This is a genomic window from Carnimonas bestiolae (assembly GCF_051251145.1).
GTDB classification, from domain to species: domain Bacteria; phylum Pseudomonadota; class Gammaproteobacteria; order Pseudomonadales; family Halomonadaceae; genus Carnimonas; species Carnimonas bestiolae.
This window is the reverse complement of the sequence record NZ_JBPCZK010000001.1, coordinates 629,773-735,276: the sequence shown is the minus strand read 5'-3', so window position 1 is coordinate 735,276 and position 105,504 is coordinate 629,773. Positions and strand designations below refer to the sequence as shown.

The 105,504-nt window shown below is 58.3% G+C and carries 95 protein-coding genes and 2 tRNA genes (1 of these 97 only partly in view); 55 read left to right on the top strand and 42 right to left on the bottom strand.

Translation table 11 applies throughout. From position 1 onward, the window contains the following. Nucleotides 1–593: 593 nt before the first annotated feature. The 6 genes from R84865_RS03410 to R84865_RS03385 form a co-directional block, all read right to left on the bottom strand. Nucleotides 594–1,376: a 2,3-dihydro-2,3-dihydroxybenzoate dehydrogenase gene (locus tag R84865_RS03410; RefSeq protein WP_435638832.1), complete on the bottom strand. Its 783-nt coding sequence runs from the start codon at nucleotides 1,374–1,376 to the stop codon at nucleotides 594–596. Then, nucleotides 1,373–2,260: an isochorismatase family protein gene (locus R84865_RS03405; RefSeq protein ID WP_435636743.1), complete on the bottom strand. Its 888-nt coding sequence runs from the start codon at nucleotides 2,258–2,260 to the stop codon at nucleotides 1,373–1,375. The genes R84865_RS03410 and R84865_RS03405 overlap by 4 nt, the downstream gene beginning before the upstream one ends. A gap of 72 nt (nucleotides 2,261–2,332) precedes the next feature. After that, nucleotides 2,333–4,006 carry a (2,3-dihydroxybenzoyl)adenylate synthase gene (locus R84865_RS03400; RefSeq protein ID WP_435638831.1) on the bottom strand — a complete coding sequence of 558 codons (1,674 nt, stop codon included), beginning with the start codon at nucleotides 4,004–4,006 and terminating at the stop codon, nucleotides 2,333–2,335. Then, a complete protein-coding gene (locus tag R84865_RS03395) occupies nucleotides 4,003–5,235 on the bottom strand; it encodes an isochorismate synthase (protein ID WP_435638830.1) in 1,233 nt (410 codons plus the stop codon). The genes R84865_RS03400 and R84865_RS03395 overlap by 4 nt, the downstream gene beginning before the upstream one ends. Before the next feature lie 163 nt (nucleotides 5,236–5,398). Next, on the bottom strand, nucleotides 5,399–6,172 hold the full coding sequence (locus R84865_RS03390) for a hypothetical protein (RefSeq protein ID WP_435638829.1): 774 nt from the start codon (nucleotides 6,170–6,172) through the stop codon (nucleotides 5,399–5,401). Continuing rightward, the gene (locus R84865_RS03385; protein WP_435638828.1) at nucleotides 6,156–10,103 is read right to left on the bottom strand and encodes a non-ribosomal peptide synthetase; all 3,948 of its coding nucleotides are present in this window, start codon (nucleotides 10,101–10,103) and stop codon (nucleotides 6,156–6,158) included. The genes R84865_RS03390 and R84865_RS03385 overlap by 17 nt, the downstream gene beginning before the upstream one ends. Before the next feature lie 359 nt (nucleotides 10,104–10,462). Here R84865_RS03385 and R84865_RS03380 point away from each other — a divergent pair, with 359 nt between their 5' ends. Continuing rightward, the gene (locus R84865_RS03380; protein WP_435638827.1) at nucleotides 10,463–12,703 is read left to right on the top strand and encodes a TonB-dependent receptor; all 2,241 of its coding nucleotides are present in this window, start codon (nucleotides 10,463–10,465) and stop codon (nucleotides 12,701–12,703) included. A 192-nt stretch (nucleotides 12,704–12,895) separates the two neighbouring features. Continuing rightward, nucleotides 12,896–13,942, top strand: coding sequence for a YncE family protein (locus tag R84865_RS03375; protein ID WP_435638826.1), 1,047 nt, complete (start codon nucleotides 12,896–12,898; stop codon nucleotides 13,940–13,942). A gap of 112 nt (nucleotides 13,943–14,054) precedes the next feature. On the opposite strand, the gene R84865_RS03370 is transcribed toward R84865_RS03375, so the two are convergent. Beyond that, on the bottom strand, nucleotides 14,055–14,627 hold the full coding sequence (locus tag R84865_RS03370; RefSeq protein ID WP_435636750.1) for a GNAT family N-acetyltransferase: 573 nt from the start codon (nucleotides 14,625–14,627) through the stop codon (nucleotides 14,055–14,057). Between the two features lie 369 nt (nucleotides 14,628–14,996). Between R84865_RS03370 and R84865_RS03365 the strand changes: the two genes are divergently transcribed. The 6 genes from R84865_RS03365 to sufT all read left to right on the top strand — a co-directional run bounded on the left by R84865_RS03365 (nucleotide 14,997) and on the right by sufT (nucleotide 21,277). Next, nucleotides 14,997–15,488: an SUF system Fe-S cluster assembly regulator gene (locus tag R84865_RS03365; protein ID WP_435633040.1), complete on the top strand. Its 492-nt coding sequence runs from the start codon at nucleotides 14,997–14,999 to the stop codon at nucleotides 15,486–15,488. A gap of 103 nt (nucleotides 15,489–15,591) precedes the next feature. Further along, complete coding sequence (gene sufB, locus R84865_RS03360; RefSeq protein WP_435633039.1) at nucleotides 15,592–17,037, top strand: Fe-S cluster assembly protein SufB; 1,446 nt, start codon at nucleotides 15,592–15,594, stop codon at nucleotides 17,035–17,037. 186 nt (nucleotides 17,038–17,223) lie between these two features. Next, nucleotides 17,224–17,982, top strand: a complete 759-nt coding sequence (gene sufC / locus R84865_RS03355) for a Fe-S cluster assembly ATPase SufC (protein ID WP_435633038.1) — start codon at nucleotides 17,224–17,226, stop codon at nucleotides 17,980–17,982. Beyond that, nucleotides 17,979–19,319, top strand: coding sequence for a Fe-S cluster assembly protein SufD (sufD, locus tag R84865_RS03350; protein WP_435638825.1), 1,341 nt, complete (start codon nucleotides 17,979–17,981; stop codon nucleotides 19,317–19,319). Before sufC ends, sufD begins: the two co-directional genes overlap by 4 nt. A 112-nt stretch (nucleotides 19,320–19,431) precedes the next feature. Continuing rightward, nucleotides 19,432–20,709, top strand: a complete 1,278-nt coding sequence (locus tag R84865_RS03345; protein WP_435638824.1) for an aminotransferase class V-fold PLP-dependent enzyme — start codon at nucleotides 19,432–19,434, stop codon at nucleotides 20,707–20,709. Nucleotide 20,710: 1 nt separating this feature from the next. Next, a complete protein-coding gene (gene sufT, locus R84865_RS03340) occupies nucleotides 20,711–21,277 on the top strand; it encodes a putative Fe-S cluster assembly protein SufT (RefSeq protein ID WP_435636754.1) in 567 nt (188 codons plus the stop codon). A gap of 19 nt (nucleotides 21,278–21,296) precedes the next feature. Here sufT and R84865_RS03335 read toward each other — a convergent pair whose 3' ends face one another. After that, nucleotides 21,297–21,425 carry a hypothetical protein gene (locus R84865_RS03335; RefSeq protein WP_435638823.1) on the bottom strand — a complete coding sequence of 43 codons (129 nt, stop codon included), beginning with the start codon at nucleotides 21,423–21,425 and terminating at the stop codon, nucleotides 21,297–21,299. A gap of 118 nt (nucleotides 21,426–21,543) precedes the next feature. Here R84865_RS03335 and R84865_RS03330 point away from each other — a divergent pair, with 118 nt between their 5' ends. Further along, on the top strand, nucleotides 21,544–22,239 hold the full coding sequence (locus R84865_RS03330; protein WP_435638822.1) for a SanA/YdcF family protein: 696 nt from the start codon (nucleotides 21,544–21,546) through the stop codon (nucleotides 22,237–22,239). A 49-nt stretch (nucleotides 22,240–22,288) separates the two neighbouring features. On the opposite strand, the gene R84865_RS03325 is transcribed toward R84865_RS03330, so the two are convergent. Beyond that, complete coding sequence (locus R84865_RS03325) at nucleotides 22,289–23,308, bottom strand: DUF3549 family protein (protein WP_435638821.1); 1,020 nt, start codon at nucleotides 23,306–23,308, stop codon at nucleotides 22,289–22,291. Between the two features lie 330 nt (nucleotides 23,309–23,638). Here R84865_RS03325 and R84865_RS03320 point away from each other — a divergent pair, with 330 nt between their 5' ends. Then, the gene (locus tag R84865_RS03320; protein WP_435632303.1) at nucleotides 23,639–23,989 is read left to right on the top strand and encodes a YqcC family protein; all 351 of its coding nucleotides are present in this window, start codon (nucleotides 23,639–23,641) and stop codon (nucleotides 23,987–23,989) included. Nucleotides 23,990–24,149: 160 nt separating this feature from the next. Here R84865_RS03320 and R84865_RS03315 read toward each other — a convergent pair whose 3' ends face one another. The 4 genes from R84865_RS03315 to R84865_RS03300 form a co-directional block, all read right to left on the bottom strand. Next, on the bottom strand, nucleotides 24,150–24,806 hold the full coding sequence (locus tag R84865_RS03315; protein ID WP_435632302.1) for an OmpW/AlkL family protein: 657 nt from the start codon (nucleotides 24,804–24,806) through the stop codon (nucleotides 24,150–24,152). A 524-nt stretch (nucleotides 24,807–25,330) separates the two neighbouring features. After that, nucleotides 25,331–25,711, bottom strand: coding sequence for a histone-like nucleoid-structuring protein, MvaT/MvaU family (locus tag R84865_RS03310; RefSeq protein ID WP_435632301.1), 381 nt, complete (start codon nucleotides 25,709–25,711; stop codon nucleotides 25,331–25,333). A gap of 486 nt (nucleotides 25,712–26,197) precedes the next feature. Further along, a complete protein-coding gene (locus tag R84865_RS03305; protein ID WP_435632300.1) occupies nucleotides 26,198–26,449 on the bottom strand; it encodes a GlsB/YeaQ/YmgE family stress response membrane protein in 252 nt (83 codons plus the stop codon). Nucleotides 26,450–26,643: 194 nt separating this feature from the next. Next, complete coding sequence (locus R84865_RS03300) at nucleotides 26,644–27,303, bottom strand: nucleoside/nucleotide kinase family protein (protein WP_435632299.1); 660 nt, start codon at nucleotides 27,301–27,303, stop codon at nucleotides 26,644–26,646. A 450-nt stretch (nucleotides 27,304–27,753) separates the two neighbouring features. Between R84865_RS03300 and R84865_RS03295 the strand changes: the two genes are divergently transcribed. Beyond that, nucleotides 27,754–27,963 (top strand): hypothetical protein, encoded by a 210-nt coding sequence (locus tag R84865_RS03295; RefSeq protein ID WP_435632298.1) that lies wholly within the window; start codon nucleotides 27,754–27,756, stop codon nucleotides 27,961–27,963. Nucleotides 27,964–28,526: 563 nt separating this feature from the next. On the opposite strand, the gene R84865_RS03290 is transcribed toward R84865_RS03295, so the two are convergent. Further along, nucleotides 28,527–30,560, bottom strand: a complete 2,034-nt coding sequence (locus tag R84865_RS03290) for a carboxy terminal-processing peptidase (protein ID WP_435638820.1) — start codon at nucleotides 30,558–30,560, stop codon at nucleotides 28,527–28,529. Between the two features lie 548 nt (nucleotides 30,561–31,108). On the opposite strand from R84865_RS03290, the gene R84865_RS03285 reads away from it, so the two are divergent. Further along, nucleotides 31,109–32,404, top strand: a complete 1,296-nt coding sequence (locus R84865_RS03285) for a M18 family aminopeptidase (protein ID WP_435632296.1) — start codon at nucleotides 31,109–31,111, stop codon at nucleotides 32,402–32,404. Nucleotides 32,405–32,705: 301 nt separating this feature from the next. Here the strand turns inward: R84865_RS03285 and R84865_RS03280 are convergent. Further along, a tRNA-Met gene (locus tag R84865_RS03280) sits at nucleotides 32,706–32,782 on the bottom strand. Nucleotides 32,783–32,919: 137 nt separating this feature from the next. Between R84865_RS03280 and R84865_RS03275 the strand changes: the two genes are divergently transcribed. Continuing rightward, nucleotides 32,920–33,495, top strand: a complete 576-nt coding sequence (locus tag R84865_RS03275; RefSeq protein WP_435638819.1) for a DedA family protein — start codon at nucleotides 32,920–32,922, stop codon at nucleotides 33,493–33,495. A 205-nt stretch (nucleotides 33,496–33,700) separates the two neighbouring features. Here the strand turns inward: R84865_RS03275 and R84865_RS03270 are convergent, their stop codons facing one another. From R84865_RS03270 to lolB, 8 genes are all read right to left on the bottom strand, one after another. Next, nucleotides 33,701–35,299, bottom strand: a complete 1,599-nt coding sequence (locus R84865_RS03270; protein WP_435638818.1) for an inorganic phosphate transporter — start codon at nucleotides 35,297–35,299, stop codon at nucleotides 33,701–33,703. A 283-nt stretch (nucleotides 35,300–35,582) separates the two neighbouring features. Further along, on the bottom strand, nucleotides 35,583–37,187 hold the full coding sequence (locus R84865_RS03265; protein WP_435638817.1) for an inorganic phosphate transporter: 1,605 nt from the start codon (nucleotides 37,185–37,187) through the stop codon (nucleotides 35,583–35,585). A 548-nt stretch (nucleotides 37,188–37,735) separates the two neighbouring features. Next, on the bottom strand, nucleotides 37,736–38,830 hold the full coding sequence (ychF, locus tag R84865_RS03260) for a redox-regulated ATPase YchF (protein WP_435636765.1): 1,095 nt from the start codon (nucleotides 38,828–38,830) through the stop codon (nucleotides 37,736–37,738). Between the two features lie 100 nt (nucleotides 38,831–38,930). Next, nucleotides 38,931–39,521, bottom strand: a complete 591-nt coding sequence (gene pth / locus R84865_RS03255) for an aminoacyl-tRNA hydrolase (protein WP_435636766.1) — start codon at nucleotides 39,519–39,521, stop codon at nucleotides 38,931–38,933. A 281-nt stretch (nucleotides 39,522–39,802) separates the two neighbouring features. Continuing rightward, complete coding sequence (locus R84865_RS03250) at nucleotides 39,803–40,480, bottom strand: 50S ribosomal protein L25/general stress protein Ctc (protein ID WP_435638816.1); 678 nt, start codon at nucleotides 40,478–40,480, stop codon at nucleotides 39,803–39,805. Between the two features lie 173 nt (nucleotides 40,481–40,653). Then, nucleotides 40,654–41,595, bottom strand: coding sequence for a ribose-phosphate pyrophosphokinase (locus R84865_RS03245; protein ID WP_435632289.1), 942 nt, complete (start codon nucleotides 41,593–41,595; stop codon nucleotides 40,654–40,656). Between the two features lie 144 nt (nucleotides 41,596–41,739). Continuing rightward, a tRNA-Gln gene (locus tag R84865_RS03240) sits at nucleotides 41,740–41,814 on the bottom strand. Nucleotides 41,815–42,017: 203 nt separating this feature from the next. Further along, complete coding sequence (gene lolB, locus R84865_RS03235; protein WP_435632288.1) at nucleotides 42,018–42,668, bottom strand: lipoprotein insertase outer membrane protein LolB; 651 nt, start codon at nucleotides 42,666–42,668, stop codon at nucleotides 42,018–42,020. A gap of 693 nt (nucleotides 42,669–43,361) precedes the next feature. Here lolB and hemA point away from each other — a divergent pair. The 18 genes from hemA to R84865_RS03145 all read left to right on the top strand — a co-directional run bounded on the left by hemA (nucleotide 43,362) and on the right by R84865_RS03145 (nucleotide 62,157). After that, nucleotides 43,362–44,711, top strand: a complete 1,350-nt coding sequence (hemA, locus tag R84865_RS03230) for a glutamyl-tRNA reductase (RefSeq protein ID WP_435638815.1) — start codon at nucleotides 43,362–43,364, stop codon at nucleotides 44,709–44,711. Between the two features lie 10 nt (nucleotides 44,712–44,721). Further along, entirely contained in the window at nucleotides 44,722–45,807 is a 1,086-nt protein-coding gene (prfA, locus tag R84865_RS03225; protein WP_435638814.1) for a peptide chain release factor 1, read from the top strand. Nucleotides 45,808–45,811: 4 nt separating this feature from the next. Beyond that, nucleotides 45,812–46,669 carry a peptide chain release factor N(5)-glutamine methyltransferase gene (gene prmC / locus R84865_RS03220; protein ID WP_435638813.1) on the top strand — a complete coding sequence of 286 codons (858 nt, stop codon included), beginning with the start codon at nucleotides 45,812–45,814 and terminating at the stop codon, nucleotides 46,667–46,669. 45 nt (nucleotides 46,670–46,714) lie between these two features. Beyond that, nucleotides 46,715–47,461, top strand: coding sequence for a HesA/MoeB/ThiF family protein (locus tag R84865_RS03215; protein WP_435638812.1), 747 nt, complete (start codon nucleotides 46,715–46,717; stop codon nucleotides 47,459–47,461). Between the two features lie 294 nt (nucleotides 47,462–47,755). Beyond that, on the top strand, nucleotides 47,756–49,069 hold the full coding sequence (locus R84865_RS03210; RefSeq protein WP_435638811.1) for an NAD(P)/FAD-dependent oxidoreductase: 1,314 nt from the start codon (nucleotides 47,756–47,758) through the stop codon (nucleotides 49,067–49,069). 150 nt (nucleotides 49,070–49,219) lie between these two features. Continuing rightward, a complete protein-coding gene (locus R84865_RS03205) occupies nucleotides 49,220–50,353 on the top strand; it encodes an ABC transporter ATP-binding protein (protein WP_435632282.1) in 1,134 nt (377 codons plus the stop codon). 14 nt (nucleotides 50,354–50,367) lie between these two features. Further along, nucleotides 50,368–51,276, top strand: a complete 909-nt coding sequence (locus tag R84865_RS03200) for an ABC transporter permease (RefSeq protein ID WP_435632281.1) — start codon at nucleotides 50,368–50,370, stop codon at nucleotides 51,274–51,276. Beyond that, nucleotides 51,273–52,088, top strand: coding sequence for an ABC transporter permease (locus tag R84865_RS03195; protein ID WP_435638810.1), 816 nt, complete (start codon nucleotides 51,273–51,275; stop codon nucleotides 52,086–52,088). The genes R84865_RS03200 and R84865_RS03195 overlap by 4 nt, the downstream gene beginning before the upstream one ends. A gap of 69 nt (nucleotides 52,089–52,157) precedes the next feature. Further along, on the top strand, nucleotides 52,158–53,231 hold the full coding sequence (locus R84865_RS03190) for an ABC transporter substrate-binding protein (protein WP_435632279.1): 1,074 nt from the start codon (nucleotides 52,158–52,160) through the stop codon (nucleotides 53,229–53,231). A 211-nt stretch (nucleotides 53,232–53,442) separates the two neighbouring features. Next, nucleotides 53,443–54,807 (top strand): glutamine synthetase family protein, encoded by a 1,365-nt coding sequence (locus tag R84865_RS03185; RefSeq protein ID WP_435636772.1) that lies wholly within the window; start codon nucleotides 53,443–53,445, stop codon nucleotides 54,805–54,807. A gap of 57 nt (nucleotides 54,808–54,864) precedes the next feature. Next, complete coding sequence (locus tag R84865_RS03180) at nucleotides 54,865–55,938, top strand: ABC transporter substrate-binding protein (RefSeq protein WP_435638809.1); 1,074 nt, start codon at nucleotides 54,865–54,867, stop codon at nucleotides 55,936–55,938. 213 nt (nucleotides 55,939–56,151) lie between these two features. Beyond that, nucleotides 56,152–57,441, top strand: a complete 1,290-nt coding sequence (locus tag R84865_RS03175) for a dicarboxylate/amino acid:cation symporter (protein WP_435638808.1) — start codon at nucleotides 56,152–56,154, stop codon at nucleotides 57,439–57,441. Nucleotides 57,442–57,697: 256 nt separating this feature from the next. Next, complete coding sequence (gene pgm / locus R84865_RS03170; RefSeq protein ID WP_435638807.1) at nucleotides 57,698–59,362, top strand: phosphoglucomutase (alpha-D-glucose-1,6-bisphosphate-dependent); 1,665 nt, start codon at nucleotides 57,698–57,700, stop codon at nucleotides 59,360–59,362. A gap of 157 nt (nucleotides 59,363–59,519) precedes the next feature. Next, complete coding sequence (locus R84865_RS03165; RefSeq protein WP_435638806.1) at nucleotides 59,520–60,113, top strand: TetR/AcrR family transcriptional regulator; 594 nt, start codon at nucleotides 59,520–59,522, stop codon at nucleotides 60,111–60,113. Next, the gene (locus R84865_RS03160) at nucleotides 60,110–61,033 is read left to right on the top strand and encodes a DMT family transporter (RefSeq protein WP_435638805.1); all 924 of its coding nucleotides are present in this window, start codon (nucleotides 60,110–60,112) and stop codon (nucleotides 61,031–61,033) included. Before R84865_RS03165 ends, R84865_RS03160 begins: the two co-directional genes overlap by 4 nt. A gap of 137 nt (nucleotides 61,034–61,170) precedes the next feature. Next, entirely contained in the window at nucleotides 61,171–61,326 is a 156-nt protein-coding gene (locus R84865_RS03155) for a hypothetical protein (RefSeq protein WP_435632274.1), read from the top strand. A 184-nt stretch (nucleotides 61,327–61,510) separates the two neighbouring features. Further along, the gene (locus R84865_RS03150; RefSeq protein WP_435638804.1) at nucleotides 61,511–61,828 is read left to right on the top strand and encodes a type II toxin-antitoxin system RelE/ParE family toxin; all 318 of its coding nucleotides are present in this window, start codon (nucleotides 61,511–61,513) and stop codon (nucleotides 61,826–61,828) included. Between the two features lie 14 nt (nucleotides 61,829–61,842). Beyond that, on the top strand, nucleotides 61,843–62,157 hold the full coding sequence (locus R84865_RS03145; RefSeq protein WP_435636778.1) for a helix-turn-helix domain-containing transcriptional regulator: 315 nt from the start codon (nucleotides 61,843–61,845) through the stop codon (nucleotides 62,155–62,157). A gap of 108 nt (nucleotides 62,158–62,265) precedes the next feature. Here the strand turns inward: R84865_RS03145 and gatB are convergent, their stop codons facing one another. From gatB to gatC, 3 genes are all read right to left on the bottom strand, one after another. Next, entirely contained in the window at nucleotides 62,266–63,720 is a 1,455-nt protein-coding gene (gene gatB / locus R84865_RS03140) for an Asp-tRNA(Asn)/Glu-tRNA(Gln) amidotransferase subunit GatB (protein WP_435632271.1), read from the bottom strand. 14 nt (nucleotides 63,721–63,734) lie between these two features. After that, nucleotides 63,735–65,189, bottom strand: coding sequence for an Asp-tRNA(Asn)/Glu-tRNA(Gln) amidotransferase subunit GatA (gene gatA, locus R84865_RS03135; protein ID WP_435638803.1), 1,455 nt, complete (start codon nucleotides 65,187–65,189; stop codon nucleotides 63,735–63,737). Nucleotides 65,190–65,346: 157 nt separating this feature from the next. After that, a complete protein-coding gene (gene gatC / locus R84865_RS03130; RefSeq protein ID WP_435638802.1) occupies nucleotides 65,347–65,634 on the bottom strand; it encodes an Asp-tRNA(Asn)/Glu-tRNA(Gln) amidotransferase subunit GatC in 288 nt (95 codons plus the stop codon). 352 nt (nucleotides 65,635–65,986) lie between these two features. On the opposite strand from gatC, the gene R84865_RS03125 reads away from it, so the two are divergent. The 7 genes from R84865_RS03125 to tldD all read left to right on the top strand — a co-directional run bounded on the left by R84865_RS03125 (nucleotide 65,987) and on the right by tldD (nucleotide 76,377). Further along, a complete protein-coding gene (locus R84865_RS03125) occupies nucleotides 65,987–67,024 on the top strand; it encodes a rod shape-determining protein (RefSeq protein ID WP_435632268.1) in 1,038 nt (345 codons plus the stop codon). A gap of 75 nt (nucleotides 67,025–67,099) precedes the next feature. Continuing rightward, complete coding sequence (mreC, locus tag R84865_RS03120; protein ID WP_435632267.1) at nucleotides 67,100–68,038, top strand: rod shape-determining protein MreC; 939 nt, start codon at nucleotides 67,100–67,102, stop codon at nucleotides 68,036–68,038. Beyond that, nucleotides 68,028–68,510 carry a rod shape-determining protein MreD gene (gene mreD, locus R84865_RS03115; RefSeq protein ID WP_435632266.1) on the top strand — a complete coding sequence of 161 codons (483 nt, stop codon included), beginning with the start codon at nucleotides 68,028–68,030 and terminating at the stop codon, nucleotides 68,508–68,510. The genes mreC and mreD overlap by 11 nt, the downstream gene beginning before the upstream one ends. A gap of 224 nt (nucleotides 68,511–68,734) precedes the next feature. Then, complete coding sequence (locus R84865_RS03110; protein ID WP_435632265.1) at nucleotides 68,735–69,322, top strand: Maf family protein; 588 nt, start codon at nucleotides 68,735–68,737, stop codon at nucleotides 69,320–69,322. 60 nt (nucleotides 69,323–69,382) lie between these two features. Beyond that, nucleotides 69,383–70,846, top strand: coding sequence for a ribonuclease G (rng, locus tag R84865_RS03105; protein ID WP_435632264.1), 1,464 nt, complete (start codon nucleotides 69,383–69,385; stop codon nucleotides 70,844–70,846). 123 nt (nucleotides 70,847–70,969) lie between these two features. Beyond that, nucleotides 70,970–74,896: a YhdP family phospholipid transporter gene (locus tag R84865_RS03100; RefSeq protein WP_435638801.1), complete on the top strand. Its 3,927-nt coding sequence runs from the start codon at nucleotides 70,970–70,972 to the stop codon at nucleotides 74,894–74,896. After that, nucleotides 74,893–76,377, top strand: a complete 1,485-nt coding sequence (tldD, locus tag R84865_RS03095; RefSeq protein WP_435638800.1) for a metalloprotease TldD — start codon at nucleotides 74,893–74,895, stop codon at nucleotides 76,375–76,377. Before R84865_RS03100 ends, tldD begins: the two co-directional genes overlap by 4 nt. 256 nt (nucleotides 76,378–76,633) lie before the next feature. On the opposite strand, the gene yjgA is transcribed toward tldD, so the two are convergent. Continuing rightward, nucleotides 76,634–77,170 (bottom strand): ribosome biogenesis factor YjgA, encoded by a 537-nt coding sequence (gene yjgA / locus R84865_RS03090; protein WP_435638799.1) that lies wholly within the window; start codon nucleotides 77,168–77,170, stop codon nucleotides 76,634–76,636. Nucleotides 77,171–77,357: 187 nt separating this feature from the next. Between yjgA and pmbA the strand changes: the two genes are divergently transcribed. Beyond that, nucleotides 77,358–78,695 (top strand): metalloprotease PmbA, encoded by a 1,338-nt coding sequence (gene pmbA, locus R84865_RS03085; protein WP_435638798.1) that lies wholly within the window; start codon nucleotides 77,358–77,360, stop codon nucleotides 78,693–78,695. An 83-nt stretch (nucleotides 78,696–78,778) separates the two neighbouring features. Here the strand turns inward: pmbA and R84865_RS03080 are convergent, their stop codons facing one another. From R84865_RS03080 to R84865_RS03040, 9 genes are all read right to left on the bottom strand, one after another. Next, the gene (locus tag R84865_RS03080) at nucleotides 78,779–80,701 is read right to left on the bottom strand and encodes a BCCT family transporter (RefSeq protein WP_435638797.1); all 1,923 of its coding nucleotides are present in this window, start codon (nucleotides 80,699–80,701) and stop codon (nucleotides 78,779–78,781) included. 160 nt (nucleotides 80,702–80,861) lie between these two features. Beyond that, entirely contained in the window at nucleotides 80,862–81,770 is a 909-nt protein-coding gene (gene rapZ / locus R84865_RS03075; RefSeq protein WP_435632312.1) for an RNase adapter RapZ, read from the bottom strand. 308 nt (nucleotides 81,771–82,078) lie between these two features. Further along, a complete protein-coding gene (hpf, locus tag R84865_RS03070) occupies nucleotides 82,079–82,393 on the bottom strand; it encodes a ribosome hibernation-promoting factor, HPF/YfiA family (protein WP_435632258.1) in 315 nt (104 codons plus the stop codon). Nucleotides 82,394–82,575: 182 nt separating this feature from the next. After that, nucleotides 82,576–83,997 (bottom strand): RNA polymerase factor sigma-54, encoded by a 1,422-nt coding sequence (locus R84865_RS03065; protein ID WP_435638796.1) that lies wholly within the window; start codon nucleotides 83,995–83,997, stop codon nucleotides 82,576–82,578. Nucleotides 83,998–84,242: 245 nt separating this feature from the next. Further along, complete coding sequence (gene lptB / locus R84865_RS03060) at nucleotides 84,243–84,968, bottom strand: LPS export ABC transporter ATP-binding protein (RefSeq protein ID WP_435632256.1); 726 nt, start codon at nucleotides 84,966–84,968, stop codon at nucleotides 84,243–84,245. 30 nt (nucleotides 84,969–84,998) lie between these two features. After that, nucleotides 84,999–85,562, bottom strand: a complete 564-nt coding sequence (gene lptA / locus R84865_RS03055; RefSeq protein WP_435638795.1) for a lipopolysaccharide transport periplasmic protein LptA — start codon at nucleotides 85,560–85,562, stop codon at nucleotides 84,999–85,001. Nucleotides 85,563–85,691: 129 nt separating this feature from the next. Further along, nucleotides 85,692–86,267: an LPS export ABC transporter periplasmic protein LptC gene (gene lptC / locus R84865_RS03050; protein WP_435632254.1), complete on the bottom strand. Its 576-nt coding sequence runs from the start codon at nucleotides 86,265–86,267 to the stop codon at nucleotides 85,692–85,694. 114 nt (nucleotides 86,268–86,381) lie between these two features. Then, nucleotides 86,382–86,936, bottom strand: a complete 555-nt coding sequence (locus R84865_RS03045) for a KdsC family phosphatase (protein ID WP_435636786.1) — start codon at nucleotides 86,934–86,936, stop codon at nucleotides 86,382–86,384. Between the two features lie 65 nt (nucleotides 86,937–87,001). Further along, nucleotides 87,002–87,982, bottom strand: a complete 981-nt coding sequence (locus R84865_RS03040; RefSeq protein WP_435638794.1) for a KpsF/GutQ family sugar-phosphate isomerase — start codon at nucleotides 87,980–87,982, stop codon at nucleotides 87,002–87,004. Between the two features lie 309 nt (nucleotides 87,983–88,291). Between R84865_RS03040 and R84865_RS03035 the strand changes: the two genes are divergently transcribed. The 10 genes from R84865_RS03035 (at nucleotide 88,292) to hisD (ending at nucleotide 95,550) form a co-directional block, all read left to right on the top strand. After that, nucleotides 88,292–89,104 (top strand): ATP-binding cassette domain-containing protein, encoded by an 813-nt coding sequence (locus R84865_RS03035; protein WP_435632251.1) that lies wholly within the window; start codon nucleotides 88,292–88,294, stop codon nucleotides 89,102–89,104. Then, complete coding sequence (mlaE, locus tag R84865_RS03030; protein WP_435632250.1) at nucleotides 89,101–89,880, top strand: lipid asymmetry maintenance ABC transporter permease subunit MlaE; 780 nt, start codon at nucleotides 89,101–89,103, stop codon at nucleotides 89,878–89,880. The genes R84865_RS03035 and mlaE overlap by 4 nt, the downstream gene beginning before the upstream one ends. Beyond that, a complete protein-coding gene (mlaD, locus tag R84865_RS03025; RefSeq protein ID WP_435638793.1) occupies nucleotides 89,880–90,368 on the top strand; it encodes an outer membrane lipid asymmetry maintenance protein MlaD in 489 nt (162 codons plus the stop codon). The genes mlaE and mlaD overlap by 1 nt, the downstream gene beginning before the upstream one ends. Before the next feature lie 90 nt (nucleotides 90,369–90,458). Continuing rightward, a complete protein-coding gene (locus R84865_RS03020; protein WP_435632248.1) occupies nucleotides 90,459–91,109 on the top strand; it encodes an MlaC/ttg2D family ABC transporter substrate-binding protein in 651 nt (216 codons plus the stop codon). Beyond that, nucleotides 91,106–91,444 carry an STAS domain-containing protein gene (locus R84865_RS03015; RefSeq protein WP_435638792.1) on the top strand — a complete coding sequence of 113 codons (339 nt, stop codon included), beginning with the start codon at nucleotides 91,106–91,108 and terminating at the stop codon, nucleotides 91,442–91,444. The genes R84865_RS03020 and R84865_RS03015 overlap by 4 nt, the downstream gene beginning before the upstream one ends. 76 nt (nucleotides 91,445–91,520) lie before the next feature. Further along, nucleotides 91,521–91,769, top strand: a complete 249-nt coding sequence (locus tag R84865_RS03010; RefSeq protein ID WP_435638791.1) for a hypothetical protein — start codon at nucleotides 91,521–91,523, stop codon at nucleotides 91,767–91,769. A gap of 200 nt (nucleotides 91,770–91,969) precedes the next feature. Next, on the top strand, nucleotides 91,970–92,221 hold the full coding sequence (locus R84865_RS03005; RefSeq protein ID WP_435632245.1) for a BolA family protein: 252 nt from the start codon (nucleotides 91,970–91,972) through the stop codon (nucleotides 92,219–92,221). A gap of 18 nt (nucleotides 92,222–92,239) precedes the next feature. Next, nucleotides 92,240–93,499 carry a UDP-N-acetylglucosamine 1-carboxyvinyltransferase gene (gene murA, locus R84865_RS03000; RefSeq protein WP_435638790.1) on the top strand — a complete coding sequence of 420 codons (1,260 nt, stop codon included), beginning with the start codon at nucleotides 92,240–92,242 and terminating at the stop codon, nucleotides 93,497–93,499. A 63-nt stretch (nucleotides 93,500–93,562) separates the two neighbouring features. Continuing rightward, nucleotides 93,563–94,222, top strand: a complete 660-nt coding sequence (gene hisG, locus R84865_RS02995) for an ATP phosphoribosyltransferase (protein ID WP_435632243.1) — start codon at nucleotides 93,563–93,565, stop codon at nucleotides 94,220–94,222. Further along, on the top strand, nucleotides 94,219–95,550 hold the full coding sequence (gene hisD / locus R84865_RS02990) for a histidinol dehydrogenase (RefSeq protein WP_435638789.1): 1,332 nt from the start codon (nucleotides 94,219–94,221) through the stop codon (nucleotides 95,548–95,550). Before hisG ends, hisD begins: the two co-directional genes overlap by 4 nt. 121 nt (nucleotides 95,551–95,671) lie before the next feature. On the opposite strand, the gene R84865_RS02985 is transcribed toward hisD, so the two are convergent. Continuing rightward, nucleotides 95,672–96,817, bottom strand: coding sequence for a S1C family serine protease (locus R84865_RS02985; protein ID WP_435636793.1), 1,146 nt, complete (start codon nucleotides 96,815–96,817; stop codon nucleotides 95,672–95,674). Between the two features lie 277 nt (nucleotides 96,818–97,094). Here R84865_RS02985 and R84865_RS02980 point away from each other — a divergent pair, with 277 nt between their 5' ends. Then, complete coding sequence (locus tag R84865_RS02980; RefSeq protein WP_435636794.1) at nucleotides 97,095–97,853, top strand: Nif3-like dinuclear metal center hexameric protein; 759 nt, start codon at nucleotides 97,095–97,097, stop codon at nucleotides 97,851–97,853. A 112-nt stretch (nucleotides 97,854–97,965) separates the two neighbouring features. On the opposite strand, the gene R84865_RS02975 is transcribed toward R84865_RS02980, so the two are convergent. Further along, entirely contained in the window at nucleotides 97,966–98,418 is a 453-nt protein-coding gene (locus tag R84865_RS02975; protein ID WP_435636795.1) for a ZapG family protein, read from the bottom strand. Nucleotides 98,419–98,647: 229 nt separating this feature from the next. On the opposite strand from R84865_RS02975, the gene zapE reads away from it, so the two are divergent. From zapE to R84865_RS02950, 5 genes are all read left to right on the top strand, one after another. After that, nucleotides 98,648–99,892, top strand: a complete 1,245-nt coding sequence (zapE, locus tag R84865_RS02970; RefSeq protein ID WP_435638788.1) for a cell division protein ZapE — start codon at nucleotides 98,648–98,650, stop codon at nucleotides 99,890–99,892. Between the two features lie 222 nt (nucleotides 99,893–100,114). Further along, nucleotides 100,115–100,543 carry a 50S ribosomal protein L13 gene (gene rplM, locus R84865_RS02965; protein ID WP_435632237.1) on the top strand — a complete coding sequence of 143 codons (429 nt, stop codon included), beginning with the start codon at nucleotides 100,115–100,117 and terminating at the stop codon, nucleotides 100,541–100,543. A 16-nt stretch (nucleotides 100,544–100,559) separates the two neighbouring features. Continuing rightward, complete coding sequence (gene rpsI, locus R84865_RS02960) at nucleotides 100,560–100,946, top strand: 30S ribosomal protein S9 (RefSeq protein ID WP_435632236.1); 387 nt, start codon at nucleotides 100,560–100,562, stop codon at nucleotides 100,944–100,946. Between the two features lie 202 nt (nucleotides 100,947–101,148). Further along, nucleotides 101,149–101,781 (top strand): glutathione S-transferase N-terminal domain-containing protein, encoded by a 633-nt coding sequence (locus R84865_RS02955; protein ID WP_435632235.1) that lies wholly within the window; start codon nucleotides 101,149–101,151, stop codon nucleotides 101,779–101,781. An 84-nt stretch (nucleotides 101,782–101,865) separates the two neighbouring features. Then, complete coding sequence (locus tag R84865_RS02950; protein WP_435632234.1) at nucleotides 101,866–102,330, top strand: ClpXP protease specificity-enhancing factor; 465 nt, start codon at nucleotides 101,866–101,868, stop codon at nucleotides 102,328–102,330. Between the two features lie 285 nt (nucleotides 102,331–102,615). Here the strand turns inward: R84865_RS02950 and R84865_RS02945 are convergent, their stop codons facing one another. The 4 genes in view from R84865_RS02945 to R84865_RS02930 are tightly spaced (at most 55 nt apart) and all read right to left on the bottom strand, a layout consistent with a single transcriptional unit that may run on beyond the window. Then, nucleotides 102,616–103,179 carry a BON domain-containing protein gene (locus R84865_RS02945; RefSeq protein ID WP_435632233.1) on the bottom strand — a complete coding sequence of 188 codons (564 nt, stop codon included), beginning with the start codon at nucleotides 103,177–103,179 and terminating at the stop codon, nucleotides 102,616–102,618. 55 nt (nucleotides 103,180–103,234) lie between these two features. After that, nucleotides 103,235–103,828: a phosphoheptose isomerase gene (locus R84865_RS02940; RefSeq protein WP_025731986.1), complete on the bottom strand. Its 594-nt coding sequence runs from the start codon at nucleotides 103,826–103,828 to the stop codon at nucleotides 103,235–103,237. Between the two features lie 40 nt (nucleotides 103,829–103,868). Then, nucleotides 103,869–104,237 (bottom strand): YraN family protein, encoded by a 369-nt coding sequence (locus tag R84865_RS02935; protein WP_435636797.1) that lies wholly within the window; start codon nucleotides 104,235–104,237, stop codon nucleotides 103,869–103,871. A 12-nt stretch (nucleotides 104,238–104,249) separates the two neighbouring features. Further along, nucleotides 104,250–105,504, bottom strand: the 3' portion of a protein-coding gene (locus R84865_RS02930; protein WP_435636798.1) for a penicillin-binding protein activator. 455 nt of this gene lie beyond the right edge of the window; only the last 1,255 of its 1,710 coding nucleotides appear in the window; its start codon lies off the right edge, out of view — the gene reads right to left on this strand; its stop codon occupies nucleotides 104,250–104,252.

Sequence of the window (105,504 nt, the reverse complement as noted above, 5' to 3'; positions counted from 1 at the left end):
CCGAATCAGCCACCGGCTAACCCACCAACACAGCAAACTTCGTATAAGGAAGGCGCGGAATCATCCGCTTGCAGCGCGGTTTTGCAAGTGGATGGTCTGACGCGCCTGACGACAGCGGGGGTGAAGGGGGCCTGCAAGGTCCCCTTCGAATATCAATAAATAACGTTTGAAAAGACGCTAACAGTGAAGAGCTGCGCAGGCTCTAGAATCAGCCTCGCGGTAAAGCCGCCAACACTGAAAACCTGCGCAGGATTACGAATAAGCCACTCGGTAATGACGCCTACGATTAAATCCCACGCAAGCTCCCGAATCAGCCACCGGCTAACCCACCAACACAGCAAACTTCGTATAAGGAAGGCGCGGAATCATCCGCTTGCAGCGCGGTTTTGCAAGTGGATGGTCTGACGCGCCTGACGCAGGCGGGGGTGAAGGGGGCCTGCAAGGTCCCCTTCGAATATCAATAAATAACGTTTGAAAAGACGCTAACAGTGAAAGGCTGCGCAGGCTCTAGAATCAGCCTCGCGGTAAAGCCGCCAACACTGAAAACCCGCACAAGCCCCAAATCACCCACCGATAACCCCCACCAAGCCTACCTACTGATCAAACGTGGCTCCGCCATCCACCCGCAAATCATGCATAGTGATATGTCCCGCGCGCTCCGACAGCAAAAACACAATCGCGTCGGCAACGTCGTCGGGGGTGGCGATCTTGCGTAACGGAATACCGGCTTTGTAGGTGTCGAGGGAGCCGCGAATTACGTTGTCGCGTCCGCTTTCATCGGCCCACATGCCGCGCTGCATATCGGTGTCGGTGGAGCCGGGGGAGACGATATTGACGCGAATGCCATATTCCGCGAGCTCAAGCCCCAGTACCTGGGTCATTTTGGTGGCGGCGGCTTTGGAGGCGGCGTACGCGCCCATTTCATAGCGGGCGGGGCCGGCGGCGTTGGAGCTAACGACCACAATGCTGCCGCTGCGCCGCTCGATCATCTGCTTGCCTACCGCGCGGGCCAGGCGGAAGGGGCCGCCGGCGTTGATGGATAGGGCGTGCTGCCACTGTTCGTCGGTAAGATCGACGACGCGTCCCATCTGCAGTACGCCAGCAACGCTGGCCAGATAATCGATGGGGCCATGGTGGGCCACCGCATCGGCGATGGCGCGATTCACTTCGGCAGTATCAGCGACATCGACGCGGTGAATGGTCAGTCGGTCACCGGCATTGAGTTCGCGTGCCAGTTGCTCAAGCTGCTCCTGCTTGACGTCGAGTGCCGCCACGCGGGCTTCAGCGGCCAGCAGACGACGTACTACAGCGGCACCGATGCCTTGTGCAGCACCGCTTACCACCGCTACCTTGCCGGCAAATTCGCGATCGCTCACTGCACACCTCCGGCACGCACCAGTGCTCGCCATTCGTCCAGCGTTGGACGCTCGGCAAGATCAGCAAAGCTCGCATTAATGCCTGCGCTGCGCAGCCGCTCCGCGAGACTCATCAGACGAATCGAATCCATCCCGAGCAGCATCACGTTTTCATCGCTGGGCAGCTCATCGATCGGTTCTTCCAGCAGGCGTTCCACCTCCTTATCGAGATCGGCCACGCTGAAGCCTGCGACATCCTGCTGCTGTTGGCCACCCAGTGCGGTAATGGCGGTAGCGGTGCTCAGGCTAACACCGCAGCGTTTGGCCACATAGCGCGACGCCATCAGATGCTCTTCGAGGGAGAAATCGGCCACCGCGTCATTAACCAAAAAGGGCTGCACGTCTTCCATAAACGCGTCCAGCGCCGTGGTCATGCAGCCAATGTGCGCGTAAACACCGGTAATCACCAACTGATCACGGCCGAGCTGACGCAGCTGCTCACGGAAGTCGGAGCGCTGGAAAGCGCTGTAGCGCCATTTGGTCAGCACGGTTTCCTGTTCCTGCGGCGCTAGCTCGGCAACAATCGGATACTGCTCGGGGTGGGCTGGAATGCCGGGCCCCCACATATCGTTAAGCAGCGCGCGATCTTCATCGGGTTGATCGGTGGGCTGTGCGGTGTAGAACACCGGAATACCCTGTGCGCGTGCTACTGAAAGCAGCTGAGCAATGTGATTTTTCAGCGCCGGAATAGGCGCCTGATCCTGAAAGTATTTATTGAGGAAGTACTCCTGCATGTCATGCACCAGCAGCACCGCGCGCTGGGGATCCAGCTGCCAATTAACGCGGTTCTCTGGCTGCTGGTCGTGACCGGGCATGGGATAGGGGGTAATAGCGGGAATACTCATGGCGTTCTCTTGATCGGAATGAAAAATCGTTGAAAAGCTGCCCGGCAGCTCACCGTGCCGGGCAGGCTAACGTCAGGCGTTATCGAGCTGGTCTTTCAAAATTTCGCGCAGCACCTTACGGCTTACCTTGCCGACGCCGCTTTGCGGGAAGGCATCGATCAGCTCGAAGCGATCAGGCACCTTATAGGCGGCGATGTGTTCACGCAGGAACTTCGATAGCTCGAACTTCTTCAGCGTCTCGCCCTGTTTAGGCACTACGAAAGCCACTGCTCGCTCGCCGAGATATTCATCGGGAATGCCCACTACCGCAGCATCGTAAATGCCGGGATGTGCCAACAGCGCATTTTCGACCTCGTCCATCGAGATCTTTTCACCGCCGCGGTTGATTTGGTCCTTCTCACGACCTTCGACCACGATGTCGCCATTTTCGGTGAGCACCGCGATGTCGCCAGTGCAGTAGAAGCCGTCTGAAGTGAAGGTGTTGGCATTTACCTCGGGCGCGTTGAAATAGCCACGAATGGTATAGGGGCCGCGAGTAATCAGCTGGCCCGGCTGGCCGGCCGGTAGCGGCTTGAAGTGTTGATCGACGATCAGCACCTCATCGGCTTCTGGGTACATCGGGCGGCCCTGGGTATGGGTAATAATCTCTTCGCTATCGTCGAGCCGCGTGTAATTGACCAAGCCTTCCGCCATACCAAATACCTGCTGCAGTTGGCAGCCCAATACCGGACGGATACGCTTGGCAGCCGAGCTGACCAGCTTGGCACCGCCCACTTGCAGCAGCGTTAGCGAGTCGAGCTGCTCGGTGCCCAAGCGCTCGGCGGCCTGTAGCCATGCCAATGCCAATGGCGGCACCGCTGAGGTCATGGTAACGCGATGGCGGGCAATCAGCTCGAAGCACACATCGGCGCTGGGCGAGGGGGCCAGCACGATACTGCCACCGGCCAGCATCACACCGAGAAAGCCGGGCGAGCTCATTGGGAAGTTGTGCGCAATCGGCAACGCAATCAGCAGGCGGGTGTGCTCGTTAATGCGGCAGACATCGTTACTGCCACGCAGGCTGCAAATGTAGCTGTCGTGACGGCGCGGAATCAGCTTCGATACCCCAGTAGTACCGCCGGAGAGCTGGAAAAATGCCATGTCGCGTGCCTTGGGCTGTGTCGGGAGTTGCTCATCGATAGGAGCTTTCTTCAGCAGCGAATCGAAGCTGACAAGGCCATCAGCGTCGCCGCAAATGACTAGGTGCTCAACGCTGGGCACCGCCTGTTGAACGCTGCGTGCCAGCTCGCGATGGCTGAAACGGTCGAATTGGTCGACGGTGATGATCGCGCGCGCGCCTGCAAACCGGCAGAAGTGTTCCAACTCCTGACGACGGTGTGCAGGCAGCGTATAGATGGGCAGCGCACCGATGCGGAACAGTCCGAAGGCCGCGATAATGAACTCGACGCGATTAGGCAGTTGTAGCACCACGCGATCACCGCGTTGGATGCCCAACTGCGTCAGGCCATACGCGGCACGCAGGGCGAGGTCGTTAAGCTCGCGATAGCTGTACTCGCGTTCGCCATCAATCACCGCAGTGCGTTCACCGATGCGCTGCGCTTGATCCGTCAACAAAGACGTAAAGGTATCGTTCGTCCACAGCCCTTGTGCCTGGTAGCGCTCAATGAAGTCACTGGGCCAGTCGGGACAAAGGGCATCCACGCTGTCATCAGGGGTAAGCGATAGCGGCTGTGAAGAAGTGCTCATGATTCTTTCTCGGAGGACAAGGAAGTGGAGTGATGAAGTTGCCCCAGTCGGTCATCGAGGCCGAAGGCCGCCAGCATGGTGCCAAGCTTGGTGCCGGTTTCAGTGAACTCAGCGTCTGGGTTAGAGCCTTCTACGGTGCCTGCTCCCGCGTACAGCACCAGTTCGTTGTCGCTGGCCAGCGCACAGCGCAGCGATAGCGCCCATTCGCCATCGCCGTTGGCATCGCACCAGCCCACCATGCCACTGAATAGCTCACGCTCGAAGCCTTCCCAGCGGCGAATCGCAGCGAAGGCATCCTGGGTGGGAACACCACACACCGCAGGGGTCGGATGCAGCGCGCGGGCTACGGCCAACGAGGTGGTCGCGGGGTCGGCGAGTTCTCCCTCAATGCGGGTAGACAAGTGCCATAGCTTGTTGGTGCTTAACAACTCAGGGCCGTCGGGCACGTTCAACTCACTGCATAAGGGCGTCAGCAAACGCACGATGTCCTTGACCACAAAGGCGTGTTCGTAGAGGTCTTTCGGTGAGCGCAACAGCGCTGCAGCGGCGGCTTGGTCGTCTTCGGCATTGGCATGTCGTGCGGTCGAGCCAGCCAGCGGATTGACGCTGATATGGCGGCCGGTACGGCGTACGATCAGCTCGGGGCTGGCACCCAAAAAGACGCTGCCGCCCTCGGGCGAGGTTGGGGTGGCAAATACATAGGCGTCGGGATTGCGCTTCATCAGGCGTCGAAGCACCGGCGTAATGGGTACACTTTCGCGTGTCGTGACCTTCAGCGTGCGCGCCAGCACCAGTTTGCTGAGACGACCTTGGCGAAATTCCTCCAGTGCGGTCGATACGTTGTTGCAGTAGCCATGGTGGTCAGGCACTGGCGTGGCCTGAATAGCCTCAAGATCAAGCGATGGTTCAGGCTGGCGTGAGGCCCACTGGCCAATTGGTGCCATGCTGTGCAGTTGTCCCGGCAGCATCAGGCAGCCGCGACGATCATCGGCAAACGGCAGCACGCCGACCACAATGGGCGCCTTCTGGCCGCTTGCGGTACCTTCTGTTAACAGCGCCTGTAACATCTGTTCGACATCGCTGCCCAGTACACTGCGGCTTGCACGCCAGTCGAATGCACGCATTGCACGCGTGGGTGAATTGAAGAAGAAGTCGCTGGGCGAATACTGCTCCAGCAGATTGTTGGCAGCGGTGCTCTCGATGGGCTGCTGTAGCGAAAGGTCAGTCATTGAAGGTATTCCTAAGGCCGTAAATCGTAAGGGCCCTAATATGTTTTGGATGAAATGGTACCGGAAAAAGCATCGTTAATCATTCTCATCTTCTAATTAGTCGCGATACTGCCACGGTGTTTTCACACATCGCAGCTTGTGGCATATCAGCCAGCGGTTGTTGTCAGGGGATTCGGTGAGGGCGGTAGGCCCCAGGAATGCGCAGCAATCCGTTACACAGCTGACTGAGTGGCTGCGCGTCGCCGCGCCATGGCGCGACCGGCGTGCGCGCCACGCCTGCATAGCGCGGCGTTTTGAAATCGATCAAACGAAGCTGGGTAGCACTGTGGCGGAACGGCGCACAGCGTGGTGGTAGCTCGGGCCACAGCGTGCGCAGGGTTGCGCCGCTCCGGCGCAGTTGCCACGCCAGCGTTGGGCGCTGATTGATGGGCGTGAGGGCCAGATGGCGCATGCCGAACAGCAGCACTGCGCGGCGGCCCTTATCGAGCAGTTGCTGCTGAATCAGCTCCGCGAAGGCGGTGCTGCGCGCTAGCGGATTTTGCGTTTCGCCAGCGCGATGATCAGGTTCGGCCAGCCACACGCGCACGCGCTGATGCGCTGGGACGGCCATATTGTAGGCGCGCAGTCTGCGCAATAGCGCGGCGTACACCGGATGCGCCCATAGGGTGCCGTAGGCCGATTGGCGCCACAGCACAGTCAATTGCGCAGCGCTCATGGAGGCACCAGCCAGATAGTCATCGACCAGCGACTGATGCCGCTGGGCGCCGAATTCCACCACTAGATCACGACACTGATCACCCAGCGCTCCCTGGGTAATCAGACTGCCCAGGGTACGCATGACTACCGGCGTATGGTGTGCCTCGCCCAGCCCAATCAGCTGGCTATCATCGAACCAGCCGCTGATGTGCTGCGCGATGGTGTCAAGCGTGATCGTCATGGGCCTGCCAGCGGCTTAGATGAGCACCGATCTGTTGCAGCATGGCCGGCGACACCATGCCGGGATGATCGGTGGCAAGATCGATGCGCTTAATGGTGCCATTCACCCACGGTTGCCAGCGTGTACTGGTGAGCCCCGGCATGTCGCGCGGCTCGGCGGCGTTGAAAAACAGCAGGTCGCCATTGAAGGTGCGGTGCTCGGCATTACGCACCAAGCGGCTTGAGTTGATCACCACGTCGACCAGTCGGTCGAGGGTTTCGGGCGGAAGCGTTGCCATGGCGTGCTGCTCCTGTTCAAGCAGCGCCACTACCGTCGCGCGATTGAGCGGTTGGTCGGCCGGCAAGTTCACCCCAGCAATGCGCAGCAGCGCAACCAGCGCTTGCTGCTCGTCGGGCGGCATCAGACCACGCCACACCTCGCTGGGGTAAGCATCCATCAGGGCGAGCAGGTCAATCTGTTCGCCTTCGTTTTGCAATATTGCCGCCACGCTATGGGCCACCATGCCGCCCAGCGACCAACCCAGCAGTCGATAGGGGCCATGCGGCTGACGTTCACGGATTGCCGCGACATAGCGCTGCGCCATCTCGTCCAGCGTGGCGGGTAACGTGCTAGCGGCGCTCAAGCCATCCGCTTGCACCCCAATGATCTCGCTGTCATCCGCCACTGATTGGGATAGCCCCGCATAGCACCAGGCAAGACCACCCGCGGGATGAAAGCAGAACAGCGGCGGAGTATTCGGATGTTGAGCCCGGCGCAGCGGCAGCAGCGTGTCCAGCGCTCCCTCGCGCTGAGTGCGCGCCAGCTCAACGGCCATGCGCGCAGGGGTAGGGGCCGCGAATACCGTGGCGATACTGGCCTCCTCTCCGGTAGTGCGGCGAATCGCCAGCGCTAGCTGAACCGCCGCCAGCGAATGACCGCCGCTGGCAAAGAAGTCGTCGTCGACGCCGTATTCATCGCGCCCCAGCGCTTCGGCAAACAGCTGGCACAGCGTGCGCTCAGCCGCATTCGACGCAGCGCGGGTAGCGCTTGATACTGCCGGTGGCGCTGGCAGGGCGCGTTTATCGAGTTTGCCATTGCTGGTAGTGGGCAGGGCATCGAGGGCGATCCATAGCTGCGGCACCATGTAATCGGGCAGCCAATGGCGCAGTTGCGCTTGCAGAGAGGTCTGCCAATCATCGTTAAGCGAGGCGCTACCCACCACGTAGGCCACCAGACGATCATCGATGACCAGCACCACCGCCTGTGCGACGTCGGCTTGCTGCTCCAGCAAGGCTTCGATTTCGCCCAGCTCGATGCGCTGACCGCGCAGCTTGACCTGATGATCAATACGACCGAGGTATTCGATCTCGCCTTGTTCGTTCCACTTCGCCAGATCACCGCTGCGATAAAGGCGCTGGCCCTCCAGTGCGGTGATAAAGCGCTCGGCGGTTAAATCGTCGCGCCCAACGTAGCCACGCGCGAGATTGCGCCCGCCAATGTAGAGCTCACCCACACAACCAATCGGCACCCGCTGCTGCTGAGCATCCAGGATTTCGATGTAGGTGTTCCAGATCGGGCGTCCGATCGGCGCGCTGGGGCGCTGATTCAGTTCGGCGCAGTGCCACGCTGTCACATCTACCGCGGCTTCGGTGGGGCCATAAAGGTTATGTAGCGCCACCTGCGGGCCTAACAGTCGCTGCGCGCGCCGAATGGTATCGACCTTGAGCGCTTCGCCGCTGGCAAACAGCTGCCGTAGCGCAGGCATTTCAAGCGGCGTTAGCGCTAGCTCATCGAGGAAGGCGTTCAGCATCGAAGGCACGAAGTGCAGTGTCGAAATGCGCTGATCGCGTATCAGGGTGGCCAGATAGTGGGGGTCGCGGTGCCCGTCTGGGCGTGCCATTACCAGCGTGGCACCGCTGATAACGGGCCAGAACAGCTCCCACACCGACACGTCGAAACCTATCGGGGTTTTTTGCAGCACGCGGTCGCCTGCGGCGATGGGATAGGCCGCCTGCATCCACTGGATGCGGTTAACGATGGCGCGATGCTCGACCAGCACGCCTTTGGGCTCACCGGTCGAACCCGAGGTAAACAGCACGTAGGCCGCGTCGTTGGGCGAACGCTCAGGAAGCAGCTGATCATCCAGTGCGCTGGGCGCAGTGATCTGGTCAGCGACAGCGTCGATATCCAGTGCGGCGAAGTCAGCGGGTAGTTGGTCGAAATGCTCGCGGTCGCTGATCAGCAGCGCGGCGTTGGCACGCTGAGCCATTTTCTGCCAGCGCCCGCTGGGTTGATCGAGCGGCAGCGGCATATAGGCGGCGCCACTTTTATGGATCGCCAGCAGCGCAATTTCGAGCTCCAATGATCGCGGCAGCGCCACCCCAACAATGCGGGGGGCGTCAGCGGTAGCGAGCCGCTGGCTGATCAAGGCCGCTAACCGCTGCGCGCGGGCATTCAAGGTGCGGTAATCGAGCTGCTGCTGTTCCGCAATCAACGCGATGGCGTTGGGGGTTGCTGCGACCTGACGCTCAAATAGCGTGGCGAGATCGGTCTCTTCGACCGGATGGTCGGTGGCGTTCCACTGCGCAATGCGCTCGAGTTCAGCGGGTAATGCCAGCGGTTGTGCGGCAATCGGAAGGTCGCCATCGCGGCTTAACTGCTCGAACCAGTGGCGTAAACGCTGCAGGTGTGCGTGGGTCTCACTGTCGCTGTACAAGCGCGGATTGCTCTCCAGCATAATTCCCAGCGTTTCGCTATCGCCCCCTAAATAGAGGCTGAGCGTCATGTCGTCCACCGGGCCGGGCGCAAGGTGGTGAGTGCTAGTGGTGCAGTTGGCAAACAGGCGGCTGTGGGCGAATGGCAAGATGTTCACTTGCATGCCAAACAGCGGATTTTCTCCCGGCATGCGGTTGAGCTCGCTGGCCAGCCATTCGTGGCGATAGCGCTGATGGCGACGCACTGCTTTCAGTTCGCGTTTTACCTGCTGTGCCCACTCACCAAGCGTTGCGTCGCTGCTCGCTGCGATGCTGAACGGCAGCATATTCACCACCGATAGCGGCGTGGTGAGCGCAGCCTTATTCAGACGCCCCATCATCGGCAGCGCCACCGTGGCAGGGGTGTCACCATTCATGCGCTGAAGATAGCTGAGCACCAACGCTAACAGCAGTTCGGGTACCGCCACCCCAAGCTGTTCCGCGCGGGTGTCTAAGGCTTGCTGTTGGGGGCTGGAAAGCATCATGAAGTGGCGCAGCGGGGCAGCGGCGGCGCGGGCGAAGCGTCCCGCCAAGGAGGTGGCGGGCGATTGTTCGGCTAGACGCTGGTGCCAGAACTCACGATCACGCTGTCGCGCACTGCTGTCAGCGTAATGCTGCTCGTCGTCGATAACCTGCTGTGGCTCACCAAACCAGCAGGGGCGGGCAGTCGTGCCTTGCTGTAATGCTTGATAGTGCTCGGCCAGGCGTTGTTGTACCAACGTGTACGCATACGCATCGAACTGTAGATGGTGCGTGCTTAGATACCACACCCAGTGCTGATCACCGAGCTGCAGCAGCGCGGTTTCAGCGAGCGGAGATGCTGCCGCTGCGACCTCTCGGGCAAGTCGTTGCTGCATCCACTGCCACGCCGCGTCACGCGGCTGAGGCTGCTGACGCACATCAAGGTGTTCAAGCGTGGGAGGCGCGAAGCTATCGAGATACTGGCGCGGTCGCTGCTGTTCATTGCTATCAAAGCGCGCGCGTAGTACCGCAACTTCAGCCAGCGTCAGGTCGATGGCACGTTGCAGCAGCGATGCATTGATAGGGCCGTTGATTTCCAGCGCTTGACCGGTGGTATAGACGCGCTGATCGCCGCTCCAAAGCGAGCCGTACCAGACACCATGTTGACTGTTGCTAAGGCTGAGCTGCCGCTGTGTCGAGCTATTCGGGGATGCGGCGTTGGAGGCTTGATGAAACACGCTAGAAAGTTCCCTGTGCGATAGACGGCGTTGGCCTAACGAAGCATCGACTCGTTACGTTTTGCCGTCCCATTGAATCACGTGGGGGCGCAGTGTACGCCCTTTTTGCGATCGATTCACATTGTCATCTGTGAGATACTGCCTTCAGTTTTGATAAAGATGATATAAATTCTCATTCACTACTAGCGGGTGCGACATTGTGTCCAAGCTACGGTCGTGGCTGGCGTCTCGCTCCCTGAGTGGTCTGATGGGGCAGCGCCCATCAGCAGTAATCGTGGTTCCTTTCGCAGCATCACGCGGTGTTCGGCAAGCGAGCCAAGATCGCGTGAGAATAAGGTTGATCTTGTTTCGGAGTCATCATGCAGGAAGATATACGGCAGCCGTCCAAGCGGGCGAGGGCTGCTTGGCGGCGCATCAGTGGTTGGTCAGCGGGCTGTGCGCTCATGGTGGGGTCGCCGCTGGCGTTAGCGCAGCAGAGCGACGCGTCCGCAAGCGCTGCCGATCAAGGCCCGGCAACGGCGATGGATACGGTGGTCGTTACCGCCAAGGGATTTGTGGCGGGCGGTGATCAGCCGGTGCCGGTACACGATGGCTCCAATGGGCAAATTGCTACCGGTGGTCGGCTGGGCGTGCTGGGGGAGCAAGATGCCTTCGACGTACCGTTTAATATTGTGTCTTACACCGCCAAACGGGTGGAAGACAAGCAGGCGCACACGCTGGGCGCCGCGTTGCGCGGTGATCCGGGGGTACAGATCGGCAGCGGGTACGGTAACAATTCGCAAACGTTCCATATTCGCGGCTTCGAACTGACCGGAGATGACGTTTCCTATGGCGGACTGTACGGCTTGCTGCCTCGCCAATTGGTCAATCCGATTGGCGCTGAGCGCGTCGAAGTGTTCAAGGGTGCCAGTGCGTTTCTTAACGGTGTGTCGCCAAGCGGCAGCGGCGTAGGCGGCTCGGTGAACATCGAGCCGAAGCGCGCGGAAGATACGCCGCTATTTAGAACGACGGTGGGCTACAACACCGACGATTATCGCTATGCAGCGATTGATGCCGGCAGACGCTTTGGCGATGACAAAGAGTGGGGCGTGCGCCTTAACGCCATGCATGGTACCGGCGACACGCCGATTAACGGCGATGATGATAATCGCAATAAAGCCTACACCCTGGGGCTTGATTACCGCGGTAGCCGCTTGCGCAGCTCCATCGATGTTGGCTACGAGCGTGACACGTTGAAAGGCAATCGCGGCGGTATTTACCTGGGGCAGGGGCTGGATGCGATGCCCACTGCGCCCTCTGCTCGCACCAACTACACGCCCGACTGGAACTATTCGCGGCTCGAATCGACCTACGGCATGTGGCGTGGCGAGTACGACTTCAGCGATAACTGGACGGGCTATGCCGGCTTCGGTTTCAGCAAAGCACACGAATTCAGTCGGGCGGGCGTGCCTTCGGTCGTTAATTCCAATGGTGATGCCACCTTCGGCATGCCGATGGACACCCATCACGATGAGAAGCACTTCACCTATCAAACCGGCGTACGCGGTCATTTCGATACCGGCGCGGTCGCTCATGCAGTGAACCTCGGCTTCTCGGGTGCCGTGTCGCGCAGCTATAACGCCTATACCTTCGGTAGCGTTGGCTCAGGCGCGAACAACAATATTCATGCGCCCTCTGATGTAGCGCTAAACCACCCTGCGCCGACCGGTGACCCCAGCCTGGCCTCGCGTACGCGTGCCAACGGCATATCGCTTTCCGACACGGCATCATTGTTCGACGATCAGCTGAAGCTAACGGCGGGCGTACGCTATCAGCAACTGACGGTGCGTAACTGGGATCTTAGTGGTACGCCCACGTCTGATTTCAACGACAACGGCTATACCCCCATGTACGGGGTGGTGTATCAGCCAACCGAACATCTATCGCTGTATGCCAACTATATTCAGTCGCTGCAGGCGGGCCCTCAAGTGCCGCTGAAAAATGGCAGCGGCGTTCCTTATCCCAATGCCGGACAAACGCTGGGCATCGTACGCTCCAAGCAGTATGAGACCGGCATCAAGCTGGATTACGAGAAGGTGGGCGGGGCGCTCAGCGCATTTCGCATCGAGCAGCCCAACGCCTCGGGAAATGGCACCAGCTACGGGTTGGATGGCAAGAAGACCGTCAAAGGGCTCGAGCTTAGCGGCTTCGGCGAGCCGGTCGATGGCTGGCATATCATGGGCGGCGTTACTTATATGAATGCTGACCTGAAAGGCACTAACGACCACGATGGCAATGATCCCATAGGGGTGCCTAAGTACTACGCCACGCTTAGCAATAGCTGGGAGGTGCCGGGCGTGAATGGTTTGGCGCTGACTAGCGATGTGATTCGTTCAGGCTCGCAGTTTGCCGATGACGGCAACCGCTATCGCCTGCGTCCTTGGACACGGCTGGATGCCGGGCTGCGCTATCAGGCGTCGCTGTCGGGCACGCCGGTGACGCTGCGCGCCAACGTCGATAACCTGACCAATAATGGTTACTGGGATGCGGCTAATCAGAGCGGCTACGTCACCATGGGCACGCCGCGCACGCTGCGGTTGTCGGCCTCGTTTGATCTTTGATGAAAGGCCTGGCGCGCTCTGCGTAGCGATATAGGCTGCCCGGCGCGCTTGGCCCACGTGAATAATGCACGACCTTCTCGACGGCTGCGAATGCTGTTGACCCTGTCACTCGATAGAGAACCACTTATGACCCGCATATTCTCGAAAGGAAGTTCACGCGCGGCAGCCCTCGGAGCAGCCCTGGTACTCGGCATGGCATCTACCTATGCAGTAGCGCAGGCGTCCAATGCCGAGCCGTCGCCCGCTCAACAGCAGGCAAGCAGTGCCAGCATCGATAAAAAGGCGCTCGCCAGAGGGCTCTACGAAACCACCTACAGCGCCAAGCGTAATACCCTTTACGTGGCAGCAGCGCAGCAATTTGGTGATGGCAAGGGTGGCGTAGTGTTCGCGCTCGATCCCGCTACGCTCGCCCAAAAAGCTGCGTATAAGGTGCCGTTCAAGGCGTTTTCGCTGGCGCTTGATGATCAACGCGGTGAGCTGTTTATCGGTAACACCATGGATGCGCGGGTCAGCAAGCTGTCGCTGGATACCGGCAAGGTTGAGGGCGTGCGTCAATTGGCGAGCAAAAAAGCGGGTGAGAAGTACTATCCCGTTCATCCGCGCACGCTGCGTTTCGACAGCACCCGCCAGCGGCTCTACGTCACTGCGGTGGCCGCGCCCGGTAAGCTCTACGTGATCGATACACGCAACATGCAACTGCTGAAAACGATCAACGACCTGGGCAAATGGACGGCAGGGCTGGCGCTGGATCCGCAACATCAGCGTGCCTATACCTCCAACTTCGATGGTCGCATCGACGTGATTGATACCAGCAGTTTCCGCAAGCTGAAGAGCTTCAGCGCTGATGCGGAAAAGCCGACCAATCTAGCGCTCGACGCCGCAGGCAACCTCTACGTGACCGATCAGCAGAGTGGTGATGTGGTGGTGCTGAATGCCAAATCAGGCGAGCAGCTCAAACGCTTGCACAGCGGCAAGGGCGCGCTGGCATTGAGCTTTGCCAAGCAGGGCAAGGTACTGCTGGTCACCAATCGCGAAGCGGGCAGCGTGACCGAACTCGACCCTGCGTCGGGCAAAGTGCTGAACACCTTTATGCTGGGCGCCAACCCCAACAGCCTGACGGTCGATGAGCAACACGGTGCGGTATTCGTGACCATCAAGCAGGAGTTGCAGAAGCCGAGCACTCCCGATGGGGAATGGACAACAGCCAAGCCCGACGAAATCGCGCGAATTGCGCTGTAACTCAAGCGCTTGAGACAAAAAATCCCGACCAACTGGTCGGGATTTTTTTGGCGGTGGCGTCGGCCGCGTCACGCTCACTGGAGGCCCATAGGCGTGCGGCCTTGGCCCTGCGCTATGGCGTAACGCTGTTGCCGCGCCACGCCTGCCACTCTTCGCAGCTGATCGCCCAAATATCGGTGGGCTGCTGAGGCCCGCTCACGTAGTCCGCCAGCGTTTGCTCGACCAAGCGCATGCCGTGGTGCTGCGAAAGCTTGCGCGACGCCAGGTTAGCACTGCATTTGCGGGTGATCAGGCGCGGTTGCTTTAGCGTCGTAAACCAGAATTCGGTAACGGCGTCGCAGGCCTCGGTTGCATACCCCTTGCCTTGCCACTGCGGCGCCACCCATAGTCCGCGATTCTCGGTCGCCGAGAGAGTGAGCGTAATCACGCCGATCAAGGTGTCAGGGGCATGCTTCTCGCGCATCGACCACGCCCACATTGAATGTGCATTCACTTCAGGCTCGATCGTCTGTTCGATAAAGTCGCGCGCACCGTTGTCAGGGTAGGGCCACGGCACCTTGTGGTTAAGATATTTCACTACTTCCCAGTGCGGGAAGCGCTGCTGGATTTGTGCTGCATCGGCGCGTTCGAGCGGACGCAGCAGCAGGCGCGCAGTGCTAAGCGAATAGGCATAGGGAAGTGTCACGTAGCGAGGCTCCTGTGCACAGAAGGCGACGTGACATTAGGTGCTGAAAATGGGCGAAGTGCAAACCTTTCAACGCAAACGGAAGCTCTGCGGAAAAGCCTCTCGCCGCTGCGAGCCGTTCGCGTGCCGAATTTATCCTGAAAATCAGCTTAATGGTGGTCTTGAAAATCGCACAGAAGCGGGCGTGTTAACCTGTTTTTTCAAATGAAAGAAAATCTCATTTGTGTTCGATTGTCGTCAAACGTGCTGCTATTTGATTATAAGCGCGATTGATGTCGCTGATAGCTTCACAGCGAGGTTAATCAGGACTAAAATAGTCCGCAATTAAAGGTCAGCCATGTTCGCCATCGGGGGCAAAAGGGAGATTCGATGCTGAAACTGTCGAAACTCAGCGATTACGCAGCAGTGGTGCTGGCGCAAATTGCGCGTCAGCCGCAACGGCCGCAGGCTGCTCCCGAGCTGGCTGAAGAGGTGGGGCTTCCGCGTCCGACCGTCAGTAAAACGCTCAAGCTGTTGCATAAGGCCGGGCTCGTCGAATCGCGGCGCGGCGTGCAGGGCGGTTATTTGCTGGCACGCAGCGCCGAGCAGATCCGCGTGAGCGATATCATCGCTGCCATTGAAGGGCCGGTAGCGATGACCGCCTGCAGTCACTCTGACCACGACTGCGAACTGGCGGCGTTGTGCGGGGTGGCCGATAACTGGCAGCGTGTGTCGCTGGCCATGAGCCAGATGCTCGACAGCATTACCTTGGCCCATTTGGCACAGCGCGAGCCGCTGCAGATCATGCCGGCCCGCGCGCTGGCACCTTCGCCAAATACATTTTCGCGGGAGTCGCTGCTGGTCAGTGATGCCGACTCCTGACCGGTACGACGCTTCGTGCGGTCAGTGGACCAACGTAAAACGACCGTGATCACCGAATTTTGCATTACCGAGCCGCAGTTAAGTGCTCGCAGGGGAGATGGAAATGGCAACTGAAGAGATGGAGAAGCTCGTTGAGCAGCGCGAGTACAAGCAGGGCTTCTTTACCGATATCGAGAGTGAGACGCTGGCACCCGGGCTGGATGAAGAGAAGATAAAATTCATCTCGCAAAAGAAGGGTGAGCCTGAGTGGATGCTCGAATGGCGCCTCGATGCCTATCATCAGTGGCTGACCATGAAAGAGCCCGAGTGGGCGCATGTTCACTACCCCAAAATCGATTATCAGGCGATCTCCTACTACAGCGCCCCAAAGAAGAAAACCGACGGTCCGCAAAGCCTCGACGAAGTCGATCCCAAGCTGCTCGAAACCTACGAAAAGCTGGGTATTCCGCTGCACGAGCGTGCCGCGCTGGCTGGGGTGGCGGTAGATGCGGTATTCGACTCGGTGTCGGTTGCTACTACTTTCAAGGAGCAACTCGCCGAAGCAGGCGTGATCTTCTGTTCCATTAGCGAAGCCATTCGCGACTATCCCGAGCTGATTCAGCGCTATTTGGGCACCGTAGTGCCCAAGGGCGACAACTATTTTGCTGCCTTGAATGCTGCGGTATTTACCGATGGCTCCTTCGTCTTCGTGCCGGAAAATGTCACCTGCCCGATGGAGCTGTCGACCTACTTCCGCATCAACGCGGCCAACACTGGTCAGTTTGAACGTACCCTGATTGTCTGTGAATCAGGCGCGACGGTCTCCTATTTGGAAGGCTGTACCGCCCCGCAGCGCGACGAGAACCAGCTTCACGCCGCAGTGGTTGAACTGGTAGCGCTGGACGACGCCTATATCAAGTACTCCACGGTACAGAACTGGTATCCCGGTGATGAAAACGGCAAGGGCGGCATCTATAACTTCGTGACCAAACGCGGTGACTGCCGTGGTGATCGCTCGCGCATCAGTTGGACGCAGGTCGAGACAGGTTCTGCGATTACCTGGAAATATCCTTCCTGCATCCTTACCGGTGACGATTCGCAGGGCGAGTTCTACTCGGTGGCCGTTACCACCGGCTACCAGCAGGCCGATACCGGCACCAAGATGCTGCATCTTGGCAAGAACACCCGTTCGACCATCATTGCCAAAACCATTTCAGCCGGTAAGTCCGATCAGTCCTATCGTGGCCTGGTCAAGATCACGCCGCGCGCGCTCGGCGCACGTAACTATACCCAGTGTGATTCGCTGCTGATCGGTGATCGCTGCGGCGCTCACACCTTCCCGTATCAGGAAATCGGTAACTCCAAAGCGACCGTCGAGCACGAAGCCACGACTTCGAAAATTGCCGACGATCAGCTGTTTTACTGCCGCTCGCGAGGTATGAGCGAGGAAGACGCGGTTAGCATGATCGTTAACGGCTTCTGTAAGGATGTCTTCCAGGAGCTGCCGATGGAATTTGCGGTCGAGGCCGAGGCGTTGCTGAACGTGACGCTGGAAGGTTCGGTCGGCTAGTAACATAGCGACAGGTGGCCGTGTCAGGCGGGGCGCCATAGCGGGGTGCCGATGCGCGATGGCGCTCTAACCGATAGCACCGCTGATAACGGCCCGATTTATGTTCACGCTCGGCAAGCGCCGGGTACTCTCACGATTCATACAGCGCCGTGAGGCGCTGAAGTTCGCAGTCAAAGGTTGCACACCATGCTCGAGATCAAGGATCTGCACGTTTCGATTGAAGATGAAGACAAGCCCATCCTTAAAGGGCTGAACCTGACCATTCCCAAAGGCGAAGTGCACGCCATCATGGGGCCCAACGGTGCGGGTAAGTCGACGCTGTCGGCGGTGATCGCAGGCAAGGATGGTTACGAAGTGACCTCCGGTTCGATCACTTACGAAGGCCAGGATCTGCTCGAGATGGAAGTCGAAGAGCGCGCTCAGGCGGGCATTCTGATGGGCTTCCAGTATCCGGTCGAAATTCCCGGTGTGAAGAATATCTATCTGCTGCGCGCAGCGCTTAACGCCAAGCGCGAAGCCGAAGGTAAAGGCGAGATTCCAGCACCTGAATTCATGAAGCTGATCAAGGAGAAGAGCGCCTTCATGAAGATGGACAGCGCCTTCTTGCAGCGCGCGGTGAACGAAGGCTTCTCTGGCGGCGAGAAAAAGCGTAACGAAATCCTGCAAATGCTGGTGCTCGAGCCGAAGCTGGCGCTGCTCGATGAAATCGACTCAGGGCTTGATATCGACGCAATGAAAATCGTCGCCAAAGGCGTTAACTCGCTGCGTAGCGAAGATCGCTCGATCATGATTGTGACGCACTACCAGCGCCTGCTCGACTACATTACTCCCGATCACGTGCACGTACTGATCGACGGTCGGATTGCCCATTCCGGCGATGCCAATCTGGCGCTCGAGCTTGAAAAACGCGGTTACGATTGGGTGACCGAGGAGGCTGAAGCATGAGTGATACCGCTATTCGTCGCGATGCCCCACAAGGCGCAGCGACCAATGCGGCGCTCGGTCACTTTGATACGGCATTCAAGGCTCAGACCAGCGCTGGATTGACTGAACTGCGCCAACACGGCTTCGACCTGTTCTCTGCTCACGGGCTTCCGAGCATCCGTGAAGAAGCGTGGAAGTACACCGATGTGCGCGCGATTGGCAAGGCAAACTTTGCGCTGGCCAGCTCGCTGCACTCAGCAAACCTCGACGACAGTCAACTGGATATCGATGCGTATCGGTTGGTGTTTGTTGACGGCGTATTCGATGCCGAGCGCTCATCGCTGGACGGTCTGCCCGAAGGCGTGACGCTGAGTCCGCTATCGCAGCGTGATGAGCTACCGCAGCAGTTTGGCAGTCAACTGGCAGCCAACGCAGGCCCGTTTACCGCGCTCAACCAAGCGTTTGCCGGTGAAGGTGTTTACCTTGATGTTGCGCGTAACGTTGAGCTTAACAAGCCGGTGTACGTACTGTTCGCGTCGACCGCTGGCGATCAGCAGTGGATGAGCCATCCACGGGTACTGGTGTCACTGGCCGATAACGCTTCCGCCACGCTGGTGGAGCACTTTGTCGGCGAAGAGGGCGCTGCCAACTTCACCAATCTGGTCACCGAAGGCACGCTGGCGCGCGGTGCTCGGTTCGATCACTACAAGCTTAATGAAGCCAGTGATCAGGATCTGCACGTAGCCAACCTGAAAGTAGAGCAGCTTGGCGACTCACTGTTCAAGCAGCACAACCTGACGCTGGGCGGTAGTCTGGTGCGCAACGATATCGACACCGAGCTGAACGGCGAAGGTGCTCAGACCGAGTATCACGGGCTGTTCTTCGTCAAAGGGCGCGGCCATGTGGATAACCATACGGTGGTCAATCACAACGTCGCGCGCACCTTCTCCAACGAGAACTACAAAGGCATTCTGAACGACCGCGGTCGTGGGGTGTTCAACGGTCGTGTCTATATCAAGCAGGATGCCCAGCAGGTGCGCGGTTATCAGAACAACGCCAACCTGTTGCTGTCGGATCGCGCTGAGGTAGACACCAAGCCGGAGCTCGAAATATACGCCGATGACGTGCTGTGTTCGCATGGTGCTTCCACGGGGCAGCTTGATGAAGACGCGGTGTTTTCGCTGCGCGCACGTGGTATTGCCGATGAGCATGCCCGTGCACTGCTGACGCTGGCCTTTGCCGGTGAGGTGCTTGAATCAACCGCGATTGCAGCGGTTGCTCAGCGGGTTGAGCGGCGCGTGGCAGGAATGCTGCCCGATCGTTTCGATCTCGAAGGACTGGTCGATATCTCCGCCTGATAGCGGGCGAGGGCGGCACCAACTGATGGTGTCGCCCTTTTTGTTTTGCGATCGCTGTGCCGCCGTCGATGTTCAAGGCGCAGCGATACGGTAATAAGTGCGGTGAGGAACCATGATGCAACCCGAAGCCACTGATCAGACACCTTCACAGGGTACTCAGGCCACGTTCGACGTCGAGGCGCTGCGTGCGCAATTTCCTATCCTGGCGCGCAAGGTTAATGACGATCGGCCGCTGATCTATTTCGACAATGCCGCGACCAGCCAAACGCCGCAGGCGGTCATCGATGCGCTCGATAACTATTATCACCGCTATAACGCCAATATTCATCGCGGCCTGCACAGCCTTGCCGATGAGGCGACCGCTGCCTTTGAGGGCGCGCGCGAGTGCGTGCAGCGCCATATTAATGCCAGCGACAAGCGCGAGATCGTGTTCACCCGTGGTACCACCGAGGCGATCAATCTGGTGGCGCAAAGCTACGGTCGGGCCTTCCTTGAGCAGGGCGATGAAGTCATCATTTCGATGATGGAGCATCACTCCAACATTGTGCCGTGGCAGTTGCTGGCGGCTGAGCGCGGCGTGGTGGTCAAGGTGATTCCGGTCACCGAATCCGGCGAGCTCGACATTGAGGCTTACCAGGCGCTGTTGAGCGAGCGTACTCGGCTGGTGTGTGTCAATCACGTCTCGAACGTGCTCGGCACTATCAATCCCATCCAGCAGATTACTGAGTTGGCGCATGCGCACGGTGCCAAGGTGCTGGTGGATGGCGCGCAGGGCTTGCCGCATGCGCAGGTCGATGTGCAGGCGCTCGACGTCGACTTCTACGCCATGTCGGCGCATAAGGTGTATGGCCCTACCGGCATCGGTGCGCTGTACGCGCGCCTAGAGCTGCTTGAGGCGATGCCGCCATGGCAAGGCGGTGGTGAAATGATTCAGTTGGTCAAACTGGACGGCACCACTACCTTTGCCGCGCCGCCGCACAAGTTTGAAGCCGGCACCCCGGCTATTGCGGAAGCGGTGGCCTTTGGCGCTGCGCTGGAATGGTTTGAGGCGTTGCCTTTTGCCGCCATGGAGGCGTGGGAGCGCCAGCTGACTGCGGCGGTAGAGGCCGAGGTTAATAGCATTGAAGGCGCACGCATCATCGGTACTGCGCCCGGCAAGACCGGCGTCGTTTCCTTCGTGATCGACGGTGTGCACTCGCAGGACATCGGCCTGCTGATCGATCAGTTTGGCGTTGCCATTCGTACCGGCCACCACTGCGCGCAGCCGCTATTGGCATCCTACGGACTCGAGGCCAGCTGCCGCGCGTCGGTGGCGCCCTACAATACCCTGGAAGAAGTGGCCACCTTCGGTGATGCGCTAAGGCGCGTTGTCGGGATGGTGAGAGATTAATATGAGTAGCGTTGAAGAACGCCTTTACAAAGGCCAGAACCTACCGCTTCAGCGCGCGGTAAACGTTATTTCGGTGCCGTTTGGCAAGGTGGTCGAGCTGCCGGAAGATGCCGAGGTGCAGGTGATGCAGGCGCGCGGTAACTCGGTGAGCGTTGGCTACGAGGGGCGGCTGTATCTGATCGAGGGTGATCAGCTCGATGCGATTGGGCTGGAGCCTGTGGCGGCGGCTACCTTACCCGAAGGAGCCAGTGACGCAGAGCTTGAGCAGTTCGCATGGGATTGCCTGCGAACCTGCTTCGATCCGGAAATTCCCGTCAATATTGTCGAGCTGGGGCTGGTGTACAGCGTGCGTGTCGAATCCCTGATCAGTGGTGAAAAGATGATCACGGTACGCATGACGCTCACCGCGCCAGGATGCGGTATGGGCGATGTGATTGCCGCCGACGCCAAGCATAAGATCATGGGCGCCTCCCAGGTATCGAAGGTGCACGTCGAGATTGTGTTCAACCCGCCGTGGTCGCGCGAGATGATGAGCGACGAAGCCAAGCTCGAACTGGGCATGTTCTAGCCGCGCCGTTGGCTAAGTTTCACTCTGCGGGTATCCAATGATGCCCGCCGCCCGCCGCCCGCCAACCGCCAACCGCCAACCGCCAACCGCCAACCGCCAACCGCCAACCGCCAACCGCGATGTTGCGGTGTTTTTTTGTCGTGTGCACGGCGCTTCCCGAATCGTTTTACTGCCTCAGCGCAGTGCGCTGCGTTGCGTGCTGCCTATCGCTTGGTGCATGCTAGCGCTCGCAATTAGCATTCCAGACATGCTCGGGTGATCTATCGATGAAATCAGCGCCGCTGCGCATGGCAGTCAAAATTGCCGGATGGACAATCGCGGCAGGGCTAGCGCTTACCCTGTTGGCGGGCGCTGGCTTTGCTGCCGCCAACTTATGGGTGTGGTACGACACGCGAGACCGTATCTACACCGATAGTGCGATGTGTCCGGTGGCCGACGTTGGGGTGGTGTTTGGTACTTCCTTCCGCATGCGTGATGGCTCGCCTAATCCGTATTACGCTGCGCGGCTCGACACCGCCGCCGAGCTGTATCGCAGCGGGCGGGTGTCGCATCTACTGCTGTCAGGTGATAACCGCTCGATTCACTATAACGAGCCGATTGCAATGTGGCGCGATCTGCAGCAGCGCCATGTGCCGCGCAGCGCATTAACGCTTGATTACGCGGGCCTGAGCACCTTCGACACCGTGGTGCGGGCGAAGAAGATTTTCGGTCTGCAGAAAGTGGTGCTGATTACCCAGGATTGGCACTTGCCGCGAGCGCTTTTTATCGCGCGTGCTAAAGGGTTGAACGCCTATGGGTGTGCTGCGTGGGGGCAACAGTCGGGTAGCGATACCTACGTTAACAACCGTGAGCTGGCGGCACGTGCGCTAACCGTGATGGATGTGCATCTGCTGGGCCGCAAGCCGCGTATTCTCGGCGAGCCCGAACCGCTCAAACTGTCAGCGGAAGAGCCGGCGGATTAATCGCTAACGCTGCCGATTGCCGGCGCTCACCGCGTTCTTTGCGACTGAATCAAGCCTTCTGCTGTTGAGCGCCCTGCATATCGGTGACCAGACGGCGCTTGATCTGCGAATCTTCCCCCGCGTTGCGCAGTGCCATTAACACCAGCAGTCGCAGGCGTGGAAGCTGAGCAATATCGCGTATGCAGGCGGCGACATCGATATCAGGCTGTTGAGCCAGAGCCGTCAGGTAGTGTTCGAGACGCTGTTCGTGTTCAAGCCAATGCCAGCCGCGCGCACTGATCATTGCCAATTGCTCGGCGGTAAGCGGCTTGCCGAGTAGCTGTTCGACCCTCTCGGCAGCCGCGGGATGATGGCTCGACACGATGGCACGCCAGCAGTCACCGGCATGCTCAGGATCATTGGCGGCACGCTGCTCAAGCGCACTCAGTAGCCCTTCATCGGTTGCCGGAAAATGCTCCAGCATGCGGCACAAAGCGATCAGCGGCGCGGCTGGCAGCGCCGATAGCTGCGCTGCCAGCGTCTTCTCAAGCTCAGCATCCTTGGTCGCGCACATATCAGCGACGCTTTGATAATCGAGCTGTTGCCAATCGTGCGCGGCGGTGGGCCGGGTAAAATAGGCGCGAGCGCTGCCTGCCTTGCCTTTTTCCTCAAGCTGCAACGCCTGTGCCGCGTAGGCATGGAGCGCTGCACGCGCGAAGTCGTCGGGCTTGAACGCGAGTGGATTGTCTTTCAGCGGGTCTTGCAACGCTTCGCCCGCGGGACGCTCACCGACCTGCTCGGCAAGGCGTCTGAGCAAACCGTCACGCGCCTGTGGATCGAGCTTGCCGAGTTCATCAAGCGGTAGCGACAAGCACCACACGGCAGCATCACGCGGTGCCTGCTGCGGCGCTTTAAGCACCACCGCGAAGCGCGCATGGCCGTTGAACGGCACTTCCCAGGCGATCTTCTCTTCTTCGAAATCGCGAAAACGCGCTGCGCTCAGCGGCGCAACGCGTCGCCCCATGGTGAAGTAATAAGCATCAAGCTGGGCCTGGTCGAAGAAGTCACTAAGTGTGTGCAAAGCTGTCATGGGATAAACGATTGGCGATGAAAGTGTGGGGCGCGCTAATGTTACAGCGTGATTAGGCGTGCAGTGTGCCGTGTGCGTAAGGGGAAGGCAATCGTGCGGGTTGATCAGTTTTTATACGCTCAGTGCGAACCCTTGCGGTGATAAGGCTGGCATGAACTATCCCAATGTTGTCCACAGCTCCATCCAGTTATTCTGTGAATGTTGTGTGACAGACCAGGCGGCCGCTGGATGGATTGAATTTAGGCTGCGGCCTCCCTATAGTGCGGCTCCCATCAGGGTGGTGGTGCCATCTGCCACCGTTATATTGAGTTTGAAGGGTGTGGATATCCAATGTCTCAACGCACAGAGTTAAGTGAAGCGCTGACACGGCTCGAAGCCGCGATGCGTGCTGCCGGCATCTGGCGGCAAGAGGTGCCAACCCCGGAAGCCTTCGCCAGCCGCGAACCGTTTTCGCTCGATACCATGTCGCTGCCCCAGTGGCTGCGCTATGTGTTTATTGCGCGCCTGCGCGTGATGCTCAGTGAAGGTCAGCCGTTGCCAGCGTCCAGCATTATTGCTCCCGCTGCACAGGTGTACCTGCCGCAGTTGAGCGAAGGCGCACGGGTACCGGTAGTGCAAACGCTGCAAGAGATAGACGCGCTGATTTCGGGTACCGACCCCAATGCACCACCGCTGCACTAAGTGGCTGCACTGCATGGCGGCAGAGCAGCGAGTGTGACGATTGATAGAGCAAGGCTTTCAGCGGCTGAAGGCGGGTAGGGAGTAGAGCAGTCATTCTTGGCGCTGTGGATAAAAAAATGCCTCGCTCTATAAGCGAGGCACATTATCCGGCGACAGCGTGTTAGAAGCGCCAGGTGAGGCCGGTCATGACCACCACCGGATTGACGTCGAGGCGCTTGCTCGACAGCGTTTGGCCATTTTGGGAGACGCGCGTATTGGGATCGGACTCGATGTACCATACCGCCGCGTTAACGCCGAGGTTATCGGTCAGCATGTAGTCAACGCCTGCCTGAGCCGCCCAGCCCCATGCATTGCCCATGTGGATATCAAGACCGTTGTTGATATGTTCGCTGGAGTAGCGTGCATAGGCGAGACCCGCACCCACATAAGGCTGTACCTGTGATGAAGTGCCGCCGAGCGGATAATATTGGGCAGTAAGGGTAGGCGGCAGAACGTGTACGCTACCTGAGGCAGCTTTGGTGCTGCCTGATTTGACGTTGAAGTCGTGCTTGAAGCTTTCTGGCGCGGCCAGCAACTCCATACCGAACTGGTCGGTGAAGCGATAGCCCAGTGTGAAGGCAAAACCGTGATCGTTTTGTACTTTTTCGACACGCGCACCGCTCAGATCACCATTAAGGTTGGTGTGGCCACCGGTGGGGCGTACAAAGGCAAGTCCGCCGCGCACCCAGAAATCGCCGCCGCCGTAAGCCATGGCGCTGGTCGATGTGAACGCAGTAGCGGCTGCCGCTACCGCCAGCCCGATAAGTTTCAGTTTCATCGTTTGGTTCCCGTTATTGTTACCCTTGACCCATAGCAGCGAGCATCTGTTCGGAATACTCGGCAGGCTTTCCCTTTATCAGGAGGGCAGTACGTTCATGCCCTGATGGCGACATAACCATACTAAATACAGGGTTTTTATTCTATGCGGCAGTGTGACGCACTAGACTAAAGACGTAGGGCAGCATCGTTCGGTAGCAGGGGCGGTAGCTGTTTGGAATGGAAGGGTGGGCATTTGGTTGGGGGGCAGGGCCGATCGTCGTTCACGAGGAATCGTTCAGAAGGGCAGGGTTGGCAGCCGTTCGGGACGCCAAGGTTGGTAACCGTTTGGGATATAGGATGCGCAACCGATAGGAATGCAGGGTGGGTTGTCGTCTGGGGGAGCTTTCAGCGTGTCCAATACCTGTTTAGGCCGGTACGCTAAACAACTCGATAATGCTTGTTCGGCAAACTAGGCATGCGATAGGAAGGCATAAAAAACGCCAACCGTTAAGGTTGGCGTTCTGTTATAGCGATCGAAAACAATTACTGATTGTCGACCAGCCAGCCTTCGACGGTATCGGAACCGTGCTGCTCTTTCCAGGCTTTCAATTCTTTGTGATTGCCGCCGCGTGTCTCGATGACATCGCCAGTATGCGGGTTCTTGTATACCTTCAGCTTGCGCTTGCGACGCGTGCCCTGACCGCTGTTGCCGGTGGCCTTGGTGGCGCGGTTCAGGCTGCCCTGCGGATCGAGAATGTCGATAACGTCAGACGGTTTTTTACCATACTGTTCGAGCAGCGCTTCCAACTTGCTTTTGAATTCGAGTTCATTCTTGAAACTCTCATTCGATTCCATTGCCTTAAGACGAGCCTGGAGTTCTTCCAGCTCTTTTTCCATCTTCAAATAGTCGCTAAGAACGGCCATTGGCTTCACCCTTTGAAAAGTCGGTTAATTTCGTACTTTATGTCTGGGCAATGCTAGCAGAAGTTAATATTGGAAGGAAATAATATTTGATGGAAACGTCGATATTAGCGAGTACTTCAAGGCAAGCTGCTGTTGTCACATATACAATATCATACGATTATGGCGGCGAGCGCACTGAAAAACGACATGCACACTCATTTGCCAAAGCAGGATGCGACGCAATAATACATCAGTATTTCTTAATAGTAAGCATAACCAAGTATGAAGGTTAACAACAAAGCGCGTAACCTTGCGTTGTTTTTAAAGGCGCTTCGAACTTCTTGGCATCAGTGCTGTCATGTCAGCTCAATAGTTATGCTAACGCCATGTCAAGCGGTGTGAAAGGGCATGGAGAATAGCTATTAATTAATAAAGACAGCGTATATGAGCAGAAAACAAAGGCCCCGCCGTGGCGGGGCCTTTGTAGGGAACGGTGCTGACGAACCGTTATTTGGCTACCTTGCGGTAAATCCAAAGCACGATGATGGCGCCAACGATAGCGACGACGAAGCTTGAGAAGTTGAAGCCGTCGACGTGTCCGCCAAGGCCGATCAAGTCAGCTATCCAGCCGCCGACTACAGCACCCACGATACCGAGAATGACGGTTAGGATGAAACCACCGCCATCTTTGCCGGGCATGATCCATTTAGCAATAATGCCGGCGATAAGACCGAAGATAATCCAGGAAATAATGTTCATAGCTGCTGTCCTTGCATAGTGATCTTGGATGATGGTGAAGGCTGGACCGCCACCTCAGGGCTTATACTAGTACATTTTTCGTGTCACTACCGTGAAGATATCTCATCTAGCCTCTATAAGGCGAGTAATGCATTGTACTAAGGTTAGCATTATCACTCTGAGGGGGCAGACGCTTGATAAGCAGGTCGTGTTAATTACTCTCGCGTCAGCTGTACTATATGGTCGGCGCGCGCCTTGCATGCAGCGATCAAGCGCGCATTAGGCTCATCGGTATGTTCAGCCCAAGCGATGGCTGCCTCACGTGAACGGCCGAAATGTTGGTGACGCGCAATAAGTTGCTCGCGGCGCTGGGTGTCATCTATTTCCAGGTACCAGCACTCGTTAAGCTGCGCGCTGGCATTCTCCCAGCCATGGCTATCTAACAGCAGGTAGTTGCCTTCGGTAATTACCAGTTCAACGTCTGCTTCAATCGCAATAGCCCCGGCGATGGGCTCCTCAATGCGTCGCTCGAAGGAGGGCGCGTAGATGCAGTGGTGCTGATAAGCCGGACGCAGGCGCTCGAGCAATGCGACATAACCGTATGCATCGAAGGTGTCGGGAGCCCCTTTACGGTCGGCGCGGGATAACCTTTCCAATTGGCAGTTGGCCAGATGAAAGCCATCCATCGGCAGTACCGCGGCCTTGTGCGGAAGGCGCGCCAACAGCGCTTCAACCAAGGTGGATTTTCCCGCCCCGGGAGCACCAACCAACCCGATGATGCTTCGTGTGCCTGGCGTATGGCGCTGTTCAATGCGACGTATCAGTGACGTCAGAAGATTAGCGTGAAATTGAGCGGAAGGCGTTTCAATTGACATGGGTTACTCGTGCTGAATCGGCGATGCGGGCACTGTAACACTGCGCTGGAAAGTGGGTTAGTTCGCCTTTGGTGATCTATACGTCTTCGATACGCGTATGTTAGTATTGCGGTTACCGCCGTCGCAGATATTGAAATATCTCTCCTTTCATGGGCAGCATAGTTGGCAGTACAACGTCTTTATGTGAGGTTCATGGGCTGCGTCGGAGCTTTCCTGCTCTAATTAGCCGTATATCGCTTCTCACCGGAGCGGTGCAAGGTGCGCGTTGAATAACGTTTGAAGATAACAATCAGGCGCATTGCCATATCAGAAAGCGGAAAAGCAGGAAAGGCTTAAAAGCGGTTATGTCACGTTATTAATGTTCAATCCAGTATAATGTGAAAATAATGTTAATAAAGGCATGTTCCCGTGTCTTATGTCGGTAAGTGTTATTTCTCTGGAAGGAATGTCATGGCTCGCGATAGTAGCTTGTCAATTAAGGAAAAGTGGGCGCTAGAGGCTCAATTGGGGGAGATGTTGCGTGGTATCGACTCTTCCTCGCGCGACCAGAAGTTTGTGTCGCGGTTAAATGATTTAGTGGAAGAATTTAGTATTTCCGCATTGGATGTAGTAGAAATTGCACTATCCATGCAAGAACGCCAGACCGCTGAAATAGCCTGATAGTTTTAATAATAGTACCGTCAACGCAGTAATATAACGTTGGCGGTGTTTCAGCACGCGTTCAAAACGCTCCCCAGGCTTTTCGTCTTGGGTAGGGCTCCATCAGCGGACGACATTGATTCGCGGTGCGTCCGCACGCTGGTGCAATAATGCTGCGCAAGGTGTCGCTATCAGTCTGCTGCCTCCTGCGGTGCAGCAGACTGCCGCGTCATACCCTCGCGGTGCCCCCGCTGGTTTGTGCCTTCTATCCTTATCGCGTGCGACTTAGCAGGCGGCCGCGCCATTCCTCATGGTGCAGCCAGCGGTGGCCGCGTCATATCCTTACGGTACAACAGCCAGCAGGCTGCTACCCCTACCTCGCGGCGTGGCAGCCGATAGAATTCACTCTCTACTCTCGCGCTGAATCGCAAGTGTGCGTCCTAGTGCGTTGGGAAGGGGAGCGCGCGCTGTTTGACGGGATGAACGAGTGGCGTAGGTGCCACAAAAAAGAGAAGCCGTTGATCGGCTTCTCTTTTTCTTTTTGCGTCCAGTGTTGCGTCGCTAATTCACCATGCGCATTCAGGTTACTGGCTGTCGCCGGCTCCGCGGGCGCTGTCTGCTTCCTTGTTAAGCAGATTTGCATAGTCGGCCAGTATCTCTGCGCTTTCCTGAGTTTCAGCCTGCGACAACGGTGAATCCTTCTCACTGGACAGTGAGCTATCCTCGTCGTCTTCGCTATCTGCCCAACTTTTCAGCGGCTCCATATCGAGTGCCTTGCGCCGCTCATTCTCGAGCTTGAGCTGCTCTTCGTCCTGCACTTTGCGCTCGGCACGACGCTTGTCGAGATTCAGGCTAACGGTGGTGTTTTCTTCGCGCAGCTTGGCAAGCAGCTTGGCTTCCTGAGTCAGGAAGCGGAAGTTGGGCTCCTCCTTGATGCGCTTCTTATGCTGTTCCAGCAGCGCCGGCACGCTCTTGGCCGGATCTCCGTAGCTGAAGTACTCAACCGGTCGTACCGTGTCCCAGGGCAGAGCATTGGGCAGGGCGCTTTCACCGATATCCTTCTCGTCGTAAACGCTCGGATAGCCGATGTCGGGTGCAACGCCGCGCTCCTGGGTGCTTTCCCCCGAAATTCGGTAGAACTTGGCACGCGTCATGCGCATTTCGCCATGGCTAAGATCTGTGAGCGTTTGTACCGTGCCTTTGCCGAAGGTACGCGTTCCCAGTACCAGGCCACGGCCGTAGTCCTGGATGGCGCCAGCAAAAATTTCCGATGCAGAGGCCGAGAGGCGATTCACCATCACCGCCATTGGCCCATACCATGCCTGACCGGGCGAGGTATCGCCGAATAGGTTAATGCGGCCTTCGGCGTCACGTACTTGCACCGTCGGGCCGCGATCAACAAACAGGCCGACCATCGCGTTGGCTTCCTGCAGCGCGCCGCCGCCATTGCCACGTAGGTCAAGAATCAGGCCGTCGATATGCTGTTTTTTCAGCTTATCGATCAAGTCAGCCACGTCGCGGGTAGAGCTGCGGTAATTCTTCTCGCCCGACTGGTAGGCGGCGAAATCCAGATAGAACGCTGGCACGGTAATAACACCGATACGCTGCGTATGACCGTCGCGTTTTACTTCGACAACCTTGCTTTTAGCGGCCTGATCCTCAAGCTTGACCTTGTCGCGGGTGATGGTCACGGTGCGCGTTTGGGTGGCATCAACGGCGCGGGCAGGAATGTACTGCAAGCGCACTACCGATCCTTTCTTGCCGCGAATCATCTTGACCACGTCATCAAGGCGCATGCCCACCACGCTCTTCATCTCGCCGTTTTCACCCTGACCCACGGCAATAATCTTGTCGGCGGTGTGCAGCTTGCCGCTGCGATCGGCCGGGCCGCCTGGTACCAGCTGCGCGACCTTAACGTATTCGTCCTGGGCCTGAAGCGTTGCGCCAATGCCTTCCAGCGATAGACGCATCATGATATCGAACGACTCGCTTTCGTCGGGCGACATGTATTCGGTGTGCGGATCGATAGAGCTGGTTTCTGCGCCCATAATCAGGCTGAGCACGTCTTCAGACTTGGTTTGGCGAATACGCTTGAGCTGCTCTTCATAGCGCTTCACTAACCGATCGCGAATCTTCTGCTCGCTCGTTTTAGGCTCGGTAATCTGCTGGACCAGCGCGGCGTTGGTGAGGCGTTTCTGCCACACCGCATCGAGCGCTTTATTATCCTGCTGCCAGTCGGCTACTTCCTTGTCGAGTGACAGCGTTTGATCGCTTGAAAAGTCGAAATGCTCGGTCTTTTTCAGCGTGTCGATCAACCACTCAAGGCGATGCTCCAAACGCTCTTGGAAACGGTTATAAAACGCGTAAGAGCGGGTCAGGTTGCCCTTGGTAACATCGTCGCCGAAGGAAGTGCGCAGGCCGCTGAATTCATCAATGTCCGACTGCAAAAGATAAAGATGCTGCGGATCGAGCATATCGAGCAGGCGATCATAGGCCTTCTTTGACCATGCTTGATCGAAATTCACGGTCTCGTAATGACCTATGCGAATCGATTGGGTGACTTCTCGGGACGCTTGAGCGTCGTCGCCGGTGGGTGTAATGGCTGCCAGAGAGGGCATTGCAATGGTTGCACAAACAGTGAGGGCCAGTGTGCGAGTGGTAACAATTAATGGCCTCATCAAAGACAGACTCCCGGTTTCGAGTACACACGCTAGAGCGAGATTCAGCGTAGTGAAGAATTGACGTTGATCAAATGACGCCGTATCTGCTCATCAGCAACGCTTGGCGTTGGAACGGCACTATCAGGTTGTTGGATGTAACAGCACTGCCGTTACAACGATGGTTGAGGCGCGCATTCATCCGGCGGGCCTATAGGGCGTGAGCATTGGCACCGTGATCAGGGCGTGCGTGTGGCGATATAAGGTATTCCGCGTTGATGGTGACCTGCAATCCCGCACTATTGCGCTGATCAATTAGAATCCCAGTGTAGCAGTAGTATGGCAAAAGCGGGTAATGCCCGATCAGGTTAGTTGGTTGTTGCCGTGGATAAATGACTGTTGCCTAATGATTATACAAAGGCGCGTTATCCTAGAGAGCAGCGTGCTGCTGTTAGTGTCTTTTTATCATCGTGCCTTGATGTTTTCTACCATATTCAGAAGGATGTGTTATGCCTGAGTCAGCCCTTTTACAGCGCTTGTTCGCCTTTTTAAAAGCGTCGCCGACGCCGTGGCACGCGGTGGAAAACATGGCTAAGCGATTGGAGGAAAACGGCTTTCAGGCGCTCGAAGAAACCGAGCAATGGTCGTTGGCAGCGGGCGGAAGCTATTATGCCATCCGTGGCGACGGTGCGCTGATTGCCTTCAGGCTGCCGCAACAGCCGCTTACTTCGCTGCGTTTGATCGGCGCCCATACCGACTCTCCTCAGTTACGCCTTAAGCCCCAGCCGCTGATTTCTTCACGCGATTGGCGTCAGTTAAGCGTCGAAGTATACGGCGGCGCCTTGCTGTCGCCCTGGTTCGACCGTGATTTGGGCCTGGCCGGTCGCGTACAGCTTCGCCACAACGGCAAGATCAGCTCGCTGTTGATCGATTCAGCGCGCCCAGTGGCGGTTATTCCTAATCTGGCCATTCATATGGACCGCGAGGCTAACCGCGGGCGAGCGCTGAATGCGCAAACCGAAATGTCGGCGGTGCTGGCCTCGATCGAGTCGGGGGCAGGAGAAAGCAGCGAGGCATTGATCAAGCGGCTGATCGAATCACAGCATGGCGCAGTCGATGGCGAGGTGCTCGACTTCGAGCTTGGGCTTTATGACTGCCAGCCGCCCGCGCTGATCGGCCTTGAGGGCGAGCTGTACGCCAGTGCACGGCTGGATAATCTGCTGTCGTGCTTCTGCGGTCTTGAGGCGTTGCTCGCGGCCGATGGTTCCGAAGGGGCGATGCTGGTAGCCAACGACCATGAGGAAGTGGGCAGCGCTAGTATTAGCGGGGCGCAGGGGACCTTTTTGGCCGACGTGTTGGCGCGTTTGAATGAAACCGTGGGGGAAGGCGGAGAGCAGGGACGTATCCGTTTGATTCAACGCTCCAGCCTGATTTCTTGCGACAATGCGCACGCTCTGCATCCCAACTTCGCCGATAAACACGACGCTGGGCACGGCCCCAAGCTCAACGGTGGTCCGGTTATCAAGGTCAATGCCAACCAGCGCTACGCCACCAGCAGCGCCACGGCGGCGTTGTTTCGTGCATTATGCGCCGAGCATGAGGTGCCGGTGCAAACCTTTGTGACGCGTGCCGACATGGGCTGCGGTAGCACCATTGGCCCGATTACCGCCACCCAGTTGGGGATTCCGACCCTGGATATCGGACTGCCTCAGTGGGCGATGCATTCGATTCGCGAAACCGCCGGCAGTGCCGATCCTGCTTATCTGATCAAAGCACTGACGGCATTCTGCAATAGCCATTTCTAACGTCTAAACCGCGGAAGCACCCGATCAGAAGGTTAGGTGCGCCTCTCGCGTCAGAGCGATGGGGTGGTTCGACGCTAGAGGATGCGTTGCTAGCGGTAAGGGCTTTTAGAGCGCGTGGGGCGGGCGTGGCTTTGCTCCTCGTGTGCTGATGGCAAGGCCCGGATCACATGGCGCTTTCGATCGGGCGGCGTGGGTGTCGCCATCCAGACGTTCAGGAAATGCCTGAGGGGTGACGTTGCGTCGTGGTTGATAGAACAAAAAACGCCCCGCGTATTGGATAATACGCGGGGCGTTTGGAATTTGGTGGCTACGCCCTGATTTGAACAGGGGACCCCATCATTATGAGTGATGTGCTCTAACCAGCTGAGCTACGTAGCCTTTTCATTGGGAGCGCATCTTACTGATGTGGCTGGAAAAGGTCAACAGATGCAGCCAAAAAATCCATGTGTCCGCCGCTATCTTGCTCTATGCTCTGCCTTTCTTAATTTCATCGTGCTCTCTAATGTGACGCAATCATGCCCAATATCGCGGACCTCATTCACCATTACGGTTATCTTGCGCTGTTTCTTGGCAGCATGCTGGAAGGCGAAACCGTCACTATTCTTGGTGGCATTGCCGCCCACCGGCAGTGGCTGGATCTTGTCTGGGCCATTGTGGCTGCGGCGGCCGGGGGCGCGCTCGGCGATATCCTGCTGTTTCTGGTGGGACATCGCTACGGAGTGCGTGCAATCCAGCGTTTTGGCGGTAACAAAACCGCGCATATTGAACGGATGCAGGCGTCCATTCATCGTCATCAATACCTGGCTATCTTTGGCGTTCGGTTTCTCTACGGACTGCGCCTTATCGGGCCGGTAGTGATTGGTGCTAGCCATGTAACAATTGCCACCTTTGTGCTGTTCAACCTGCTAGGCGCTATCGTATGGGCCACTCTGCTGGTAGGCGGCGGCTACCTATTCGGTTCTGTATTTACGCACTACCTGGGGAGTATCGAAGGACATCTGCTATGGCTGATTCCACTGCTGATCGTGGTAGCGCTACTGGTCAGATGGTGGCTGAAGCGTCGGCACGATCAGCAACACTCGGGGGATTAGCAACGGAGAGCGCAGAGAGGCAGCATGCAGTGAATTTGCAGGCTGTGCCGGAATGCCCCTTCCGTGCGCAAACCTGGCGCAGCCGCTACAGCGACTGGGGTAGGCTTGCGCAAGGTTGGCAGCGACAAAAACAATAAGCCCACCGTGGAAGGTGGGCTTATCAGGGGGCGATACCATGGGTATCGCCCTTTGTCGTTGCGGGGCATTAGAACAGTTTTTCCAGCCCAATAAACAGCACGAACGCTAGAATCATGGTCGCCGGCAGGGTGAGTACCCATGCCAGAATCATGTTGCGAATGGTGCTCCACTGCAGCCCAGAGCCTTCGGCGGCCATGGTGCCCGCGATCCCTGAAGAGAGCACGTGCGTGGTCGAGGCGGGCATACCCAGCTTGTCGGCGAACAGGATCGTGCCCATTGTCACCGCCTGGGCAGCCACCCCTTGACCATAATCGAGACCGCTCCGGCCAATTTTTTCACCGACGGTCACCACTACGCGTTTCCAGCCGATCATGGTGCCTAGTCCCAGCGCCAGTGCCACGGCGACCTTCACCCACAGCGGAATGTATTCAGTGGCTGCCTTGACCGCTCGATGATAGTGAGCCGCGACCTGCTGATCACTCTTGCTGAGCTGGACCTGCGGGCTATCTTCGATCAGCTTGAGCGCCTGACCGGTGATGTAAATATTGTTGCGTAGCTGGCTGACTTCATTGCTCGGCACATCAGCGAAGGTGCGATAGCCCGCCGTATCTGCGCTAATGGTGCTCAGGTAGTCTGCCAAAGCAGCAGTGGTGAGTGGTCGCAACTGATGCTGCTTGACCGCCTCCGTTACCTCAGCGGTGTGATCGACGCCTTCAGGCAAGCGCTGCGCGTGCTGTTCAAGCATGTGCTCGAGCTGGGTGGAGGCGGTGCGGAAGCTGGTCATCTGACTGGTATTGCCGCTTTGATTCAAGGCAAACGCGGTAGGCACCAGCCCAACCAAAATCAGCATGATTAGCCCCATGCCTTTCTGACCATCGTTGGAGCCGTGAGCAAAGCTGACGCCGGTACAGGTAAGAATCAGCAGCGAGCGAATCCACAGCGGCGGTTTGGAGCCTTCGGAGGCGCGCTCACTCAGGGTCTTGCTGCGGATCAGCTTCTTCATGACTAACAGCAGCACCGCTGCGCCAATAAAGCCGATCAGCGGCGACACCAGCAGCGTAAGGCCGATCTTCTCTGCCTGCCCCCAATCGATGCCGCTGGCAATCGAAGCACTGGGTTCGAGGAAGCGATTGGCTAACCCCACTCCCAGAATGGAACCAATCAGGGTGTGCGAGCTGGAATTGGGAATGCCCAGCGACCAGGTGCCGAGGTTCCAGCCGATGGCGGCCAGTAGCAGCGCGAAGACCATCGCCAGACCGGTAGAAGAGCCTGCCTGGGTGATGAGCTCTACCGGCAGCAGCGCAATGATGCCGTAAGCGACGGCCCCCGATGCCATCAATGCGCCAGCGAAATTGAAAAGCCCTGACCATAACACCGCCAACTGAGGCGACATCGAGCGCGTATAAATGACTGTGGCGACGGCATTGGCGGTATCGTGAAAGCCGTTGGCAAATTCGAACACAAAGGCCAATAGCAGCGCCGCCGTCAGCAATACCCATGGCACCGCAGGAACGCCTTCCAAGCGACCGCCCAACGCGTAGAAGACATAGCCAAATCCGACCAGCAGCACCAATAGGAATACCGGCATGGCCCATCGATTGGAACGGCTGGAAAGTGGCCCTGATGCGGAGGGGGTGTCGTGTTTGCCAGGTTCAGGCATGGACATAAAATTTCTCGTTCACGCTTAGGAAGGGGGAGTGCCGGGGCAAGATTATTACCTTCACATGACAACATTGTGACAGCGAGATGACGCCGTGGAAATAGCGCGCCAACGGCCGCAGGAGAATATCCGGCGAATCCGGCGGCGTTATTATGCGGCGAGTGTGGTGAGGAGGCAAAGGGATTGCACATTTTGGTGCAGTGCGAAACGCATTGGATGCTTCTTTGGCTGGTACAAATACGCAAAAACCCGCGAACAGGTCGCGGGTTAGGGGCTTGCCGTAGTGTGCTTAGAGTACGGCGCGCATGGCGACATACAGCACGAAGGCAATCGCAATGGAGGCGGGCAGGGTGAGCACCCAGGCCATGATCATGTTGCGAATGGTTGACCACTGTAGGCCCGAGCCATTAGCGGTCATCGATCCCGCTACGCCAGAAGAGAGCACGTGGGTGGTAGAGGCCGGTAAGCCAAGGTGATCGGCAGCACCAATGGTGGCCATGGTAATCAGTTCAGCGGAAGCGCCTTGACCGTAAGTCATGTGGGTTTTTCCGATGCGCTCGCCTACTGTGCGGACGATGCGTTTCCAGCCCACCATGGTGCCAAGCCCTAGCGCCAGAGCAACCGCTACCTTCACCCAGTCAGGGATAAACTGAGTAGCGGTGTTGACCTGACCTTCAAAATTTTTGAGCACCTGACGATCGCTATCATTGATGGAAAGACCAGACTGTTCCGGCATCAGTGCTGCCGCTTGGCCCGACAGATAGATATCGTTGCGCAGGTTGGTCACCAGTCCGTTAGGGACCTGTGACAGCGAGTCGAAATGTTCGATTTCGCTGCGAGTGTTGCCAACAAACTGCGCCAGTGAAGCGGTAGTGGCAGGTGTCCATTGGTGAGTTTCAATGGCATGTACCACTTCTTCGCGGACGTCATCAGCCGGCGCGGCGCTGCCTGCATAGCGGTTGAGGGTTTGTTCGAACTGGCTGGAGGCGCTTTGGAAGGCTTCCATATAATCAGGGCCAGGGGTACGGTTGAGCGCGAAGGCGGTAGGTACCAATCCGATCAGGATCAGCATGATCAGGCCCATGCCCTTCTGACCGTCGTTGGAGCCGTGAGCAAAGCTAACGCCGGTGCAGGTCAGAATTAGCAGCCCGCGAATCATGGTGGGCGGCGGTTTGTTGCCCTCTGGCGACTTCATCAGGTCTTTGCTGCGGATCACGGTTTTCATCAGCACCAGCAGTACTGCTGCACCGATGAAGCCGATTAGCGGCGACACCAGCAGTGCCAAACCAATCTTGTAGGCCTGACTCCAATCGACGCCGCTGGCTGCTGCGCCCGCTGGTGCCAGAAACTGATTGGCAAGCCCCACGCCCATGATCGAACCGATCAGGGTATGCGAGCTGGAGTTCGGGAGACCGAAGTACCAGGTGCCAATGTTCCAGATAATCGCGGCAAGCAGCAGCGAGAAGACCATTGCCAGTCCCGCCGACGAACCTACTTCCATAATCAGCTCGACCGGCAGCAGCGCCACAATGCCGTAGGCGACCGCGCCAGACGATGCCAGTACGCCAAGGAAGTTGAACACGCCCGACCACAGCACTGCCGCCTGAGCGGGTAGCGAGCGGGTATAGATGACAGTGGCAACCGCATTGGCGGTATCGTGGAAGCCGTTGACGAACTCAAATCCCAGCGCAATCAACAGCGCTAATCCAAGCATTAGCCATGGCACTGCTCTCGCGCTTTCAAGATCGAGAGCCAGTGAATGGAACACATAGAAAAGACCACCGATTACCACCAGCGCAAACAGCGGAATAAACCAGCGGTTTGCCGATGCGGGTACGTTAAGTGGACTGGTAGTGGTGGGCAAGCTGTATTCGTTGCTTGTCGATGAGCTCATCGGAAGAGCGACCTCTATTACAAGTGGACACGGTTAGGCGACACGCAGAGGGTAGGAAGTTCGTGTGACCCTTTCGTGACATTTGCAAAGAAAGTGGGTGATGCTTTTCATACTGTCGAAGTGGCGGCGTTTAAACGCGCTAAGAAAGATTGCCGCGAGCGATGGCGGGGGCCGTGGAGGATGGTGACAGCCTTGGCATACGCTGGTTATAGAGGAGATAGCAGGTTAGCAGACGTGATGGGCAGCCCGAGTTCGGTGTGGGCCAGGAGCAACGATAGTCGCGTGCGGTCATGGCAAGCAGCGGTAAGCGCTGGCTGCTAAGGGTGATGGCGGGCTGCGAGGGCAATGACAGATCGAGCGGAGCGAAAGTAGGCAGAAGTGGCGAGCCGATGACTCGGTCGCCTGTAGCGGTCTTGGCAGCGCTAGCGATCCAAAAAAGGATGGGAAAACACAGTACGGCTATTCGCGTGATCAGGCCCCCTAAAAAGCACGCCCCCGCTAAAGTGCGGGGGCGGTAGAGCGGCTAGAGCGCGGAAAAGCTGCTGAAGTTACACATTAAACCTGAAGTGCACGACATCGCCGTCCTGAACGATGTAGCTTTTACCTTCGAGGCGCCACTTGCCAGCATCCTTGGCACCTTGCTCACCGTTGTGCGCAATGAAGTCGTCATAGCCGATCACTTCGGCGCGAATGAAGCCTTTTTCGAAATCGGTGTGGATAACACCAGCGGCCTGCGGAGCGGTAGAGCCGACGCGCACGGTCCAGGCGCGTACTTCCTGAACGCCAGCGGTAAAGTAGGTTTCCAGCCCTAGTAGCTGGTAACCGGCGCGAATGACGCGATCAAGGCCGGGTTCGCTCATGCCCATCTCTTCGAGGAACATGTCCTTCTCTTCGCCGTCGTCGAGCTCAGCGATTTCGGCTTCGAGCTTATTGCACACCGCTACCACGCCTGCACCTTCTTCGGCGGCAATCGCATTGACGATATCGAGATAAGGGTTGTTCTCGAAGCCGGTTTCATCAACGTTGGCGATGTACATGGTCGGCTTCAGGGTCAGGAAGTTGTAGCCCTTGAGCAGTGCGCGATCGTCGTCGCTGAGCGGGAATGAGCGCAGCGGCTGACCTTCAGCGAGGTGCGGCTGAATCTTCTCAAGAATGGCCTTGATCGCAATCGCTTCCTTGTCGCCGCTTTTGACGACACGTGCCAGGCGCTGGATACCGCGCTCAACGCTGTCGAGATCGGCCAGCGCCAGCTCGATATTAATGGTTTCGATATCGCCGCGCGGATCGACCTTGTTCGCCACGTGAATCACGTTGTCGTCGTCGAAGCAGCGCACCACATGCGCAATTGCGTCGGTTTCGCGAATATTGGCGAGAAACTGGTTGCCGAGGCCTTCGCCTTTCGACGCGCCCGCGACTAGCCCGGCAATATCGACAAACTCCATGGTGGTCGGCACGGTGCGCTGCGGTGACACGATTTTCGCCAGCGCATCGAGGCGTGGGTCGGGCATCGGCACAACGCCGGTGTTCGGCTCAATGGTGCAAAACGGGAAGTTTTCAGCATCAATGCCGGATTTGGTCAGCGCGTTGAAAAGCGTGGACTTGCCGACGTTGGGCAGTCCGACAATGCCGCAGTTAAAGCCCATGGATCATCCTGGAATATAAGGGTTAGCAAAAAGGTCACGAGTATATCGCGTGCATTCTACACGAGGTTGGGGGAGGGGAGGAAACGCGCACCCCCATTGGCTAGAACGTTTGCGAATGAAGGCGCTGCATGGCGCGCTCCCAGTCGCCCTCAAGGGTGAGCGGGAGTTCATCAGCGGCCGCATCGATGGCGTGATCGATGGCAGTGCGCTCACCTTTGCCGGGACGTCCCAATACGTAGTTCACCACTTTCGACGCTTCGCCGGGGTGCCCGATACCGACGCGCAGGCGGTGGAAATCACGACTGTTGCCCAGCGCCGCGATGATATCGCGCAAGCCATTGTGCCCTCCGTGACCGCCGCTGAATTTGAAGCGAGCGGTGCCGGGCGCGATATCCAGCTCATCGTGAGCGACCAGCAGCGCCTCAGGCGGCAGTTTGAAAAACTGCGCCAGCGGTGCCACCGCCTTGCCGCTGTGGTTCATGTAGGTGGCAGGAATCAGCAGATGGACATCGTGCCCGCCTACATTGATTTTGGCGTAATCGCCATTGAATTTCCGTTCCGGGCGTAGGGTAGTGCCCGCACGCCGTGCCAGCAGCTCGACGAACCAGGCGCCGGCATTATGACGGGTCTCGGCATATTCGTTACCAGGATTAGCGAGACCGATCACGGCCTTGGCGGGAGTTAAGGGCATGGCGATTACCTGTTGGCGGATTGAGCGTGCGCGCGGAAAAAAGCGGCGCTACCGGTAGAGAAACCTGACGGTGGTTGCCGACCGTGTTCAATGGCAGTGCGCAGTTTACAGTGAGTAGCCGACTATTTTAAGGCGATTCTCGCCACTCGGGGTGGGCAGGCGGATGCTCGTTGCGCGGCGGTGGGCTGTATAGCGGCGGGCAGCGCATATCCTTTTGCCCAAAAAACAACACCCCCAAGCGCCAGAGGCACTTGGGGGTGTCGATGCAAGAAAGCGCCGAATTATTCTTCGGGTTTTTCTTCGCCTTCAGAAGGAGCTTCGTCGCCGCCTTCTTCAGCTTCGTCTTCTTCCGGCTCTTCAGCGGCCGGCTGAGAAATGGTCACCACTGCCAGATCAGCGTCTTCGTCGCCTTCTTCGGCATTGGCCAGCGCGGTAAGGGTAACGCCTTCAGGTGTCGCGATGTTGGACAGGTGAAGTGTTTCGCCCAGACCCAGCTCAGCCACGTCGAGTTCGAGATACTCAGGCAGGTTTTTCGGCAGCGCGCTGATTTCAACTTCGTTGTACAGCACGTTGAGAATACCGCCGTCTTCTTTAACGCCTTTAGCTTCTTCAGCGTTGTTGAAGTGTAGCTGGACGTTCAGCGTGATCTCTTCATTAGCGTTGATACGCTGGAAGTCAGCGTGGTTAACCAACGGCTTGTAGGGGTGACGCTGCAGATCGCGAACGATAACCTGCTCGGTTTTGCCACCTTCTACCTTGATGTTGATAACCGAAGAGTAAAAGCCATCTTCTTCGATAGCCTTGTACAGTGCTGTCTTGTCGATAGCGATCGGCAGCGGCTCAGCGGTACCGCCATAAACGATGGCAGCAACACGCTCGTTCGCACGGCGCAGGCGGCGGCTCGCACCTTTCCCCAGGTCCGTGCGCACAACAGCAGTAAGAGTATAGTCGTGCTTCATGATGTATCCTTTATGCGCATCTTCACGATGCTCAAGTAAGTAATGCGAAGTAGTTCGGGGCAATCCGCGACCAGAACGCACCCGTTTCGCAGAAAACGGTAAGCGCTCGCCCGAAGGCAGCGCTTACCGTGCTAGCCGTAGCACAATGGCCAAAGCGAGGCGCGAAGGCCCGCTTAGTGGAACATGGCGCTGACGGATTCCTCGTTGCTGACGCGGCGAATAGCTTCCGCAATCAGCCCTGCAACGGTCAACTGGCGAATCTTGCCAGAGCGTTGCGCGTGTTCGGCGAGCGGTATGGTATCAGTTATTACCAATTCGTCGAGCACTGATTCATTAATATTGTCGACTGCCGGGCCTGACAGGATCGGGTGAGTGGCGTAGGCCAGTACCCGTCGCGCGCCCTGCTTCTTGAGTGCTTCCGCGGCCTTGCACAGCGTGCCGGCGGTATCGACCATGTCGTCGACCAGAATACAGGTGCGATCTTTTACTTCACCGATAATGTGCATTACCTGCGCGAAGTTGGCGCGCGGGCGACGTTTATCGATGATGGCCAGTTCGACATCAAGCTGCTTGGCTACCGCGCGAGCGCGCACCACACCACCGATATCGGGAGAGACGACAATCACGTCGTCGTAGTTTTGACGCTCGATATCGTCGAGCAGAATCGGCGAGCCGTAAACGTTGTCGACCGGCACGTCGAAGAAGCCTTGAATCTGATCAGCGTGCAGGTCCATGGTCATTACGCGGTCAACGCCGGTCTTGACCATCATGTCGGCTACTACCTTGGCCGAAATGGGTACGCGCGCCGAGCGCACTCGACGATCCTGACGAGCGTAGCCGAAGTAGGGAACCACGGCGGTAATACGAGTTGCCGATGCGCGACGCAGGGCGTCGACCATCAGGATCAGCTCCATCAGGTTATCGTTGGTCGGCTCACAGGTGGATTGCAGGATGAAAACGTCCTTGCCTCGCACGTTCTCATTGATCTCGACATTAATTTCGCCATCGCTGAATTGGCCGACAGTAGCGTGACCGAGGCGATTATCGAGCGCCTCAGCGACTTTATGGGCCAGTTCGGGATGAGCGTTCCCGGCGAAGACCATCAATTTGGACACGGCGCAGCCACCTTTGGATGCTGGGTATAATGGGTAAATGTAGCGATGCCACAGTTACGTAGACTAACGGGCATTCGATGGCCGAGGGAATCAGCGTAAAGCCGTACATGCGATACTGATCAGGCTTTGAACACTATAAGGAAATGGCTGGGGTAACAGGATTCGAACCTGTGAATGCCGGTACCAGAAACCGGTGCCTTACCACTTGGCGATACCCCAGCAACACTGTCTCACTTTGTTTCAGCTCGACCGAAACGAGCAGCAGCGAGAGCGGCGGGTGTGTCAGACGACTGCCTGAGCACGGCGCGCATCTTACGGATTGGAGGTCGGCAGGTCAAGCAATCAATTCATTGCCGTTAGTGCCTGCTACCCGAAAACCCCGACTGCAGCGCGCGCCATGGTAGTCAACGCGGGCCTCTCTGTCAATTTGCGGCAGCGGGCTGAGCGCCCTCGTTGTCGCCGTTTTGCTGCTGTAGCTGCGGCTGCCAGCGGGTAATCACGAAGGTGACCTGAATGTCGCCATAGGCAAGACGCAAGCGCCCAGGGAGCCAATAACCGTCGGCGTAGCTCCACTGCAGATAGTTGATGGTCCAGCCGTCCTGCTTAAGCGTAGCGGGGAAGCCTTCGTCGTCATGGCTGAAGGTGCCTTCCGAGCCGTTAGCGGCCAGACCGCGTACCCAACGATCCAGCGACGATACCGGCAGCGACCAGCCCAACTGCTGCTCCATCAACTGTTCAGGCGTTGCTGCACTAAAGGTACCATCGCCATTTTTAAGCGTGACGTCGCCCGGATGGCCCTGCAGGGTGTTTCGCCCTACGCCGAATGGGCCAGACACCATAATGGTGTAGTCGGCATCGTGCTGGGTCCAATCGAGGTTGGCGCTGCGATTCTGCTGGGGCGAGCGCAGCCCAATCTTGCCGCTCAACTGCCAATCGTTGAGCGCTTCCAGGCGCTGCTGCTGATGTTCCCAATCGCCTTTTTCCCTGTCTACCGAGGGCGAAGGCGGTGATACCGCACATCCCGAAATAACGAGTGCCGCTATAAAAGCGATCACGACACGCAGATGATTCATTGCAACGCAGCTCCTGTGCACAGCGTAGGGATAGTCATCGGGCCATTATCTAGACCAAGGGTAATAAAGGCCGATGTAGTAAAGGCTAAGTGTAACAGCGCCCCAATGGGGGAGCGCGATGATTGTCGGGAAGGTTAACCTCTGTCGGCCCTCCGCCAGTAGTAGAGAAGGCTCTGCTTTTATTGGAAGCAGGTATTGCCGACGTTTTTAAGCAGCTCAATCAGCGCCTTAGCGCGCTAGCAGCATGCCAAAGCTAGCTTGCCCGACGCCAGTGTGCCGAGTCGCCGCTGGTTTGGCAAAGCCGAAAAGACCGCTGCCGGCTGTCGCAGAGGAGGCTGCCTGGCAGTTCCCCAGCGTTTTAAGCTGCAGCTGAACTCCCAAGTCAGGGAGTAGGCTATCATCGCTATAAATAACCCTCATTGTTGTGCGTATTCACGCTGCAAGGCGCATGGTTAGTGAGATGTTCCATTAGCAGGCAGGCATTGCCTTAGGGCTTTTGGCTTCCAGTGGGCAGTGGCGATGGGAGCCTTGGCGTTAAATGTGTTATTCTTTGGTTCATCTGCCGGTAGCGCTATTCTTGGCGCTTTAGCCCATGTTGCTATCCCCTTTACCATTCATCGTCTTCAATACTCCCTCGCGGGTAGGCGTTGTGTCATATAAAGGCTGGCAACCGGATGTATGAAAAGATGGCTTATGACGCTTCTTACGCTAGGCATTAATTACCGTACCGCTTCGCTCGATATGCGCGAAGCCGTGTCGTTTTCCCCTGAGCAGCTCGAGCAGGCTTACGCCGATCTCATCACCTTGGCGGGTGTTGATGAAGCGGTCATCGTCTCGACCTGCAATCGTACCGAGCTCTATCTTGGTGCTGAATCGGTCAGTGAAGCAGCAGTGGCGCAGGTAATCGAGTGGTGGGCTAGCTACCACAACATTGCCGTGCAATCCCTGGCTGACTGCATTTACCAATTCAGCGCCGAGCAGGCTGCTCGCCACCTGATGCGCGTCTCTTGCGGACTCGACTCCATGGTATTGGGCGAGCCGCAAATTCTGGGGCAGGTCAAAAGCGGCTATCAGTCGGCTCAGCGCTACGCCGCACTGGGCAGTACGCTAGACGCACTGTTCCAGTTCGCGTTCGCCACCGCCAAACAAGTGCGCACCGATACCGGTATCGGCGAAAACCCCGTTTCCGTGGCCTATGCGGCGGTTAGTCTGGCGGGGCGCATTTTCGATAATCTGGCGCGTTCGCGTGCGCTGCTGATTGGCGCGGGCGAAACCATTGAATTAGTGGCGCGCCATCTGAAGGAAGCCGGCATTCAAGGCATCATTATTGCCAACCGCACCCAGTCGCGCGCCGAAACGCTGGCCGCTGAAGTTGGCGGTGTGGCAATTGGGCTTGAAGAGGTGCCGCAGGCGCTAAGCTGTGCCGACGTCGTTATCAGTTCGACGGCCAGCCCACTGCCGGTACTGGGCAAAGGTGCTGTCGAAAGCGCACTGCGCGTGCGTCGCCACCGCCCCATTTTCATGGTGGATATTGCGGTACCGCGCGATATCGAGCCGGAAGTGGGCGATCTCGACGATATCTTCCTCTATAGCGTCGATGACCTGAACGACATTATCGAAGAAAGCCTGCGCGGCCGTGAGGCGGCGGCGGCTGAGGCCGATACCATCATCGAGGCGCGGGTCGATGAGTGGCGGCGCAAACGCCGTGAACGCGGTGCTGGTGAGCTGATCCGCCGTCATCGTCGTCAGGCCGAGGGGCTGCGTCAGGCCGCCGAAGCCCACGCCATTGCTCAGCTTGAGCGCGGCGAAGACCCGCGTGAAGTAGTGCGGCGTCTATCCAATCAGTTGACTAACAAACTGCTCCACGGCACCACCGCCCGATTGCGTAAGGCGTCTGGCGAAAATCGTCAGGATATCGTCGATGCGGCAGCAGCACTTCTGCTTGATGGCGAGAGCGAGACTCAGCACAATAGCTGCCCCCATCAGCCAGAGACCCCCGCCAGCGATAGTGTCGCGGCGTCTGAGTCCCGACAGGTGCACTAAAGGCCCTTATATGAAGCCATCCATACGCGAGCGTCTCGACGGCGCCGCGGATCGATTTGAAGAACTCGCAGCGCTGCTTTCCGATCCTGACACTATCAGCGATCAATCCAAATTCCGCGACTACTCCCGTGAATACTCTGATCTCGAACCGCTGGTAGCGGCCTGGCAGCGCTATCGCGGTCTCGAAGAAGAGCGCGACGCTGCGCAGTCGATGGCCAGCGATAGCGATCCCGACATGCGTGCGATGGCTAGTGAAGAGCTCGAGTCGCTCGATCCACGCATCGAAACGCTTGAAGGCGAAATCAAGAAGCTGCTGATTCCCAAGGACCCTGATGATGAGCGCGGGGTGTTCCTTGAGGTGCGCGCCGGTACCGGTGGCGATGAAGCCGCGCTGTTCGCCGGCGATCTGTTCCGCATGTACTCGCGCTACGCCGAGCAGCGCCATTGGCGGGTCGAACTGCTAAGCGCCAGTCACGGTGAGCAGGGCGGTTTCAAGGAAGTGATCGCGCGGCTTGAAGGCAACGGCGTGTACGGTCAGCTCAAGTTTGAGTCCGGCGCTCATCGCGTGCAGCGCGTGCCGGCCACCGAGTCACAGGGGCGCGTTCACACCTCTGCCTGTACCGTGGCAGTGATGCCGGAAGTCGATGCGGTCACCGACGTTGAGATCAACGCCAACGATTTGCGTATCGACACGTTCCGCTCCAGCGGCGCGGGTGGTCAGCACGTCAACACCACTGACTCGGCGATTCGCATCACCCACCTGCCGACCGGCACCGTGGTGGAGTGTCAGGACGAGCGCTCGCAGCACAAGAACAAGGCCAAGGCGATGTCGCTGCTGGCTTCGCGCCTGAAGCAGGAGGCCGTCGCGGCGCACAACCAGCAGCAGTCCGAAACGCGGCGCTCGCTGGTGGGGTCGGGCGATCGTTCCGAGCGTATTCGTACCTATAACTTCCCACAGGGAAGGCTGACCGATCACCGCATCAATCTCACGCTCTATAAGCTTAGCGATATTCTCGAAGGCGATCTTGGCAGCGTAATCGAGCCGCTGATCCAGGAGCATCAGGCCGACCAACTGGCGGCGCTGCAAAGCGATTGATGCAATGACGTTCGATCAAGCGCTTCAGGCGGCGCGAGAGCGTCTGGCGGCGACCTCGGCAACTGCGGCGCTAGACGCAGAAGTGCTGCTGTTGGCGCTTAGCGGCAAGTCGCGTGCCTGGCTCTACGGCTTCGGCGATAGCGAGCTGGACAGCACGCTAGCCGCACGTTTTGATGAATGGATCGGACGACGCGCCGCAGGTGAACCGGTGGCTTATCTGCTGGGCATGCGCGAATTCTTCGGGCTGCCTCTCGAAGTGAGTCCTGCCACTCTGATTCCGCGCCCGGATACCGAGCTATTGGTCGAGCAAGCGCTGGCATTAGCGAGTGCTGAGCCTGCCAAAGCGCTCGATCTAGGCACCGGCAGCGGCGCCATTGCGTTGGCATTTGCTAGTCAGCGTCCCGATTGGCAGGTGATCGGCAGCGACAGAGTTGCGGAAGCCGTTGCGCTGGCGCAGCGCAACGCCGAGCGGCTAGGGCTTGGCAACACGCGCTGGCTGCACAGTCGCTGGTTCGATCACCGCGAATTAGCGCCGCATTCGTTTGCGCTCATCCTGTCGAATCCGCCCTATATAGCCGAACACGACCGCCACCTTGAGCAAGGCGACGTGCGCTTTGAGCCGCGCTCGGCGCTGGTGGCCGGCAGCGATGGTCTGGATGACATCCGCGACATCATCGTTGCCAGCCCCGATTATCTGGTGCCGGGCGGCTGGCTGCTGCTGGAACACGGCTATGACCAAGCCAGCGCCGTGCGGCAGTTAATGGAACGCCAGGGGTTTGCGCGAGTTGCCAGCGCTCGCGACCTTGGCGGCCATGAGCGCGTGACCTTCGGTCAGCAAGCAACTGCGCCTGGTACCCACTGAGCGACGCCGAAGGGCGTTCTTCCTCCCCAATCGCTGAGAGCTGCCATGAACGATCATCAACTGCTGCGCTACAGTCGTCATCTGCTGCTTCCGCAAATCGATGTGGAAGGGCAGCAGCGGCTATTGGACGCGCGCGTGCTTATTGTTGGTTTAGGTGGGCTGGGTTCAGCGGCGGCGCTGTATCTTGCCGCGTCCGGCGTTGGTGCGCTGATGTTGGCAGACTTCGATCGGGTGGAGCTGTCCAATCTGCAGCGTCAGATTATCCACAACGATGCGCGTATCGGGGAAACCAAAGCGGCTTCTGCGGCCCAGTCCATTGCTGCGCTCAACCCCGGCTGTCAGGTCGAGGTATTCGAGCAGCGGCTCGACGACAACGCCCTTGCGCAGCAGGTCAGCCAAGTGGATGTGGTGCTCGATTGCACCGACCGCTTCTCCAGTCGTTATGCCATCAATCGCGCCTGCGTGGCCCACTCGACGCCGCTGGTCTCGGGGGCGGCAATTGCCTTCTCAGGGCAATTGGCGGTGTTCGATCTGCGCCAGCCCGATGCCCCCTGCTATGCCTGTCTGTACGGCGATAACGGCGATGATGAAGCTACCAGCTGTGCTGAGAGCGGCGTGGCGGCGCCGATGGTAGGGGTGATCGGCAGCTGGCAGGCGCTCGAGGCGCTCAAGCTGATCAGTGGTGCTGGTAGTGCGGCTAGCGGGCTGTCACTGTTTGACGGGTTAAGCGGTCAGTGGCGACAGATGGCAGCCAGTCGTGATGCACAATGCCCGGTATGTCGCTCGCGCTGACGCACCCCGGGTACGATTTCCTGCTAAAAAGCGATGCCAGTGGCGTCGCTTTTCTTACATTAGGTTGCTTTATTTCCCTCTTTTTTCCGCAAAACGCACTTTTTGTGACGTTGCTTATTGGCATTTGGTCGTAGTCGCGACACAATTCTTGCCTTTCATGAGGTTCGGCGCGGCGTTGAAGTGCGGTGGTTCAGTGCTTTTATGTCGGTGCCGGATCAGCGCCATTTGACGATGGGGCGCGGTTACTCAATGTGACAAGGCAAGGCGATCAATACAGGTTGCCGCGGGATATCTATGGCTTCACTCTCTCATTCCAGCAAAGCGTCATTTGACAGCGCGCAGGGCTATTACGATGCCACGCGACGTGTTGCGCTCGGCCCTGCACCTTCGCTGGAAGGGCAGCGGCGCGCTGACGTTTGCGTGATCGGGGGAGGAATTACCGGCTGCTCAACCGCGCTGCACCTTGCCGAACGCGGCTATTCGGTGGTGCTGCTTGAAGCGGCCGACATCGGCCATGGCGCATCGGGGCGCAGCGGTGGGCAAATTCTGCCGGGGTTGGGCACTTCGATGGCTACCTTTGAGCAGGCGCTGGGCAAGCAGGCCGCGCGCGATGTGTGGGAAATGAGCCGTGAAGCGGTAGCGCTCACCGAGCGCTTGATCGAGCGCTACAAGATTCCGTGCGACTACCGCAAGGGCTACGTACATGCCGCCAACAAGCGCCGTCATGTCAACGAGTCCAAGGCGTGGATTGCCGACATGGCCGCTGGATACGACTATCATCAGCTAGAATGGCTCGATCGTCAGGCGTTGCAGCAGCACGTGGTCACCGATGCGTACGCGGGCGGCGTACTCGATCACGACGCCGGCGCACTGCATCCGCTTAACTACACGCTAGGATTGGCAGCGGCGGCGCAGCGCGCCGGCACGGCCATCCACTGCGGTAACCGAGTGACGGCCATCGAGCACCAGTCCGATGGTCGCATGCGGGTAATTGCCAATCGCGGCATGGTCGATGCCGACTATGTGGTGCAGGCGACCAACGCCTATGGAGAGGGGCTGGTGTCCAGCGCCGATGCGCACATCATGCCCGTCGATAATTACATCGTTGCGACAGCGCCGCTAACGCCCGAGCAGGTCGCCTCTGTATTGCCCACCCAAGTGGCGGTATCAGATGCCCGATTTGTACTTGATTACTATCGCCTTTCAGCGGATCATCGCTTGCTTTTCGGCGGCCAAGTCAGCTATTCGGGCCACCAGCCGCTGTTGCTCGATTGGCGTATTCGTCAGCGCATACGCTATCTGTTTCCGCAGCTAAGAAGCCCCGCCATCGACTATCGCTGGGGAGGAAGGCTGGCCATCACCATGAATCGCGCTCCCGATTTCGGGCGCAAGGGCAATGGTCTTTATTGGGCGCAGGGCTATTCAGGGCACGGCATGGCCTTTGCCGGTCTGGCCGGTAAGCTGGTGGCCGAGTCGATTGCGGGGCAGGCCGAACGCTTCGATCTGTTTGGTAGCGTCAAACATCGTGCTTTCCCCGGCGGCAAGCATATGCGTACGCCGCTACTGGTGCTTGCGACGAGTTTTTACAAGCTGCGCGATTTGCTCTGACTTCTGGGCGAACCATGCGCACCTTATAAAAGCGCGCCGCCGTATCGCTTTGCTGTATTGCGTTACGCTCGCCATGTTAAGCGCCTTCTCCGAGGGCGTCACATTCATCCGTAGCCAGCCGGTGGTGTCCGGTGCAGTGGAGATGCCTGAATGCCCACAGACAGCGCAACCCGCGAAGAATTTCCTGATAAAGCAGCGGCCCGCTCGGTCTCGCGCGACGCGTCTTCGATTGCCTTGAAAGGGCTGTCGAAGCGCTTCGGCAACGACGTTGTGGCACTGGACAACGTCGACCTTACGATCGAGGCGGGCGAATTCTTCACGTTGCTAGGCCCTTCTGGCTGTGGCAAAACCACCTTGTTGCGCATTCTGGCCGGGCTCGACTCCGCCGACAGCGGCAGCGTTGAGATTGGCGGCCGTAATGTCACCGAGGTGGCGCCACACAAACGCAGCGTTAACACGGTGTTCCAGTCCTATGCGCTGTTTCCCCACCTCAACGTGCGCGACAACATTACGTTTGGGCTGAAAATGCGCGGCATCAGCAAAGCTGAAAGCAGTTCGCGCGTCGAACAGATGGCCGCATCGCTGAAGATAGACAATCTGCTCTCGCGCCAGATTCACCAGTTGTCCGGTGGTCAGCGCCAGCGCATTGCGTTGGCACGTGCGCTGGTCAACGAGCCCGATGTATTGCTGCTCGACGAGCCGCTTTCTGCCCTCGATGCGGGCCTGCGCAGCGATCTTCAGGTAGAGCTGAAGCGCCTTCAGCAACGCCTTGGCATGACCTTCGTGTTCGTGACCCACGATCAGGAAGAAGCCATGGTGATGTCCGATCGCATTGCGTTGCTTAACGGCGGCAGTATCGAGCAGGTAGGCGCGCCGCCCGACGTTTACGAGCGCCCGCGCAGTCGCTTCGTGGCACGCTTTATTGGTCACGATAATCTGTTTCCGGTGAGCGCCCGTAACGGCAACACCGTGAACACCGCGCTGGGCATGCTCGCCACCGAGAGCCGCGACAGCGGCGCGGCGTCGCTGGCGCTGATTCGTCCGGAAATTATCGAGCTTTCGGCGCCGGGCAGCGCGGGTGCCGATCCTACGCTTGATCTGAACCGTCTTCCCGGCCGCGTGCTCGAGCGCTTCTATCGCGGTGCGACGGTGGAGTATCACCTCGACTGCGGCGGTCAGCACATTGTCGCTGAGGCGACCAACTCCGGCGATCGACTGTTCCGCGTAGGCGATCAGGTGCAGGTCGAGATCTACCCTGAAGATGTCATTCTGATCAACGAATAGGCGGGAGCACAGCGATGTCCAATATTTCCTCGCCTGCCTCACGCGGCAGGGCAGTGCTGCACCTGCTCTGGACCACGGGTCCTTCGGCGGCCTGGATCACGGTGTTTCTGGTGCTGCCAAGCCTGTATCTGGTGTCGATGGCGTTTTTGACCAACGGCACCTATGGTCAGCCCGAAATGCCGCTGAGTGTCGATTCGTTTCGCCAACTGGCGGGCTATGGCTTTCTCGGCTGGAGCCCCGGCAATCTCCATACGCTGCTGCGCTCGCTCTACTACACGCTGTTCTCAACGGCGCTAACGGTGCTGGTGGCGTATCCGGTCGCGTATTACATATCCACCGCGCGGCCAAGCCTTCGGGTAGTGATGCTGCTGGCCATTGTGGTGCCGTCGTGGACCAATCAGGTGATTCGCGCCTTCGGCTGGATGAATCTGCTGGCACCGGGCACGCCGATCTCCACGCTCGCCAGTTGGCTGGGGCTGGCGTCGCCTGAGTTGGGGCTCTATCCGTCATCGTTCGCGGTCATGCTGGGGCTGGTCTATAACTTCCTGCCGTTTATGGTGCTCCCGCTCTACAGCGCCTTCGAGAAGCTCGATCTCTCGCAGCTTGAAGCTGCGCGAGATCTGTATGCGTCGCCGCTGCGCGCCTTTTTCGCCGCGATCCTGCCGCAAACGCTACCGGGTCTGCTGGCGGGGCTGGTGCTGGTAATGATTCCTGCATTTGGTATGTATGTGGTGCCTGAGCTGCTGGGCGGCGGTCGCGCGATGATGATTGGTAACCTGGTCGCTACCCAGTTCTCTGACGGCGCCAACTGGCCCTATGGTGCAGCAGGCTCGATTCTGATGCTGGTGGCGACGCTGCTGGGTATTTGGCTGCTGCGGCGGTTAGGACGCCGCCTCGGCGGTGGTGAGGAGGTGGTGATATGAGACAGCGCCGCGCTCATCCTGCGTTTGCCGTATTCTGGTGGCTAACGCTACTGTTTTTGTATCTGCCGCTGGCGGTCGTGGTGCTGTTTTCCTTCAATGCGATCAACAGTGCCGCCACCTTCGCCGGTTTCTCGCTGCGCTGGTACACCAGTCTATTCGGCAACGATGCGGTGATACACGCCTTCTACAATTCGATGGTGCTGGCGCTGTCGTCGTCGGTGATTGCGCTGGTGCTGGGCACCTTCCTCGGCTACGGGCTGTATCGCCATCGTGGGCGTCGCATGGGCTGGCTGATCATTCTGATTTATCTGCCGATCGTGATGCCTGATGTGGTGTTTGGTATCTCCGATATGGCGTTTTTCGTGCGGCTGAATTCGACCTTCGGCATTCTCAAGCCCGGCATGCTGACGATGATCATCTCCCACGTGACGTTCGAATTACCCTTCGTGGCGCTGCTGATCTACGCGCGTTTTGTCAGCCTGGATGCGGCCTTGTTCGATGCCAGCAAGGATTTGTACGCAGGGCCGGTCAAGCGCGCGCTGTATTTTGTGATTCCGGCCATCAAACCGGCCTTGGTGGCAGGTTTCTTCCTGGCCTTTACGCTGTCATTCGATGATTTCGTGATCAGCTTCTTCACCTCGGGGCCAGAGAGCGCTACCTTGCCGATCTATATCTGGGGCGCGATCCGTCGCGGTATTTCTCCCGATATCAATGCTATCGGGGCGCTGATGATCGCTGCGGTGCTGATAGCCGCGCTGGTTAGTCTGATCTTTACGCTTAAGTCGCGTAAGCGGGAAGGCAGTCTTAATTGATGGGTTGCCCAGTGCCGCTGGCGCTGGGCGCTCGTTTTTTCCATCAAGCTGTGCAGGGGAATGGAAACAATGACACTTTTTTCAAAGCTGGCCAGCGCAGGCGCGCTGTGTGCACTGGGACTGGCGCTGCTGCCGGGGCAGGCGTTTGCCAAGGAAAAACTCTACGTGCTGAACTGGTCGGAATATATGGATCCGGCCATCATCAAGCAGTTTGAGAAGAAGTACGACGTCGATGTAGTGCAGAGCTACTTCGGCACCATTGGCGAAATGTACGCGCGCTTGCAGTCGGGCGGTGACACCCAGTACGACGTGGTGATGCCCTCCAACTACTATCTGCCGCGCATGATTAGTGCAGGTCTGGTGCAGCCGCTCGACAAGAGCAAGCTGCCCAACTTCAAGAATCTGATGCCGCGTTTTGCTGATCCCGACTACGACAAGGGTAGCAAGTACAGCGTTGCCTATCAGTGGGGTACTACCGGGCTGGTCTATGATACTCGCGCCTTCCCCGATGCTCCGGATAGCTGGAGCCTGATTTTCGATCCCGAGCGCAATGCCAACAAACCGTTCGCCATTCAGGGCGATGGCAATGTCATGATCGGCGCTGCCTGTGCCTATCTGGGCCATGGCTACGATTGTAAGGATCGCGCCAGTTGGATTGACGCTGGCAAGCTGCTGATGAAAACCAGCAAGCGCGGTAACTTCAATGGCTATGTCGATGGTACGCCGGTGCTTCAGCAGCTGGCGCGCGGCACGGTCAAGGTGGGCGTCAGCTTCAATGGTGACTTCCTCAACTCGCGTAACGAGGACCCCGAAGGCTTCAAGCACTTGAAGTACGTGGTGCCTAAAGAGGGCGCGGAGCTGTGGGTCGATACCATGGTGATTCCCAAGCGTGCGCCGCATCCCGACTTGGCTCACACCTTTATCAACTACATTCTTGACGCGAAAATAGGCGCTCAGCTGTCGAACTGGACCTACTACTCATCGCCCAACCAGGCAGCGCTGCCTTATCTGGATGATGATCTACGCAAGGCGCCTTCGCAGCCTACCGAAGACGAAATGAAGCGTATTCGTCTGCTGCCCGCGCTGGAAGGCAAGGATCTCACCGACTTCCAGCAGCTGTGGGGCGAAGTGCGCTCCCAGTAGTATCGCCCGCGGCGCAAGCAACTGCGTAGAGCCCCACGTTGCCCCTCAGGGTAGCGTGGGGTTTTTACGTTGGGCAGGTAACCTCAGTGAAGTATTTCGGCAAGGGATATGGCAGCATAGCGATCAATCTTTTTGCTTATTGTCGGCCGCCATCTCAGCACGTTAGCTTAGAGTGGAAGGTGCCGTTCTGTTAATCGTCTCGGATGTGACAATGTCGTCCAATAGTGTTGATCCTCGCATCGAACAATGGTTTCAAACTCATGGCATTACTGAGGTTGAGTGTCTTGTTACCGACATGACCGGTGGCCTCAAGGGCAAGATTATGCCGGCGGGCAAGTATCTGCGCGGCGGCCGGCCGCGTTTGCCTGACTCGGTGTTCATTCAAACGGTAACCGGCGGCTATCCCGATGATGAAGATCTGAAATTCTGGAACTTCGCCGAGCTTGACATGCAATTGGTGGCGGACCCTGAGGCGCTTTATCTGGTGCCGTGGGCGGCTGAGCCTACCGCGCAGATTATCCATGACTGCTGCTACATGAGCGGTGAGCCGGTTGAGATATCGCCGCGTCATGTGCTGCGCAGGGTACTGGCGCTGTATGCCGAGCGCGGTTGGGAGCCGGTGATTGCGCCGGAGATGGAGTTCTTTCTGGTCAAGACCAACACCGACGCCGATTATCCGCTGGAGCCGCCGGTGGGGCGCTCAGGGCGCAAGGAAAACGGGCGGCAGTCGTACAGCATCGATGCGGTGAACGAATTCGATCCGCTGTTTGAGGAGATGTACGACTTCTGTGAGCAGCAGGCGCTTAACCTAGACACCCTGATTCACGAAGAGGGCGCCGGGCAAATGGAAGTGAACTTCCTGCACGGCGATCCGCTGAAACTGGCCGATCAGATCGTGATGTTCAAGCGCACGCTGCGGGAAACCGCGCTGCGTCATGGCATGTACGCCACCTTCATGGCCAAGCCGATGGCCAATGAGCCGGGTAGCGCAATGCATCTTCACCACAGCCTCAAACGACACGGCGAGGAGCGCAATCTGTTTGCCGGCGAAGAGGGCCCCAGCCGCATGTTCCTGCACTTTATTGGCGGCTTGCAGCGCTACCTGCCGGCGGCGATGCCGTTCTTCGCGCCCAATATCAATTCGTGGCGGCGTCTGCATCGTAGCGAACACAGCGGCAGTGCGCCCACCAACGCGGAATGGGGCTATGATAACCGTACCGTTGGGCTGCGCGTGCCGGTCAGCGACAGCGCGAACATGCGCGTCGAAAACCGCTTGCCGGGGGCAGATGCCAACCCTTATCTGGCGATGGCGGCATCGCTGGCGTGTGGCTATCTGGGTATGCTCGAGCAGGCTGAGCCGCGTCCGCCGCTGGTGGGCTATTCGTCACACGAGCGCCATGAACTGCCCGATGACGTGATTCCCGCTCTCGATGCGCTGGCCGAAAGCGATCCGCTGATGAACGTTCTAGGCGAGCGCTTCGTGCGCAGCTATCTAGCGGTCAAGCGCGCGGAGCACGCGGCCTATTTCAACGTGATCAGCTCATGGGAACGTGAGCACCTGCTGCTGCGGGTATAGCCGTCACCACTATCCGAGCCAGCCGGATGTCGCTGCGCTCAGCAACAAGGAGTGAGCATGCGCACATCGTTTTGGGGTAAGGGCATTGCCACGGTCACGCTGGCAACTGCCGTGTTGGGCGGCGCTAGCGCTCAGGCCGCCGAGCAGTCGACGCTGTATCTGTATAACTGGACCGATTACGTGTCGCCCAAGGCGATCGCTCAGTTCGAAAAGCAGTACCACGCCAAGGTAGTGCAGAACTATTTCACCTCCAATGCCGAGATGTTCTCGAAACTGCGCAGCGGCGGCGATGCCCAGTACGACGTTATTGTGCCGACCGATTACTTCGTGCCGCGCTTGGTGGATGCCAAGCTGATTCAGCCGCTGGGCAAGCTGGAAGCACGCGAGCAGATCGCGGATGAGTTTCTGAAAGCCGATTACGATCCGGGTGCACGCTACAGCCTGCCTTATTTGTGGGGCGCGACTGGCATCATTTACGACACTCAGGCGCTGCCGGATATTCCGCATAGCTGGAAGGCGCTGTTTGACGAGCAGGACAACCCGCGCCAGCCGTTCTCGCTGCTGGGCGGTGATGCTCAGGTGCTGTTCGGTGCTAGCTGCGCAGCGCTGGGGCTGGGCTTCGATTGCGTGGGGCAGGACGCCTGGGTGAAGGCGGGGCGCTCGGTATCCGCAACGCTACAGCGGCCGAATTTCCAAGGGTTCTCCGACAGCACAGCGGCCATCGACCAACTGGTGCGCGGGGTGAGTAAAGTGGCTGTCACCTACAGCGGCGACTTCGACTATCGGCGCGATGAGTCGCCCGAGACCTATCGCCGTATCGGCTTCTTCATTCCCGAAGAAGGTTCACAGCGCGGCGTCGATACGCTGGCGATTCCTGCCCACGCGCCGCATCCCAAGTTAGCGCGCGCCTTTATCGAGTTTATGCAGCAGCCCGACATTGCTGCCTTGAACGCGCGCTATAGTCACTACTACACGCCCAATAAAGGCGCGGAAGCCGTGCTCGCCAAGCAAGGCATCAAGGCCGCTCCTGACAAGCAGGATCGCGACAAGCTGATGTTTGTGCCGTTGCTGAAAGGCGATCAACTGCACTTGCTGCAACAGATATGGGGCGAAGTACGGAGCCGCCAGTAGCCGACAAGGCTAGCGTTGCACTATCAAACGAAGGGTCTGCAAGCCCGAGAAGACGCTGCCACGGCAGCGTTTTTTTGTGCTTATGAGAGAATATCGAAGACAATGAAATCGTTTTCATGGCAATAGGTTACGTCCAAAGCAGCATGTACGTGGGATGATCGAAAAATTAATGTGGTGCACCCTCATAAAGATAACCACATTGGTGTAGCAATAATGGCCACTGGCGTCCCTTGGTACCGTATCCTCTATGTTCAAGTATTGATTGCCATCGCGGTAGGCATCGCGCTAGGACATTTCTATCCTCAATTAGCGCAATCGCTGAAACCGCTGGGCGATGCGTTTATCCAGTTGATCAAGATGATTATTGCGCCGGTGATCTTCTGCACCGTGGTTACCGGTATCGCCGGCATGGGTGACATGAAGAAGGTGGGGCGGGTCGGTGGCAAGGCGCTGCTCTACTTCGAGGTCGTGTCGACCTTTGCGCTGGCGATTGGCGTGATAGCGGGGCTGGTGCTGCGCCCCGGCGACGGCTTCAATGTTGATCCCGCCACCCTCGACGCCAGCGCGGTAGCGAAATACACCGCCGCGGCCGAACACGGTCATGGCGTCACCGACTTCTTGATGAGCATTATTCCCCACAGTATGTTCAGCGCCTTTACCGAAGGCAATATTCTGCAGGTGCTGCTGGTCGCTATTCTGACTGGCGCGGCGCTCTCTGCGCTGGGCGAAAAAGGCCGCAATGTCTCCTCGGCCATCGAGCAGGCTTCGGCGGTACTGTTCAAGATCGTGGGCTTTATCACCAAGTTGGCACCGATTGGTGCGCTGGGCGCGATGGCGTTTACGGTGGGCAAGTACGGCGTCGGGTCGTTAACCCAACTGCTCGAGCTGGTGTTGAGCTTCTATGCGACTGCCATTCTATTTGTGCTGGTGGTGCTGGGGGCGATTGCGCGCTTCAGCGGCTTCAGCATCATTCGCTTGATTGCCTACCTCAAGGACGAACTGCTGATTATTCTTGGCACCAGTTCCTCGGAATCAGCGCTGCCGCAGCTATTGCAGAAGATGGAGCGCGCCGGTTGTTCGCGCTCGGTGGTGGGGCTGGTGGTGCCGACCGGCTATTCGTTCAATCTCGATGGCACCAACATCTACATGACGCTGGCAGTGCTGTTTATTGCGCAGGCCACCAACGTCGAGCTTAGCGCCATGCAACTGATCACTATTTTGCTGGTCGCGATGCTGACCTCCAAAGGTGCCAGCGGCGTGACCGGTGCCGGCTTCGTCACTCTGGCGGCTACCCTATCGGTGGTGCCGGGGCTGCCGGTCAGTGCCATCGTATTGGTGCTTGGCGTCGACCGCTTTATGAGTGAATGCCGTTCGCTGACCAATTTCATCGGCAATGGCGTAGCCACCATCGTGATGTCCGGCTGGGAAAAACAGCTCGACCGTGATCAGCTCAAGCGTGCCTTGAGCGGTCGCGGTGGCGTGGATACGCATGCGTCGCTGTAACAAATGCCCGCGTCGGTGTGTCCATTTTCGCCGCCACGGCCGCTGATGGTCGCCGTGGAGGTGCGTATCGCCTGCGACGAGCCTAGCAGCGGGCGGCACGAAGGTGTTGGTTGGCGCCGCGCCGACAGTAGCGAAAGCCACCTGATGTGCACTTCCCGGCCACTCTTTTACATTTGCTCACCTGCCTTTATGCGCCGCCGCTGGTACACTTCGATAAATTCGCTTTTTTCGAACACCAGTGGCTACAGGAATTGCTATGAGTATTGATCCCCACGCGGGCGAGTTGCCCGACGAGGCTATGCTGACCAACCTTCCGCGCTTGGTTTCACGCTACTACGGGCTGCGCCCCGATCCTGACAATGTGGCACAGAAGGTTGCCTTCGGTACGTCGGGCCATCGCGGCTCGGCGCTCGCCGGTAGCTTCAACGAGTGGCATATTCTCGCGATCACTCAGGCAATCTGCGAGTTCAGGCGTGAGCAAGGGGTGAGCGGGCCCCTGTTCATGGGCATGGATACTCATGCGTTGTCGGAGCCGGCGTTTGCCTCCGCGCTTGAGGTGCTCGCGGCCAATGGGGTGGAAACGCGCATCGACGCGGGCGTTGAGGAGACCGGCGGCGAGCCGGGCTATACGCCGACGCCGGTTATTTCCAATGCGATCATCGAATACAACAAGGGGCGCAGCGAAGGGCTGGCCGATGGCATCGTCATTACGCCATCGCATAATCCGCCCGCTGACGGTGGCTTCAAGTACAATCCCACCCATGGTGGTCCGGCCGATACCGATGTCACCAAATGGATCGAGGATCGTGCCAACGAGCTGCTGAAGCTCGGCCTCGATGGCGTAAAGCGCGTCGATTATCAAACGGCACTGAGCGTCGATAGCACCCAGCGTTTCGACTATATCAGCCAGTACGTCGACGGCCTGGCGCAAGTGATCGATCTGGATGCGATTCGTGATTCAGGGCTGACCTTCGGCGTCGATCCGCTGGGTGGCGCGGGCGTCCACTACTGGACGCGCATTGCCAGCAAATATCAGCTGCCGCTGAAGGTGCTGTCGCAGCAGGTCGATCAAACCTTCCGCTTCATGCCGCGCGATTGGGACGGCAAGATCCGTATGGATTGCAGCTCGCCTTACGCAATGGCGACGATGATCGACAATAAGGATAGCTTCGACGTCTCATTCGGCTGTGATACCGATCACGACCGTCACGGCATCGTGGCGCGCTCGACCGGGCTGCTCAATCCTAACCACTATCTGGCGGTGGCGATTCAGTACCTCTTCACTCATCGCCCGCAGTGGAACGACAGCGTTGGCGTAGGCAAAACGCTGGTCTCTTCCGCAATGATCGATCGTGTTGCCAAGGGACTAGGACGCGAGCTGTTCGAAACCCCGGTGGGGCTTAAGTGGTTCGTGCAAGGATTGGTAGACGGCAAGCTTGGCTTCGGCGGTGAGGAATCCGCGGGCGCCACCTTCCTGCGCAAGGACGGCAGCGTGTGGTCGACCGATAAGGACGGCATTATCCTGGGGCTATTGGCAGCAGAAATTACCGCTGTTACCGGCAAAGACCCCGGTCAGCATTATCAGGAGCTCACCGAGCGTTTCGGGGCTCCCGTCTACCAGCGCATCGACGCCGCCGCGACCCGTGAGCAGAAAGCCAAACTCAAGGCACTGTCGCCCGAGCAGGTGACCGCTGAAACGCTGGCCGGCGATCCAATTACCCGGATCCTGACCAACGCTCCCGGCAACGACGCTCCTATCGGCGGTCTGAAGGTCGAAACCGACAACGGCTGGTTTGCCGCGCGTCCTTCCGGCACCGAAGACGTTTACAAGATTTACGCCGAAAGCTTCAAAGGTGAAGAGCACCTGAAGCAGATTCAGCAGGAAGCTAAAGCACTGGTCGATCAGGTATTGGCAGGCTAATCGGCCTAACCGTTATCACGGCAGTGCAAACCCGCTATCACTGAAATCGAGTGGTAGCGGGTTTTTTATGGGCGGGGCGTTTGTAGCGGGTCTTTTCCTGTGTCTCTTGTGTAGGTAGACTGGTCTGTCTACTTGGCGTGCTATTTAAGGAAACGCGATGGCATCGATACCGGTTACTGAACAGGCGCCAGGCGCGCGCGACAGGCTCCTGGCAGCGGCGGCGTCTCTTTTTTATCGCAACGGCATCAACGCAACAGGCATTGACGCCATTATTCGTGAGGCGGGAGTGGCAAGAAAAAGCCTCTACAACCACTTTTCTTCCAAAAGCGATTTGGTAGCGGGCTACATCGAGGAACGGCATCGCCAATGGCTGGTGTTCTACCGCGCGCGTGAGGCGGAAACACGTTCTCCTGCCGAGGCAGTGCTTGCGGTTTTCGACGCATACTTGGATCACGCCGAATCACGTTTTTCCAACGGATTTCGTGGCTGCGGGTTGCTCAATGCGGCAGGGGAGTTCGCCGCAGGCGACGCTGTGCGCGATGCGGTGAGGCAGTACAAGGAAGAGGTCGAGCAGATTATAGAGGGGCATCTACGTGCCTTACTGCCATCTTCCCACTGCCAAGCGAATGATGTGGCACGGCAGATTGCGTTTCTGCTGGAAGGTGCCATGATGCGTGCCGGACTGGCAGGAAACGCTGCACTGGTGAATGAAGCACGCCGCTATGCTCAACAGTGGCTGGAAGCGTTATGAATGCAATGTGGGCACCGCTGGCCGTTACAGCAGCGGCAGTCTTATGGGGGACTACTGGTGTCGTCGCCAGTGCTGCACCCGCTGTCAGTCCATTAACCATTGGTGCTGTTGCAATGGGTGTGGGTGGGATATTGCAAGCTTGCTTGGCGCTGGGTGGTATTCGCCAGCGCTGCCAACTTCTTTTGGTTCACTGGCGCTGGTGGCTCGTGGGAGCGATTGCGGTCGCGATCTACCCGTTGGCCTTCTACAGCGCTATGCGCGAGGCAGGAGTCACGATCGGTAACGTAGTATCGATTGGTGCTGCCCCCGTCTGCTCTGCGCTACTTGAGCGGGTACTGGATGGCCGACGCGTGAGCCTGCGCTGGAAGATAGGCATTGTGACCGGCATTAGCGGTATTTTAGTGCTGGGCATCTCGCGCGGCGGTGAGGCTACTCAAGGTCTCCCTGCTGGTACGCAAGCACTGTGGGGGATGGCGCTGGGAATAGTGGCGGCCTTTACTTACGCGCTTTATAGCTATAGTGCGCAACGCCTGATGCGGCAAGGAATCGGCTCGCGTGACGCGATGGGGGCAATTTTTGGCGGAGGTGGCATACTGCTGCTGCCGTTGGTGATATTCACTGGTGCTTCGTTGCTGGCATCCTGGTCATCCATCGCGGTGGGCGGCTATCTTGCGTTGGTACCGATGTTTATTGGTTATCTCTGTTTTGGCTATGGACTATCACGCGTTGCAGCAAGCACCGCCACCACTATCACCCTGATCGAGCCTGTGGTCGCTGCACTGCTCGCGGCAGTAGTGCTGGGGGAACGCCTGACGCCCAGCGGATGGCTTGGAATCGCGATGATTTTCCTGTGTCTACTGATAGTAACGGTGCCAATGCGCCTCCGTTCCGCGCCTTCAGCCTCCGTTAGCAACGGATGACTATACTTCGACACCAAAGGCAGGATAGGGTGAAGACCTTGCACGGGAAGCAAACGACCTCGTGCGCGCCCATAGTGCCAAGCGCACTGCTGCGGCCTAACGAGTGAACAACGTCATAGCATCAGGGAGCACATTTAGTGATCAGATTTCTAGTAGCACCGCTTATCAGCGCCATTGTGATTGCCTTTGTTCTAGGCCTTGTCGGCATCCACTCGCCCTACATTGTCGGCATCGTGTGCGGCGTGGGCATTCCGTTTATCGTGCAATATCTGGAGCGCAAGCAGATTATCTAAGCGTTCGCTGCGCCTAACGCAAGCCGGTACGGGGTCGCCCGTGCCGGCTTTTTGTTGGCTGCCGTTCCACCCCTATCAGTTTTACTGAAATTTCCTTCCGCTCAGTCGATATCTTCCCGGCATTAGCGCACTCCGCTAATAGATATCAAATAATTGTTGTTTTTAGACGACATGGGGCGTTAGGATGGAGATCAGGCACTTTGTGACGGCGGGTGGGCGCAATCCATACGCGGAGTGGCGTTCACGCATTCGAGATACCAAGGCAAGAATTGCTATCGACCGTCGCCTTTTCAGGGTTGAGCTTGGCAACCTTGGAGATCACAAGCCGTGCCGGGATGGGGTTTGGGAACTGCGCATTGATACCGGCCTTGGCTACCGCGTCTACTATGCGCTGGCAGGGAAGACGGTAGTGTTGTTAATGGGCGGCGGTACCAAGCGATCGCAGTCTGCGGATATCGATAATGCCTGTGCGCATTGGCAAGAATGGCTACTCAGGCACTAACAAGGAGCATGGCAATGATTAACGATCAATCCCACGACGAGGCGATGGCCGCCATCTTCCGCAAAGATCCTGCTTATGCGGCGGAGCTTTTAGATAGCATCATCGAAGAGGGCGCCCAGGGTGAATTGCTGATCGCGGTGCGCCAGATGACCAAGGCCTTCGGCGGGGTAGCGGAAATCGCAGAGCGAGCCAATTTAAATCGCTCGCAGCTCTATCGCACGCTGTCGGAGCAGGGCAATCCTGAAATTCGCACGCTGTCTGCCATCCTGAAGTCGATGGGCTTGCGGTTGGCGGTAAAGCCATTGGATAGTGGTCAGCTGCCTGCCTGATATCTGCGCTCGGCGTAGCGAACACAACACAGGCCCTGCGGCGTTAGCCGCAGGGCCTGTTGCTGTTCAGCCTGTCTGGACAGGCTGAATGCTTTCTGCGCGGTGTGACTACAGCAGCGCGTCGAGCTTCTCTTTCAGCAGCGCATTAACCTGCTGAGGATTCGCGGTGCCGCGGGTGGCTTTCATCACCTGGCCGACGAAGAAGCCGACCATTTTGCCGCGTTTCTCTTCGGTCGCTTCCTTGTATTGGGTCACCTGCACAGGATTGGCCGCAATGGCGTCGTCGATCGCAGCTTCAAGCGCACCGGTATCCGTCACCTGCTTGAGCCCTTTGGCCTCGATCACCTGATCGGCGTCCTCGAAGCGACGCTGCCACAGCTCCTGGAAGACCTGCTTGGCGGCCTTGCCGTTGATGGTGTCGTCCTTGATGCGTACAAGCAGGCCGCCCAGCTGCGCGGCACTGACCGGGCTCTCGCTGATCGGCAGGCTGTCGCGGTTAAGCTGCGCGGAAAGCTCGCCCTGCACCCAGTTGGCGGCCAGCTTGGCATCGCCACAGATGTCGAGGGTGTGCTCGAAGTAGTCCGCGGTAGCGCGGTGCGCAGTCAGTACGCCAGCATCGTAGGACGATAGCCCCAGCTCGGTTTCGTAGCGCTCGCGCTTGGCGGCGGGCAGTTCGGGCAGCAGGGTGCGCTGATGATCGACATACGCCTGATCGACGACCAGCGGCAGCAGGTCAGGGCAGGGGAAGTAGCGGTAATCGTTGGCTTCCTCTTTGGTACGCATGCTGCGCGTTTCGTCGGCCTCAGGATCGTACAGGCGCGTTTCCTGCACGACCTTGCCGCCATCTTCAAGAATATCGATTTGGCGCTCAACTTCGTAAGCGATCGCGCGTTCAACGAAGCGGAACGAGTTAACGTTCTTGATTTCAGCGCGGGTGCCGAATTCCTCTTGGCCCTTGGGACGAATCGAGACGTTAACGTCGCAGCGCATTGAGCCCTCTGCCATGTTGCCGTCGGAGATGCCCAGATAGGTCACCAGCGTGTGCATGGCGCGCAGATAGGCCGAAGCCTCTTTGGCCGAGCGCAGGTCAGGCTCCGAGACGATCTCGAGCAGCGGGGTGCCAGCACGGTTCAGGTCGATGCCGCTCATGCCTACAAAGTCTTCGTGCAGCGATTTGCCGGCGTCTTCCTCAAGGTGAGCATGGTGAATGCGAATCTGCTTGCGCTCGCCATCTTCAGGCAGAATTTCGAGCACTCCCTTGCCGACAATCGGCTGGGCCATCTGGCTGGTCTGATAGCCCTTCGGCAGATCGGGATAGAAGTAGTTCTTGCGCTCGAATACCGATACGTCAGGAATTTCAGCATCGATAGCCAAGCCAAAGCGCAGCGCCATGGCGACGGCATTTTCATTGAGTACCGGCAGCACGCCCGGCAGCCCAAGGTCGACGGCGCTCGCCTGACTGTTGGGTTCGGCACCAAAGGCTGTCGAAGAACCGGAGAAGATCTTCGAGCGGGTCGCCAGTTGGACGTGGACTTCGAGTCCGATCACGGTTTCCCATTGCATAGTCGTTGTCCTCTTCAACCTTGGTACTGTTCAGGCCGACGCTGGTGCCAGTCGGTGTGTTGCTGGAATACGTGGGCAACGTTAAGCAAATGCGACTCGCCGAAGTGCGGCCCAAGAATTTGCAGGCCCACGGGGCGATTGTCGACGAAGCCAGCCGGAACGCTGATGCCGGGAATCCCCGCGAGGTTAATCGCGATGGTGTAAATGTCCTGCAGATACATGGAAACCGGGTCAGCCTGCTCACCCAGCTTGAAGGCGGGAGTGGGGGCAGCGGGGCCCATGAGCACGTCGACCTTGTCGAAGGCGTCGAGGAAATCCTGACGAATCAGACGGCGTACCTGCTGTGCCTTACGGTAATAGGCATCGTAGAAGCCTTCCGATAGCGTGTGAGTGCCCATCAGAATACGGCGCTTCACCTCTTCGCCGAAGCCTTCTCCCCGGCTGCGCTTGTAAAGGTCTTCGAGATCGATGGGGCTGTCACAGCGGTGGCCGAAGCGTACGCCATCATAGCGAGCCAGGTTGGAAGAGGCTTCGGCGGGCGCAATCACGTAGTAAGCCGGTACGGCCAGTTGGGTGTGCGGCAGGCTAACATCGACCACCTGAGCGCCAAGGCTTTCGTATACCTTGACCGCTTCACGCACCGCTTGTTCGACGCCTGCATCCAGGCCGTCGCCGAAGTATTCGACCGGCAGGCCAATTTTCAGGCCATCGAGCGGCTGCGCCAGTTCGGCGGTGTAATCGGGCACTACGCGCGACACGCTGGTCGAGTCGCGGCCATCGTGGCCGGCAATCGCATTGAGCAGCAGCGCACAGTCTTCAGCAGAACGACCGAAAGGCCCGGCCTGATCAAGGCTCGAGGCGTAGGCGATAATGCCGTAGCGCGACACTCGTCCATAGGTGGGCTTAAGGCCGGTAATGCCGCAGAACGCAGCGGGCTGACGAATCGAGCCGCCGGTATCGGTGCCCAGTGCTGCAGGTACTAGTCCCGCAGCTACTGCAGCCGCAGAGCCGCCCGAAGAGCCGCCCGGCACCAGCGAGTGGTCCCACGGGTTCTTCACCGCGCCAAAAAAGCTGTTTTCGTTGGAGGAGCCCATCGCGAACTCGTCCATATTGGTTTTGCCGAGGCTGATGGTGCCAACGCTGTTGAGCTTCTCGACCACCGTCGCGTTATAGGGTGACACGAAGTTGGCGAGCATTTTCGAGGCGGCTGTCGTTAGCACGCCTTCGGTGCAGAAAATATCCTTGAGCGCCAGCGGTACGCCGGTAAGGCTTCCTGCGTTGCCTTTGGCGCGCGCGGCATCGGCGGCTTCAGCCTGCTCAAGCGCGGCATCGCCGGTAACGGTAATGAAGGAGTTGATATCAGCGTCGCGCTGCTGGATGCGGTCGAGGAAACCGCGCACCAGATCAACGCTTTTGAACTCGCCCGAGGTCAGGCCACGGGCCATCTCGGCAAGGGTCAGGTCTAGCATGCGTGATGTATCCGAAAGCTGGGTAAGGGGACGGAGCGCGCCGCGGCGACTAGGTTAGGCGCCTGAGTGCGAGCGATATGCGCTTGAGTGGCGCTCAGGCAGTGCTCCGTATGAATAACGGGCCGTACAACGGCCGACCAACGTCGACGCAATGGCGCTATTCGACGACGCGCGGCACCAGATAAAGCCCCTTGGCAACCTCAGGTGCGACGGTCTGAAACTGATCGCGCTGATCGCTTTCAGTAACTTCGTCGGCACGCAGCGGCTGAGTGGCATCGAGCGGATGCGAAAGCGGCTGTACGCCGTCGGTATCGATCTCCTGCAGACGATCGACCATGCTCAAAATGCGCGTCAGGTCACCGACATAGCGGTCGGCATCGGCGTTATCAATGCTGATGCGTGCCAAATGGGCGGCACGCAGGACGTCGGCGTGTTCTATCGCCATGCTGTAGAATCCTGTTGCTTCAGTGGGAAGGTGGCGGTAGGGCGCTCGGCGTACCCGAAGGAAACCGAAGCCCGCTTTGGCACTGCCTATTAGTGCAGCAACCGCATGGCCACCTTGCCGAATTATGGATGTTTGACGCAGGCGTTGGCGCTTGCCATTGCCTATCAATTAAGCGAAACGGATAATATCCGCTATCATATAGGCCTGCCGCTTGTGTTCAGGCTTTAGTATGTCACGCTTACGCTAGCACATAATAACACGTGTGGCGGCGGCCTCGCTTGCCGCGACACAGGCGCAATGATAACGTTCGCACTTGCGCCGTACTGCGATCTGCACTAGGTATCCTTATACAATGTTCAAACGTCTTCGTGGCCTGTTCTCAAGCGATCTGTCGATCGACCTGGGCACGGCAAACACGCTTATTTATGTTCGCGGTCGAGGTATCGTGCTCGACGAGCCTTCCGTGGTTACCATTCGTCAGTCGGGCAACATGCGCAGCGTCGCTGCGGTTGGGCTTGACGCGAAGCGCATGCTGGGCCGTACTCCCGGCAACGTTACCGCCATTCGTCCGATGAAGGACGGCGTCATCGCCGACTTCACCGTGACCGAGCAAATGCTTCAGCACTTCATTCGTAAAGTGCATCAAAGCACCTTCCTGACCCCGAGTCCACGGGTACTGGTGTGCGTTCCCTGCATGTCGACGCAGGTCGAGCGACGCGCCATCAAGGAATCCGCAGAGGGTGCTGGGGCGCGCGAAGTATTCCTGATTGAAGAGCCAATGGCTGCCGCTATCGGTGCAGGTTTGCCGGTAGAAGAAGCGCAAGGTTCGATGGTGGTCGATATTGGTGGCGGTACCACCGAAATCGCCATTATCTCGCTGTCTGGCGTGGTTTACTCCGAATCGGTACGCGTAGGTGGCGACCGCTTCGACGAAGCGATCACCGCGTACGTGCGTCGTCACTACGGCAGCCTGATCGGTGAAGCAACCGCTGAGCGTATCAAGGAAGAAATTGGCTGTGCCTACCCCGGTGGCGAACTGCGCGAGATCGACGTGCGCGGACGTAACCTGGCAGAAGGGGTGCCGCGCAGCTTTACGCTTAACTCGAACGAAATCCTCGACGCGCTGCAAGAGCCGCTGTCGTCGATCGTTTCGGCAGTCAAGAGCGCGCTTGAGCAATCGCCCCCCGAACTGGCCTCCGATATCGCCGAGCGCGGTTTAGTCGTCACCGGCGGTGGTGCGCTGCTGCGTGACGTCGACAAGCTGCTCGCCGAAGAAACCGGGCTTCCCGTTATCGTTGCCGACGATCCGCTCAGCTGTGTCGCGCGCGGTGGCGGTAAAGCGCTCGAGATGATCGATCAGCACGCCTTCGAACTCTTCTCGATCGACTAGCGGCTTCACACTTGCCTGACCGGTAAGCAGAGTTTTGCTTTTTAACGGGCAAAATAGCGGTCAGGCAAGTGGTCGATGCGTGGAGGACGTCCTATCAAGCCACTGTTCATTCATGGTCCTTCCCCCGGGTTCCGTATGGTCCTGTGCACCGTCTTGGCGGTGCTTTTGCTGTTTGTGGATCTTCGCTACACCTGGATGGAAAAGGTGCGCACCGAGGCCTCCGTGGTGGTGGCTCCGGTGCAGTGGCTCGTCAGTTTGCCCGCTGAAGCAATGAATTGGGGGGCGACCGCCTTCTCCTCCCAGCGCGCATTGGTTGAAGAAAATCGCGAACTGCGCGAACAGCTAACGCGGCTGTCGCAGCGTAGTTTGCGGATGGATTCGCTCACCGCAGAAAATGTTCAGTTGCGTCAGCTGATGCATGCAGCGCCCAAGCAGCAGATGCAGTTCATTACCAGCGAACTCATGCGTCTTGATAACGATCCCTTCATTCAGCAGATGATCGTTAATCGCGGCGCCGACCAAGGCGTGTATCAAGGTCAGCCGGTGGTTGACGCCTTCGGGGTGGTGGGGCACGTGGTGTCGCTGGGGCGCTTTTCGAGCCGCGTGATGATGATCAGCGATCCCAGTAACGCGATGCCTATCCAATTGGTGCGCAACGGCCTGCGTTTTGTGATTCAAGGGGCGGGCGGCCCGCATCAGCTGCAGGTCGTCAATGTACCGGCCAATGCTGATGTGCGGGTGGGTGATCTGCTAGTGACCTCCGGCCTGGGGGGCGAGTTTCCGCCTGGGTATCCAGTGGCCACGGTCACCAAGGTGGAGCCGCGCACCAATGGGCCTTTCGCCAAGGTAGAGGCGCGTCCTGCAGCGCAGCTTGATCGCAGTCGTGATTTCCTGATGCTGTCAGCGCGTGAGGCGGTGTCTACCGATTCCGGGGCGCGTGTCGAGCAGGCCACCATCGACGCTATCTATAAGCTTTACCATCCTGCTGCCGAGGACGCTGAACATGGCCGCTGAGGAAACCCGCGCAGTATATCCGATGGTATGGCTCACGCTTATTGCCGCCTTGGTGCTGCAGCTGATGCCAATGCCCGATAGCCTGCTGTTGCTGCGGCCGCCGTGGGTCGCCATGACGCTGATTTTCTGGTGCTTGGCGCAGCCGCTGCGGGTGGGCGTTTTCCACGGTTTCATCATCGGCTTGCCGCTGGATTTGCTCAATGGCACGCCGTTGGGCCAGAACGCGCTGCTATTGTCGGGCGTCTGCTTCCTGACGCTGCTGCTGTACTCTCGCATTCGTCTTTATTCGCTGTGGCAGCAAGCGCCCGTAGTGGTGGTGATTACCGGTCTGGTGCTGCTGTGCGAGCAATGGTTGAGAATGCTGTTTGGCGTTTCCGAGCTGCATATCCAGTTTATCTATGGTGCGCTGATCAGCGGACTGCTGTGGCCATGGTTCTCTACCTTGCTGTACAACATTCAACGCGGTTTCTAGGCCCCTCTACACGCGTATTTATCTCTCCCCCAGGCTGAAATCGATCGCCTAACGCCTTTCTCGGCGGTGGCATAGCGTGCTGCCGCCCGTTAGCGCCTTGTGCTGTTACATCTTCCTACATAAAAATCGATACGCGGGCCGACTCGTTTCCCACCCCTTCCTGGATTGCGTGTAAACTATGGTTATCTATCGACTTTTAGCTGTCGCCTGAAGGGAAACAGCACGTGGCTGATGTACTACCCTTATGTCTTGCTTCGCAGTCGCCGCGGCGACTCGAACTGCTGGCATCGATCGGCGTAACGCCAGCGCTAGTGTGTGCTGCTGATATCGATGAGCGACCGCAGTGCGGCGAAGCGCCAGCGAACTATGTCGCGCGTATGGCGCTCGGCAAGGCCCAGGCGGTTGTCGGGCAGTACCCTCATGGCTGGGTATTGGGAGCGGATACTGCGATAGCCCTGGACGGCCAAATATTCGGTAAACCGGCCAGCAAGGCGGCGTTCGATGCCATGTTCGAGCAGTTCAGCCAGCGCTGGCATTCGGTGTTTTCCGCCGTAACGCTGGCGCGAGCGGGGCAGTCGCCGCGCACGCTGTGGGTCGAATCCAGGGTGCGTTTCGCGCGTGTCGACGCCGCCCAGCGCGATGCCTACTGGGCGACCGGTGAACCCGTTGATAAAGCCGGTGGCTATGCTATTCAGGGGAAAGGGGCCGTGTTCATTGAACGCCTTGAGGGCAGTTACTCGGCAGTGGTGGGCCTGCCGCTATTTGAGACAGCGCAGCTTCTGAACGACGCCGGTGTAGGGTATTGGCAATAATAACGAGATGGTTGGCAGGCGGTGTTGCCAGCGAGGCGCAGGCGCAATAAGGACAGTAACATGAGCGGCGAAGTGCTGATCAATTTGACGCCAATGGAAACGCGCGTGGCCGTCGTTGAAAACGGCGTGTTGCAGGAGGTAGCGGTCGAGCGCCATCGCCGCCTGGGTATCACTGGCAATATCTATAAAGGCAAAGTGGTGCGGGTATTGCCTGGCATGCAAGCGGCCTTCGTTGATATAGGGCTGGAACGCGCGGCGTTTATCCACGCACAAGCGCTGGTGCCGCTGGATCATGAAGGACCGGTGCCTCCCATTCGTACGCTGGCACACGATGGCCAGGTAATTACCGTGCAAGTGGTGAAGGACCCGCTCGGCAGCAAGGGGGCGCGTCTCACGACTCACCTCTCCGTGCCTTCCCGCTATCTGGTGCTGATGCCCCAGGCGTCTCACATAGGCGTGTCGCAGCGTATTGACAGCGAAGAAGAGCGCGAGCGCTTGCGTACTTTGGCGGCGGAGGTGGTTGAGGAAGCCGGTGATGCCGCGCCATCGGGCGGCTTTATCGTGCGTACTGCCGCTGAAGGCGTAACGCGGGAAGCGCTGCTTGCCGACGTGCAGTTTCTTGGCCGGCTGTGGCGTAAAGTGTCAGCGCGCCAGGTCGCAGCGCAGGCGCCCGCACAAATCTATTACGACTTGCCACTTTTCCTGCGCATTTTAAGAGATGTAATGCGCGACGATATCGAGCGCGTGCGCATCGATTCCCAGGATAACTTCCTAAAATTGCAGGCATTCGCACGAGATTTTATGCCCGCCTGGGAGTCGCGACTGGAGCTTTTCTCTGGTGGTCGCCCCATTTTCGATCTGTTCTCGGTCGAGGACGAGATCAGTCGCGCGCTTGAGCGCAAGGTGCCGCTGAAGTCGGGCGGCTACCTGATCATCGATCAAACCGAGGCGATGGTCACCATTGATGTAAATACCGGTGCTTTTGTCGGGCATCGCAATCTCGAAGAAACCAGCTTCAAGACCAATCTCGAAGCGGCTACGGTGATTGCGCGTCAGCTAAGGCTGCGCAATCTGGGTGGCATTATCATTATCGATTTTATCGATATGGAAGATGTCGAGCATCGCCGCCAGCTGCTTCGGCTGCTCGAAAAATCGCTCGAAAAGGATCGTGCGCGCATCTCGCTTACCGGCATTACCGAACTGGGGCTGGTACAGCTAACGCGCAAGCGCACCAGCGAAAGCCTTGAGCAGGTGCTCAGCGAAGAATGTCCACTTTGCGCAGGACGTGGCGCAATCAAGACGGCCGAAACGCTGTGCCTGGAGATATTTCGTGCCATTATGCGTGAAGAGCGCGCTTATGGTGCCAACGGCTATCTGGTGTTGGCAGCGCCCAGCGTGGCCGAGCGACTAATGGAAGAAGAAGCCGCCGCGATGGCCGATCTCGAAGCTTTGCTTGGTAAGCCGATTCGGGTGCGAAGCGAGCCGCAGTATGCGCAAGACCACTACGATTTGGTGTTGAGCTAGCGCTGTGAATGAATGTAATGATACTCGGCAGACCAGGGAGGGGCTGTTTGACGTGAACATATTGCGCAATACGCAGCCTGCGCTGCTGGTCGTGAAAAGTGCTGTAGGGGAGCGCTGGCTGAAGTGCTGACGTTGGTGCGAATGGTCGCTAGAGGGCTTCTGATCGCGATGGCCGTTGTATTGACGGTGGTCGCATTGATCACGGCTGGCCTGCGCATTATGCCTCTGCACCTTGAAGGCAACGCCGAACTGACCAAATGGCTACCGCTGCCTGAAGGTGTCGATCTTATCGCCAAGCGGCTGGAGATTGGCCTTGATGGCCGTAATCTGGTGATCGATGTCGATCGCATGAACGTCTTCCAGCAGCAGGGCGACAGCGACACTCAGCGCTCGCTATTCACGCTGGCGAGAGGGCGTATCAAGCTCGACCTGCTGCGCTCACTGCAGCTGCACCAGCCTGCCTTCAATCAGCTCGATCTCGATCGCCCCGCGTTTTCTCTGTATCAGCGTCCCGACGGACGCTGGTGGGCCGATGACGAAGATGACCAGTCCGATACGTTCTCGCAGGAAGATCTTAAACGCTGGCTGGTGAATATTGCCGGCAGCCGCGCGCGTATCAGTGAGGGCAGTGTTGAGCTATTCGGCTTGCACGATCATCACCGTATCGACATCCCCTCTGCCGTACTGGTCGCTGACAGCAACGGTGACACCGTACTGCAGGCCGCTGCGGTTACCGATTACGCGCAGCGTGCCGGTATATCCCTGAATGCAAACCTGTCGCCTGAAGGCGATACCTCGGGGCAGGCCGAACTGCGCGGTGATGCCAAGCAGATTTCGGCGGTGGCCAGCATGTTCAGCGCTAGCGCCCACTATGAATTCTCGGCGCAGGGCGATCTGCATTTTCAGCTTGGCTGGAAGGGCACCCAGTCTGCCGAAGTGCGCTCGTCGCTCGATCTCGACAAGCTTCATATAGGCCGCACCGATGATCCTTCGCGGCGCGCTGATCTTGCCGCGCTATCGACCGCACTGTATGCCAGATACGACGATCATCGCTGGCAAGGCCGGTTTGCCAAAATGGACGCCGAAGATAGTCACGGCAAGGCGTTGGCGCTGCCCGCCTTTGGCACCGTGCAAGGCAACGATGAACAGCTGTCAGTGCTGCTGCCGGCGTTCCGTCTCGAACCTGCGAATCTGGCCTGGCCGTTGCTACCGTTTTCCGAGCGGCTACGCCAAACCTACATTGATTTGCACCCGAGTGGTCAGGTGAACAAGGCGCGTCTCGATCTCGACCTGCGCCCCGACGTGGCGGCGCGTGACCGGCTGCGAATTCGTGCCGATCTAAGCGGCGCGACCATGAATTCGCACGAGGAAATACCGGCGCTGGGGCCGGTATCTGGCGGCGTCGATACCACGCTGCGTTTCGGGCGTGCCTGGGTAAAAGGCGACGACGTGCTCGGCCTCAATATGCCCACGGTATTCGAAACCCGCTGGCCGCTCGAATCGCTGTCGGGCAAGCTGTCGTGGGAGCTAAACGATAACTACGTCAAGATGGGCGGTAGCGACATCCATTTTGTGCGCGACGGGGCTAATGCCTCGGGCGACTTCTTCCTTGATCTTCCCGATCACCATCACAACCATTTCAGCTTCGATCTGGCTTTCGAGAATGCCAAAGTGCGCAGCGCCCGCGATTGGGTGCCGCTGCGCGTGATGGGCAAATCTCTCGGTGACTGGCTGGTCGAGAACGTGCACTCAGGCGAGGTGCCGAAGGGCAAGATCAGCATGTCGATGGTGTTTGGAGCCCCAGAAGGGCACCCCGAACTTGAGAAGCATGTTGACTTCGGTGATCCAAAAAGCGGCAACCGTCTGCTGCTCGACCTCGACGTGCGCAATGCCACGCTCGGCTATCTGGAAGGCTGGCAGCCTGTTACCAAGGTGGATGGATCCCTGCATCTCGATGGCGAAAACATGCGCGGAGCCATTCACCGTGCCGAGCTCAATGGCTTGAAAGGCGGTGAGGGCAACTTCTCTCTTCACGATGATCTGCTAAGTCTCGACGCGCCCGTCGAAGGCGATGCTGGGCAGCTGCTGGATGTATTGAAACGCGCGCCTTTCGATAAGTCTGAGCTGAATACCCAGTTCTCGCGTTGGGAAGCCAACGGCCCGCTGAAAGGCAATATCAGGCTGCGGCTGCCATTCGGCGGTGAGCACGACGGGCAGGTCGACTTCACCGCGCAGGGCGATATTGCTCACGCCAACGCCACTTTGGTGGCCAGCGCGCTGAAGTTCAGCGATATCAGTTCCAACGTTAAGCTGCACATGCTGGGCGATAACGTGGGCATCAACGGTAATGCGCATGGCCGCGTTTTCGGCGGTCCGGTAAACGCAGACTTCGCGCTTAACAACGGCGTGGGCAATCTGGATTTCAACGGTGAAGCCGACGCTTTGGAAAGCATGAAATGGCTGCACCTGTCGGGACTAGCACCTGACACTTATGGCAGCACCCGCTATGGCGGCGCGATGCGTATGTCGCGAGACGGTGTCGTGACGCTGAATGTTGATAGCGATAGTCGCGGTGTAAAAGTGCCGCTGCCTGAACCGTTGGGCAAGGACCCAGAAGATCCTCGCACCATGCGGCTGCGGATGGATTTGACCAACGGCGTGGGCAATGTGGTGATCGACAATCTGGTTAAAGCGCGCTGGCGCGACCAGATGCGTCAGGGCCAGGTGTGGGTTGAGCACTGGCCTGAGCAGCCCGAGTGGCAGCCGCGTAGTGGCTGGAGCATCACCATGGACAACGCGCGTCTCGATCCCGGCGCGTGGATGAAAACGCTGCAAGGCGTCGAATTCGATCACGTTGGCAAACAGGTGCCCTCCGAGGCGAAACCTGGCTCGGAAGAAAACCCGATCGTTATCAATGAGGTGCGCTTCGATACCGACTGTCTGGTGATAGACGACGAGTGCCTGACCGACGTGCATGCGCACGGACAAATGACTGACGATGTGTGGAATGCCTCACTGCGCAGCCGCTACACCAACGGTACTGCGCAGTGGGACCCTAACGCGCCAATGCCGATCACGGTTAAGCTGAACGAACTCAATCTCAATCCGATGCTCGATGCCTTGCAGCGTGCGTCCGAGAAAAATGCCGACAAGCCGCCCGAGCGCTTCACGCTCTACGATCAGGCAGTGACTGTCGATTCGCCCAGCGAGCCGCTGGCCGCCTTCCCAGAGAAGGCCTCGTCGCTGCCTGCAGGCACGCTGAATATTGCCAATATCATTGCGCGCGATCAGAGAGGTGCTCTGAACGCCACCTGGCACACCGCGGATAACGCCCTCAGTCTGGATACGCTGGAAGCTGAGTTAGCCGGCACCAAGCTGAAAGGAAGCCTGAGTTGGCTGCCGGCAGGCGAGGCAAGCGTGACTCAGGGCAGCGTCAATGTGAAATTGGGCAACATCGCCAAGCTACTGAACCTGCTTGATCTCGAAAACATGGCGACTACCCGCGATGGCAAGATCGAGACGGGCTTCGCATGGCCGGGCGCGCCGTGGCAGCCGCAGCTCGATTCGGTGTCCGGTAACCTGGGGCTCGACATCGGGCCGGGCAACATTGTGGCGCTCAACCTAAGCTCCGCGCGGCTAATGGGACTGCTGAACTTCGACAACATTTTCCGCCGTCTGCGCCTCGATTTCTCCGATGTGACCGAACACGGTACGGCGTTCAACAGCATCGCTGGCAAGGCAACGCTGACCGACGGGGTGCTTAAACATGTCGAGCCGCTGCTGATTAAAGCGCCCTCAACCACCTTCACCGTTGATGGTAACGTCGATCTGATCAACCAGCGGCTCAACGAGCATTTGGCGATCAGATTGCCGGTGTCGCAAACGCTGCCGCTGGCCGCGCTGGCCGTTGGCGCACCCGAGATTGGCGGGGCGCTGTTGGCATTGCATTTGGCCTTCGGTGGCTGGCTCAATCAGGTGACGGAACTTCATTACGCGATCAACGGTGGCTGGCTCGCGCCCAATATCACCAAGGAAACTGTCGACGAATGACTGCACATTGCGCTCCATCGCCGCTCGTTTTGCCAAACTCCGAGGAGTTGCTGCGCTACGGTAGCGAACTGCTGCTGGAACCGGGCGATCTCGATCTCGATTCGCTCGATGCAGGGCTAGCCGCTGCGATGGGGCCCGGTATCGATTTCGCTGAGCTCTATTTCCAATACGGCACGCGCGAAAGCTGGTCGTTGGAAGATGGCGTGGTAAAAAGCGGCGCCTTCAGTCTTGATAGCGGCGTTGGTGTGCGCTCAATGGCGGGAGAGAAAACTGGCTTCGCCTATGCCAGCCACATTACCCCCGATACCCTGCGAGAAACGGGACAGGTCGCTTCACGTATTGTGCGCTCCGGCCAGTCGCTAACCGCGCAGTGCGCCGAGCCTGGCGCTGCCGAAGCACGCTATCAGCGTCGTGCGCCGGGGGGCGAAAGTAGTGCCGATGCCAAGGTGGCATTGCTGCAGCGGGCCGATCGCATTGCGCGCGGCGCTGATCCTGCCATCGTTAAGGTGTCTGCTTCACTCGGGCTGGTCCACGATGTGGTACTGGTGCGCGCCAGCGACGGTACGCTGGCCGCCGATAGCCGCCCGATGATTCGCTTCAACGTCTCGGTGATTGCGCTCCGCAATGGACGTCGCGAAAGCGGCTCCAGCGGCGGCGGTGGGCGATTCTCGCTGGCACAGCTTGAACAGCGCGGAATGGTAGAGTCCATCGCTTTGGAAGCCGTCAGGGTCGCCCTGGTTAATCTCGACGCGGTGGCGGCGCCCGCTGGCGATATGCCGGTAGTGCTAGGCGCAGGATGGCCCGGGGTGCTGCTGCATGAAGCAGTGGGGCACGGGCTGGAAGGCGATTTCAATCGCAAGGGCAGCTCCGCCTTTGCCGGACGCCTCGGTGAACAAGTAGCCGCCGCGGGCGTGACCGTGGTTGACGACGCAACCCTCACTGAGCGCCGTGGTTCGCTTTCGATCGATGACGAGGGAACCCCCGGTCAGTGCACTACCTTGATCGAAAACGGCCGACTCACCGGCTATATGCAGGACAAGCTGAACGCGCGGCTGATGGGGCATTCGCTGACCGGTAATGGCCGTCGTGAATCCTATGCGCATCTGCCGATGCCGCGCATGACCAACACCTACATGCTGGGCGGTCAGCATCAGCGCGACGAGATGATTGCGTCAGTCAGCAAGGGGCTGTTCGCGGTGGGCTTCAGCGGTGGGCAGGTGGATATCACGTCCGGCAAATTCGTGTTCGCGGCGAGCGAAGCCTATCTGATTGAAAACGGTAAATTGGGGGCGCCGGTCAAGGGCGCGACCATTATTGGCAGTGGCCCTGAAGCGATGGGGCGCATCTCGATGATCGGCGATGACTTAGAGCTCGATAACGGGGTAGGCATTTGCGGCAAGCAGGGACAATCGGTGCCGGTGGGCGTAGGTCAGCCGTCGTTGAAGCTCGATAGCATTACCGTTGGCGGCACACAATCCTGAGCACGTCAGCACGTCAGCACGTCAGCACGTCAGCACGTCAGCACGTCAGCACGTCAGCACGTCAGCACGTCAGCACGTCAGCACGTCAGCACGTCAGCACGTCAGCACGTCAGCACTATTGGCGATGCGTTTCGTGGGAGCCGCGTTGCGCCGCTCCGGTGTGTTGTATGAATGCAAGGTCAGCCTGTTGTGGCTGCGGGCTGCTCCGGCGTGAAAGTCGCCCGCGCACGAGAGGTGTGAGGAAGACGCGCTGCCGCTAGTGCTCTGCATCAATGGCGTCGGAGTGTTCGCGCAGCAGCTTGAACAGTTTGCGGGCGCTGGTGGGCGGCTTGCCCTTGTCGCGTTCGCGGCGGGCATTGCGCACCAATTGGCGGAGCTGCGAAATGTCCACGCCCGGTAGCTGTTCGATCGCACGATCAAGCGCTGCGTCGCCTTCATCAATCAGCTGGTCACGCAACTGCTCAAGGCGGTGGAAGGCCTGATCACGGTCGTTCTTGCGTTGCTCCATCGCGTCAAATGCAGCGCGAATGCCCTCGACATCCTCGCTGCGCATCACCTTGCCAACGTACTGCATATGGCGACGGCGTGCTTCATGCGACGAAATGCGCCCCATTTCTTCGACCGCGGCAAGCATATCGTCGGAAAGCGGTAGGCGGGCGCGCTGCGAGGGCTTCATTTCGATGATCTCGCGACCGAGCTGCTGGAGGGCCTCCATTTCACGTTTGAGTTGTGATTTGCTGGGGGCTTCATCGAACGCGTGGGTATCGTCGGAGCTGTGTCGAGAGGGTGCCATGCTGTAATCCTTGGAGTGTTCGTGGTGGCAGTATACCAAGGGATAGCCATCTCGGCGCGCCGCGCTGTGAGCGGGGTATTGGTCGCCGTGTTGATAGTGGCCTAAACGGCACCGGGCGCGGCTGTTGTTCACTTATTTTTGCGTCTGGCAGGGAAGACGCTCCGTACAGGCTTTAACAGGAGGATTCATGGGCGAGGCTTTCAACGCTCAGCGCGAACAGCAACGTCTTGAGGCGCAGGCTGCCTATGCGTTGGAGCAGGCGCATCAGCTGGGCGCCAGCGCCTGTGAGGTGGGAGCATCGGCGCAGCACGGCATGCAGGTGTCGGTGCGGCTAGGCGATGTCGAAACCATGGAGCTCGCCACCGACCTCGGCATCGGGGTGACCGTTTATGTGGGCAAGCGCAAGGGTAGTGCATCAACCAGCGATGGCAGCGAGGCAGCCATCAGGGAAACCGTTGCCAAAGCCTACGACATTGCCCGCTACACCGGCGAGGATGAACACGCTGGGCTGGCCCCTGCTGAATCGATGGCGAGTGATTTCGGCGATCTGGATCTCTATCACCCGTGGGCGCTTGAGCCCGATCAGGCGATTGATATTGCGCGTCGCTGCGAAGCGGCCGGTACTGCCGTGGCGGGAATCACCAATTCAGAAGGCGCGTCGCTTTCCAGCGGTGTTGGCGTCAGCGTGTACGGCAATAGTCATGGTTTTCTGCAGGGCACCACCGGCTCCAGTCACAGCGTGGCGTGTCGACTAATTGCCGGTAGCGGTGATTCGATGCAGCGCGACGTGGATTATTCCTCGGCACGCAGCGCCGACGATCTGCGCTCAGTCGAGGAAGTGGGCCAGCGGGCAGCCGCCAATACCTTGGCACGGCTCGCTCCGCGCAAGGTTACCACCGGTCGCTATCCGATTATCTTCGCCCCCCGGATGGCGATCGGACTGGTAGGGAATTTGCTGGGGGCAATCGCAGGCGGTGCCCTCTATCGCGAGGCGTCATTCCTATGCGATACGCTGGGCCAACAGCTGCTGCCTGAATGGTTCTCGCTCTATGAATCTCCGCGCGAGCGGCGCGGTTTGCGTAGCGCCAATTTCGATTCGGATGGCATCGCGACGCGCAATAACCGTTTCATTGAGCAGGGCACCTTGGCCCAATACCTGCTCTCTAGCTACAGCGCGCGTCGCCTTGGCCTAGCCACTACCGCTAACGCCGGCGGCGCGCGTAATGTACGCATCGAAGCGCCGTTTAGCCGCTATCAGGAATTGATTGGCAGCATTGAGCGTGGAGTGATTGTGACCGAGATGATGGGGCAAGGCGTGAACGCCGTCACTGGAGATTACTCTCGCGGTGCGGCGGGGTTTTGGGTCGAGCAGGGTGAAATCCAGTATCCCATCGAAGGTTTTACCGTGGCAGGCAATCTGCGGGAAATGTTCGCGCAGTTGAAAGCAGTGGGTGACGATGTCGACCAGCGCGGCAATATTCATAGCGGTAGCTGGTGGATCGACGGCATGACGGTGGCTGGCTAAGGCAGCGGGATGCGCAAAAACCCGCTTGGGATGAGAAGCCGTAGAGATAAAAAGGCGAGGTGAATACCTCGCCTTTTTTGTTGTCAGCTGCGCTGATCGTCGCGCTTCTGCTGGGCGTCGGGCGCTTCGCCGTCGGCCCATTCACCGGATTCGTAGTCGTAGTCGATCTCGTTGCCGTGCTCGTCGGTACGGCGGTACCACTCCGTCACTTTCTCGGAGGTGGAGTCGAAATCGGCACCGGCACCGCGTCCTTGTTCAGCGGGGGTGACTACCAGCTCGAAGTCGTCGCCGTGTTCCTCCAGCCCTTTGATCACCGCATTTTGCATCGCCTTGTTGGCGTACTTGAGGCGGATGGCCGCAGGATCGGTGGCCAGATCGCGCAGGAAGGCAACAGCGACGCCAATCAATACCACCGAAAACGGCAGCGCCACTAGAATGGTCAGGTTTTGCAGGCCAGTCAGCGCGGTTTCGCCGCCAACCAGCAGCATGACCACTGCGATGCCCATCATGCACAGTCCCCAGAACACCACGGTCAGCTTGCTGGGAGCAGGGTTGCCGCGCTCGGACAGCGTGCCCATTACCATCGATGCCGAGTCGGCTGAGGTGATAAAGAATACCGCCAGCACGAAAATCAGAATAAAAGGTGTAATGCTGCTCAAGGGCAACTGATTGAACAGTGCGAACAGCACGTGTTCGCTTGAGGCGTTGCCGTCGAAGCCGCTAATGCCGAGCTGACTGAAGATGATCGAGGTACCGCCGAACACGGTAAAGGCCAAAATCAGAATGAACGTCGGTGCGAGGGTAGTGGCTACCGCGAATTCACGAATGGTTCTGCCGCGCGAGATGCGTGCGATAAACATGCCCACAAAGGGCGTCCAGGCAATCCACCAGGCCCAGTAGAACGAGGTCCAGATGGCCTGGAATTGCACGGTGTCTTCACCCCACGAAAGGCCGCGGCTGGCCATATCGACCAGGCTGTCGAGGTAGGTAAGAATGCCGGCAGGAATCAGGTTGAGCAGAAACAGCGTAGGGCCGGTAATAAACACGAATACAATCAGGCCCAAGGTCAGCGAGATATTCAGGTTCGACAGGTAGCGAATGCCGCGGCCCACGCCTGATATCGCGCTAGTAATAAAGCACAGCGTGAGAACGGTAATGATCACGATCAGAATGGTGTTACTGATCTTGCCTGCGCCCGAGACGATCTCGATGCCCTGACTGATCTGGATCGCTGACAGCCCCAGCGTCGCAGCGGTGCCAAACAGCGTCGCAATGATCGCCATCATGTCGATCACCTTACCGGCCGCACCCTCGGTGTGATGCTGACCGAATAGCGGGCGGAACAGCGAGCTTACCAGCGATACACGTCCACGGCGGTAGGTGCTGTAGGCAAGCGCGCCACCAATCATGGCGTATAGCCCCCAGATCGACATTCCCCAATGGAAGTGCGACTGCGCCATGGCATGGTGGATGGCCGCAGGCGTTTGCGCCGCTACCGTATGAGGCGGTGGCGTCAGGTAATAGCTGAGCGGCTCTGATGGCCCGAAGAAGAAAATGCCCACACCGATACCGGCCCCGAACATCATCGCAATCCAAGCGAAGCGGCTGAACTCGGGCTCTTCATCGTCCTTGCCCAGCTTGATGTTGCCAAAGCGCGAGCAGGCCAGATACGCCATGACCGATAGGCCAAGGATCATTACCAGATTGAGCAGCCAGCCCAGATCGCGAATGGCCCACTTGAACATGCTGGAAGACACTTCACCGACCGAGTTGGGAGCGATAACGCCCCAACTGATAAAGGCCAGCATCAACAGCGCGGTAAGCGCGAACACCACTTTATCGAGGCGGAAGATATTACGCTGATCTTCAACGCTCAGCCCTGGCATCAGGCCCGGGTGCATATCATGCGGATAAAGGTTTTCTTCAGCAGTGGCTGAAGCGTCGGTGGTGGCGGTCGACGATGAGTGAGAGGAGGGTATGCCGGGCTCGTTTTCGCGGGAGGGCATCTGAATCCTTTGCTGGCTGATGGGTCGATGAGAGGGGCTGAGCTACGCATGGGAATAGCGTGCCAGTCTTCCCTGACAAGGGCGAATCTGCATGGACCCGGCTGATAGTAGGGGCAGCAGTCGGGTCGCACAAGCGTTTAAGGGTTCTATTATAGCGATATTAGGGCGCGAGGTGGGGGCCGCTGCTGCGCTGACCGTCAATTTGCTGCTGTAGCTCCAGCTGGCGATGACGCAGTCGCACCGAAGGATATTCGTTGGCGAAATGGTGCGCGAGCTGTTCTACCAGATAAACCGAACGGTGCTGCCCGCCGGTACAACCCACCGCCACGGTGAAGTAGCTGCGATGGGTAGAAAGGTAGCGTGGCAGCCAATGTTCCAGCCAGCGGCAAATGTCGTCGAACATTTCCTGCACTTCTTCCGACGCCGCCAAAAACTGCTGTACATCGGCATCACGACCGGTGGAGTCGCGCAGCGCTGGCTCCCAGTAGGGGTTAGGCAAGCAGCGAGCGTCGAATACCATGTCGGCATCGCGGGGAACGCCATGCTTGAAGCCGAAGGATTCGAAGCTGAGCGTGAGATGCGTTGAGGTATGGCGCGCGACCTGTTCGGCAATGCGTCCCCGTAGTTCGTGTACGGAAGTGGTCGATGTATCGATGACCAAATCCGCCATGTCACGCACCGGACTAAGATAGTGCTGCTCGGTTTCGATCGCCTCATCGAGCGTCATCTCGCTGTCACGGGTAAGCGGATGGCGGCGTCGAGTGGCGGAATAGCGCTCGAGCAACTGGTCGGAGTCGGCGGTGATGTACACCACCTGAATATCGATATCGCGGGGCTTCAGCAGTTCTATCAGTTCCGGCAGGCGGACCAGTGCGTTAGCGATATTGCGGGCATCGATGCTGACCGCCACCTTGTGGCGTGCCGGTGTTTGCGTTTCGAGTTCTTCGATCAACGCCCCCAGCAGCATGGCCGGTAAGTTGTCGATGGCATAAAAACCGAGATCCTCCAGCGCCTGCAGGGCAATTGACTTACCCGACCCTGAACGGCCGCTGATGATCACTAGTTGCATCATTCCAAGGATATCCTTGTATCGAGGCTTAAGGCTGTCGCCCGTACCGCACACGGCGGTGTGATAACACGTTGGTGCGACGGGCAGCGCCCATCATGCCATCTGAATACATCAGTAAAATGACGATTATGGGGAATTCTTAGGAATATTTTATTCCATGCGTCATTGGCTACGCAGATGAGCATGGTAAATGATGCTGGAAAGCGCCACTCGCCGTAAAGGTGGGGCGGGCGGCGCTATCACTGTGTGGAAACCCGCTGCCGCCGCTATGGTTGTTCTAGCGTGCAGCGGGCCTTTGTCGGGTGCGTTTAAACGCCAGCGGTGCCGGTACCTTTGGCGCGCGCCTGCGTCTTCTCTTTATGTTTGAGCAACTGGCGGTCGAGCTTGTCGGCCAGCGCATCGATGGCGGCATACATATCGTCGCTCTCGGCATTACCGTGCAGCTCTGCGCCGGCGATCTTTAGCGTGCTGGCGGCCTGCTTGCGCTCCTTCTCTACCGACAGCGTTACCTGTACCTGAGTAATGTTGTCGTAGTGGCGCGTTAGCCGTGTCAGTTTCTGATTCACATAGTCACGCAACGAATCGGTCAGTTCGATGTGGTGTCCGGTAATGTTCAGCGGCATGGCATGCCTCCTTGAGTCAGAATGATGACACTTCGAGTGTAGCCTTTTTGATTGACGAACCAAATAGATAACTGAGGGGAAATCAACGTTATGCAGAGAGCGATGAGAGCGCGGGGCTTGCGGCCTGAGTAGCGCTGGCCGCGGGGGTGCCGCCAGCAGCCCTTGGCACGGCCAAGGCTAGGTTAGCCCAGGCGCTTGCGCTCACTGGAAGGAGGGATGCCCATGGCTTCGCGGTATTTAGCGATGGTGCGGCGGGCGACGACCATGCCCTGATCGGCCAGCGCTGTGACCAGTTTCGCATCGGAGAGCGGGCGACGAGCGGGTTCTTCGCTGATCAGCTTTTTGATACGTGCACGGATAGCGGTACTGGCGTGACTATCGCCTTCCTTGCCCACCTGGCTAGAGAAGAAGTACTTCAGTTCGAACACGCCGCGCGGAGTGTGAATATATTTATTGGTAGTCACGCGCGAAATGGTCGATTCGTGCATTTCCACCGCTTCCGCGATGTCAGCTAGCACCAGTGGACGCATACCTTCCTCGCCGCGTGCGATGAAGTCGCGCTGACGCTGCATGATTTCGCAGCCCACGGTAAGCAAGGTTCGGTTGCGGCTCGAGAGACTCTTCAGCAGCCAGCGCGCTTCCTGTAGATGCTGCTTCAGGAAGGTGTTGTCGGCGCTTTTGTCGGCCCTTTTTATCAGGCTGGCGTAGTCGGGCTGAATACGTACGCGCGGCAGTGCTTCAGGATTCAGTTCGACCTGCCAGCCGCGCTGATGGTGATAACGCAGGGTCAGGTCGGGGATCACATAGGAAGACTGCGCACTCGCGTACTGATGGCCCGGATGGGGCGTTAGCGCACGCACCATCGCAATCACCTGATCGAGCTCCGGCGCGCTGAGATTCAGCCGACGTTGCAACAACTTGGTATCACAGGCCGCCAGCGCGTCCAGAAACTGGCGCACCAATCGGCGTGCTTGTGCCAGCAACGGCGTTTGCGGCGGCAACAGATCGAGCTGTAGCAGCAGACATTCCTGCAGATTGCGCGCAAATACCCCGGCGGGGTCAAGCTGCTGAAGGCGTGCCAGTACCTGTTCAGGCAGGGCGCGCTGATGCTCGTCAAGCGATACCACGTCACTGACGTCGTTAGGGTCGATGCGCAGATAGCCGTTTTCATCGAGCCCATCCAGATACACTTCGGCGATTTGCTGCTCAAGCGGGGAAAAATCGAGCAGCGATAGCTGCCACGCAAGGTGATCGACCAGACTCTCGCTGCTGCTGTCACGCTCGAAGTCGGCGGTTTCAGCGCCGCGCGACATCGACGAAAAATCGCCGAGACTGGCGTCCTGAAAGGTGTCGCTCCACTCATTGTCGAGCGTCAGCTCTTCAGGAATAGCATCGCTCCAGCTATCGTCGTCGGTTGCCTCAGGCTCGCTGGGCTCATCACCGAACTCTTCCTCAATGTCCAGCATCGGGTTGCTCTCCAACGCCGTTTGAATCTCCTGACGGAGTTCCAGCGTGGAAAGCTGCAATAGCTGAATAGCCTGCTGCAGCTGCGGCGTCATCGTTAGATGTGCGCCGGTGCGCAGTTGGAGGGAGGATTTCATCATCGGGAGAACCAGCGTTGTTCGTTCAGCAATGCCGTGCGCTGCAGAAGGTACAGCGCTACCGGTATTGATAACGCTACCTTTAGTGGGGCGCGTTGCGCAATAGCTGGTAGTAAATGATTAGCAATCCGCGTGCCATGTCGCAAGAAAGGTAACGCAGTGAGGGGGGTAGTATCAGGATGTTGCTAGCGCGGTGCGCCCGATCGGACATCGAAGCCGAGGCGCACCGTTGATTTGCAGAGCACGCCTTAGAGGCGGAAGTCCTGGCCTAGATAGATATCGCGAACGTGCTGGTTGGCCAAAATGCTGTGTGCATCACCCTCGGCGATAATCCGGCCCTCGCCGACAATGTAGGCGTTGTCGCAGATATCGAGAGTTTCGCGCACGTTGTGGTCGGTGATCAATACGCCGATGTTACGATCGCGCAGCTGGCGAACAATGCCTTTGATTTCGTTTACCGAAATGGGGTCGACCCCAGCGAAAGGCTCATCAAGCAGGACGAACGAGGGTTCGGTAGCCAGCGCGCGCGCAATCTCGACGCGGCGCCGCTCGCCGCCCGATAGGCTCATGCCCTTGTTGTCGCGGATGTGCTCGATGCTGAACTCGGAGAGCAGCTGATCGAGGCGCTGGCGCTGCTGCTGGCGGTCAAGATCCTTGCGTGTTTCAAGAATCGCCAAAATGTTATCGGCCACCGTCAGTTTGCGGAAGATCGAGGCTTCCTGCGGCAGATAGCCAATCCCTGCCCGCGAGCGCACGTGCATGGGGGCGTTGCTCAAATCGACATCGTCGATGCCAACCTTGCCTGCGTCCGCCTGAATCAGCCCCACGATCATGTAGAAGGAAGTGGTCTTGCCGGCACCATTAGGGCCCAGCAGTCCGACTACCTGTCCTTGGTCGATACTGACACTGATGTCCTGAACCACGCGGCGTTTTTTGAAGCTTTTCACCAAGTGGGTGGCGTGCAATGTTTTCATCAATCAGAGACTCCGCAATGCTCTAGCGCATTACTGCTGGTTTTTTTTCGGAGTGATGGTCATGTTGACGCGCCCTCCGGATGTGCTTTGCTGAGCGTCGCCCTTGGCGTTACCGCCGCCATTGGCGTTTACCTTACGTGAGTCGATGTAGTACTCCACGTAAGCACCGTGGAAGGTGTCGTTGCCGCGGTGCAGCTCAGCATTGCCCTGCATCACCATTTTGCGCTGGGGAATCAGATAGGTGATGGTCGAGGCCCAGCCGTGCATCTCTGGATCAGTTTGGGTCGCATCCTGCTTTATAAAGGCGCGCTTACCGCTGCTGCCGGTCGCCTTGGCGCGCGAGGCTTCACCGGTCTTGTTATCGCGATAAAGGTCGAGTCGCTGGGAATCGAGGGTCAGGTTGCCCTGGGTCACATGCACCGCGCCGGTATAGGTAGCAGTGCCTGCGCGGTCGTCAACGCTCAGGGTACTGGCCGACACATTGATTGGCTGGCTAGAGGTACTGGCCTGAGCGAGCGCCTGCGGTGCACAGATCACGCTGCCGAGCAGAGCACCGGCGGTGAGGACGGGAGCGATACGCCTTGTCAGGGTCATGGCCGAAAATCCTTGCGATAAGTCACGTAAAAAGGTCGATGTGCTGCTGGCAGTGGGGCGGTAAAGCAAACGCCGCAATGGTTGGACGTGGCGATAAACGCGCTCCCTAATGCCTGAAATTAGTGCCGATTAATGTTGCGGCATGAAGGTGCTGCTGATATTGCCTTCCAGCAGAGCGCGGCTGGTATCTGTCCAGGCCTGGAAGCGATTGCCACGGGTTTTCTGCTCACCCTGGAAGAAGTTCGATTCGCTATCGCTCCAGATACGCCCCTGCTCGCGGTTGTAATTGAGCGTATCAGTCGTCAATCTCCACTGCTGCTCGGGCTCGGTCACCTGAGCATTGCCTTTCAGCACCACGTGATCGTTGCCCTGCCGGACGATACCGGTGTCTCCGGTAGCATGCCAGTGGCGGTTATTACTATCGAGCATGGCGAGTTTGGGCGTTTCAGCAATGCTTTCGTCGGCCTGTGAGAAGTTGCTGATTTTGGGTGACTCAAGGGTCTGATAGGGCCGCCCCTGATCGTCGTAGCGAGTATAGACGACCTGCTCAAGGTACTGATCAGGCGTGCCGTGATCACCCTCTGGAATCGGCGAGTGCTGAGAGACAAGGTTAGAGCGTTGGTCGATCAGCGCAAGAAAGGCGCCTGCTATCAACAGCAGCAGCACGATCCCGATTCGGTATGCGTTTTGCTTTAACCACGCCATAGGTCGCTCATTCCTCGGTTCATACGATAGAGTGCGTTGCCGGTTTTGATATGGCTGGCACGCCAAGGTTCATTGTGGGTGCCGTTCATGGATGCCAAGTATAGGGCATATCGCTTAGCGAGTGGTGGTCGCGGTGGCGAGAAATCCTTCCACAATACCTCCCCAGTGGCCTTGTGCGGTGAGCAATAGTTCGCTCAGCTCTCGCACCGCGCCCTGGCCGCCCGGGCGCTCGGTCACATAATCGGCGCGATCGCGCACATAGGCAGGTGCGTTGGGAACACTAACGCCAAGCCCTGCGGCGCTGATGGCTCCCAAATCGGGCAAGTCGTCGCCGCAATAGGCGCAGGCCGCCAGTTCGATACCGCTGGCCTGGCAGACTTCACGCAGCGCGGTCAGCTTGTCGTCGCGCCCTTGTATCAACCGCTGAATGCCAAGCTCTTCGGCGCGTCGCTCAACCATCGCGGAGCGACGTCCGGTAATAATTGCCACCTCGATACCGTGCTCAAGCAGCAGTTTGATGCCCAGCCCATCCTGAGTAGTGAAGCATTTGCTCTCGCCGCCATCAGCGCTATAGATAAGCGTACCGTCGGTAAGTACGCCATCTACATCGAGCGCCAGCAGTTTGATGGCAGCCGCGCGGGTGGCAAGAGAGGGGACGGTGCTTGGCATATTGGTTCCTGATAGCAGAGGGTGTGCGCCGCGTCGTGATTACTCGAAAGCGGCAGGGCGCATCGCTATACGACGCTGCGCTTCAATAGATCCTCAATCTTGAGGGCGCCCAGCAGTCGCTGTCGTTCGTCAACAACGGTTAGCGCGGTAATGCGGCGCTGCTCCATGATGCGCAGCGCCTCGGCCGCCAGCATGCGGGGAGGCACGCTGATCGGCTGTGCGCTCATTACCTCGCCGATCGGCGTGGTATCAATATCGAGATTACGGTCCAGCGTACGGCGCAAATCGCCGTCGGTGTATACCCCGATCAAGCGATTGTCATCATCGGTAACACAGGCGAAACCCAGCCCTTTGGTAGTAATTTCGAACAGCGTGACCCTCACCGACTCGCTGGGCGATACTCGGGGAATCTCTGCATCCTTGCGCATCACGTCGTTCACCGTGAGCAGCAGGTAGCGTCCCAGGCTGCCGCCGGGGTGGAACAGCGCAAAATCTTCCTTGCTGAAGCCGCGTGCTTCCAGCAGCGCAATGGCCAGCGCATCGCCGAGCACCAGCGCCACCGTAGTGGAGGAAGTAGGGGCAAGGTTGAGAGGACAGGCTTCTTGCTCGACAGCAACATCAAGCAGCGCATCTGCGTGGTTTGCCAAGGTCGAGTTGCGAGCCCCCGTCAGCGCGATCAGCTTAACGCCCTTGCGCTTGAACAGCGCCAGCAAACGCGTGACTTCAGCAGTTTCCCCAGAGTGCGATAGCGCCACCACTACGTCACGCTCGGTCAGCATGCCCAGATCGCCATGGCTGGCTTCGGCTGGGTGCAGGAAGAAGGCTGGCGTGCCGGTACTTGCGAAGGTAGACGCGATCTTGCGCGCAATGTGGCCGGATTTCCCCATTCCGGTCACGACAACGCGTCCCTCGCACTGCAAAATAAGCTGGCACGCAAGAATAAACTGGCCGTCAAGACGTGGAATGAGCGCGTTGATGGCGTCTCGCTCAAGCGTCAGGGTGCGTTCTGCACTGCGTGTAAAGTCGAAATCAAGGTCAGTATTCATGGCGCGGGATTCTCTCTCGAGTTGCCCTGGGCATCAAGCGAATCTATCGCCCGACAGTTGCATTAGTAGAGATGAACACGATGTTAATGTACAGTGTTCGGCAATTGTAGGGCGATAGACCCATTCTCTTGCGACAGCAGTTTTCGCGGCGTGAAGCTTGCATTAAGCCATGCACGATCCCACTGACGGTATGTATTCGCCGCGGGCAACTTTTTGCCTTATGGGGCTGTCGAACAAGGGGTTTCTTTGTCAGTGACGGGCGCACTGCCGGTTTCGGGGCGCTAACGTCAGGCTTTTCACGGGAGTGGCATGACGCACTCTGATTTAATCGAAGTATCCAATCTCAGCTTTCATCGTGGTGAGCGTGCGATCTTTCGCGACGTTTCGCTGCGTATCCCGCGTGGCAAAATCTCTGCGATCATGGGGCCGAGTGGTACGGGTAAGACAACGCTTTTGAAGCTGATCAGCGGCCAGCTCGCGCCGGATGCAGGTCGTATCAACGTCGATGGGAACGACGTGCAGCGGCTGTCACGACGCGCGCTTTTTGCGCTGCGTCGACGCATGGGCATGCTGTTCCAAAGCGGTGCGCTATTCTCGGATCTTTCGGTTTATGAAAACGTTGCCTTTCCGCTGCGTGTGCACACCGATCTTCCCGAGTCGATGATCCGTGACCAGGTACTGGTCAAGCTCGAAGCAGTGGGGCTACGCGGTGCACGCGCCTTAATGCCAGCAGAGCTGTCGGGCGGCATGACGCGCCGTGTGGCGCTGGCACGCGCCATCGCTCTCGATCCCGAACTGATCATGTACGACGAACCCTTCGTTGGCCAGGATCCGGTGTCGAAAGGCGTGTTGGTCAAGCTGATCAAGGATTTGAACAGCGCGTTCGAAACTACCTCGGTACTGGTGTCGCACGATATCAGCGAAACGCTGTCGATTGCCGATCACGTTTTCCTGCTTTCCGATGGTAGCGTGATGGCGGAAGGCTCGCCTGCCGAGCTAAACGCCTCCACCGATCAGCGCGTTCGCCAGTTCATTCACGGCGAGCCGGATGGCCCTGTGCCATTTCACTATCCCGCGCCGCCACTTGCCGACGAGCTTCTCGGCACAGGAGGCCAGCAATGATCGCATGGTTAGGATCGGTCGGGCGTAGAACGCTGGATGTGTTGGCTGCGATTGGGCGCTCCGCGTTCATTCTGCTGCGCTCCTTGATTGGCGTGCCGCGCTGGTCAGGCGTGCGGCTATGGATTACGCAGATGCACGTGGTAGGCGTACTGTCGCTGCCAATCATTCTGGTCTCGGCGCTGTTCATCGGTATGGTGCTGGCGCTGCAAGGCTACATGATTCTGGTCGATTACGGCGCCGATGCGGCGCTCGGGCAACTGGTGGCGCTGGCGCTGCTGCGTGAGCTAGGCCCAGTGGTAGCAGCGCTGCTGTTTGCTGGTCGGGCGGGCTCGGCCATTACTGCTGAAATTGGCTTGATGAAAGCCACCGAGCAGCTATCGAGCATGGAGATGATCGGCGTCGATCCGCTCAAGCGGGTGCTGTCGCCGCGTCTGTGGGCCGGGCTTATTTCGCTGCCGCTGCTGAGTATCATCTTTGCGGTGGTAGCCATTTATGGCGGCTATATTGTCGGCGTTGAGTGGTTGGGTGTATTTTCCGGCTCCTATTGGGGCAACATGCAGTCCAGCGTTCAGTTCGGTCACGATGTCGTTAATGGCATTATCAAAAGCGTGGTATTTGGTCTGGTAGTCACCTGGATTGCAGTATTCCAGGGCTATGATTTGGTGCCTACGTCTGAAGGTATTTCTCGCGCAACTACGCGCACCGTTGTTTATGGTTCATTGGCAGTGCTGGGGCTCGATTTCGTGCTGACAGCGCTGATGTTCGGAGGCGCTTGATGAAACGCACCAGAGGATTGGAAGTTGGAGTTGGTCTGTTTGTGGTGGTGGCTTTCCTTGGATTAGTGTTCCTTGGCCTCAAAGTCAGTGGGTTGATGCCGGCCTCAAGTGGCAGCACCTATACCGTAACGGCCGAATTCGGCGATATCGGCGGTCTCAAGCCCAACTCCCGCGTTACCATGTCGGGCGTTACCGTGGGACGCGTGGTAAATATCGATCTCGATCCCAAGTGGCTCGACGGTCGCGTGACCATGGAAATTTCCGATACGCTCAAGGATAAGCTCAGCTCCGACAGCACGGCTGCCATTCTCACCTCCGGATTGTTGGGTGAGCAGTACGTGGGGCTGACCACCGGCGCCGACACCGAGATGATCAAGGATGGCGGCACCATTCGTAATACCCAGCAGGCGATGGGACTGGAGTCGCTTATCCAGCAGTTCGTTTCTGGCATGGGTGGCAAGGACGACAGCGATAGTAGCAGTCAGTAAGTTTGCCTAGGCGGGCAAGGGGCTTGGCTCCTTGCCAAAGACCGGTCAGCGCTTGGGCGCAATCCGGTAGTCTGATTCAGGAGGTATGCAATGAAGTCATTCATCAAAATGTGTGTAGCGATCGGCGCAGTGGCTGCGCTGGTAGTTGCTGGCAACGTGCGTGCAGATGAACAGTCGCCAGCCGCGCTAGTGAAAACGCGTATTACGCAGTTGCAGGAAGACACCCATGGGCGGGCTTCCGAGTTCAAGCAGCACCCCAACGAACTACGCGATCTGCTGGCAAAAAACATCTCGCCAATTGCGGACTTCCCGCGTATCTCTCAGATGGTGATGGGGCGTTATAACCGTCTTGCCTCGCCTGAGCAGCGCGCGCGTTTCGCTAAAGTGTTCGAGAAATCGACCATCGATACCCTGACTCAGGGGCTTCTGAGCATCAATTACGACAGCCTGTCGGTGAACAACCTTAGCCAGCAGCAGCGTTATGACGATCAAGCCAACGTGAGTGCTGTAGTAAAAGGTACCAATGGCCAGGATTATCCGGTCAGCTTCACCATGGCGAAGCGGAGCGGTGAATGGAAGGTCATCAACGTGATCGTCAACGGTATCAACCTTGGCTTGACCTTCCGCAACCAGTTCGATCAGTCGATGCGCCAGCACAACCGTGATTTCGATGCGGTGATCAGCAGCTGGGATCCCAGTCAGGCCATCAACAAGATCCAGAACGGCGGCGATAGCGAATGAGTGAGCGTCTTTATCACTCCTCTGGGGTTGAGCTAAGCGTCGCGCAGGGCGAACTGCGGGTGGCTGGACGTCCCGGGTTTGATAACGCCAGAGCGTTGGCTGAGGCGGGTGCCGCCTGGCTGGCGCGCCATTCCAATAGCGGCGTTGTGCTGGACGTTACTGCCACCGAAAGTGTTAACAGCGGTATCCTTTGCGTACTGCTCGAGTGGCTACGTGAAGCGCGTCGGCATCAGGTAATGGTACAGCAGGTGAAGCTGCCTGAGCGCCTGAAGGAGCTGGTGCGTGTGTCGGGATTAGCGCCGGTATTCGACGCAGCACCGTCGTTGGCCAGCTAGGGCCAAACCGCAGTTCCGGCAGTTAGACACAGGCTGGCCGCCCCTTCTTCGGGGCGGCTTTTTTGTGGGCGCAGCGATGGCGTTATTGAGCAGCGCGGGCATGCCAAGTACCAAGGTGCGCGAAGGTGCCTTCCTGGGGCTCAGTGCCGGGGAGCGGGTGCGTCATCGTGAGTGCTGGCGAAGCACGCCATCGAGGCCTGCCGCAGCGGCGCGCGTTGCCGCGGGGCGCGATCAAGAGGCCGTATTGGGCACTACTCCGGCAAATAACGCGACGAAATGGTCAGGCCTTCTGCTGACTAAACAGCAAAACGCTGGGCTCGGCTGATGCCCACCTCGCTGCCTTTGGCTTTCGATCCGCTGTCGCGTCGTTTACTATGTACGCCCTCACATTGATTGATGGTGTCCATGTCAGGCGCAGCGTTGCTGCCGACGGCGCCCTCAATTGCTTTATTCCGTGGCTCAGCGGCAGGCAGGGCAGACGTTGTCCGTCAACTGCGTGAGTACTCATAAGAAGGGGCTTCGGTCATGCACCCTAGCGATGTAAAGGCAAAACTCGACGCCCACCTGGATGACTGCGAATTCCACATTCAGGGTGAAGGCTGCAATTTCCAGGTAACGGCGGTAAGCGAGCGTTTCGCAGGGCTAAGCCCCGTTAAGCGCCAGCAGTTGGTCTACAGCGCATTGAGCGATGAAATCGCCAGTGGCGAACTGCACGCCATCAGTATCAAAACCTTCACGCCTGAACAGTGGGCGCAACAATCATCCGCGTCTAACTGACGCCAGCGAACCGATTAAATGGACAAACTGATTATTACCGGCGGTGCCCCCATTGATGGCGAGGTTTGGGCCTCGGGTGCCAAGAACTCCGCACTACCGATTCTTGCTGCCACACTGTTAACCGCTGATCGCATCACCATTCATAACCTGCCGCACCTGCAAGACATCACCACCTCGCTCGAGCTGCTTGGGCGCATGGGTATCGACTGCGTCGTAGGCGACAAAATGAGCGTCGAGCTCGGCGGTAAGGTGAATGACTGCCGCGCGCCCTACGAACTGGTCAAGAAAATGCGCGCATCCATTCTGGTGCTGGGCCCGCTGCTGGCGCATTACGGAAGTGCTGATGTGTCGCTGCCGGGTGGCTGTGCCATCGGTAGCCGTCCCGTTGATCTTCACTTGCGCGGCCTTGAGGCAATGGGGGCCGAAATCGAGGTCGAGAACGGCTACGTTCGAGCGCGCGCTCCGCAAGGTTTGCACGGCGCCCACTTCATGATGGATGTGGTAACTGTCACCGGTACCGAAAATCTGCTGATGGCCGCGGCCTTGGCGAAGGGCACCACCATTCTTGAAAACGCTGCGCGTGAACCTGAAATCGTCGATCTGGCCGAGTGCCTGATTGCGATGGGCGCCAACATCAAAGGCCACGGCACCGGTACCATTACCGTTGAGGGCGTTGAAAGGCTGCACGGCTGCGAATATACGGTGATGCCTGACCGCATCGAAGTCGGCACCTTCCTGGTGGCGGCAGCGGCGGCGCGGGGACGCGTCAAGGTTCGCAACACTCGCGCGGATACCCTCGAAGCGGTGCTGGTGAAGCTCGAAGAAGCGGGCGCCACGCTCGAGGTCACCGAGTCGACCATCACCCTCGATATGCACGGTAAGCGCCCGCGGGCGGTTAGCCTGCGCACCGCGCCTTATCCCGCGTTTCCTACCGATATGCAGGCGCAGTTCGTGGCCATGAACGCGGTGGCAGAAGGCACCTCTCGGGTCGTCGAGACGATTTTCGAAAATCGCTTCATGCACGTTCAGGAACTGAATCGCATGGGCGCGGATATCGCATTGGAAGGCAATACCGCGCTAATCAAAGGCGTCGAGAGCCTATCGGGAGCGCCGGTCATGGCGACCGATCTGCGCGCCTCTGCGAGCCTGGTCATTGCGGCGATTGCCGCACAGGGCGAAACCGTTGTTGATCGCATCTATCACATCGATCGTGGTTACGAGTGCATTGAAGAAAAACTGCAATCAATGGGTGTGAAAATTCGTCGCGTGGCGGGCTAAGTCGACAGCCGAGCCCGGTACCGCCGTGCTCTGCACACAGATCTGCACAGATGAGCCGTTATCATGAGTAAGCCGTTGGTTATTGCCCTGTCGAAAGGGCGAATTTTGAAGGAAACACTGCCGCTGCTGGCGGCGGCAGGCATTGAGCCCACCGAGTCGCTCAGCGAGAGCCGCAAGCTGCTGTTCGATACCACGCTGGATGACGTCAAGCTGATCGTGATTCGCGCCACCGACGTGCCGACCTATGTGCAGCTCGGCGCCGCCGATATCGGCGTGGCCGGCAAGGACGTGCTGCTCGAAAACGGCGCCAAAGGGCTCTACGAGCCGCTCGATTTGAATATCTCGCGCTGTCGTCTGATGACCGCTGGCGTTTCCGGTAAAGCGCCCGGCACCTCTCGGCGTCGTGTGGCGACCAAATTCGTGCATATCGCCAAGCGCTATTACGCGTCGATGGGCATTCAGGCCGAAATCATCAAACTCTACGGCGCGATGGAGTTGGCGCCGTTGATGGACCTGGCCGATGAAATCGTCGATATCGTCGATACCGGCAACACCCTGAAAGCGAACGGCATGGAACCGCGCGAGCTGATCGCTGATATCAGCACGCGGCTAGTGGTCAATAAGGCGTCGATGACCATGCAGCATCAGCGCCTCAAGCCGCTGATCAAGCGGCTGGCGCAGGCGGTCGAAGCGCGTCGTGAGGGGCAGGAGGAAAGCGCATGAGCAGTACCACAGCATCCAGCAATCGGCTGATCGCACGGCTATCCACCGCTGATGGCGATTTTCAACAGCGTCTTGATGAGCTGCTGTCGTGGGAAGGAGTGTCCAACCGCGATGTCCAATCCCGTGTTGAGCACATCATCGACGCCGTGAAGCATGAAGGCGACGCTGCCGTGCTGCGCTTCACCGAGCAGTTTGACCGCCTCAAGGCGGCATCGCTCGACGAGCTAACGCTGAGTGGGCCTGCGCTGAAGGAAGCCTTCGACGGGCTCCCGCAACAGCAGCAGCATGCTCTGCAGGCGGCCGCGCAGCGTATTCGTGATTATCACGAGCGGCAGCGCTCCGATTCCTGGCAGTACACTGAGGCTAACGGCACGGTGCTGGGGCAGAAGGTGACGCCCCTCGATCGCGTTGGCGTGTATGTGCCGGGAGGCAAAGCCGCCTATCCGTCATCGCTACTGATGAACGTGATGCCCGCGCGCGTGGCTGGAGTGGGTGAAATCGTTACGGTGGTGCCCACCCCCGATGGTGCAGTGAATCAGCTAGTGCTGGGTGCGGCCCATGTGGCAGGCGTCGACCGAGTGATTACCATTGGCGGGGCGCAGGCGGTCGCCGCCCTGGCCTACGGCACTGACAGCGTGCCCAAGGTTGATAAGATCGTTGGGCCCGGCAACATCTACGTTGCCACTGCCAAACGAGCGGTGTTCGGTCAGGTGGGCATCGACATGATTGCGGGGCCTTCTGAAATTCTGGTGGTGTCAGATGCCACCACCGATGTCGATTGGCTGGCGATGGATCTGTTTTCGCAGGCCGAACACGACGAGCAGGCGCAGGCGATTCTTATCAGCTGGGATGGTGCACACCTCGACGAGGTTGAGGCGAGCATCGAGCGCCAGCTGCCGCAGATGGAGCGCGCCGAGATTATTCGCACGTCGCTGGCCAAACGCGGCGCATTGGTTCAGGTGGCCGACGAGCAGGAGGCGCTGGCGATCATCAACCGGATCGCGCCCGAGCACCTCGAGCTGTCGGTTGCTGAGCCGCAGCGCCTGCTGCCCGATGTGCGTCACGCAGGCGCCATCTTCATGGGCCGCTACACCGCTGAAGTACTGGGTGATTACTGCGCAGGGCCTAACCACGTTCTGCCGACCTCGGGCACGGCACGCTTCTCGTCACCGCTGGGCGTCTACGATTTCCAGAAGCGCTCGTCGATCATCCAATGTTCTGCTGAGGGCGCGTCCGAGCTGGGCGAGATCGCCTCGGTGCTGGCGCGCGGTGAATCGCTAACGGCCCACGCTCGAGCGGCTGAAAATCGCATCGCCAACAAGAAGTAGCAGGACCGTCGCGGTCATCAAAAAAGCGGATGCTGATTCAGCATCCGCTTTTTTTGTGGCGTGTTAGACAGCTTCTGGTGCGAAGCAGGCCCAGTGCGACGAGCCCGGTGCATTACCCAGGCTAGGGTGAACTGGTGTTAGGGTGCTCCGAAGTCTTGAAGACTGGCGCGATGTTCTCGGGCCGCGAGCCGACGCGAATGGGTGCCTGAACCACCTTGCCATCGCGCAGCAGCGTAAGCGTAACGGTCGAGTTGGGTTTCAGGCCCGCGATATCGCGTAACGCTCGGCTTGGGTTCAGCATTGGCGCGCCATCCATCGCCAGAATGTAATCGTTTTCCCGCACGCCGGATTGGGCAGCAGGGCCTCCCGGCGTTACCTTGGTGATAATCAGGTTATCGTTGGTTTTTAAATCTTCCACCTCGGCGGGGGGCGCTCTTAGCTGAGCTTCGATACCCAGCCAGCCGCGCACCACGCGACCATGGGCGATAATATCGCTAAGCACTCGGCGCGCCACGTTGGTCGGAATGGCGAAACCGATGCCTTGCGAGCTGCCTTTGGTAGAAAAGATCGCGGTGTTGATTCCGATCAGTTCGCCGTTGCTGTTGATGAGCGCACCGCCCGAGTTGCCGGGGTTGATCGACGCATCGGTCTGGATAAAGCTTTCATAAGCGCTCAAGCCAAGGCTGGCGCGTCCCACCGCGCTCACAATGCCCATGGTAACGCTCTGACCGATATTAAACGGGTTGCCGATCGCCAGCGACACATCGCCGGTGCGAATGGTATCCGAGTTAGCGAAGTCGACTGTGGGCAGGTGAGGCAGATTGATCTTCAGCACCGCGAGGTCGGTGTCAGGGTCAGAGCCCACCGTCACGGCATTTGCCATCCGCCCATCCGGCAGCGTTACCACAATATCACCTGCTTGCTTGACCACATGGTTATTGGTTAGCAGGTAGCCATCGTCGTCCACAATAACGCCTGAGCCCAGATTGACCGGTTGATTAGGCGTATTGGAGGACGGGTTCTGCTGATAAAGCGGATTGTCGCCCAGCGGTGAACCTGTCTCTGCGTTGGCCTGCTGGTGAGATGAAATCATCACTACTGCTGGCGCCGCGCGTTCAACGCTGTCGGCATAGCTGGCCGGAGAGGAAGACGGCGTGCCCGCCGTGCCCCGATAGCCTGATAGGCCGGGCAGGTACGCAAGCAGCACTACCGCCAGCAAAACGCCGCAGATAACAGGCCATATCAGCTTCGCCAGAGTTTTACCCATGGTTGATAGATATCCCTTGAGTGTGACTGAATCGTTATTATGTAAGTGTAGGTCCAAGTCGTGGGAGGAGGCGCAGTGTCGAGTCGCTACCCGAGCATCGTCGGATGGCTGCGTAACCCCAGAGGAGCGCGGGCGACCGCTGCTTGGACAAGTGCTGCAAAGCCGTTGGCTTGAAGGCGCTTTATCTTACCGCTGGTGTGATTAAAATTCAGCGTCTGTAACATAAGCAGGGTGCACGTAGCGCTTGTGATGTTCAAGAGGTGACAAGGAGTCTCATATGGTCGCGCGCCAGCAATTGGTAGACGCAATGCAGGAAAAGCTGAGCGCCGCTCGCTTCAAGGATTTCACCGTTAATGGACTGCAAGTAGAGGGCAGCGAGCGGGTGCGGCGAGTCATGACGGGCGTTACCGCATGTCAGGCGCTGCTCGATGAAGCGGTGGCATGGGAGGCGGATATGGTGCTGGTGCACCATGGCTACTTCTGGAAAAACGAGCCCGCCAGCGTTACCGGCTTCAAGCGACGTCGCTTTGCAACGCTGCTGGGCCACGATATCAATCTGGTGGCATGGCACCTGCCGCTGGATGCCCATCCCGACATCGGCAATAACGCTTTGCTGGGCAAGCGCATGGGCTGGCAGGTAGACGGCGCGTTGGATGGAGCGCTGGGGCAGGGGCTTTTGTACATCGGAGATGCCGATCAGGCGCTTGGTCACGATGAATTTGGCAAGCGGCTAGAGGAGCGGCTACAGCGTGCCCCCTTGGGTATTCAGGGGCACTCGCGGCCGCTTAAACGCATTTGCTGGTGTACGGGAGCGGCACAAGACATGATCGAGCAGGCCGCAGCGGGCGGGGCGGATGTGTTCGTCTCTGGCGAAGTGTCCGAACGCACCACGCACCTGGCGCGCGAGTTGGGCATCAGCTACTTTGCTGCCGGCCACCATGCCACCGAACGTGACGGTATCATCGCGCTTGGCGATTGGCTGGCCTCACAGTTCGATATCGAGCACCGCTTTGTGGATATCGATAACCCTGTTTGAGAGGGTGCCGTGAGTCCGTGGCTCGCTGGTTGTGCGTGGCATATCTACCAGAGGCAAAAATAAAGCCCGCGCCATTAGGCGCGGGCTTTACTGTTCAGGCTATCCAGCGGCGTTAGAAGCGCGGTGGTTCCTTACCCTGCTCGCCGTATTCGTCCTGCGGACGGCGTATGCCGAAACCTTCCGACAATGTGCCCTTTGCATCGGCATAGTCGCGCGGGACGCCATGCGTGGCGGCCTCTTCCTCAGCTACTTCTTCGGCCGAGCGTGCACCAGACAGCACCGCCAGCCGACGTTTGACGCTATCGTTTTGGCTCAAACGATCGGCCTGCTCAGCGAGCGCTGTGTTAAGCGTTTTGCTCTGCTGGCTTAGCTGATCGGCAATGTGTGTCAGCTGCTGAAAATGATCGTCGATGTCCTGACGCAGTTGCTGCTGTTGAGAGCGCTGCTCACTGTTGGCGCTGTCGTCCGCTTTGGGGCGACTGGTCATCAGCCTGCCTATGATGAGGCCGATGACGGCTCCCACCACCAGGCAGATAACACTCGAAATCCATACGCTGTTGCTCATCGCCGCTCCTTTCTACCGGTACTTGCGCGCGACATGCTCTGGGCATTGCCGGTAGCGCTATATCGTAGGCCCGTGAAGGCCGTCATCCATAAGACTGTCGTATATTATATAGGGGCGACAACGACAAGAGCCAATGCTCTGTGAGAAAGTAGTAAAATGATCGCGGCACAAGGTGCGCCGCGCCTAAGTTGTAATTAATAAAACCGATAGTCGAGAGTGGGTAACGTTCATGGTGTCCGATTCAACAGGCTCAGTATCCAAACCTTCTTCACAGGGCGAGACAACCGCGGCAGAGCGTACTGGCTCGCCGATGGAGCGTTACCGGCGCGATCTTGAGCAGGAAGGCTTCCAATGCGATGCCGCGCAGGAACAAGCCGTTAAGCATCTGCAGCGGCTCTACGAGGATCTCACCTCAACACCGCGCGAGAAGCTGAAGCCGGCCGCGAAGTCCTCCGAGAAGCCTGCCAAGTCGATGCTGGGCGGGCTTTTCTCGCGCGCCAAGTCTGAGCCCGAAGAGCATGATCCCGCCGATTCGCCCATTCCTACGGTGCGCGGTCTCTATTTCTGGGGTGGCGTTGGGCGCGGCAAAACCTGGCTGGTCGATACCTTCTTTGATTCGCTGCCGTTCGACGACAAGATGCGCACCCATTTCAACCGCTTCATGCAGCGCGTTCACCACGAATTGGGCGTGTTTAAAGGTGAGTCTGATCCGCTGAAGAAGGTGGCCGCGCGTTTTGCTCAGGAAGCGCGGGTGATCTGCTTCGACGAGTTTTACGTGAAGGATATTACCGACGCGATGATTCTCGGCCGCCTGTTCGAATCGCTGTTTGCCGAGGGGGTGGTGCTGGTGGCTACCTCCAATATCGTGCCCGACAAACTCTACGAGAACGGCTTGCAGCGTGCGCGCTTCTTGCCGGCTATCGCGCTGCTCAAGCGTCACTGTGAAGTGGTCAATGTCGATTCTGGTGTCGATTATCGTCTGCGCGCGCTGGAGCAGGTTGAGCTGTTTCTCACCCCCGACAACGATGCCAATGAGTCGGCGCTGGAAAAATTGTTCTCTCAAGTGGCAAAAGGGGAAGGCGAGCGCGATGGCGAAGTGCGTATCAACGGCCGGGCGCTTCAGGCAAAACGCGAGGCCGACGGGGTAATCTGGTTCGATTTCAAGGCGCTCTGCGATGGCCCGCGCAGCCAGAACGATTACATCGAGCTCGCCAATCGCTACCACACGGTGCTGGTTTCCCACGTGCCGCAGATGGATGGCAACAAGGACGATCAGATGCGTCGCTTCATCAGTATGGTCGATGAGTTTTACGATCGCGCGGTGAAAATGGCCATGACGCTCGCCAACGATGTAGCCTCCATTTATAGCGACGGTAATCTGGTGTTTGAATTCGAGCGCACGTTGTCACGCCTCAAGGAGATGGAAACCAAGGAGTTTCTCAATCTTCCCCACAAGTCGCAGCAAGCAGGGTAGCGATTACCGCTGACCGCTTGTGAAGCAAGACGCGCAGAAAGGGCAGGTAAATATTCGCTGCACGGGGGTTAACGGCAGTGGATAAACGCTGTACAATGCGCGCTCGCTCAAATGTTGTTTTGCATCGCTGCGGTTCTTTTGCGAGGTAAAACAACCAAGAAAAATAGGGATTGGCATTTTTCAATCCGCCGTGTTTGATAATGCTCGACTAAGGTATTTTCGATGAAAACTTTCAGCGCTAAACCGCAGTCAGTTCAGCGTGACTGGTACGTCGTTGACGCTACCAACAAGACTCTCGGTCGTCTTGCCACTGAACTCGCTCGTCGCCTGCGCGGCAAGCACAAACCTGAATACACTCCCCACGTTGATACTGGCGATTACATCGTCGTTATCAATGCGGACAAAGTGCGTGTAACCGGTAATAAAGCGTCCGACAAGCAGTACTATCGCCACACTGGCTTCCCCGGTGGTCTGCGTTCCATGTCCTTCGATCAGCTGATCGATCACGCGCCTGAGCGTGTTATCGAAATCGCCGTCAAAGGCATGCTGCCCAAGGGCCCGCTGGGTCGTGCAATGCACAAGAAGCTTCGCGTCTATGCTGGCGCTGAGCATCCGCATACTGCACAGCAGCCCAAAGAACTGAACATCTAATTAAGGGACGAAGCTCATGGCTCAGTATTACGGCACCGGTCGCCGCAAAACCTCTACTGCTCGCGTGTTTCTCAAGCCGGGCACTGGCAAAATCATCGTCAATCAGCGCGAACTCGACAGCTACTTCGGCCGTCCTACCGCTAGCCTGGTTGTGCGTCAGCCGCTCGAGCTGACCAACACTACCGAGCAGTTTGATATCACTATTACCGTTTCTGGCGGTGGTGGTTCTGCTCAGGCAGGCGCGATTCGTCACGGTATCACCCGTGCGCTGATCGACTACAACGAAGAGCTGCGCTCTCCTCTGCGTGCAGCGGGTTACGTTACCCGTGACGCTCGTAAGGTTGAACGTAAGAAAGTCGGCCTGCGTAAAGCACGTCGTCGTCCGCAGTTCTCCAAACGCTGATTTCTTTCAGCGGCGAGGCGTGCCCTATGGGCACGCCTTTTTTATATCGCTCAATGCGGCTTCGGGCTCTCATTACCGTAGCGGCGTTGGGCGATATTTGTGTCATATTATCTGTGCTTGCAGGGTGCTGCAGTCAAATGCTCACCACCAACACTAGCGAGCGTGGTATTATTTAGGTTCGCTTAGATCAAGGGAGTGTTCCATGGGAGTCGTAGCCAAGCGCTCTTCGATGACGTTCTATTCAGGCCGTGATAATCATTACTGCCATCGGGTACGCATCGTTCTGGCTGAGAAAGGCGTGTCTGTAGATGTAATTGAGGTGGACGAAGACAATCATCCTGAAGAGCTGATTGATCAGAATCCCTACAACAGCGTTCCAACGCTGATCGATCGAGATCTGACGCTCTATGAGTCCAAGGTGATGATGGAGTATCTCGACGAGCGCTTCCCTCATCCACCGCTGCTGCCGGTTTACCCCGTGGCTCGCGCGCAAAGTCGTCTGTGGATGTATCGCGTCGAGCGCGAGTGGGCACCGTTGGTAGACACCATCGTCTCCGGCACGGCCACCAAGAAAGACACGGAAGCCGCTCGTAAGGCCCTGCGCGAAGGCTTCACCGGCATTGCTCCCATCTTCGAGGAAATGCCGTTCTTCATGAACGAAGAGTTTTCGCTGGTTGACTGCTGCGTCGCGCCAATCCTGTGGCGTTTGCCCAGTCTTGGCGTTGAGCTTCCCGAGAAGCAGGTCAAGCCGCTGCTCAACTACATGGAACGTCTGTTTGAGCGTGAATCCTTCCGTGATTCGCTGCTTGAAGCGGAGCGCGAACTACGCCGTTGATCCAAGTGTCGTCCTGACGCCGCAAGGCGTCTTGTCGGAGAGCGCCTGCTTCGGCACCCTGCATTCAGCAAGGAGTAATACACCATGAGTTCCAGCCGCCCCTATATCACTCGTGCACTTTACGATTGGCTTCTGGACAACGATCACACTCCCTATATCGTGGTAGATGCCACGAAAGAGAATGTGGTGGTGCCTACCCAGTTCGTGCAGAACGGCCAGATTGTGCTCAACATTACCCCAACCGCGGTGCGCGACTTGCAGATCGAAAACGCAATGATCAGCTTTAACGCACGCTTTAGCGGTGAGCCGATGGAAGTATGGGTGCCCATCGAGGCGCTAATGGCCATCTACTCACGCGAAACCGGTGCGGGTATGGCATTCGGTCAAGAGCCTGTGCTGCCTGATCCCGAGGTTGAGGAAGATCAGGGACCGTCGCTCGAAAGCGTACCGAGTAAAAGTGACGAGGAAGCATCGTCTGACGCCCGCGATGACGACAAGCCGGACGGTGACAAGAAACGCAAGCGTCCCTCGCTGCGGGTGATCAAGTAACCGCACTGCGTTTCGTCAGGAAATAAAAAGGAGGCTGGTGATATTCACCAGCCTCCTTTTTTGATGGCGCTTCAGTCACAGTACTATCGATGCGATGGCGCTTTCTATCACTGCCAAGGGCGGCAAGTGCTCTGATGTTCAGGTACTCGCCGCCGATGACATTGCGCCAAAGCGAGCGGGGCGGTTAGCAGTGCCAAGCCTCTTCGCCCCGACGCCTCATCCACATGCTAGCTCCCTTCGACGAAGGGGCGGGCATTGAAACGCCGTTACGCTCGCCGGTGCTGCTTACTTGACGATCTCAAACGCTTTGACCACTGAATTAACGCCAGATACGCCGGCTGCCTGGTTAGCCAGTGCGTTGGCTTCGTAGTCGTACACCATGCCCATCAGATAGACGGTGCTGTTTTCGGTGAGTACCAGCACGCGGTCGCCATCGATATCCAGTGAGTGCTTCACGCGGCTAGTGACCCAGGTATCCTGCACGCGACGCCAGTCGGACGTATTCTCGGCAATTTTCACTGCATCGTAGATGCCGCGGTTGCCTTGCGTGCTGCGCGCGATATCTGCCAATTGCTGCTTCAGCTCCTTGCTTGGCACCTGACCGGTCAGCAGCACGTGGCCGTTGAACACGCTGACATTCACGTGCGACTGATTGGCAATTGGCTTCTTCATGAATTCGCTATAAATGGTGCCCGCCAGTTTGCCGTCCTTGTCGACCGTTTGCGCGCTGCGGATCGGCGGCTGACCTTCGCCGGACGTGGTGCCTGAAGAGCTGCAGCCCGCTATGCAGGTAATGGAAGCCAGTGCAATGGCGGCCGCGATGGTTTTGAACGTCGATTTGGAATTCACGGATTCACTCGCTTTTTCAAGATGGCAGTAAAGAGGTAATCGTCGGGAGAAGGGTTTATTCCGCCTCACCGAACAACTGATAGTCGATCATATCGCATAAACAGTGGATCACGAGCAGGTGAACCTCCTGAATGCGCGCGGTGGAAGTGGCTGGTACACGAATTTCGCAGTCTTCCTGACTGAGCAGCGAGGCCATATTGCCTCCATCGCGGCCAGTGAGCGCAATGATGCTCATTTCACGATCGTGGGCGGCCTGTATCGCCTGCACCACGTTAGAAGAGTTACCGCTGGTCGAAATGGCCAGCAGGATATCTCCTGGTTGCCCCAGCGCCCGAATTTGGCGAGCAAAGACATCGCTGTAGCTGTAATCGTTGGCGATCGAGGTAATGGTGGACGAGTCGGTAGTAAGCGCCAGCGCCGGCAGGCCGGGGCGCTCACGTTCGAAGCGATTAAGCAGCTCTGAAGAGAAGTGCTGGGCATCACCGGCACTGCCGCCGTTACCGCACGACAGAATCTTGCCATCGTCGATCAGGCACTGAACCATTTTATGACTGGCTGCTTCTATGTAAGCAGGAAGCACTTCGCTGGCATAGGTTTTGGTGTCAATGCTGGCATTGAAGTGGTCGATGATGCGTGATTGCAAATCCATGATTACCGTTGTTTCAGATGAATGTAGTGCGATTGACTGATCAAAGCGTTAACTCGAAAGCGCTACTGATCCAGTGAAAGTCTAGCGCATCGGCTGCGTTTCCTGTTACCGCCACCACGTCAAAGCGGCATGCGCAGTCCAGCTGGTGGCGCTGTAAATAGGCGCTTGCCGCAGCAATCAGACGGCGCTGCTTGGTAGCGGTAACGCTTTCTAGCGCCGATCCGTAGCCATTATTGCGGCGATAGCGCACCTCCACGAATACCAGCATGTCGCGATCGCGCATGATCAGGTCTATTTCGCCGCCGCGCGCATGGGCATTGCGGCCCACTTCCTTGAGCCCTTGTTGGATCAGAAAGCGGGCGGCTTCAGCCTCGATGCGCTGTCCGAAGGCGCGTTGATTGCGCGGCACCGGCGTACGCTATCAGGGCGTGCTTGGCACGCCACCGCGGAACACTGCCCACGGCAGCTGGCGTGAGAAGCGGCGGTTGTCGCTTACCTTGAGCATGCCCGTGGCCCCCTGCAGCTGACTGCTGGGGATACTCTGATAGACCGGCAAGCGCTTGGCGAGTTCATAGGCGTCAACACCCATGGCTGCCAGCTTGAGTGCCGGCGCCGGCAGATTGGCATCGTCGTGCAGGGCACGGTATGCCTCGGGGAAGGGCAGGTTGCCGCCAACCACGCCAGGGATTTCCCAAGGAATATCAAGGAAGTTTACGCCATTCAGATCGTTGTCATCGCTGGGCGAAGGTGTACCTGAATAGGCATGTGAGGTGGCGTAGACCGGTACGTCTGAATTGTAGTAGCGCAGCGCAGGCGGTACCTGTCGTGCGTAGGGCGGCAGGCCCAGCATGAACAGCATGTCGGCGCCGCCCTGAATGGCTGATCTTACCGTAGAGGTAGCGGAACCGTTGGGCTGGTAGCGCTGCACGTTACCCACTTGCTGACCATTGGCTTGCCACTGCTGCGAGAAGGCATCCAGCACCCTGCCGCCCCAGCCGTTGTCGGGCACCAGGATGCTGGCAGTGTGGTGGCCTTGTTGAGCAGCGTGATCAGCCACCTGGCGTGCTTCATCTTCGGCAGACAGGCCGTATTCATACAGATTGCTGGCCTGATTGGACGCTGCATTACCATAGTTCAGCGCCAGCGTGGGTAGCGGCAGCTGTGAGCGGCCTTCAAGCTGGGTCACCTGATCCTTGTCGAGCGGTCCAACCACCACCTGAGCGCCTTGCGCCTTGGCCTGATTGTAAAGATCGTCGATGGAGCCGCTGGTGGCGTCGATGAAGTCAAGCGTCGGGGCATTGCCACCACTGGCAGCCAGCGCTTGATTCTGCGCTTCCATGCCTTGGCGGATGGCGCCGGCGACGGTGGCATAGGGCCCGCTCTGCGGTAGCAGCACGGCAATACGCGTTACTTCCTCGGCGTTCAGGTTTTGCACAGCGGTTAGCTCGTGCGGCGGACGCTGCGATGCAGGGTGTTCGGGATAGGCTGAACGCCAGTGTTCAATCTGCTGCTTGAATTCGGCCAGATCGCCGGAGTTTTGCAGGCGCAGTTGGCTGAGGGTAATCCATCCGTCCGACAGCGCATCCGGATTGGAGAGCTGGTTCAGTTGGCTTTCGTTAAGCGCTGCCAGCTCGCGCCAGATCGCATCGTTGAGGGCTGGATCATTCTGGCTGTCG

What these genes read in the sequence shown, in the direction of transcription:
- R84865_RS03405 (WP_435636743.1), bottom strand. Translation starts at nt 2,260, where the DNA reads ATGAGTATTCCCGCTATTACCCCCTATCCCATGCCCGGTCACGACCAG.
- R84865_RS03400 (WP_435638831.1), bottom strand. Translation starts at nt 4,006, where the DNA reads ATGAGCACTTCTTCACAGCCGCTATCGCTTACCCCTGATGACAGCGTG.
- R84865_RS03395 (WP_435638830.1), bottom strand. Translation starts at nt 5,235, where the DNA reads ATGACTGACCTTTCGCTACAGCAGCCCATCGAGAGCACCGCTGCCAAC.
- R84865_RS03390 (WP_435638829.1), bottom strand. Translation starts at nt 6,172, where the DNA reads ATGACGATCACGCTTGACACCATCGCGCAGCACATCAGCGGCTGGTTC.
- R84865_RS03380 (WP_435638827.1), top strand. Translation starts at nt 10,463, where the DNA reads ATGCAGGAAGATATACGGCAGCCGTCCAAGCGGGCGAGGGCTGCTTGG.
- R84865_RS03375 (WP_435638826.1), top strand. Translation starts at nt 12,896, where the DNA reads ATGGCATCTACCTATGCAGTAGCGCAGGCGTCCAATGCCGAGCCGTCG.
- R84865_RS03365 (WP_435633040.1), top strand. Translation starts at nt 14,997, where the DNA reads ATGCTGAAACTGTCGAAACTCAGCGATTACGCAGCAGTGGTGCTGGCG.
- sufB (WP_435633039.1), top strand. Translation starts at nt 15,592, where the DNA reads ATGGCAACTGAAGAGATGGAGAAGCTCGTTGAGCAGCGCGAGTACAAG.
- sufC (WP_435633038.1), top strand. Translation starts at nt 17,224, where the DNA reads ATGCTCGAGATCAAGGATCTGCACGTTTCGATTGAAGATGAAGACAAG.
- sufD (WP_435638825.1), top strand. Translation starts at nt 17,979, where the DNA reads ATGAGTGATACCGCTATTCGTCGCGATGCCCCACAAGGCGCAGCGACC.
- R84865_RS03345 (WP_435638824.1), top strand. Translation starts at nt 19,432, where the DNA reads ATGATGCAACCCGAAGCCACTGATCAGACACCTTCACAGGGTACTCAG.
- sufT (WP_435636754.1), top strand. Translation starts at nt 20,711, where the DNA reads ATGAGTAGCGTTGAAGAACGCCTTTACAAAGGCCAGAACCTACCGCTT.
- R84865_RS03330 (WP_435638822.1), top strand. Translation starts at nt 21,544, where the DNA reads ATGAAATCAGCGCCGCTGCGCATGGCAGTCAAAATTGCCGGATGGACA.
- R84865_RS03325 (WP_435638821.1), bottom strand. Translation starts at nt 23,308, where the DNA reads ATGACAGCTTTGCACACACTTAGTGACTTCTTCGACCAGGCCCAGCTT.
- R84865_RS03320 (WP_435632303.1), top strand. Translation starts at nt 23,639, where the DNA reads ATGTCTCAACGCACAGAGTTAAGTGAAGCGCTGACACGGCTCGAAGCC.
- R84865_RS03315 (WP_435632302.1), bottom strand. Translation starts at nt 24,806, where the DNA reads ATGAAACTGAAACTTATCGGGCTGGCGGTAGCGGCAGCCGCTACTGCG.
- R84865_RS03310 (WP_435632301.1), bottom strand. Translation starts at nt 25,711, where the DNA reads ATGGCCGTTCTTAGCGACTATTTGAAGATGGAAAAAGAGCTGGAAGAA.
- R84865_RS03305 (WP_435632300.1), bottom strand. Translation starts at nt 26,449, where the DNA reads ATGAACATTATTTCCTGGATTATCTTCGGTCTTATCGCCGGCATTATT.
- R84865_RS03300 (WP_435632299.1), bottom strand. Translation starts at nt 27,303, where the DNA reads ATGTCAATTGAAACGCCTTCCGCTCAATTTCACGCTAATCTTCTGACG.
- R84865_RS03295 (WP_435632298.1), top strand. Translation starts at nt 27,754, where the DNA reads ATGGCTCGCGATAGTAGCTTGTCAATTAAGGAAAAGTGGGCGCTAGAG.
- R84865_RS03290 (WP_435638820.1), bottom strand. Translation starts at nt 30,560, where the DNA reads ATGCCCTCTCTGGCAGCCATTACACCCACCGGCGACGACGCTCAAGCG.
- R84865_RS03285 (WP_435632296.1), top strand. Translation starts at nt 31,109, where the DNA reads ATGCCTGAGTCAGCCCTTTTACAGCGCTTGTTCGCCTTTTTAAAAGCG.
- R84865_RS03275 (WP_435638819.1), top strand. Translation starts at nt 32,920, where the DNA reads ATGCCCAATATCGCGGACCTCATTCACCATTACGGTTATCTTGCGCTG.
- R84865_RS03270 (WP_435638818.1), bottom strand. Translation starts at nt 35,299, where the DNA reads ATGTCCATGCCTGAACCTGGCAAACACGACACCCCCTCCGCATCAGGG.
- R84865_RS03265 (WP_435638817.1), bottom strand. Translation starts at nt 37,187, where the DNA reads ATGAGCTCATCGACAAGCAACGAATACAGCTTGCCCACCACTACCAGT.
- ychF (WP_435636765.1), bottom strand. Translation starts at nt 38,830, where the DNA reads ATGGGCTTTAACTGCGGCATTGTCGGACTGCCCAACGTCGGCAAGTCC.
- pth (WP_435636766.1), bottom strand. Translation starts at nt 39,521, where the DNA reads ATGCCCTTAACTCCCGCCAAGGCCGTGATCGGTCTCGCTAATCCTGGT.
- R84865_RS03250 (WP_435638816.1), bottom strand. Translation starts at nt 40,480, where the DNA reads ATGAAGCACGACTATACTCTTACTGCTGTTGTGCGCACGGACCTGGGG.
- lolB (WP_435632288.1), bottom strand. Translation starts at nt 42,668, where the DNA reads ATGAATCATCTGCGTGTCGTGATCGCTTTTATAGCGGCACTCGTTATT.
- hemA (WP_435638815.1), top strand. Translation starts at nt 43,362, where the DNA reads ATGACGCTTCTTACGCTAGGCATTAATTACCGTACCGCTTCGCTCGAT.
- prfA (WP_435638814.1), top strand. Translation starts at nt 44,722, where the DNA reads ATGAAGCCATCCATACGCGAGCGTCTCGACGGCGCCGCGGATCGATTT.
- prmC (WP_435638813.1), top strand. Translation starts at nt 45,812, where the DNA reads ATGACGTTCGATCAAGCGCTTCAGGCGGCGCGAGAGCGTCTGGCGGCG.
- R84865_RS03215 (WP_435638812.1), top strand. Translation starts at nt 46,715, where the DNA reads ATGAACGATCATCAACTGCTGCGCTACAGTCGTCATCTGCTGCTTCCG.
- R84865_RS03210 (WP_435638811.1), top strand. Translation starts at nt 47,756, where the DNA reads ATGGCTTCACTCTCTCATTCCAGCAAAGCGTCATTTGACAGCGCGCAG.
- R84865_RS03205 (WP_435632282.1), top strand. Translation starts at nt 49,220, where the DNA reads ATGCCCACAGACAGCGCAACCCGCGAAGAATTTCCTGATAAAGCAGCG.
- R84865_RS03200 (WP_435632281.1), top strand. Translation starts at nt 50,368, where the DNA reads ATGTCCAATATTTCCTCGCCTGCCTCACGCGGCAGGGCAGTGCTGCAC.
- R84865_RS03195 (WP_435638810.1), top strand. Translation starts at nt 51,273, where the DNA reads ATGAGACAGCGCCGCGCTCATCCTGCGTTTGCCGTATTCTGGTGGCTA.
- R84865_RS03190 (WP_435632279.1), top strand. Translation starts at nt 52,158, where the DNA reads ATGACACTTTTTTCAAAGCTGGCCAGCGCAGGCGCGCTGTGTGCACTG.
- R84865_RS03185 (WP_435636772.1), top strand. Translation starts at nt 53,443, where the DNA reads ATGTCGTCCAATAGTGTTGATCCTCGCATCGAACAATGGTTTCAAACT.
- R84865_RS03180 (WP_435638809.1), top strand. Translation starts at nt 54,865, where the DNA reads ATGCGCACATCGTTTTGGGGTAAGGGCATTGCCACGGTCACGCTGGCA.
- R84865_RS03175 (WP_435638808.1), top strand. Translation starts at nt 56,152, where the DNA reads ATGGCCACTGGCGTCCCTTGGTACCGTATCCTCTATGTTCAAGTATTG.
- pgm (WP_435638807.1), top strand. Translation starts at nt 57,698, where the DNA reads ATGAGTATTGATCCCCACGCGGGCGAGTTGCCCGACGAGGCTATGCTG.
- R84865_RS03165 (WP_435638806.1), top strand. Translation starts at nt 59,520, where the DNA reads ATGGCATCGATACCGGTTACTGAACAGGCGCCAGGCGCGCGCGACAGG.
- R84865_RS03160 (WP_435638805.1), top strand. Translation starts at nt 60,110, where the DNA reads ATGAATGCAATGTGGGCACCGCTGGCCGTTACAGCAGCGGCAGTCTTA.
- R84865_RS03150 (WP_435638804.1), top strand. Translation starts at nt 61,511, where the DNA reads ATGGAGATCAGGCACTTTGTGACGGCGGGTGGGCGCAATCCATACGCG.
- R84865_RS03145 (WP_435636778.1), top strand. Translation starts at nt 61,843, where the DNA reads ATGATTAACGATCAATCCCACGACGAGGCGATGGCCGCCATCTTCCGC.
- gatB (WP_435632271.1), bottom strand. Translation starts at nt 63,720, where the DNA reads ATGCAATGGGAAACCGTGATCGGACTCGAAGTCCACGTCCAACTGGCG.
- gatA (WP_435638803.1), bottom strand. Translation starts at nt 65,189, where the DNA reads ATGCTAGACCTGACCCTTGCCGAGATGGCCCGTGGCCTGACCTCGGGC.
- gatC (WP_435638802.1), bottom strand. Translation starts at nt 65,634, where the DNA reads ATGGCGATAGAACACGCCGACGTCCTGCGTGCCGCCCATTTGGCACGC.
- R84865_RS03125 (WP_435632268.1), top strand. Translation starts at nt 65,987, where the DNA reads ATGTTCAAACGTCTTCGTGGCCTGTTCTCAAGCGATCTGTCGATCGAC.
- mreC (WP_435632267.1), top strand. Translation starts at nt 67,100, where the DNA reads ATGCGTGGAGGACGTCCTATCAAGCCACTGTTCATTCATGGTCCTTCC.
- mreD (WP_435632266.1), top strand. Translation starts at nt 68,028, where the DNA reads ATGGCCGCTGAGGAAACCCGCGCAGTATATCCGATGGTATGGCTCACG.
- rng (WP_435632264.1), top strand. Translation starts at nt 69,383, where the DNA reads ATGAGCGGCGAAGTGCTGATCAATTTGACGCCAATGGAAACGCGCGTG.
- tldD (WP_435638800.1), top strand. Translation starts at nt 74,893, where the DNA reads ATGACTGCACATTGCGCTCCATCGCCGCTCGTTTTGCCAAACTCCGAG.
- yjgA (WP_435638799.1), bottom strand. Translation starts at nt 77,170, where the DNA reads ATGGCACCCTCTCGACACAGCTCCGACGATACCCACGCGTTCGATGAA.
- pmbA (WP_435638798.1), top strand. Translation starts at nt 77,358, where the DNA reads ATGGGCGAGGCTTTCAACGCTCAGCGCGAACAGCAACGTCTTGAGGCG.
- R84865_RS03080 (WP_435638797.1), bottom strand. Translation starts at nt 80,701, where the DNA reads ATGCCCTCCCGCGAAAACGAGCCCGGCATACCCTCCTCTCACTCATCG.
- rapZ (WP_435632312.1), bottom strand. Translation starts at nt 81,770, where the DNA reads ATGCAACTAGTGATCATCAGCGGCCGTTCAGGGTCGGGTAAGTCAATT.
- hpf (WP_435632258.1), bottom strand. Translation starts at nt 82,393, where the DNA reads ATGCCGCTGAACATTACCGGACACCACATCGAACTGACCGATTCGTTG.
- R84865_RS03065 (WP_435638796.1), bottom strand. Translation starts at nt 83,997, where the DNA reads ATGATGAAATCCTCCCTCCAACTGCGCACCGGCGCACATCTAACGATG.
- lptB (WP_435632256.1), bottom strand. Translation starts at nt 84,968, where the DNA reads ATGAAAACATTGCACGCCACCCACTTGGTGAAAAGCTTCAAAAAACGC.
- lptA (WP_435638795.1), bottom strand. Translation starts at nt 85,562, where the DNA reads ATGACCCTGACAAGGCGTATCGCTCCCGTCCTCACCGCCGGTGCTCTG.
- lptC (WP_435632254.1), bottom strand. Translation starts at nt 86,267, where the DNA reads ATGGCGTGGTTAAAGCAAAACGCATACCGAATCGGGATCGTGCTGCTG.
- R84865_RS03045 (WP_435636786.1), bottom strand. Translation starts at nt 86,936, where the DNA reads ATGCCAAGCACCGTCCCCTCTCTTGCCACCCGCGCGGCTGCCATCAAA.
- R84865_RS03040 (WP_435638794.1), bottom strand. Translation starts at nt 87,982, where the DNA reads ATGAATACTGACCTTGATTTCGACTTTACACGCAGTGCAGAACGCACC.
- R84865_RS03035 (WP_435632251.1), top strand. Translation starts at nt 88,292, where the DNA reads ATGACGCACTCTGATTTAATCGAAGTATCCAATCTCAGCTTTCATCGT.
- mlaE (WP_435632250.1), top strand. Translation starts at nt 89,101, where the DNA reads ATGATCGCATGGTTAGGATCGGTCGGGCGTAGAACGCTGGATGTGTTG.
- mlaD (WP_435638793.1), top strand. Translation starts at nt 89,880, where the DNA reads ATGAAACGCACCAGAGGATTGGAAGTTGGAGTTGGTCTGTTTGTGGTG.
- R84865_RS03020 (WP_435632248.1), top strand. Translation starts at nt 90,459, where the DNA reads ATGAAGTCATTCATCAAAATGTGTGTAGCGATCGGCGCAGTGGCTGCG.
- R84865_RS03015 (WP_435638792.1), top strand. Translation starts at nt 91,106, where the DNA reads ATGAGTGAGCGTCTTTATCACTCCTCTGGGGTTGAGCTAAGCGTCGCG.
- R84865_RS03010 (WP_435638791.1), top strand. Translation starts at nt 91,521, where the DNA reads ATGGCGTTATTGAGCAGCGCGGGCATGCCAAGTACCAAGGTGCGCGAA.
- R84865_RS03005 (WP_435632245.1), top strand. Translation starts at nt 91,970, where the DNA reads ATGCACCCTAGCGATGTAAAGGCAAAACTCGACGCCCACCTGGATGAC.
- murA (WP_435638790.1), top strand. Translation starts at nt 92,240, where the DNA reads ATGGACAAACTGATTATTACCGGCGGTGCCCCCATTGATGGCGAGGTT.
- hisG (WP_435632243.1), top strand. Translation starts at nt 93,563, where the DNA reads ATGAGTAAGCCGTTGGTTATTGCCCTGTCGAAAGGGCGAATTTTGAAG.
- hisD (WP_435638789.1), top strand. Translation starts at nt 94,219, where the DNA reads ATGAGCAGTACCACAGCATCCAGCAATCGGCTGATCGCACGGCTATCC.
- R84865_RS02985 (WP_435636793.1), bottom strand. Translation starts at nt 96,817, where the DNA reads ATGGGTAAAACTCTGGCGAAGCTGATATGGCCTGTTATCTGCGGCGTT.
- R84865_RS02980 (WP_435636794.1), top strand. Translation starts at nt 97,095, where the DNA reads ATGGTCGCGCGCCAGCAATTGGTAGACGCAATGCAGGAAAAGCTGAGC.
- R84865_RS02975 (WP_435636795.1), bottom strand. Translation starts at nt 98,418, where the DNA reads ATGAGCAACAGCGTATGGATTTCGAGTGTTATCTGCCTGGTGGTGGGA.
- zapE (WP_435638788.1), top strand. Translation starts at nt 98,648, where the DNA reads ATGGTGTCCGATTCAACAGGCTCAGTATCCAAACCTTCTTCACAGGGC.
- rplM (WP_435632237.1), top strand. Translation starts at nt 100,115, where the DNA reads ATGAAAACTTTCAGCGCTAAACCGCAGTCAGTTCAGCGTGACTGGTAC.
- rpsI (WP_435632236.1), top strand. Translation starts at nt 100,560, where the DNA reads ATGGCTCAGTATTACGGCACCGGTCGCCGCAAAACCTCTACTGCTCGC.
- R84865_RS02955 (WP_435632235.1), top strand. Translation starts at nt 101,149, where the DNA reads ATGGGAGTCGTAGCCAAGCGCTCTTCGATGACGTTCTATTCAGGCCGT.
- R84865_RS02950 (WP_435632234.1), top strand. Translation starts at nt 101,866, where the DNA reads ATGAGTTCCAGCCGCCCCTATATCACTCGTGCACTTTACGATTGGCTT.
- R84865_RS02940 (WP_025731986.1), bottom strand. Translation starts at nt 103,828, where the DNA reads ATGGATTTGCAATCACGCATCATCGACCACTTCAATGCCAGCATTGAC.